Below are 115,343 nucleotides of genomic sequence, written 5' to 3'. Positions count from 1 at the left end.
TGAACGAGATGGCCGGGAACCTGACCCGGCAGGTGCGTGCCATCGCGCGCGTGGCGACCGCGGTGACCCGTGGCGACCTGAACCTGAAGATCGACGTGGACGCGTCCGGGGAGATCCAGGAACTCCAGGACTACATCAACAAGATGATCGCCAACCTGCGCGACACCACGATCGCCAACAAGGAGCAGGACTGGCTCAAGGGCAACCTGGCCCGTATCTCCGCGCTCATGCAGGGCCGGCGCGACCTCGCCGACGTGGCCTCGCTGATCATGAGCGAGCTGACGCCGGTGGTGTCCGCGCAGCACGGGGCCTTCTTCCTGGCGATGCCGCTGGTTGACGGCAAGGACGCGAGCGGCGACCAGGAGGAGTCGTACGAACTGCGCATGCTCGGGTCGTACGGCTACTCCATGGGGTCGATGCCGACGTCCTTCAGGCCGGGCGAGGCGCTCATCGGGACGGCCGCGCAGGAGCGGCGGACGATCCTCGTGGAGAACGCGCCCAGCGGCTATCTGAAGATCTCCTCGGGGCTCGGGGAGGCGCCGCCCGCGCAGGTGATCGTGTTGCCGGTGCTGTTCGAGGGCCAGGTGCTCGGCGTCATCGAGCTGGCGTCCTTCACGCCGTTCACGCAGATCCAGAAGGACTTCCTCAACCAGATCGCCGAGATGATCGCGACCAGCGTCAACACCATCTCCGTCAACACCAAGACCGAGGTGCTGCTGCGGCAGTCGCAGGAGCTGACCGAGCAACTGCGGGAGCGGTCGGCGGAGTTGGAGAACCGGCAGAAGGCCCTCCAGTCGTCCAACGCCGAACTGGAGGAGAAGGCCGAGCTGCTGGCCCAGCAGAACCGTGACATCGAGGTCAAGAACACCGAGATCGAGGAGGCGCGGCAGGTCCTGGAGGAGCGTGCCGAGCAGCTCGCGGTGTCGATGCGGTACAAGAGCGAGTTCCTCGCCAACATGTCGCACGAGCTGCGGACGCCGCTCAACTCGCTGCTGATCCTGGCCAAGTTGCTCGCCGACAACGCCGACGCCAACCTCTCGCCGAAGCAGGTCGAGTTCGCCGAGACGATCCATGGCGCCGGCTCCGACCTGCTCCAGCTGATCAACGACATCCTCGACCTGTCGAAGGTCGAGGCGGGCAAGATGGACGTCTCCCCGACGCGTATCGCGCTCGTCCAGCTCGTGGACTACGTGGAGGCCACCTTCCGGCCGCTGACCGCGGAGAAGGGCCTCGACCTGTCCGTACGGGTCTCGCCGGAGCTGCCCGCCACGCTGCACACCGACGAACAGCGGCTGCTTCAGGTGCTGCGCAATCTGCTGTCCAACGCGGTGAAGTTCACCGACTCCGGGGCGGTGGAGCTGGTCATCCGGCCCGCCGGCGCGGATGTGCCGATGCAGATCCGTGAGCAGTTGCTGGAGACCGGTTCGCTGCGGGACCCGGACGCCGATCTGATCGCGTTCTCGGTGACCGACACGGGTATCGGGATCGCCGCGAGCAAGATGCGGGTGATCTTCGAGGCGTTCAAGCAGGCCGACGGCACGACGAGCCGGAAGTACGGCGGTACGGGTCTCGGGCTCTCCATCTCGCGGGAGATCGCCCAGCTGCTCGGTGGTGAGATCCACGCGCAGAGCGAGCCGGGACGCGGTTCGACGTTCACGCTGTATTTGCCGCTGCACCCGAGCGAACTGCCCCCGCAGGGCTATCAGCAGCCCGTGGTCGCCCTGGACGTCGGTGACCTGATCGCTTCCGAGAACGGCCGCCCCGACGTCGAGATCGAGACGCCGGCCGAGGTGAAGTCGTACCAGGAGACGCAGAACGGTGCCGCGGCGCTCTTCAGGCGCCGCCGCAGGACCCTGCCGGAGGCCGAGCAGCGGCCCCAGCTGGACCAGTGGCAGGCGGCGACGGCGCAGAGCCCGGCGCCGGAAGTGCGGCGCGGGATCCGGTTCGGCGGTGAGAAGGTGCTGATCGTCGACGACGACATCCGCAACGTCTTCGCGCTCACCAGCGTCCTGGAACAGCACGGACTGTCGGTGCTGTACGCCGAGAACGGCCGCGAGGGCATCGAGGTCCTGGAGCAGCACGACGATGTGACGGTCGTACTGATGGACATCATGATGCCCGAGATGGACGGGTATGCGACGACGACGGCGATCCGCAGGATGCCGCAGTTCGCGGGCCTGCCGATCATCGCGCTGACCGCGAAGGCGATGAAGGGCGACCGGGAGAAGGCGATCGAGTCGGGCGCCTCCGACTACGTCACCAAGCCGGTCGACCCCGATCATCTGTTGTCGGTGATGGAGCAGTGGATGCGGGGCGCGTGACCGGTGCGGATGCAGGTCGCGTGACGGGATCGGTCGGGCTTCGGGTGGATGCTGCGAGAACCTTCCGCGTTCACGCGGAGTTGCTGACTCAGTGTGCTCGAAGCCGTGTAGAAGTACGGGATTCGGGGAACCTTCTGGTCTCCCGCTACGTTTCTGCTACGTGCACAGTGACATCGCGGTGACAGGGTGTGGCGACGGGCGGGGTGCGGCTACCATGACCGGCACGAGGACGGGCGGCGCAAGGGAGCCGTCCCCCGGGGCGGCACCTGACGGTGTCACCACGAGTCCTGAGGACAGGGGAGGCCCCAAGCCGGGGCGAGGAGGGCGGGCCATGGTGCAGAAGGCCAAGATCCTCCTGGTCGATGACCGGCCGGAGAATCTGCTGGCGCTGGAGGCCATCCTCTCCGCGCTCGATCAGACGCTGGTGCGGGCATCGTCCGGGGAGGAAGCGCTCAAGGCGCTGCTCACCGACGACTTCGCGGTGATCCTGCTGGACGTGCAGATGCCGGGCATGGACGGCTTCGAGACGGCGGCGCACATCAAGCGGCGCGAGCGCACCCGGGACATCCCGATCATCTTCCTCACCGCGATCAACCACGGTCCGCATCACACCTTCCGGGGGTATGCGGCGGGCGCGGTCGACTACATCTCCAAGCCCTTCGACCCGTGGGTGCTGCGCGCGAAGGTCTCCGTGTTCGTCGAGCTGTACATGAAGAACTGCCAGCTGAGGGAGCAGGCGGCGCTGCTGCGGCTCCAGTTGGAGGGCGGTGCCTCCAAGGCTCCGGCCGGTGAGGCGAAGGAACCGGCGGGACTGCTGGCCGAGCTCTCGGCGCGGCTCGCCGCGGTCGAGGAGCAGGCCGAGGCCCTGTCCAAGCAGCTGGACGACGAGTCGGCGGACGCGGCGGCCGTGGCCACCGCGGCCCATCTCGAACGCAAACTCACCGGCCTGCGGCGGGCACTGGACGCCCTGGAGCCGGGAACGGGCAGCACACAGTCGGTGCCCTCGCAGAACTGACCCCCGTGCGCGGCCCAGTTGCGGGTGAGCGCGTGTCAGTTCCGCGTCCCCGCAAGGGCGACACGAACGGGTGAAGCACTGGGCACACGTGTCGGTTGTCGTCTCCCCCGGTAACCTCACACCTATGGCCTCACGTCCCTCCGCTGCCAAGAAGCAGCCCGCGAAGAAGGCGGCGGCTCCGGCGAAGAAGGCCGCTGCGAAGAAGGCTCCGGCGAAGAAGGCGCCCGCCAAGAAGGCCGTCGCGAAGAAGACCGCGCCGGCCCCGAAGCCGGCGCCGAATCCGACCGGCGGCATCTACCGGCTCGTGCGCGCCGTCTGGCTGGGCCTCGCGCACGCCGTGGGCGCCGTGTTCCGCGGCATAGGGAACGGCGCGAAGAACCTCGACCCGGCGCACCGCAAGGACGGTGTCGCGCTGCTGCTGCTCGGCCTCGCGCTGATCGTCGCGGCCGGCACCTGGTCGAATCTGCGCGGTCCCGTCGGTGACCTGGTCGAGATCATCGTCACCGGCGCCTTCGGCCGCCTCGACCTGCTCGTGCCGATACTGCTCGCGGTCATCGCCGCGCGCTTCATCCGGCACCCCGAGCAGCCCGAGGCCAACGGGCGCATCGTGATCGGCCTGTCCGCGCTCGTCATCGGTGTGCTCGGCCAGGTCCACATCGCGTGCGGCGCACCCGCCCGCAGCGAGGGCATGCAGGCCATAAGGGACGCGGGCGGCCTCATCGGCTGGGGCGCGGCGACCCCGCTGACGTACACCATGGGCGATGTCCTCGCCGTACCGCTGCTCGTGCTGCTCACGGTCTTCGGGCTGCTGGTCGTCACGGCCACCCCGGTCAACGCCATCCCACGCAGGCTGCGGGAGCTGGGCGTACGGCTCGGCGTCATGCACGATCCGGCCGAGGACGAGTTCGCCGAGGACGACGAGCGCTACGACGAGCAGTGGCGCGAGGCGCTGCCCGCGCGCACTCGCAGGCGCGGGCCGGCCCCCGAGTCGTACGACCCAGACGGCGCCGAGCAGGAGGCCCTCTCACGGCGTCGTGGCCGCCCCCGCCGCTCCGCGGTGCCGCAGCCCGACATGGACCGTCCGATGGACGCCGTGGACGTCGCCGCGGCGGCCGCGGCCGCGCTCGACGGTGCCGTCCTGCACGGCATGCCGCCGTCGCCGATCGTCGCCGACCTCACCCAGGGTGTGAGCGTCGGAGACCGTGAGGACACGACGCCGACGCCGGTGCCGACCCCCGTGCCGGCCCCGGCCGCGCGCCCCCGCCAGGAGAAGCTGAAGGTCGAGGTCGCGGACCTCACCAAGCCCGCGCCCGAGGCCCAGGGCGAACTGCCGCCGCGCGCCGAGCAGCTCCAGTTGTCCGGCGACATCACCTACTCCCTGCCTTCGCTCGACCTCCTGGAGCGCGGCGGCCCCGGCAAGGCGCGCAGCGCGGCCAACGACGCCGTCGTCGCCTCGCTGACGAACGTCTTCATGGAGTTCAAGGTCGACGCGGCCGTCACCGGCTTCACGCGCGGACCGACGGTCACGCGCTACGAGGTCGAGCTCGGCCCCGCCGTGAAGGTCGAGCGGATCACCGCGCTGGCGAAGAACATCGCGTACGCCGTCGCCAGCCCGGACGTGCGGATCATCAGCCCGATCCCCGGCAAGTCCGCGGTCGGCATCGAGATCCCGAACACCGACCGCGAGATGGTCAACCTCGGCGACGTGCTGCGGCTGGCCGCGGCGGCCGAGGACGAGCACCCGATGCTGGTCGCGCTCGGCAAGGACGTCGAGGGCGGCTATGTGATGGCCAACCTCGCGAAGATGCCACATGTGCTGGTTGCCGGAGCGACCGGTTCCGGTAAGTCGTCGTGCATTAACTGCTTGATCACGTCAATCATGGTCCGCGCGACTCCCGAGGACGTGCGGATGGTCCTCGTCGACCCCAAGCGGGTCGAGCTGACGGCGTACGAGGGCATCCCGCACCTGATCACGCCGATCATCACCAACCCCAAGCGGGCCGCCGAGGCGCTCCAGTGGGTCGTACGGGAAATGGATCTGCGGTACGACGACCTGGCCGCGTTCGGCTACCGGCACATCGACGACTTCAACGAGGCCATCCGCGAGGGCAAGCTCAAGACGCCGGAAGGCAGCGAGCGGGAGCTGAAGACCTACCCGTATCTGCTGGTGATCGTCGATGAGCTCGCCGACCTGATGATGGTCGCGCCGAGGGACGTCGAGGACTCGATCGTGCGCATCACGCAGCTCGCGCGCGCGGCCGGCATCCACCTGGTGCTCGCCACGCAGCGGCCCTCGGTCGACGTGGTCACCGGTCTGATCAAGGCGAACGTGCCCTCCAGGCTCGCCTTCGCCACTTCCTCCCTCGCGGACTCGCGGGTCATCCTCGACCAGCCCGGCGCCGAGAAGCTGATCGGCAAGGGCGACGGGCTGTATCTGCCGATGGGGCAGAACAAGCCCACCCGTATGCAGGGCGCCTTCGTGACCGAGGACGAGGTCGCGGCGGTCGTCAAGCACTGCAAGGACCAGATGGCGCCCGTCTTCCGGGACGACGTCGTGGTGGGGACGAAGCAGAAGAAGGAGATCGACGAGGAGATCGGCGACGACCTGGACCTGCTGTGCCAGGCGGCCGAGCTGGTGGTGTCCACGCAGTTCGGGTCGACCTCCATGCTCCAGCGCAAGCTGCGGGTCGGGTTCGCCAAGGCGGGGCGTCTGATGGACCTGATGGAGTCCCGGGGGATCGTCGGACCGAGCGAGGGATCCAAGGCTCGTGACGTTCTTGTGAAGGCTGATGAGCTGGACGGAGTGCTCGCGGTGATCCGCGGGGAGGCTTAAAGGCAGGAAACGGGGCGCAATGGTCGCCGGGCCCACGGATGAGCCGCCGATGGGTGTTCGATCGTGACTCACCCGTAAGGGATCATTGAGCAACCGTTTCCCTTCGGCGTACGTCAAGTTGAGGGAAGCGAAAAGCTGCTGCCCCACCATCGGTGTGTCCGGCCATACCGATGGCGTACAAAGTCCCACCGCCCGGTTGCCCCACCCTTTCGCACCCCCCCTAGACTGAATCCTCAGCACAGGTGGCTTAAACGCTCGAAAGGCGCCCCCGTGTCCATCGGCAACTCCCCTGAAGACGAGCGTCCGTTCGAAGACGACCGCGAGGAAGCCCGTATCTCCGTAGGCCGTGCCCTCCAGCAGGCACGTATCGCGGCCGGGCTGACCGTCGACGACGTCAGCAACGCCACCCGGGTCCGTATCGCCATCGTGCATGCCATCGAGGCGGACGACTTCGCCCCCTGTGGCGGGGACGTCTATGCCCGTGGGCACATCCGGACCCTGGCCAAGGCCGTCCATATCGATCCGGCCCCGCTGCTGGACCAGTACGCAGCCGATCACGGCGGCGGGCGTCCGGCGCCGACCCCGGCCGCCCCGCTGTTCGAGGCGGAACGCATCCGTCCCGAGCGGCGTGGACCCAACTGGACCGCGGCCATGGTCGCCGCGATCGTCGCCGTGGTCGGCTTCGTCGGGTTCACCGCGTTCAAGGGCGACGACGACGGCGGGAGGGCGCAGGTCGCCGAGGGCTCCACGCCCTCGACCAGCAAGTCCTCCTCGCCCACGCCCAAGAGTGAGAAGCCCGAGGCGCCGAAGCCGGAGCCGTCCGACAGCGCCATCGCGGCCGCTCCCCAGGACAAGGTGACCGTCCAGGTCGGCGCCCCCGACGGCCGGAGCTGGATCTCCGCCAAGGACCACAACGGGCGGCTGCTGTTCGACGGAGTGCTGGAGAAGGGCGACACCAAGACCTTCCAGGACAGCGAGAAGATCAACCTCGTCCTCGGCGACGCCGGGGCGATCCAGCTGTATGTGAACGGCAAGAAGATCGACGACGACTGGCAGCCGGGAGCCGTGGAGCGGCTCACCTACACGAAGGGCGACCCGACGGTCGGTTAGGACCCGGGTCGGCGTTCCGGCAGGCATCGAAGGGGTTGGCGACAAGATCGCCAACCCCTTCGACATGGGCTGTCAGTGGAACGAAGTAGTCTTGAGCCCATGCCTGAACGCCGTACCGTCGCACTCGTCACTCTTGGCTGCGCCCGTAACGAGGTGGACTCGGAGGAGCTCGCAGGCCGCTTGGAGGCGGACGGCTGGGAACTCGTCGAGGACGCCGAGGACGCGGACGTCGCCGTCGTCAACACCTGTGGCTTCGTCGACGCCGCCAAGAAGGACTCCGTCGACGCCCTCCTGGAGGCCAACGATCTCAAGGGGCACGGCAGAACCCAGGCCGTCGTGGCGGTGGGGTGCATGGCCGAGCGGTACGGGAAGGACCTCGCCGAGGCCCTTCCCGAGGCGGACGGCGTGCTCGGCTTCGACGACTACGCCGACATCTCCGACCGCCTGCAGACCATCCTGAACGGTGGCATCCACGCCGCCCACACCCCGCGCGACCGGCGCAAGCTGCTGCCCATCAGCCCCGCGGAGCGGCAGGAATCGGCGGCGGCGGTCGCACTGCCGGGACACGGGGCGGCCGCCGAGGTCGCCGAAGCCGTGCCCGCGGACCTTCCGGAAGGGCTCGCGCCGGCCTCCGGCCCCCGAGCACCCATGCGCCGCCGGCTGGACGGCTCCCCGGTCGCCTCGGTGAAGCTCGCCTCCGGCTGCGACCGGCGCTGCACCTTCTGCGCCATCCCGTCCTTCCGTGGCTCCTTCATCTCCCGCCGCCCCTCGGACGTGCTGAACGAGACGCGGTGGCTGGCCGAGCAGGGCGTCAAGGAGATCATGCTGGTCTCCGAGAACAACACCTCGTACGGCAAGGACCTGGGCGACATCCGCCTGCTGGAGTCCCTGCTGCCCGAGCTCGCCGAGGTCGACGGACTGGAGCGGGTGCGGGTCAGCTACCTCCAGCCGGCCGAGATGCGGCCCGGGCTCATCGACGTGCTCACCTCCACGCCCAAGGTCATGCCCTACTTCGACCTCTCCTTCCAGCACTCCGCCCCCGGCGTGCTGCGCGCGATGCGCCGCTTCGGCGACACCGACCGCTTCCTGGAGCTGCTCGACACCATCCGGGGCAAGGCCCCGCAGGCCGGTGTGCGCTCCAACTTCATCGTGGGCTTCCCGGGCGAGACCGAGGACGATCTGGCGGAGCTGGAGCACTTCCTGAACGGCGCGCGGCTGGATGCCATCGGTGTCTTCGGCTACTCCGACGAGGAGGGCACGGAGGCGGCCACGTACGAGAACAAGCTCGACGAGGACATCGTCGCCGAGCGCCTCGCGCGGGTCTCCCGGCTGGCCGAGGAACTCGTCTCGCAGCGGGCCGAAGAGCGCGTGGGCGAGACCGTGCACGTGCTGGTGGAGTCCATGGACGACGAGGGCGTGTACGGACGCGGCGAGCACCAGGCCCCCGAGACGGACGGCCAGGTGCTGCTCACGAGCGGCGAAGGTCTCCGTATCGGTCGTATGGTCGAGGCGAAGGTGGTCGGCACCGAGGGTGTCGACCTGGTCGCCGAGCCGCTGGCCGGCTCGCTCCCGTGTAGTGAGGAGGCGGGCAGATGACCGGAGTACCGGCATCCGCCGCGGGTGGCCCCTCCCAGGCGGGTGCGTCCGCAGCGGCGGGTGCGTCCGGCACCGATTCCGGTGCCAAGGCCGCGCGCAGCGGCAAGATCGTGGCCGCGGCCGTCAACGAGGCCAGCCTCTGGAACATCGCCAACCTCCTGACCATGCTCCGGCTGCTCCTCGTGCCGGGCTTCGTCGCGCTGATGCTGGCCGACGGCGGGTACGACCCGGCCTGGCGCGCGTTCGCCTGGGCGGCCTTCGCCGTCGCGATGATCACCGACCTCTTCGACGGTCATCTGGCCCGCACCTACAACCTCGTCACCGACTTCGGGAAGATCGCCGACCCCATCGCCGACAAGGCGATCATGGGGGCGGCGCTCATCTGTCTGTCCGCGCTGGGTGATCTGCCGTGGTGGGTGACCGGTGTGATCCTCGGCCGGGAACTCGGGATCACGCTGCTGCGTTTTGTGGTTATCCGGTACGGCGTCATCCCGGCGAGCCGCGGCGGCAAGCTGAAGACGCTCATCCAGGGCATCGCGGTCGGCATGTACATCCTGGCGCTGACGGGGTGGCTGGCCACCGCGCGGTTCTGGGTGATGGCAGTGGCGGTCGCGCTGACCGTGGCGACCGGCCTCGACTATGTGAGACAGGCCATTGTGCTGCGCCGGCAGGGAATCGCCGAGCGCGAGGCGGCGTTGGAGGAGACGGAAGCGTGAATTCCTCGGCCACCGAAGTGGTGCGACTACTCACGGTGAGGGCGGAGACGCTCGCAGTCGCCGAGTCGCTCACCGGTGGGTTGGTTGCGGCGGAAATCACAGCGGCCCCAGGGGCGTCCAAGGCGTTCCGGGGTTCGGTGACCGCCTACGCCACCGAGCTCAAGCATGAACTGCTCGGCGTGGACGCGGCCCTGCTGGCTGAGCGGGGAGCGGTGGATCCGCAGGTCGCGGCCCAGATGGCGGCCGGAGTGCGCAAGGCGCTCGGTGCCGCCTGGGGCATCGCGACCACGGGCGTCGCAGGCCCGGAGGAACAGGACGGAAAGCCCGTCGGGACGGTCTACGTGGCGGTCGACGGACCCACCTCGCGCCTCTCGGGTGGCGGGAAAGTGGCGTCGCTGCGGTTGAACGGCGACCGTGCGGAAATTCGTATGGAGAGTGTACGGAGCGTACTCGCACTGCTCCTTCAGGAGCTTGCGGGCGAACAGACCGGGAATGAGCGAGCACAGGATACGGAACGGAACGGGGGGTTTTGATGTTTGCAGCCCTGAGTGAACACGACATCGCTCCCCGCACGGCCGCGGCGCAAGGCGGTACGGTGGGGCGTGAAGGATGCGGCTACGCGGTCCGAGGAGGGAGCCACCGATGATTCTGCTCCGTCGCCTGCTGGGTGACGTGCTGCGTCGGCAGCGCCAGCGCCAGGGCCGTACTCTGCGCGAAGTCTCCTCGTCCGCCCGAGTCTCACTCGGCTATCTCTCCGAGGTGGAGCGGGGGCAGAAGGAGGCATCTTCCGAGCTGCTCTCCGCCATCTGCGACGCGTTGGACGTACGGATGTCCGAACTGATGCGGGAAGTGAGCGACGAGCTCGCCCTCGCCGAGCTGGCCCAGTCCGCTGCGGCCACCCCCAGCGAGCCTGTGCCCACGCCGGTACGTCCGATGCTGGGCTCCGTCTCGGTGGCCGGTGTGCCACCGGAACGGGTCACCATCAAGGCGCCCGCCGAAGCGGTGGACGTCGTCGCCGCTTGAGCGTCACAGGTGTTTGCGCTCGAGATGCGCTCGAAGACGAACTGAGGGCGCACTGAGAAGTGCGGGAAGCCCCTGCCAGGTTTCTCCGGATCATCCGGAGAGGCGTAGGCCGGGGCTTTCGTGCATCGTGGAGTGACATGGTTCGCGGTCACCGGTGCCGGTTGTCCGGACGGTGCCTCTCTGCGCTCTCGGTGCGCCCGTGCGATGGGTGACGGAGGTGGCCTAGCTTCGGGCCGTTCGGCCTGTTCGGCCTGTTCGGGCTGGAGGTGTGTTGATGGCGCGGCCGATAGTGCGGTGGGGGGTGGCTCTCGGGGCCGGGGTGGTGTGGTGGTGGGCCGTGCTGCGGCTCGCCTTCGCTCCCGGCGCGGGGGTGCTGGAGGGCGCGGTCGCCGCCGGAGGGTGGGGGCTGAGTCTGCTGCCGGTGCACTGCGTGCCCAGGGCGCGGGCGGCCGGGGCGCTTGCCGTGGGGCGGTGGCGGGCGGCCTGGGGAGTCACCACGGCATCGCCACTCCGCCGTTCGGACGCAGGATCTGGCCCGTCGTGAAGGACGAGGCGTCGGACGCCAGGTACAGCACGGCGTGGGCGATGTCCTCCGGCTCGCCGACCCGGCCCAGCGGGGACATCCGGGCCATCAGCGCCTCGGTCCGCTCCTGCGCCTCGCCGTGGCGGTCGGTCATGGGGGTGCGGATCCAGCCCGGCGCGACGGCGTTGACCCGGATGCCGTGGCGCCCGACCTCGGTCGCCAGGGTCTTCGTCAGCTGGACGACGGCCGCCTTGGCCGCGCCGTAGCAGAGCAGCCCGGGGCCGCCCGTGTCGACGGCGCCGGAGGCCATCGTGATGATGCTGCCCCTGGTCCGGCGCTCCAGCATCAGGCGGGCCGCCTCCTGGCAGGCGTACAGGACTCCCTTGAAATTGACGCTCAGCACCCGGTCGAGATCCTCGTCCCGGGTCTCCAGGACCGGGCTGCTGTGCATGATCCCGGCGATCGCCGCCATCACGTCCAGGCGCTCGCAGGAGGCGACGGCCTGGTGCAGCTGGTCGCGGTCCGTGACATCGAGGTGGTGGGTGTGGGCGGTGCCGCCCGCGTCCTTGATGAGGGTCGCCGTGTCGTGCAGGCCCTGCGGGTCCCGGTCCGCGCAGTGCACGGTGGCGCCGGCTTCGGCGAGCAGGATCGCCGAGGCGCGGCCGATACCGCCGGCGGCGCCGGTGACGAATGCGGTGCGTCCGGTCAGGTCGTACGCGCTGACGGTCATGGGGGGACGGTACGAGGGTTTCTGACGGATCGTCAATTAGTCGTACGGTGTGGGGTTCCGGGGCGTCGGGCGGTGCCGGGAGCCGGTCCGGTCTGGCAGGCCGGGCACCAGTAGGTGGGGCGTTCGCGGGAGCCATCGCCCTGGTTGGCCATGCGGACGGGGGTGTAGCAGCGCAGGCAGGGGTGGCGGGCGCGGCCGTAGACGAAGAGGTCCTGGCCGCGGCGGCCCGTGGTGGTGCGGACCGGGCGGTCGCGGTTGGCCTCCAGGAGCTTCTTGGCGAGCGTGGGCAGCTTGGCCGCGCGGTCCTCGGGGAGGGTGCCGACGGGGAGCCACGGGGTGACGCCGAGCAGGAAGCAGAGCTCGCTCTTGTAGACATTGCCGATGCCGGCGAGGTTGCGCTGGTCGAGGAGTGCCTCGCCGAGGGGGCGGGCGGGGTCCTGGAGGAGGTTGGCGAGGGCGCGGTCGGGGTCCCAGTCGGGGCCCAGGAGGTCGGGGCCCAGGTGTCCCACGGCGCGGTGTTCGTCGGTGGTGCGCAGGAGTTCCAGGACGGGGAGGCGGTAGCCGACGGCCGTGCGGTCGGCGGTGCCGAGGATCGCGCGGATCTGGTGGGTGGGGCCGCCGGTCCAGCGCTGGTCCGTGGCGTACACCTTCCAGGAGCCGTCCATCTTCAGGTGCGAGTGGAGGGTCAGGCCGCCCTCGATACGGGTGAGGAGGTGTTTGCCGCGGGGGATGACGTCCAGGACGGTGCGGCCCGTGAGGTCGGCTGTGGCGTACTTGGGGACGCGGAGGTCGCTGCGGGTGAGGGTTTTGCCGGCGAGGGCGGTGTGCAGGCGGTGCGCGGCTTGCCAGACGGTGTCTCCTTCGGGCATGGGTCAAGGGTGGCATGGGGTGGTGGGTGGGCGCCTAATGGGTTGGGGGCTGCTGAGGTGTGGCGGATGCGGGTTGTGTGTGGCTTGTCGCGCAGTTCCCCGCGCCCCTAGGTGGGTCTTGGTGCCGTCGGTCAAGAGGCGAGGGCCAGAGGGGTGGCCGGGTGGGTCAGGCACGTAGGCGGAGGCCGCGTGGGGTGGCGATGAAGCCTGATCCTTCCAGGAGGGTGCCGATGGGGGAGGTCAGGGCCGGGGTGCCGTTGATGCGTTCCACCGTGACCGTGCCGAGGGAGCCTGCGCGGGCGGCCGTGGCGAGGGCTTCCGCGGCTGACTGGAGGCGGGGGTCTTCGGTGGCCTTGGCGTCCGGGTCCTCGGGCCAGGCCAGGAGGGTCTTGCCGCCGCGCTCCATGTAGAGGGTCAGTTCGCCGTCCACCAGGACCACCAGGGACCCCGCCTTGCGGCCCGCCTTGTGGCCGGCGCCGGTCGGGGGCTCCGGCCAGGGGAGGGCGGCGCCGTACGCGTTCGCCGGGTCGGCGGCGGCGAGGACGACGGCTCGGGAGTCGGGGGTGCGCCGGGTCGGGGACCGGTGGGGGGTGACGGGGCGGCCCGCCGGTGAGGCGAGGTCGCGGGGGGAGACGTAGTCGCCGGGGGAGCGTGGGGGCTCGTCCAGCCAGTCGAAGTCGGGGAAGTCGTCGACGGGGGCGGGCGCGGTGGGTGTCTCGAAGCCGTCTTGTGCGCTGGGGGTGCTGAAGCCGGTGTCTCCGCGTTCGCGGGCGTTGGCCACCGCGCGGAGGCGGTCGACCGCGCCGTCCATGGCGAACTGGGCGGCGCCGAGGCCTTCCACGACGTAGCCGCGGCGCGCCTGGCCGGTCTCCTCGAAGGCGGACAGGATGCGGTACGTCGCCGAGAAGCCGCCCTCGACGCCTTCCGCGGAGACCGCGCCCCGGGTCACCACGCCGTGCCGGTCGAGGAGGGTGCGGGCCAGGGCGTGGGCGCGCAGGGTGGGGTCGGGCTCCCGGTGGGGCAGCAGGGACCAGCGGCCGGCGACGGTCGGGGGGCCGGTGCGGGAGGCTGGGCGGGCTGCGGCTGTCAGGGAGCCGTAGCGGCCTCGGGGGATCGTGCGCTTGGCTCTGTGGGCCGTGGAGCCTGCCGTGCGGCCCGAGCCCAGCAGGGAGCGCATGGGGGTGAGGGTGTCGTTGGTCAGGCGGCCGGACCAGGCCAGGTCCCAGACGGCGTCGGCGAGTTGGGGGTCGGTGGCGTCGGGGTGGGTGGTCGCGCGGACCTGGTCGGCGATCTGGCGGAAGAAGAGGCCGTAGCCGCCGGAGAGGGCGGTCAGGACGGACTCGTGGAGTGCCGTCAGCTCCAAGGGGTGCGGCGGTGGCAGGAGGAGGGGGGCGGCGTCCGCGAGGTAGAGGGAGACCCAGCCGTCCTTGCCGGGGAGGGAGCCCGCTCCGGCCCACACCAGCTCGCCCGCGGAGGTGAGTTCGTCGAGCATCGCCGGGGTGTAGTTCGCGACGCGGGACGGCAGGACCAGCTTCTCCAGGGCGGAGGCGGGCACGGAGGCGCCCTGCAACTGCTCGACCGCACGCACCAGTCCGTCGACACCGCGCAGCCCGTGCCCCTTGCCGATGTGCTGCCACTGGGGGAGGAACTGGGCGAGAGCGGGTGGGGACACCGGCTCCAACTCGTGGCGCAGGGCGGCCAGGGAGCGGCGGCGCAGCCGGCGCAGTACGGCGGCGTCGCACCATTCCTGGCCGATGCCCGCCGGGTGGAACTCGCCTTGTACGACACGTCCGTTCGCGGACAGGCGCTGCAACGCGCCTTCCGTGACGGCCACGCCGAGGCCGAACCGGGCCGCCGCGGTCGCCGAGGTGAACGGGCCGTGGGTGCGGGCGTAGCGCGCGAGGAGGTCGCCGAGCGGATCCTTGACCGGTTCCGTGAAGGCTTCCGGTACGCCGACCGGCAGCGCTGTGCCGAGGGCGTCGCGCAGGCGGCCGGCGTCCTCGATCGCAGCCCAGTGGTCGGTGCCGGCGATACGGACCCTGATCGCGCGCCGGGCTCGAGCGAGCTCCTGCGCCCACTGCGGCTCCGCGCCCCGCTCGGCCAACTCCGCGTCCGTGAGGGGGCCCAGGAGGCGGAGGAGGTCCGCGACGCCCTCGGCGTCCTTGATCCGGCGGTCCTCGGTGAGCCACTGGAGTTCCCGCTCCAGCTCGGTCAGCACGTCGGCGTCGAGCAGTTCGCGCAGTTCCGCCTGGCCGAGCAGTTCGGCCAGCAGGCGGGAGTCGAGGGACAGGGCCGCCGCGCGGCGCTCGGCGAGCGGTGAGTCCCCCTCGTAGAGGAACTGGGCGACGTATCCGAAGAGGAGTGAGCGGGCGAAGGGGGACGGCTCGGGGGTGGTGACCTCGACCAGGCGGACCTTGCGGGACTCCAGGTCGCCCATCAGCTCGACGAGGCCGGGGACGTCGAAGACGTCCTGGAGGCACTCGCGGACCGCCTCCAGGACGATCGGGAACGAGCCGAACTCGCTGGCCACCTGGAGCAGTTGCGCGGCGCGCTGGCGTTGCTGCCACAACGGGGTGCGCTTGCCCGGGTTGCGGCGGGGGAGGAGGAGTGCCCGGGCGGCGCATTCTCGGAAGCGGGACGCGAACAGGGCCGAGCCGCCGACCTGGTCGGTGACGACCTGGTCGACCTCGCCCTTGTCGAAGACGACGTCCGCGGCGCCCACGGGGGCCTGGTCCGCGTCGTACTCCGTGCCGAGCTTGGCCGGTTCCTGGTCGAGCAGGTCCAGGCCCATCAGGTCGGCGTCGGGCAGCCGCAGGACGATGCCGTCGTCCGCGTGCATGACCTGGGCGTCCATGCCGTACCGCTCGGAGAGCTTGGCGCCGAGGGCGAGGGCCCAGGGGGCGTGCACCTGGGCGCCGAAGGGGGAGTGGACCACCACGCGCCAGTCGCCGAGCTCGTCGCGGAAGCGTTCCACGACGATCGTGCGGTCGTCCGGGATGTGGCCGCAGGCCTCGCGCTGTTCGTCGAGGTACGCCAGCACATTGTCGGCCGCCCAGGTGTCCAGGCCTGCCGCGAGGAGGCGGGGGCGCGCCTTGTCCTTGGGGAGCGAGCCGACCTCGCGGAGGAACGCGCCCACCGCGCGGCCCAGTTCGAGCGGGCGGCCCAGCTGGTCGCCCTTCCAGAAGGGGAGCCGACCCGGGACGCCGGGGGCGGGGGAGACCAGGACGCGGTCGCGGGTGATGTCCTCGATGCGCCAGGAGCTGGTGCCGAGCGTGAAGACGTCGCCGACGCGCGACTCGTAGACCATCTCCTCGTCGAGCTCGCCCACCCTGCCGCCGCCCTTCTTCGGGTCGGCTCCGGCGAGGAACACTCCGAAGAGGCCGCGGTCGGGGATCGTGCCGCCGGAGGTGACGGCGAGGCGCTGGGCGCCGGGGCGGCCGGTGATCGTGCCGGCGACCCGGTCCCAGACCACGCGGGGGCGCAGTTCCGCGAAGGCGTCGGACGGGTAGCGGCCGGCGAGCATGTCGAGGACCGCGGTGAAGGCGGAGTCCGGCAGGGAGGCGAAGGGGGCGGCTCGGCGGACCATGGCGAGGAGGTCGTCCAGCTGCCAGGTGTCCATCGACGTCATCGCGACCAACTGCTGGGCCAGGACGTCCAGGGGGTTGGCGGGGACCTTCAGGGACTCGATAGAGCCGGTGCGCATGCGTTCGGTGACGACCGCTGCCTGGACCAGGTCGCCTCGGTACTTCGGGAAGACCACGCCCGTGGAGACCGCACCCACTTGGTGGCCCGCGCGGCCCACGCGTTGGAGGCCGGAGGCCACGGAGGGGGGTGACTCGACCTGGACGACCAGGTCCACCGCGCCCATGTCGATGCCGAGTTCGAGGCTGGAGGTGGCGACCACTGCGGGGAGGCGGCCCGCCTTGAGGTCTTCCTCGACGAGGGCGCGTTGTTCCTTGGAGACCGAGCCGTGGTGGGCGCGGGCGATGACCGGGGGTGCGCCCTGGGCCGCGCCCGAGCCGCCCATGAGTTCCGCGGGGGCGTGGTGTTCGTCCAGGGTTTCGCCTGTCGCTCGTTCGTAGGCGATCTCGTTGAGGCGGTTGCACAGGCGTTCCGCCAGGCGGCGGGAGTTGGCGAAGACGATCGTGGAGCGGTGGGACTGGACGAGGTCGGTGATGCGCTCCTCGACGTGCGGCCAGATCGAGGGGCGTTCCGCGCCTTCGTTGCCGTCTGCCACCGGGGAGCCGCCCAACTCGCCCAGGTCCTCCACGGGGACCACGACGGACAGGTCGAACTCCTTGCCGGATTTCGGTTGGACGATCTCCACCTTGCGACGGGGGGAGAGGTAACGGGCGACCTCGTCCACCGGGCGCACGGTCGCGGAGAGGCCGATGCGGCGGGCCGGCTTCGGGAGGAGCTCGTCGAGGCGCTCCAGGGAGAGGGCGAGGTGGGCGCCGCGCTTGGTGCCCGCGACGGCGTGCACCTCGTCGAGGATCACCGTTTCGATGCCGGTCAGCGCGTCGCGGGTGGCCGACGTCAGCATCAGGAACAGGGATTCCGGGGTGGTGATCAGGATGTCCGGGGGGCGGGTGGACAGGGCTCGGCGTTCCGCGGCGGGGGTGTCGCCGGAGCGGATGCCCACCTTGACCTCGGGCTCGGGGAGGCCGAGACGGACGGATTCCTGGCGGATGCCGGTCAGGGGGCTGCGGAGGTTGCGCTCCACGTCGACCGCGAGGGCCTTGAGGGGGGAGACGTAGAGGACTCGGCAGCGCTTGCGGGGGTCGGCGGGTGGGGGTGTGGAGGTCAGCTGGTCCAGGGCGGCGAGGAAGGCGGCGAGGGTCTTGCCGGAGCCGGTGGGGGCGACGACGAGGACGTCCGAGCCCTCTTTGATCGCGTTCCACGCGCCTGCCTGGGCGGCGGTGGGCGCGTCGAAGGCGCCCGTGAACCAGCCGCGGGTGGCGGGGGAGAAGCCGTCCAGGGCTCGGCGTGCGTCGCTGACCATGTGTCCATCCTGCACCCGGGTACTGACAAGCGGGTCTGACCTGTGGTTTCTCCGTGTGCGGGTGTGTCTCGTATGCCTGCGGCGGCCCGTTGCGGTTCGGTGGGGGTTCGCGTTGCGCACTTCTCGTCGTTGGGGGTCGGGGCCGCACCGGGGGGTGTCCGTCCTCGGTCGGGCGGTGCTGTGTCTTGAATGGTGAACTTGGTCGGGCGCCCGACGCTGCGGGCGGACACCCCCCGGTACGTCCCCTGCTCGCCGTTGCGCCGGTGGGGGTCTCGTCCCGTCTGGGGCCGTTGCGTCGGTGCGGCGCCGCGGGGGTGTGCGCCCAGGCGGACAATGGCTTCATGGTGGGTTCTCGTGAGCGGGCGCGGCACTGGCGGTACGCCGAGTTGCCGGGGGTCGATCTGCTGCGGGCTCGGTACGTGCGGAAGAACTTTGTGCGGCATACCCACGAGAACTTCGTGATCGCCGCCATCGCCGATGGTGTGGAGGTTTTTCACTATCGGGGTGCTGATCGGTACGCCGGGGCCGGTTCGCTTGCGTTGGTCAATCCTGATACCGCGCATACCGGGCGGGCGGGGGTGCCTGAGGGGTGGCGGTACGGGGCTGTGTATCCGTCGCCCGAGGTGGTGGCGGAGATCGCCGGTGAGACCACGGCGATCCGTGGGACTCCGGGGTTCGTGAGTCCGGTTCTCGATGATCCTTATGCCGCTGGGCTCGTGCATCAGGTGCTGCGGGCCGCGGACGAGGGGAACGCGCTGGCCGCCGACACCTTGCTGCGGGTTGCCGTGACCCGGTTGCTGCGGCTCAACGGTGGGGCGTTGCCGGAGCGGGAGGTGCGGACGGCTGGGGCGCGGGTCGCGGCACGGGCGCGCGGGGTGCTGGAGGAGCGGATGGTCGCGCCGCCGACCTTGGAGAAGCTGGCCGCGGAGCTCGGTGCCGGTCCGTTCGCGTTGCTGCGGGCCTTTCGGGACGCGTACGGGATGCCGCCGCATGCCTGGTTGACCGATGCGCGGGTGCGGCGGGCCCGGCGGCTGCTGGACGCGGGCACCTCTCCGGCCGAGGCCGCTCTTGCCGTGGGGTTCACCGACCAGCCGCATCTGAACCGGCACTTCACCCGGATCGTCGGTGTGCCTCCCGGGGCGTACCAGCGCGAGCGCAAGAACGTACAAGACGGCGGGCGGGGGCTGGTCCTACCGTCCGACGCGTGGCAGAACAGACAGCTCCCCCAGACACACGCGCCGACGACGGAGGAAGGCCGGACGCCGCCGTCGTACGGGACGCCCTCGGGGTCGGGGTCGCCGTAGGACTGTCGGGGTTCGCCTTCGGGGTGACCTCGGCGGGCAGCGGGCTCACGCTGTTGCAGACCTGTGCGCTGAGCCTCCTGGTGTTCACCGGGGCGTCCCAGTTCGCGCTCGTGGGGGCGCTCGCCGCCGGTGGCAATCCGCTCACCGCGGCCGCCGGGGCGTTCTTCCTGGGGGTGCGCAACGCGTTCTACGGGCTTCGGCTTTCGCAATTGCTCGCCCTTCCGCGCGTGCTGCGGCCCTTCGCGGCCCAGTGGGTCATCGACGAGACCGCGGCCGTCGCGCTGGCCCAGCCCACCCGGCGCAGTGTGCGCATCGGGTTCGCCGTCACGGGGCTCAGCCTCTATGTGCTGTGGAACCTCACGACTCTGCTCGGTGCGCTGGGTGCCGAGGCGATCGGCGACACGGACGCGTGGGGGCTCGACGCGGCCGGGCCCGCCGTGTTCCTGGCATTGCTCGCGCCGATGCTCAAGACCGCCACCGAGCGTGCCGTCGCCGGGCTCGCCGTCCTGCTGGGGCTGGGTCTGCTGCCCGTTCTGCCCGCTGGAGTGCCCGTCCTGGCGGCCGCTCTCGCGGCGCCCTTCGTGCTGTGGGTCCAGGGACGTCGTCAGGGGGATCGATGAACGTCTGGATCGCGATCGGTGTCACCGCGCTCGGCTGCTATGTCGTCAAGCTCGTCGGGCTGCTCGTCCCCGCGGGTGCCCTGGAGCGGCCTCTCGTCAGGCGGCTCGCCGCTCTGCTGCCGGTTGCCCTTCTTGCCGCGCTCACGGCTCAGCAGACCTTCGCCGACGGGCGCGAGCTCGTGCTGGACGCCAGGGTCGCGGGGCTTGCGGCGGCCGCGCTCGCGCTGGTGTTGCGCGCCCCCTTCCTGCTCGTTGTCGCGGCGGCCGTGGGGGTGACGGCGGGTGTGCGGGCCATCGGGTGAGGATCGGGTGATTGGGTGGGCCGGCGCGAGGGATCAGTCGATCGAGCGGGCCGGCGCGTGAGGGGCAGGTGGCCGGGTGGGCCGGCGCGTGGGCATCTGGTGGCCGGGTGGGGCGTCGTACGGAGGGCGGGGGTCAGCCCACCGGGCGGCCGTACGCCCTCAGGGTGCGCAGTGCCTCGATCGTCACTATGGGGCGTGCCTCCAGGGCCGCGCTCGGGGCCCACTGGCGCCAGCGGACGGGCCAGCCGCCGTCCTCCCGCTGTTCGCCCGTGAGGAAGTCCAGGGAGCGCTCCATCTCCTCGTCCGTGAACCACGCGCGCGCGAGCGAGTGCGGGGTCTTCGCGTAGTCGTGCGGGAAGTGGTGCTCGCCCGGGGCGTAGCCGGGCGACACCGGGTGGGTGTCGAGGTGCTCCGGGTCCAGGGCCGCGAGGCGGTGTTCGCGCACCAGGCGGCCGAGCCGGTCGGCGGCCGCCTCCGCGCGCGGGCGGTCGGGAGCGGAGTCCAGGAAGGCCACGGCGGCCTGCACCTCGTACGGGTGCGACTCCCGCAGGGACTCGACCGCGTGCCAGCAGAAGTCCGTGGCCCGGAACAACCAGGCGTGCCACACCTCGTTGCGGTGCAGCAGGCCCACCACCGGACCGGTGGCGAGGAGCTCGCTGGGCGGGTCGTCCACGATCGGGATGAACGGGGCCGCGGGATAGCCGCGCTGGCTGGGACGGATCGTCGGCAGGGCGCCGTCCGGGGTGGAGACCGAGGTCAGATAGCGGCACACCCGTTCCACGCGCTGTCCGCCGCAGCGGCCGATGGAGTCCAGGACGCGCAGCGCGTGACCGGCGTGCAGCGGCTGGCTGACCGGGCCACGCAGGTCGGGCTCCAGCGCGTGGCCGTATCCGCCGTCCTCGTTGCGGTAGGCATCCAGCGCGGTCTCCACCGGGTCGGCGTTCCCGTTCAGGAAGTGGTGTGCGAAGAGGCGCTGTTCCAGCACGCGCGCGGTGAGCCAGACGAAGTGCTCGGCGCGGAAGAGCGGGGAGTGCGCCGGGGGCGTCGGGGGGAGTGGGGAAGCTCCTGTTTCGGCCATGCGTCAGACCGTAGGACGGAAAGCGTTCTCGACAAGCGGTCCCGGCCGAGGCCCACTCTCAGGGGCGGGATACTGGTGTCATGCGGTTGACGGTCTTCTGGCAGCGGATGGCGGAGCACTTCGGTCCGGGCTCCGCCGAGACCTTCGCGCGTGACCATGTCATGGCGGAGCTCGGTGGGCGCACGGTGTACGAGGCGCTGGACTGTGGCTGGGAGGCCAAGGACGTGTGGCGTGTGGTGTGCGGCGTCATGAACGTGCCACAAGAACAGCGCTGACCGGTCACGAAGATCGCAGGGGGGCAGCGGATTGTCGGCCACGTGGGCGAAACTTGCTCCGTGGCACCCACCGACGAGACCGACGAGGTCCCCCAGCACGCGTCCCCGTTCGGGACGACGCCGCCCGCGCGGCCTCCGGCCGGCGGCCCCGCCGGGGCGAACTCCCGCATGCCACGCTGGGTGCCGCGTGCGGTGGTGGTCACGCTCGCCCTCTACGCCGCCTTCCAGTTGGGCACGTGGGCCTTCCACCAGCTCACCGGGCTGCTGATCAACATCCTCATCGCGTTCTTCCTGGCCCTGGCCATCGAACCGGCGGTGAGCTGGATGGCCTCGCGCGGGCTGCGCCGGGGACTGGGCACTTTCCTCGTCTTCCTCGCCGTGCTGGTCGTGTCCGCGGGCTTCGTCACCCTGCTCGGCACCATGCTGGCGAACCAGATCATCAAGATCGTCGAGGATTTCCCCGCCTACATCGACTCCGTCATCAACTGGATCAACACGCACTTCCACACCGAGCTGAAGCGGGTGGACGTGCAGGAGGGGCTGCTGCGCTCCGACTGGCTGCGCAACTACGTGCAGAACAGCGCCACCGGCGTGCTGGACGTGTCCGCCCAGGTTCTCGGCGGGCTCTTCCAGTTGCTGACGATCGGGCTGTTCTCGTTCTACTTCGCCGCGGACGGCCCGCGACTGCGCCGTGCGCTCTGCTCGGTCCTGCCGCCCGCCAAGCAGGCGGAGGTGCTGCGGGCCTGGGAGATCGCCGTCAACAAGACCGGCGGCTATCTGTACTCGCGCGGTCTGATGGCGCTGATCTCCGGTGTCGCGCACTACGTCCTGCTCCAGGCACTGGCGGTGCCCAACGCGCCCGTGCTCGCCGTCTGGGTGGGTCTCGTCTCGCAGTTCATCCCGACGATCGGTACGTATCTCGCGGGTGCCCTGCCGATGCTGATCGCCTTCACGGTCGATCCCTGGTACGCGCTGTGGGTGCTGATCTTCGTCGTGATCTACCAGCAGTTCGAGAACTACGTGCTGCAGCCCAAGCTGACCTCGAAGACCGTCGACATCCACCCCGCCGTCGCCTTCGGCTCGGTCATCGCCGGTACCGCCCTGCTCGGTGCGGTGGGCGCGCTGATCGCCATTCCGGCGGTCGCCACGCTGCAGGCGTTCCTGGGGGCGTACGTGAAGCGCTACGACGTCACGGACGACCCCCGGGTCCACGGTCACCGTCTGTCGGAGTCCAACCTCTTCACACGCGCGCGTGCGCTGTGGACGAGGCGGCCGGGGGAACGGGACTCGACGGACGATTCCTCCTGAGAGGCACCTCGGTCAGTCCCAGGAGTTGAAGAGCACCTCGCCGACGGTGTCCGGTCGCCAGTACCTGATCTGCTCCCGCTCCGCAGCGGTCAGGGCGGAGGTGTCCGCCTTCCGGAGGGGCAGCAGCAGTCGTGACGCGCTCAGGACCGTGAAGCCGTGGTCGCCGAGGACGGCGGCCCATTCGGGCGGATCCGCGAACTCGTCGGTGTACCAGGGGCGCTGCTCGCGCACGAAGGCGATCAGCGGGTGGTGCGCGTGGAACAGCCCGCAGTGCGTGCCGTCATGGTCGTCGAGCGTGGCGTGGTGAAAGTTCTGCGGGTACGCCCGGTCCGTGAAGCCCACGTCCCGCCCTCGGGCCGCCCGGGCCGCGGCGTACCAGGCCGTACGGCAGACCCCGGGGCCGACCTCCGGCACGGACTGGTCGTCGAACGGGCAGAACCCCGTGGAACCCCGCTCCAGGCGGAAGGCGGCCTGTGTGTCGTCCACTCGCACCTCTCCTGGCCTGTGCCATGGGCGAATCTACCGATCACCCGGCTTGCGGGACAACGCGTGGCGCCGGGGGCACCCTCAATAGGCCCGTCCCGACGGGGTATTCGGAAGCGACAGCGGTATTTCGTCGACTCCGAGGAGGTACGTGCCGTGCGCGCCTTCAAGCGCTGGCTCGACCACAGTCTGACCGCGCAGGCGGTCCTGATCTTTCCGCTGCTCGTGGGCTTCTCCGCCCTGTTCCGGCGGCATGAGAACCCGGTCTGGTGGGTGGTTCAGGGCGCGCTCTGCACCGCCATCACGGTCGGGTTCCTGGCGGCGCAGCGTCGCAGGGTCGGCCGTGCCGCCGGCACCGACGCGCGCGGGATCGCCGAGCTCAACCGCAAGATCCGGCATCGTGAGGTGCCGCAGGCGCCCGAGGAGCGGGCCACCATGCGACGGCTGGTCGACGAGCAACTGGGGCAGATCGAGCGGGGCGGCCGGTGGCTGCCGTACTGGCTGGGCTTCATGGGGCTGGTCGCGATCGGCACACTCGCCCTCGGAGTGAGCGCGGGCTCATGGATCCTGCCGCTGGTCCTCGCGGTCGGCGTGGCGGCGTTCTGCTGGTGGGCCCTCTGGATGCGCCGCCGGTCCATCGACCGCTGCCGTCATATGCGGTCGGCCCTGCAGGGCTAGCTTCACAACGCCCGCACACATCCGCCCGGAAGTGCCGCGTGGTGCGCTTGACACAAAAATCGAACATCCATTCTTATGGAGGCTCCGGCGAGGCTCTCTGCGGGGATTTCAGTACGGTTTCGGTAGATAAGTCCCCTAGTTATCCACAGGCTGGACGGGCGTCGGGGCGCATTGTCAGTGGCAGGCGTTAGCGTCTTTGACGTGAAGCGATCGACTCAAGCAAACCGGGTGGAACCCATGGCAGGAACCGACCGCGAGAAGGCCCTGGATGCCGCTCTCGCACAGATTGAACGGCAATTCGGCAAGGGCGCGGTCATGCGCATGGGCGAGCGGTCCATGGAGCCCATCGAGGTCATCCCGACCGGGTCGACCGCGCTCGACGTCGCCCTCGGCGTCGGCGGCCTGCCGCGCGGCCGCGTGGTGGAGGTGTACGGACCGGAGTCCTCCGGCAAGACCACGCTGACGCTGCACGCGGTGGCGAACGCGCAGAAGGCCGGCGGCCAGGTCGCCTTCGTGGACGCGGAGCACGCCCTCGACCCCGAGTACGCGAAGAAGCTCGGCGTCGACATCGACAACCTGATCCTGTCCCAGCCGGACAACGGCGAGCAGGCCCTGGAGATCGTGGACATGCTGGTCCGCTCCGGCGCCCTCGACCTCATCGTCATCGACTCCGTCGCGGCCCTCGTCCCGCGCGCGGAGATCGAGGGTGAGATGGGCGACAGCCACGTCGGCCTCCAGGCCCGTCTGATGAGCCAGGCCCTGCGGAAGATCACCAGCGCGCTCAACCAGTCCAAGACCACCGCGATCTTCATCAACCAGCTCCGCGAGAAGATCGGCGTGATGTTCGGCTCCCCGGAGACCACGACCGGTGGCCGGGCGCTGAAGTTCTACGCCTCGGTGCGACTCGACATCCGCCGCATCGAGACCCTCAAGGACGGCACGGACGCGGTCGGCAACCGTACCCGCGTCAAGGTCGTCAAGAACAAGGTCGCGCCGCCCTTCAAGCAGGCCGAGTTCGACATCCTCTACGGCCACGGCATCAGCCGCGAGGGCGGCCTGATCGACATGGGCGTGGAGCACGGCTTCGTGCGCAAGGCCGGCGCCTGGTACACGTACGAGGGCGACCAGCTCGGCCAGGGCAAGGAGAACGCGCGCAACTTCCTGAAGGACAACCCCGACCTGGCCAACGAGATCGAGAAGAAGATCCTGGAGAAGCTGGGCGTCGGCGTACGTCCGCAGGAGCCGACCGCCGAGCCGGGTGCGGACGCGGCGGGCACCACCCCCGCGGACGACGCCGCGAAGACGGTGCCGGCACCGGCGGCCAAGGCCGCCAAGCCCAAGGCCGCGGCTGCCAAGAGCTGACCCCGTGACACGACGAACCGACTGGGCCGAGTACGCCTACCAGGACGCTCCGCGCGAGCGGGGCGGGGCGGGCGACGGGGGATTCTCCGGACCGGGCGGCGATGCGTACGGGGACGATGCGGGGCGCGGTGCGGACGGGGGACACGGTCGCGCCGCGTCGTACGGCACGGGCGGGTCGTACGGCGACAACGAGATCTACGGTGCCGGGCAGCCGTACGGCGAAGATCCGGGCGATGGCTCGGTCCCGTTCGGGGGCTCCCGCCGTGGGCGCGGTGCCGCCCGTGGGGGCCGTGCGGCCCGTGGCGAGGGCGGTTCCCGTGGGCGTCGGCAGCGACGCGGCGGGGAGCCGTCCGGCGCGGACGAAGGCGCCCCCTCCTCGTCGAGGGCCGAGCAGGGGGAGTCTTCAGGGGACCCGGTCGAGCGGGCACGGGCCATCTGTCTGCGCCTGCTCACCGGGACCCCGCGCACACGGAAACAGCTCGCGGACGCCCTGAGCAAGAAGGGGATCCCGGACGAGGCGGCACAGCAGGTGCTGTCGCGGTTCGAGGAGGTCGGGCTGATCAACGACAGCGCGTTCGCCGAAGCCTGGGTGGAGTCCCGGCATCACGGCCGGGGACTGGCCCGGCGCGCCCTCGCCCAGGAGCTGCGCACCAAGGGTGTCGACTCCACGCTGATCGACGCGGCCGTCTCGCAGCTCGACTCCGAGCAGGAGGAGGCCACCGCGCGCGACCTCGTCGACCGCAAGCTGCGCTCCACGCGTGGCCTCGACCGCGACAAGCGGCTGCGCCGCCTCGCGGGCATGCTCGCCCGCAAGGGGTATCCCGAGGGCATGGCCCTCAGAGTGGTCCGCCAGGCGCTCGAAGAGGAGGGCGAGGACGCCGAGTTCCTCGACGACGGGGGGTTCTGAGACGGTGGGCTGAGTTCGGCGGGGAGCTGGGGCCAGGGAGCGTGCCGGAGTCGGCTCGGGCTCGGGCTCGCGGAGGGACGGACGCTTCGCGGCCACCGTCGCCAACTCGGCTGCGGACACCGGAGAGTTGGCGGTGGGCAACGCCCTCGCCCTACTGCGGGGCGAGGACGGGGGGCGGTGCCAAGGCCCCACGACCAAGGTCCGCCTCGTCGCCAAGGGCACCGCGGACACGGCCCCGCTCTACGGCGACCCCGAGATCGACTGAGGCGGCCCCGCCCTACGACGCCACGGGCAGCCCCGCGGCCTTCCACGCCTGGAACCCGCCCACCAGATCCGTGGCCCGGCGCAGCCCCAGCCGATGCAGTGACTCGGCCGCCAGACTGGAGGCGTAACCCTCGTTGCAGATCACCACGACGCGCAGGTCGTGCCCCGTGGCCTCGGGGGCCCGGTGGCTGCCCCGCGGGTCGAGGCGCCACTCCAGCTCGTTGCGCTCGACGACGAGGGCGCCGGGCACCAGTCCGTCCCGTTCGCGCAGGGCGGCGTAGCGGATGTCCACCAGCAGCGCCTCCCCGCGCCGGGCGGCGTCGTAGGCCTCCCGTGCCTCGATCCGCCCGTAGCTCTCGCGGACCCGCTCCAGCAACTCGTCGATGCCGACCGGGAGTTCGCCCGAGCGCTCACGGAGGTCACCCACTCGCTGCTCCTCGCGCGTGCCCGAGCCGCTCACTGCCAGTCCTCCGGGCGCTCCACGTGCTCCAGGCGCAGCACCTGCCCGGTGCGGCTGTAGCGGCGGATCTGCGGCAGGGGCGGGTAGTAGGCGTGGACGGAGATCGCGTGCTCGTCGGTGGATTCGTTGAGCACCTCGTGGACGTGGTGCTGCCCGAAGGAGCGCCCCTTGCCGGCCGGAAGCCGCCGCTCCCGGTCGATGCCCTCGGTGAGCTCCAGGGTCTTCCAGCCGTCCGCGGGGAGCCGGGCGGTGAGCGAGTTCTCCTTGAGCTCACCGGAGGCCGTCACGAAGGCGCCGACCGACTCGGCGTGGTCGTGCCAGCCGGTGCCCGTACCGGGCGGCCAGCCGATCAGCCAGGCCTCGCTGCCGCCGGGCCCCTCCAGGCGCACCCAGGTGCGCCCCTCGGGGTCGAGCGGGAGCGAGGAGATCAGCTCGGCGTCGGCGGCGGTCCGCCGTACGAAATCGAGGAGTTCCGCCTGCGTCGGCGTGGAAACGGCGGACACAGAAGGGGAGACAGACACGGGCACCGTCCTGATGAGCGTTCGCGGGAAGCGCGCGGCAGCACCGAAAGCGGCGCGCGCTGGAAAAGAGGGAGGCGAATTTCAGCAGGACTCGCGACACACGCAGCCCGCATAGCGGACGAGGTCCATATGGACCCTCCGCCACAGGCGCACACAGGTGTCGGTCACGATCCGGAGTACACCATGACGGTGCAGGCCGGTCAACTCACTGTCACTATGTGGACCTCACGGTGACGGTGCGTACGGCAGCCGCAATCCGCGCGGCCCGGCCCCGTGGCCTCGGGCCGAGCCCTCCGCACCACTCGGACCCGACCCCGCGACGACCGCGGCACGAGCCGTCCGACACGGTCGACGCGAGGCGGATTCCGCTCCCGCACGAGCTGCGCGGCGCCGTCAGCGCGCCCCCGCTCCCGCCTCCGCCCCCGTCTTCGCCGGGCCGCCCAGCGTCGCCTCGGCGGCCGCGTACAGGTCGGCCGGCCGCACGCCGTTCAGCGCGGTCACCAGGTGACCGTCGGGCCGTACCAGCAGCACACTGTGGGCCGCCGCGCCCGGATAGCCCTCCGCGACCAGCAGCTCGGCCGGATGCGGCAGCGCCGTCACCGCGGCCGCGAGGCGGGGCATGAGCCCGGCGCCCACCCAGTGCTTACGCTCCCACACCCCGGTGCCCGGCGCGATCAGCACCACGAGCAGCGCCCCCCGACCGAGCCGGTCCCGCAGTCGTACGAAGGAACCGTCCTCGGCGGTGACCGGGACATCGGCGACCGGCGCGCCCGGCGCGGTACGCACCGGGACCTCCGCCTCCAGGTGCCGGGGCGCGAGCGGCGAGGTGGCGTACGCCCCCGGCGTACCGAGCGCCCCGCGACCCAGGTGACCGTCCGTGAGCAGCGCGTCGTGGCCGCGCGCGGAGCCCGGGACGACGGCCCGCAGCCCACCGCCGCCCCGCACCAGCGGCAGAGCCTGGTCGGCGGCGCGCAGCCGGGCGGCGACGACCGCGCGCCGCTCGGCCTGGTAGCTGTCGAGCAACGCCTCGTGCGGCCCGTGATGCCAGGCCAGGGCGAGCTTCCAGGCGAGGTTGTCGGCGTCCCTGAGCCCCTCGTCGAGCCCCTGGGTGCCGAGGGCGCCGAGCAGATGCGCCGCGTCCCCGGCGAGGAACACCCGCCCGACGCGCCAGCGGCGCGCGAGACGGTGGTGGACGGTGTGCACGCCGGTGTCGAGGAGTTCGTACGGCGGTGTCGGGCCGCCCGTCCAGCCGGCGAGGGTCTCCCGGACACGGGCCACCAGGAGCTCGGGCGTGACCAGTTCCTTGCCGGGCGGCAGCAGCCAGTCGAGGCGCCAGACGCCGTCCGGGAGGGGCCGTCCGGTGACCTCCCCCGCCGTAGGCCCGGACGTCCGCCACGGCGGCATCCGATGGAGCAACGCCTCGTCCTCCCACGGAAGTTCCGTGCGCAGCGCGGCGACCGCGTGTCGCTCCACCGCCGTACGGCCGGGAAAACGGATGTCGAGGAGTTTGCGTACCGTCGAGCGCGGGCCGTCGCAGCCGACCAGGTGACTGCCGCGCCACCATGTGCCCTTGGGGCCGCGGGTGTGGGCGGTGACGCCGGAGGGCTCCTGCTCGACGGTGTCGAGACGGCTGTCCACGGAGACCTTGACCAGCCGCTCCTCGGCGCAGGCCTCGCGCAGGGCGCCGGTCAGCACGTGCTGGGCGATGTGCAGGGGCGCCGGCTCGACGTCGTCGAAGGTGACCTCGCGCATCACCTGCTTGCGGCGCAACGACCGCCATCCGGCCCAGCGGCAGCCGGCCTCGGAGAGCGGGACGCCGGTCAGGCGTTCCATCAGGGCGGCGGTGTCCTCGCGCAGGACGACGGTGCGGGCGAGGCGCGGTTCGTCCTTGCCGGGACCCTCGTCGAGGACCACGGACGGCACGTCCTGCCGGGCCAGCGCGAGGGCGAGCGTGAGCCCCACGGGCCCCGCTCCGACGATGATCACCGGGTCCACGGCGTGGCGCCCCCTGCCCGCGAGGGCGTCTCGAGAGACGTATGTGAACAGGAGGTTGGAGCAGGGTGCACGATCACAGAACGTATGCAACCCATTGCCGGTGCTTGCGTCAAGTGACGGAGGCAGTGGCGATCATGCCACTGCCTCCGCACTGGTCACGGCGTTGCGGCCGTGTCACTCAAGCTTCTTGACTGATCATCAGATTCCGCCGCCGGTGTTCTCGCCGGTGCCGAGAGTTCCGGGGATCGCGGCGGGATTGATCTCCGTGTCCTCACCGAGAACCGCGCCCGTGCTCTTCTTGCTGCGCCGCAGCCTCTGCTCCAGCCAGCTCGCGAAGCTGGTGAGGATGAAGTTCAGGACGATGAAGATGATCGCGACCACGATGAAGCTGGGGATGACGTTGGCGTAGTTGGCCGCCAGCGTCTGGCGCGAGTTGAGGAGCTCGGTGAAGTTGAGCATCACGCCGCCCAGCGCGGTGTCCTTCACGATGACGACGAGCTGGCTGACGATGGCCGGCAGCATCGCGGTGACGGCCTGCGGCAGCAGGATGCTCCTCATCGTCTGGCCCTTGCGCAGGCCGACGGCGAAGGCGGCCTCGGTCTGGCCCTTGGGCAGCGAGAGGATGCCGGCCCGGACGATCTCGGCGAGGACGGAGGCGTTGTAGAGCACCAGACCGGTGACGACCGCGTACATCGGCCGCTGCTCGCTGCTGATGCCCGTGGAGCGGACGTAGAACTCGTTGGCGAACAGCATCAGCAGCAGCACCGGGATGGCCCGGAAGAACTCCACCACGGTGCCGGCCACACCGCGCACCCAGCGGTGGTCGGAGAGGCGGGCGATGCCGAAGACCGCGCCCAGCGGGAGGGCGATCACCATGGCGAGGGCCGCGGCCTTCAGCGTGTTGGCGAGGCCCGGCAGCAGATACGTCGTCCAGGCCTGCTCAGTGGTGAACGGCTCCCACAGGTCCCACTCGAGCTGGTTCTTGTCGTCCATGACCTGCCAGACCCACCACGCGAGGAGGGCCAGCAGGACGAAGAAGATCACCGAGATGAGGACGTTGCGCCGTTTGGCGCGGGGTCCCGGGGTGTCGTACAGAACGGAGCTCATCGCTTCACCGCCAGTCGCTTGCTCAGCCATCCGAGGAAGAGGCCGGTCGGCAGGGTCAGGACGACGAATCCGAAGGCGAAGACGGCGCCGATGGCGAGCGTCTGGGCTTCGTTCTCGATCATCGTCTTCATCAGGGCGGCGGCCTCGGCCACGCCGATCGCGGCCGCCACGGTCGTGTTCTTGGTGAGGGCGATCAGTACGTTGGCCAGGGGGCCGATGACCGCGCGGAAGGCCTGCGGCAGCACGACGAGGCGCAGGACCTGGCTGAAGTTCAGCCCGATGGCACGGGCCGCCTCGGCCTGGCCGACGGGCACGGTGTTGATACCGGAGCGGATCGCCTCGCAGACGAAGGCAGCCGTGTAGACGATGAAACCGAGGATCGCCAGCCGGAAGCCCTGGACGTCGAAGTCCTTGGAGCCCATGGTCACGCCGAAGGTGTCGGCGAGACCGAGCGAGGTGAAGACGATGATCACCGTCAGGGGGGTGTTCCGGACGATGTTCACGTAGGCGGTGCCGAACCCGCGCATCAGCGGGACCGGGCTGACCCGCATCGCGGCCAGCAGAGTGCCCCAGATCAGAGAACCGAGGGCGGAGATGGCGGTGAGCTTCACCGTCATCCAGAACGCCCCTAGGACGTCGTAACCATCAAGAAAGTCGAACACGATCTCCCGCGCTTCCGGGTGTCTGGGGTACGTGGAGGGGCGCGGCGCGCCGCCGCCCTGATCGCTGCGGGCGGCGGCGCGCCAGTGGATCCCTGCGTTACTTGACGATCACGCCGATCTTCGGGGCGGGCTCGTTCTTGTAGTTGGCCGGGCCGAAGTTGTCCTTGACGGCGGTGTCCCACGCGCCGTCGCTGACCATCTTCTCGAGAGCCTTGTTGATCTTGTCCACGGTCGCGGTGTCGCCCTTCTTGACACCGATGCCGTAGTTCTCGTTGCTCAGCTTGAGGCCGGCGAGCTTGAACTTGCCCTTGTACTGCTCCTGCGCGGCGAAGCCCGCGAGGATCGAGTCGTCCGTGGTGAGCGCGTCCACGGTGCCGCTCTGGAGGCCGGAGATGCACTCGGAGTAGCCGCTGACCGTCTTGAGGTTGGCCTTCGGCGCGAAGTCGTCCTTGACGTTCTGCGCCGAGGTGGAGCCGGTCACCGAGCACAGGTTCTTGCCGTTGAGGTCGGTGGCCTCGGTGATGTCCGAGTCCGCCTTGACCAGCAGGTCCTGGTGGGCCAGCAGGTACGGGCCGGCGAAGTCGACCTTCTCCTTGCGCTCGTCGTTGATCGAGTAGGTGGCGGCGATGAACTTGACGTCACCACGGGCGAGCGCGTTCTCACGGTCGGCGCTCTTGGTCTCGACGAACTCGATCTGGTCGGCGTTGTAGCCCAGCTCCTTGGCCACGTACGTCGCGACGTCCACGTCGAAGCCGGAGAAGGAACCGTCGGGCTCCTTCAGGCCCAGACCGGGCTGGTCGTACTTGATGCCGATCTTGATCTTGCCGCCACCGCTGGAGCCCGAGTCGGCGCTGTCGCTGTCGCCGTCGTCTCCGCCGCACGCGGTTGCGGTCAGGGAGAGGACCAGCGCGGCGGCGGCCGCGGCGGTGACCTTGCGGAGCTTCATGGTGAACATCCTTTGTGTGATGAGAGATGCGAGCCGTCGAGGCGGGTGACGCGGGTCGTGACGCGCGGTCAGTGGTGCAGGATCTTGGACAGGAAATCCTTGGCGCGGTCGCTGCGCGGGGCGCTGAAGAACTGGTCCGGCACAGCCTCCTCGACGATGCGGCCGTCCGCCATGAACACCACCCTGTTCGCGGCCGAACGGGCGAACCCCATTTCATGGGTGACGACGATCATGGTCATGCCGTCGCGGGCGAGCTGCTGCATGACCTCGAGGACCTCGTTGATCATCTCCGGGTCGAGCGCCGAGGTGGGCTCGTCGAAGAGCATGACCTTGGGGTCCATGGCGAGGGCGCGGGCGATGGCGACACGCTGCTGCTGGCCGCCGGAGAGCTGCGCGGGGTACTTGTCCGCCTGGCTCGCCACGCCCACCCGGTCGAGCAGGGCGCGAGCCTTCTCCTCGGCCTTCTTCTTGTCCGCCTTGCGGACCTTGATCTGGCCGAGCATCACGTTCTCGAGCACGGTCTTGTGCGCGAAGAGGTTGAAGGACTGGAAGACCATCCCGACGTCGGCGCGCAGCCGGGCCAGCTCCTTGCCCTCCGCGGGCAGGGGCTTGCCGTCGATGGCGATCGTGCCGGAGTCGATCGTCTCCAGGCGGTTGATGGTTCGGCACAGCGTGGACTTCCCGGACCCGGAGGGTCCGATGACCACGACGACCTCGCCGCGGGCGATCGTGAGATCGATGTCCTGGAGAACATGCAACGCGCCGAAGTGCTTGTTGACGCTCTTCAGGACGACCAGTTCGCCGGTCGCGGCCACATCTTCCTTGGCCACCGATACTTCGGTCATCGCTATCGGGCTCCGTCCTCCTCGGTTTCGGAGGACAGTAGTGACCCCATGCGACCTGCGTCATTACCTTTGAGGGGAATCTGAGCATCACGATCCGATAGCAATCGGACACGTGTCGTAGCAGTTGTGAGCAGGGCGCATATCGGCCGGGTAACGGAAGCGGCTCGCAACCGGAACCCACTTGACGCCGTCCTCTTCCATCGGCGTGACTTCACAAGGTGCACGCGCGCGCGTGCACGCGTTTTTGTACCTACCTAGATCGTACTTCTGCCCTCATTTAGATCGTACGGCCGATGAACCGAAGGAGGCCCGGATGAGACTGCTCCTCGTAGAGGACGACAATCACGTCGCCGCCGCTCTGTCCGCGGTTCTGGCGCGGCACGGTTTCGACGTCACCCACGCGCGCAGTGGCGAGGAAGCCCTTCAGGCACTCGTCCCGGAAGGCGCCGGCTTCGGAGTCGTCCTCCTCGACCTGGGCCTGCCGGACCAGGACGGATACGAGGTCTGCGGCAAGATCCGCAAGCGCACCAGCACCCCGGTGATCATGGTCACCGCCCGCTCCGACGTCCGTTCCCGCATCCACGGCCTCAACCTCGGCGCGGACGACTACGTGGTGAAGCCGTACGACACCGGAGAGCTGCTCGCCCGCATTCACGCCGTCAGCCGTCGCACCGCCCACGAGGACCCCGCCGCGGAAGCCGAGACCGCGCTGGTCCTCGGACCGGTCCGTATCGAGCTGCCGACCCGGCAGGTCAGCGTGGACGGTTCGATCGTCCAACTGACCCGCAAGGAGTTCGACCTGCTCGCCCTGCTGGCCCAGCGCCCCGGAGTCGTCTTCCGCCGGGAACAGATCATCAGCGAGGTCTGGCGCACCAGTTGGGAGGGGACCGGGCGCACCCTGGAGGTCCACGTCGCCTCCCTGCGCGCCAAGCTGCGCATGCCGGCCCTCATCGAGACCGTACGCGGCGTCGGCTACCGGCTCGTCGCCCCGTCCTCGTAGCGGGTCCGGGTGCGCACACGACTCCTCCCGCTGCTCATCGTCCTGATGGCGGCCGTACTGCTGGCGCTCGGCATCCCGCTCGGCTTCAGCGTGGCCGCGGCCCAGCAGCAGAAAGTGGTCGTCGACCGGATCGACGACACCGCGCACTTCGCGGCCCTCGCCCAGTACGTCACCGGCGAGGGCGGCGAGCGCCAGAAGACGCTCCAGAGCGAACTCGACAGCTACTACGAGGTCTACCGCATCCGCGTCGGCGTCTTCTACCAGAACAAGAGCATCATGGCCAACGCTCCCATGACCTTGTTCATCCCCGAGGAGGGCGAGGTACGGACGGCGTTCGACGAGGCGCTGCTCAGCCGGCGCAGCGAGGATCCGCCGCAGGTCTTTCCCTGGCAGCAGGGGCGGCTCGTGGTCGCCTCCCCGGTCATCCGGGACGGTGACGTCATCGCGGTCGTCGTCACCGACTCGCCCACGGGGGAGATGCGTTCGCGCATTCTGCACGGCTGGCTGGTCATCGGCGCGGGCCTGATGGCGGCGATGCTGGTGGCCGTCGGTGCCGCCCTGCGGCTGACCGGATGGGTGCTCAGGCCGGTGCGCGTCCTCGACGCCACCACGCACGCGATCGCGAGCGGGCGCCTGAAGTCGAGGGTCGCGGCCGCCGGCGGGCCGCCGGAACTCCAGCGCCTGGCCCGGTCGTTCAACGAGATGGCGGACAACGTCGAGGACGTCCTGGAGCAGCAGCGCGCCTTCGTCGCCGACGCCTCCCACCAGCTGCGCAACCCCCTCGCCGCGCTGCTGCTGCGTATCGAACTGCTCTCCTTCGAACTCCCGGAGGGCAACAAGGAGATCGCCTCGGTCCAGACGGAGGGCAAGCGTCTCGCGCAGGTCCTGGACGACCTGCTCGACCTGGCCCTGGCCGAGCACACGGACGCGCATCTGCGCATCACCGACATCGGCGCGCTGGCCGCCGAACGGGTGGCGGCCTGGGCGCCGACCGCCGAGGCCAAGGGCGTACGCCTGGTGGGCGACTGCCCGCCCACCACCGGCTGGGCCGACCCGGTCACCCTGTCCAGCGCGCTGGACGCGGTCATCGACAATGCCGTCAAGTTCACGCCCGAGGACGAGTGCGTCGAGGTGACGGTCTTCTCCAACGGCGAGACGGCGACCGTCGTCGTCACCGACAACGGCCCCGGTCTGACCGCCGACGAACTCGCCCGCATCGGCGACCGCTTCTGGCGCAGCAACCGCCACCAGAACATCAAGGGCTCAGGGCTTGGTCTGTCCATCTCGCGGACCTTGCTGCAAGCGGGCGGCGGCACGATCTCGTACGCCCCTCACGAACCGCACGGCCTGAAGGTGACGGTGACGGTGCCCCGCAGCGCTTCTACGGCTTGACGGAGCGGTAGTAGCGCTGTGCGCCCTCGTGCAGCGGCAGGGGCGAGGTGTAGATCGCGGTGCGCAGGTCGACCAGCTGCGCGGAGTGCACCTTGCCGCCGATGTAGTCCCGGCTGCGGATCACGGTCCGGGTCAGCCACTCGGTCAGCCGCGGGTCCAGGTCCTCGCGGGTGATCAGCAGGTTGGAGACGGCGATCGTCGGCACGGCGTAGGCGTCCTGGCCGTCGTAGGCCGCCTCCGGGATGTTGGTGGGCCGGTAGTAGCGGTTGGCGGCGCTCTGGCTGTGGAGCTTGGCGACGAAGTCGGCCTTGATCGGCACGAACTTGAAGGACGACGTCTCGGCGAGCGCCTTCAGTCCGTTCGTCGGCAGTCCGCCGGACCAGAAGAACGCGTCAATGGTGTGCCCGAGCTGGTCGACGTCCTTGATGCCGTACGGGAACGGCTTGATGTCCTCGGCCGGGTTGATGCCCTCCGCGTTGAGCACCCGGTCGGCGATCAGCCGCACGCCCGATGTCTCCGGCCCTATGGCGACCCGCTTGTGCTTCAGGTCGGCCAGGGTCTTGATGTCCGAGTTCCGCGGGACGATGAGTTGAACGTAGTCGTCGTACAGGCGTGCGACGCCGCGCAGCCGGGCGGCCTCGATCGGGTGCTCGATCGCGAACGACTCGACCGCGTCCGCCGCGGCGATGGCGAAGTCGGCCTCGCCGGTCGCCACGCGCGTGACGTTGTCCTGTGACCCGTCGCTCGTCTCCAGCTTCACATTGAGGTCGGGCATGTCCTTGGCGAACTCGTCGCTCAGGTCCTGGCCGTACTCCTCGTACACCCCGCCGCGTGAGCCCGTGCTGAAGGTGATCGACCCGCCCGGCGGCTCCTCGCCCGGCAGCAGCCACCACAGCAGCAGCCCGAAGACCACGAAACCGGCGGCCGCACCTTGCAGCGCCCGGCTCCTGCTCATACGGGGGAACACCTTGGACATGCGCGCGATCCTGCCAGCAGGGACGCGGTGCTGACCAGGGCGGGGGTCACAGGGGCGGCTGTGCGGGGTGTCGAGCGGGAACGTGGGGGTGGGGGCTGCGGGGGGTGGCGGGTAATGGCGGGCGTCGGTTCGGAGCCGGGAGCTGGAGCTGGGGGCTGGCGATCGGCACGGGCGGGCGGTGCGGTCAGCACGGGCGGGCGGTGGGGTCGGTGGAGCCCGTCGGGCTGTCAGTGGTGATCGATAGAGTCGCCGTATGAGTTCATCGCCCGCCGACCTGGTCCGTCAGTTCCACCTCGCCTTCGGGCTGGACGCCCGGAGTACGCCGACCGAGGTGTCGCCGGCGCTGGCCGCCCACCGCGGCGAGCTGCTCGCGGAGGAAGCCGCTGAGGTCGCCGAGGTGGCCGTCGAGGGTCCGCTCGACCGGCTCGCGCACGAACTCGCCGACGTGGTCTACGTCGCCTACGGCACGGCCCTCGTCCACGGCATCGATCTCGACGCGGTGATCGCCGAGATCCACCGCTCCAACATGACCAAGCTGGGACCCGACGGCCATGTGGCCCGCCGGGCCGACGGCAAGGTGCTCAAGGGGGAGCACTACGAGGCACCGGACGTGTCGGGGGTGCTGCGGAGGCAGGGGTGGGCTCCGGACGGGGTTGCCTGAGACGGCGGAGGCTTGTCGGACGGATGGGCTGAGGCCAGGCGCCCGACATGGGGCTGATGCCATGCACCCGACGCCGCCCCTCAGTCCGGCACCGATGCCTCCGTCACCGTCGACGCGTCCTCCCGAGCCGTCCGGCGCTCGCCGGAACGACGGGTCCACCAGGACGCCAGCGGCTCGGTGTAGCGCGCGGTCAGCGGGCCCAGGACGACCAGGATCAGGACGTACGCCGTGGCCAGCGGGCCCAGCGACGGTTCGATGCCGGCGCTCACCGCGAGGCCCGCGATGACGATCGAGAACTCACCGCGGGCGACCAGCGCGCCGCCTGTACGCCAGCGGCCCTTGACGGATATCCCGGCGCGCCGGGCGGCCCAGTAGCCCGTGGCGATCTTCGTCGCCGCGGTGAGCACGGCCAGCGCCAGGGCGGGCAGCAGTACGGGCGGGATGCTCGCCGGGTCGGTGTGCAGCCCGAAGAAGACGAAGAACACGGCGGCGAACAGGTCCCGCAGCGGGCTCAGCAGCGTGTGCGCCCCCTCCGCGACCTCCCCGGACAGCGCGATGCCGACCAGGAAGGCGCCGACCGCCGCCGACACCTGAAGCTGCTGGGCCACGCCCGCGACCAGGATGGTCAGCCCCAGCACCACCAACAGCAGCTTCTCCGGGTCGTCGCTCGACACGAACCGCGAGATCAGCCGCCCGTAACGCACCGCCACGAACAGCACGAGACCCGCCGCGCCCAGCGCGATCGCCAGCGTCACGCTCCCGGCCAGCAGTCCGGCTCCGGCCACCAGCGCGGTGACGATGGGCAGGTACACCGCCATCGCCAGATCCTCCAGGACCAGCACGCTGAGGATCACCGGCGTCTCCCGGTTGCCCACCCGGCCCAGATCGCCGAGCACCTTCGCGATGACGCCGGACGACGAGATCCAGGTGACGCCCGCGAGGACCACGGCGGCCACCGGCCCCCAGCCCAGCAGCAGCGCGGCGAGCGCGCCCGGTACGGCGTTCAGCGCACAGTCGACGAGCCCGGACGGATAGTGCGCCTTGAGGTTGGTGACGAGGTCGCCCGCCGAGTACTCCAGGCCGAGCATCAACAGCAGCAGGATGACGCCGATCTCGGCACCGATGGAGACGAACTCCTCGCTCGCGCCCAGGGGCAGCAGACCGCCCTCTCCGAAGGCGAGACCGGCGAGAAGGTAGAGCGGGATGGGCGAGAGCCGGAACCTGGCGGCGAACCGGCCGAGCAGGCCGAGGCCGAGAATGATGGAACCGAACTCGATGAGCAGGACCGCGGAGTGCACCCGTTCACTCCCGCCCGAGTATCGCCGCGGCGGCGTCGACGCCCTCACGCGTACCGACGACGATCAGCGTGTCCCCGCCCACCAGCCGGAAGTCCGGCGCCGGCGAGGGAATCGCCTCGGCCCGCCGCAGCACCGCCACGATGGAGGCGCCCGTGTCCGTGCGCATCCGGGTCTCGCCCAGCACCCGCCCGTTCCAGCGCGAGGTCGCGGCCACCTCGATCCGCTCGGCGACCAGCCCCAGATCCGTGGTGTACAGCAGGCTCGCGCTGTGGTGGGACGGCATCAGCGCGTCGATCAGCGAGCCCGCCTCCGCACCGGTCAGCCGCAGCGACTGGGCACAGGAGTCGGGGTCGTCGGCCCGGTACACGCTCACCGTCCGGGCACCGTCGCGGTGCGCCACCACGGACAGATGGCGGTGTTCCCGCGTCACGAGGTCGTACTGGACCCCGATCCCTGGCAGAGGCGTCGCCCTCAGGCGCGGTGCAGACACGTTTCTCCCCTTGTGCTGAGCCTATGTACTAAGCGTGATCGTGGGTGCCGTCCGCATGCTGCCATCGGCCCGTACCGTGGCGATATGGGTGTTGCCACGGATATGCGCGACCGGCGCCGGGCGGCGAAGCTGGTCACGGAAGGGCCATGCGACGGGGGCGAGGAGGGCGAGAGCGCGCACGTGTCACTGTTCTGGCGGATCTTCTCGCTCAACGCCGCCGGCCTGGTCGTGGCCGCCGCGCTGCTGTTGGGCCCGGTCACCGTGTCGACCCCGATTCGGCAGGCGGAGGCACTGGTCGTCCTCGCAGGCCTCGCCCTGCTGCTGGTCGCCAACGCCCTGGTCCTGCGGGTCGGCCTCGCCCCGCTCAAGCGGCTCGGCCGGGCCATGTCCACCGCCGACCTGCTGCGGCCCGGGGCCCGCGCGGACGTCGCCGGTCCCGCCGAAGCGGCCGAGCTCATCACGACGTACAACACGATGCTCGACCGGCTGGAGGCCGAGCGCGCCGCCGGGGCGGCCCGTGCCCTGTCCGCGCAGGAGCGGGAGCGCCACCGCATCGCGCGGGAGCTGCACGACGAGGTCGGCCAGACCCTGACCGCGGTCCTCCTCCAGCTCAAGCGGGTCGCCGACCGGGCTCCCGAGGGGCTGCGCGAGGACCTGGGCCAGGCCCAGGAGGCCACGCGCGCGGGGCTCGACGAGATCCGTTTCATCGCCCGTCGGCTGCGCCCCGGTGTCCTGGAGGAACTCGGCCTGGCCAGCGCCCTGCGCTCGCTCGCCGGTGAGTTCAGCGCCCATGGTCTGACCGTGCGCCACCACGTCCCCGGCGGACTGCCGCCCCTGACCGAAGAGTCGGAACTCGTGCTCTACCGGGTGGCCCAGGAGGGCCTCACCAACACCGCCCGGCACGCCGCCGCCGACCACGCCGAGGTCCGCCTCCGGCAGATCGACGGCGGTGTCGAACTGCTCGTCCGCGACAACGGCAGGGGCCTGGGCGAGGCCACGGAAGGGGCGGGGATACGGGGCATGCGGGAGCGGGCGCTGCTGATAGGAGCGGAGCTCACGGTCGGCGGGGCGCCCGGGGGCGGCACGGACGTACGGCTGCGCGTGGGAGGACACCGATGACCCCGCGCACCCCTGTTCGGGTTCTGCTCGCCGACGACCACACCCTCGTACGACGCGGAGTCCGCCTCATCCTCGACGGCGAGGACGACCTGACCGTCGTCGCCGAGGCCGGTGACGGGGCGGAGGCCGTGGAACTGGCACGCGCGCGTGACGTCGATCTGGCCGTCCTGGACATCGCCATGCCCCGGATGACCGGCCTCCAGGCGGCCCGCGAACTCTCCCGCCGCCTGCCCGACCTGCGCATCCTCATCCTGACGATGTACGACAACGAGCAGTACTTCTTCGAGGCCCTCAAGGCCGGGGCCAGCGGCTACGTCCTCAAGTCCGTCGCCGACCGCGATCTGGTCGAGGCGTGCCGCGCGGCCGTCCGCGACCGGCCGTTCGTCTACCCGGGCGCCGAACGCGCCCTTGTCCGCTCCTATCTGGACCGCCTCCACCGCGGCGACTCCCTGCCCGAGCGGGCCGTCACCGAACGCGAGGAGGAGATCCTCAAGCTCGTCGCCGAGGGGCACACGTCCAAGGAGATCGGCGAGATGCTCTTCATCAGCGCGAAGACGGTCGAACGCCACCGCGCGAACCTGCTCCAGAAGCTGGGCATGAGGGATCGCCTGGAACTCACGCGGTACGCGATAAGGGCCGGGCTGATCGAGCCCTGAGACCCCGGTTGTCCACAGGGCGACCGAAGCCGCTTCCGGCACCGCCTACCCTTGTCACATGAGCAGCATCGACCGGAGCCAGGCAGTGGACGTCTCCTCTTCCAAGACCTACGAAGTGCGCACCTACGGGTGCCAGATGAACGTCCACGATTCCGAGCGATTGTCCGGGCTGCTCGAAGACGCCGGTTACGTGAAGGCGCCGGAGGGTTCCGACGGCGACGCGGACGTCGTCGTCTTCAACACCTGCGCGGTGCGCGAGAACGCCGACAACAGGCTGTACGGCAACCTCGGCCGCCTCGCCCCCATGAAGACCAAGCGCCCCGGGATGCAGATCGCGGTCGGCGGCTGTCTGGCGCAGAAGGACCGCGACACCATCGTGAAGAAGGCGCCCTGGGTGGACGTCGTCTTCGGCACGCACAACATCGGCAAGCTGCCCGTCCTGCTGGAGCGCGCGCGTGTCCAGGAAGAGGCGCAGGTCGAGATCGCCGAGTCCCTCGAGGCGTTCCCGTCCACGCTGCCCACCCGGCGCGAGAGCGCCTACGCGGCGTGGGTGTCGATCTCCGTCGGCTGCAACAACACCTGCACCTTCTGCATCGTCCCGGCGCTGCGCGGCAAGGAGAAGGACCGCCGTACCGGCGACATCCTCGCCGAGATCGAGGCCCTGGTCGGCGAGGGCGTCTCCGAGATCACGCTGCTCGGGCAGAACGTCAACGCGTACGGCTCCGACATCGGCGACCGCGAGGCGTTCAGCAAGCTGCTGCGGGCCTGCGGGAAGATCGAGGGCCTGGAGCGCGTGCGCTTCACGTCCCCGCACCCGCGCGACTTCACCGACGACGTGATCGCGGCCATGGCCGAGACGCCGAACGTGATGCCGCAGCTCCACATGCCGATGCAGTCCGGCTCGGACACGATCCTGAAGGCGATGCGCCGCTCGTACCGGCAGGAGCGTTTCCTCGGGATCATCGAGAAGGTGCGCGCCGCCATGCCGGACGCCGCGATCTCGACCGACATCATCGTGGGCTTCCCCGGCGAGACCGAGGAGGACTTCGAGCAGACCATGCACGCGGTCCGCGAGGCCCGCTTCACGAACGCCTTCACCTTCCAGTACTCCAAGCGCCCCGGAACGCCCGCGGCGACCATGGACGGGCAGGTCCCCAAGGAGGTCGTCCAGGCGCGCTACGAGCGTCTCGTCGCCCTCCAGGAGGAGATCTCCTGGGAGGAGAACAAGAAGCAGGTGGGCCGCACGCTGGACCTCATGGTCGCCGAGGGCGAGGGCCGCAAGGACGGCACCACCCACCGCCTCTCCGGCCGTGCCCCCGACAACCGCCTGGTCCACTTCACCAAGCCGGACGCCGAGGTCCGCCCCGGCGACGTCGTCACGGTCGAGATCACCTACGCCGCCCCGCACCACCTCCTCGCCGAGGGCGAGGTCCTCAAGGTCCGCCGCACGCGCGCGGGCGACGCCTGGGAGAAGCGCAACGCCGCCGAGGCGGCGAAGCCGGCGGGCGTGCTGCTGGGGCTGCCGAAGATCGGCGTACCGGAACCGCTGCCGGCCATGACGGGTGGCTGCGCGGTCGACTGAGCGCACGCCATACTCGTCGTCCGACGAGGGACGGGGGGCGGGACATGCCGCGCTGGGTGGTCGTGGTGCAGGCCGGCTACGGGGAGTCGTACAGCCTCGACGAGGTGGAGCACATCGAGGACACCCGCGACCGGGCTCGCGCGAGGCTGTACGAGATCGCCTGCACCCACCGGCCCCGGTCCGGGCTGCGGCAGAAGAGCCGTCAGGTCTACCGGATCGGCGACGGCGACGCGTACTTCGCCACCATCGAAGGCAGGATCTCCAAGCATCACGTGCTGTACCGCCTGGCCGAACTGGCGTGGAGCACCGATACCGAGCCGAACCCCTGGCAGTAGGCTGCCGATCATGCTTGTCGCCGCCGCCGTCTGCCCCTGTCCGCCGCTCCTCGTGCCCGAGGTCGCCGCGGGCGCCGCGCCCGAGCTGGACGCGGCCAGGACGGCGTGCACGGACGCGCTCGGGGTGCTGGCCGCCGCCCGGCCCGATCTGCTGGTGGTCCTCGGACCGGCCGAGCAGGGCGTGGGCGGTAGGTATCCGGAGGGCGCGGCGGGTTCCTTCCGCGGCTTCGGTGTGGAGCTCGATGTCAGGCTGGGCGTGGAGAAGGCCTCAGCTGCGTCGGGCACGGGCGACGGGCGCGCGCTTCCGCCCTCCCTCGCCGTGGCCGCGTGGTTGCTGGAACGCACCGGTTGGGCGGACGCCCCGATCGAGGGACTCGGCGTGGCGGAACCGCTGGCCGCCGAGCGGTGTATCGAAGTCGGAAGGGAAATCGCCGCGCGGGCCGAGCGCGTGGCGCTGCTGGTGATGGGCGACGCCAGCGCCTGTCGCACGCTCAAGTCACCCGGCTACCTCGACGAGCGCGCGGCGCCCTTCGACGCGGAGGTCGCGCGTGCGCTGGGGGCGGCGGACGTGGCGGCCCTCGAAGCGCTGGACCCGGAGCTGGCGCACGAGCTCAAGGTGTCCGGACGGGCCCCCTGGCAGGTCCTCGCGGGCGCGGCCCAAGGGGCGGGCCTCGACGGCCGGCTGCTGTACGACGAGGCGCCGTACGGTGTGGGGTATGTGGTCGCGACCTGGTCGTGACCGGTCTCGTCGTGGCCGCCTCGTCGTGACCGGCCTGGCCGTGAGGCCGGTGCGGAGCGTGTGAAACGGCGGACGGCCGCCAGGCGTCATGCCCCGCGGCCGTCCGTCGGTGTGCCGTTCAGGAAGCGGGCGGCGGTGCGGACGGGGGCGTGGTCGTGCCGCCGCCCATGCCGTCGTCCTTGTGTGCGAGTCGGTCCATGGCGTCCTTGGCCTTGCCCGTGCCCGTCTGGATCTTGTCGCTGTACTTGCCCTTGGTCTTCTCGTCGACGACCTTCGCGGCCTTGTCGAGACCGTGCTGGATCTTGTCCCCGTGCTGTTGCGCGAGGCCGGATACCTTGTCCTTGGCCGGGCTGAGTTTGGCTTTCAAATTGTCCAGGAGACCCATCGTTCACCTTCCCGCGCGGGGCAGTTACGTGCGGGCGCCCTCGCCGGCCTCGCTGTCGGCCGCCTCCTCGGCGGACTGCTGCTTGGGAATGTCGACGTCTTCGGTGGCACCGGCCTCGACGGCCTCCGTCGCCGTCGGCTCCGCCGTGTCCGCGGCGTCGGTCCCGGCCGTGGTCTCCGCCTCGGCCGACTCCTTCGCCTCCACCGCCTTCTCCGCTTCGGGTTCGGCCGTCGGTGTGGCGACCCCTGCCTCGGCGGTTGACGCCTCCTCCGCAGCCTTTGACCTCCGGAGAAGTCGTGCGAAAACGCCCATATCCACTCCATACGTTACTCGTGCGGGGGAAATCCCGCGGTGCCCGGTGCGTCCGTTTGCGTCACCCCGGGATGCCGCCTCTCGAAACCGGCGGTGAAAACCTCGCAACAGGCAACGACCCCGCACGCGTGCCGTCACGTAACTCGTTCGAGGCCATGCCCCGACGTTTGCGAGACTGGGGCAGTGAGCAGCGCACCCCCCGCCCCCCGCGTCATCGCCGTCGTCGGACCGACCGCGGCCGGAAAGTCCGATCTGGGCGTCTTCCTGGCCCAGCGACTCGGCGGCGAGGTCGTCAACGCCGACTCCATGCAGCTCTACCGAGGGATGGACATCGGCACCGCCAAACTGACGCCCGAGGAGCGCGACGACGTCCCGCACCACCTCCTGGACATCTGGGACGTGACCGTCACGGCCTCCGTCGCCGAGTACCAGCGACTCGCGCGGGAGCGCATCGACGCGCTGCTCGCCGAGGGACGCTGGCCGATCCTGGTCGGCGGCTCCGGCCTGTACATCCGCGGCGCCGTCGACAACCTCGAGTTCCCCGGTACCGACCCCGAGGTCAGGGCCCGACTCGAGGAGGAGCTCACGCTCCGCGGCTCCGGCGCGCTGCACGCCCGCCTGGCCGCCGCCGACCCCGAGGCCGGCCACGCGATCCTGCCCAGCAACGGCCGCCGTATCGTCCGGGCCCTGGAGGTGATCGAGATCACCGGCAAGCCCTTCACCGCCAACCTCCCCGGCCACGACTCGGTCTACGACACCCTCCAGATCGGTGTCGACGTCGCCCGCCCCGAACTCGACGAGCGCATCGCGCGCCGCGTCGACCGGATGTGGGACGCGGGCCTGGTGGACGAGGTGCGGGAGCTGGAGGCGCACGGGTTGCGCGAGGGGCGTACGGCCTCGCGCGCGCTCGGGTACCAGCAGGTGCTCGCGGCGCTCGCCGGGGAGTGCACGATCGAGGAAGCGCGGGACGAGACCGTCCGTGCCACGAAGCGCTTCGCGCGCCGTCAGGATTCATGGTTCAGGCGCGACCCGAGGGTGCACTGGTTGAGTGGGGCTGCGGCGGATCTCACAGAACTTCCGCAGCTGGCGCTGGCGTTGGTCGAACGACCGGTCACAGCCTGATCACGTCCTGGCATCGGGACGCTCAGGCCGTCATCCGGCCCTCCGGCGCCGTGCCATCATCGAGCTTCGATCGACCAAGTGGAGTCCGAGTTGGGAGGGCGCGTGGCGATGGAGGCCGGCCCTCGCGACACCGCACAAGGCACCGAGCCCCTCACCGCAGACAGCGGTGAACCGGAGCAGGACGCGGACCGTCTGAGCCCCGACGGGCCCGACGACACCCAGGGCGGTGTGACCGCCGACGGTCCCGAGCCCGAGGAGATGTTCGCGGGCGGCCCGGAGGTCGAGGTCGAGCTGCGCCCGCGGCGCCGGATGCGTATCTGGCAGCTCGCGCCCATCGTCGCCCTGGCCGCGGTCGGCTCCCTGATGTTCGCCTTCCCGCTGGCCTTCGACTTCGGCGACAGCGGGGCCGTGATCGCCATGCTGGGCCTGCTGATCTGCTCCTGCGCGGCGGGGTGGGGCATGATGGCCGCCCGCCGGGTCGGTCACACGTGGCCCGGGCTGCCGCAGCGAGGCTCCGGGCGGCGTCCCGACTGGCGTGTGGTGCTGCTCTACGTCGTGGTCGTGGCCGCCGTGATCGCGCTGGCCGTGTTCCGCGTGGCCCGGCTGCGCTGACGTTCACGCGCGCGTGGCGTGACGTACGACCACGTGCGCATGGAGGAGTCGTAGGGCCACGCACGCGTGGAGGCGTCGTACAGCCACGTCGCGTGGTGACGTCGTACGGCCGTCCGTGACCCGGTGTCGTACCCACCCCGTACGATCGAGGAATGAGCACGCGGATCGCCTTCCTCAAGGGTCACGGCACCGAGAACGACTTCGTGATCGTCCCGGACCCCGAGAACGCCATCGACCTGCCCCCGGCCGCCGTCGCCGCCCTGTGCGACCGCCGTGCCGGTATCGGCGGTGACGGACTGCTGCACGTGGTGCGATCCGCCGCCCACCCGGAGGCGCGGGACATGGCCGCCGAGGCGGAGTGGTTCATGGACTACCGCAACGGCGACGGTTCCGTCGCGGAGATGTGCGGCAACGGCGTACGCGTCTTCGCGCGTTACCTCCAGCACGCCGGGCACATCACCGAGGGCGACCTGACCGTGGCCACGCGCGGGGGCGTGAAGACCGTGCACCTCGCGAAGAACGGTGACGTCACCGTCGGCATGGGCACGGCCCGGCTCCCCGAAGGGGACGTCACCGTGAGCGTCGGCGAGCGCAGCTGGCCCGCGCGGAACGTGAACATGGGCAACCCGCACGCCGTGGCCTTCGTGGACGACCTCGCCCACGCGGGCACCCTGTACGACGCGCCGCCCTTCAGCCCGGCCGCCGCCTACCCGGACGGGGTCAATGTGGAGTTCGTCGTCGACCGCGGCCCCCGGCACGTCGCCCTGCGTGTGCATGAGCGCGGCTCCGGTGAGACCCGGTCCTGCGGCACGGGCGCGTGCGCCGTCGCCGTGGCCACCGCCCGCAGGGACGGGGCCGACCCGGCCGTGACCGGGACCCCGGTGACGTACACCGTCGATGTGCCCGGCGGCACCCTCGTGATCACCGAGCGGCCGGACGGTGAGATCGAGATGACGGGTCCCGCGGTGATCGTCGCCGAGGGCGAGATCGAACCGGAATGGCTGGAAAACGCGGTCCGCTGAGGGCGCGAATCATGGGGTCGGGCGACCGCGGTCGCTGGAATCCGCAGCCTCAGGCATCCGGAGCGGTTCGAAACGACGGACCGTCGCAGGTCAGGTGGCGCGAAATCGTAAACCTCGGAACAGTCGCTCGAATGGGTGATCCGTTTCACGCTCGACGAGAGGCGGTCAGCCGCGCGTGTTGGGCTCGGTAGCATCAAGCACCGGCCCGGACGGGGGACTGATGCCATCCCCTGAGCCGTGTCCGCCATGGGGCACCCCGTCCGCCGGTCCACGCAGCCGGAGGTGCCCATGAGTGCGGAGGCCACGAACCCCGCGACCCCAGGTCCGGTAACAGGACCTGCGGCGCGCTGGCGGGCGCGGATCGACCTGCGCCGTCTGGGCCGCGCCGCCCTGCTCGGCCCGGCCGCCCGCGACCGGCTGCCCGACGCCATCGGCCACGTTGCGGAGGCCCACCGCGCCCACCACCCCGACGCCGACCTCGAAGCGCTGCGGCGTGCCTACGTCCTGGCCGAGTCCTCCCACCGCGGCCAGATGCGCAAGAGCGGTGAGCCGTACATCACACACCCGCTCGCGGTGACCCTGATCCTCGCCGAACTCGGCGCCGAGACCACGACGTTGACGGCGTCTCTGCTCCACGACACCGTCGAGGACACCGACGTGACGCTCGATCAGGTCCGCGAGCAGTTCGGCGAGGAAGTCCGCTTCCTGGTCGACGGAGTGACGAAGCTGGAGAAGGTCGACTACGGCGCCGCCGCCGAGCCCGAGACCTTCCGCAAGATGCTCGTCGCCACCGGCAACGACGTCCGTGTGATGTCGATCAAACTCGCCGACCGGCTGCACAACATGCGCACCCTCGGCGTGATGCGCCCCGAGAAACAGGCACGCATCGCCAAGGTCACCCGGGACGTCCTCATCCCGCTCGCCGAACGGCTCGGTGTCCAGGCGCTCAAGACCGAACTGGAAGACCTGGTCTTCGCGATCCTGCACCCCGAGGAGTACGAGCACACCCGGGAACTGATCGTCGACAACGCCTCCCGCGCGGACGACCCCCTCGCGGAGATCGCCGACGAGGTGCGCGGTGTCCTGCGCGATGCGGACATCCAGGCCGAAGTCGTCATCCGGCCCCGGCACTTCGTCTCCGTGCACCGCGTCGCCCGCAAGCGCGGCCGGCTGCGCGGCTCCGACTTCGGCCGGCTGCTGGTGCTGGTCAACGAGGACGCCGACTGTTATGGCGTGCTCGGCGAGCTGCACACCTGTCTGACGCCCGTCGTCTCGGAGTTCAAGGACTTCATCGCCGTACCGAAGTTCAACCTGTACCAGTCGCTGCACACCGCGGTCGCCCGCGGCGACGGGCAGGTCGCCGAGGTCCTCATCCGCACCCACCAGATGCACAAGGTCGCCGAGGCCGGCGTCGTCGCGCTCGCCAATCCCTACGCTCCTCCGTCGGAGGAGTCCGTCGACGGCGAGCGTGAGGACCCCACACGTCCCGGCTGGCTCTCCCGCCTCCTCGACTGGCAGGAGGCCGCACCCGACCCCGACACCTTCTGGTCCACCCTGCGCGAGGACCTCGCCCAGGACCGCGAGATCACCGTCTTCCGGCCCGACGGCGGCACGCTCGGCCTCCCCGAGGGCGCGACCTGTGTGGACGCCGCCTACGCGCAGTACGGCGAGGACGCGCACGCGTGCATCGGCGCCCGCGTCAACGGCCGGCTGGCGACGCTCAGCACCGTTCTGCGGGACGGCGACACCGTCCAGCTCCTCATGGGCCAGGACCCGGCCTCCGAGCCCTCCAGGGAGTGGCTGGAGCACGCGCACACGCCCGCCGCGCGGATCGCCATCCAGCGGTGGATCGCGACGCATCCCTCGCAGGAGGAGCCGCACGAGGTCGAGGAGCGCGAGCCGGCCCCGCGGTCCGTCGCCGAAGCGCCGGTCGCGGACGGTCCCGCCGCCCGCCCGGGCAGCGCCGACGTCCTCGTCGACCTGCCCGGTGCGACCGTACGGCTGGCCGGCTGCTGCACACCCGTACCGCCCGACGACATCACCGGCTTCGCCGTGCGCGGGGGAGTGGTCACCGTGCACCGCGTCGGATGCGCCGCGGTGGCGCGTATGAAGGACACGGGGCGCACGGAGATCGATGTGCGCTGGGGCGACACCACCGAGTGCCGGGTGACCCTGTTCGCCGAATCGTTCGGCCGCCCCCATCTGCTCGCCGACCTCACCGAGGCCATGGCCCTCGAAGGCGCCGAGATCGTCTCGGCGACCGTCGAACCCCCCACCCAGCAGCGCGTCCGCCACACCTACACGGTCCAGCTCCCGGACGCGGCCCTGCTGCCCGCGCTCATGCGGGCGATGCGGAACGTCCCGGGTGTGTACGACGTGAGCAGGGCGCAGACGACGGGCGTGTGACCGGCTCGTCCTGCCGCACCGCTACGCGAAGGCCGTCTCGGCGAAGGAACAGCCGCCGCGCTCGGCGTGGCCCAGGACCAGACGGGGCGAGAGCCGGGGCGGCTGCCGGACGTACTGGCGGAAACCGGGGGCGCGGAACCTGAGGTCGAACGCGTGCCCTTCCAGGTGCCAGAGCGGCACATCGGACCACCCGGGCCGCTCGTCCTGAGGCGTCAGCCGGTGCAGCGCGTCGATCTCCAGGTCCACGCCCAGCCCCTGAAGTCGAGATCCCCTTCGAGGTCCCAGACATCGTCGAAGACGAGCGTCGCCGGCGCGATCCAGAAACCGAAGTGCGTCTCCGGCGGAACCGGATGAACCCAGCGGGTGATGTAGTCGAGATCGAACAGCAGACGCGGCAGCACGTCATCGGTTCGCTGTACGTACATGCCGTGCACGGTGACGTCGTGCCACCCCATCCGTTCGAAATCGGTGTGGCTCCAGACCGCCTTCGTGAGTCCGGACTCCTCGTGCACGTCCATGCCCGCATCCAACCAGGCCGTTACCCGTTCGGGTGGGCCGGGCGCGAGTCGTCGCCGTACGGCACGCGCGCGCTGGTAGCCGTGGTGCATGCTGCTCACCCCCCACGCCAGGAGCCCTCGCCGGCCCAAGGCGGCCGCGCTGCTCGCCTCCGCCGTCACCGTCTGTCTCGTCGCCGCGAGCGCGCCCGCCGCCCCGCTGGGCGTCGGCGACCGCCTCTTCCCGCACCTGGGCAACCCCGGGTACGACGTGGCGTCGTACGACCTCGCCTTCACCTATCCCGGCTCCAACAGCAAGCCCCTCCAGGCCGTCACCACCATCGACGCCTGGACGACCACCGAACTGGACCGCATTAACCTCGACTTCGCCCACGGCAAGGTCGAATCGGTCGAGGTGGACGGCGCGCCCGCCGCGTTCACCGGCGCCGGCGAGGATCTGGTGGTCACGCCCGAGGAAGCGCTGCCCGACGGCAGTTGGATGCGGATCACGGTGAAGCACACCAGCGACCCCGTGTCCGCGGAGAACCGTGACGGCGGCTGGGTGCGGACCAAGGACGGGCTCGCCATGGCCAACCAGGCCGACGCCGCCCATCTGGTGTTCCCGTGCAACGACCACCCCTCCGACAAGGCGATGTTCACGATCCGGGTCACCGCGCCCAACGGCTACACCGCCGTCGCCAACGGCTTGCCGGCCGGCGTGGACCGGGTCGCCGGGGAGACCACGTGGACGTACCGGACCCAGCACCCCATGGCGACCGAGCTCGCCCAGGTGTCCATCGGCCGCTCCACCGTGCTGCACCGCACCGGCCCGCACGGACTGCCGATCCGCGACGTCGTGCCCACCGAGCACCGCGGGGCGCTCGAACCCTGGCTGGAGAAGACCCCCGACCAGATCTCCTGGATGGAGGGCAAGGTCGGCCGCTACCCCTTCGAGACGTACGGCCTGCTCATGGCCGACGCCGACACCGGCTTCGAACTCGAGACGCAGACCCTCTCTCTCTTCGAGAGAGACCTGTTCACCGAGCCCGCCTACCCCAAGTGGTACGTCGAGTCGATCATGGTGCACGAGCTGGCGCACCAGTGGTTCGGCGACAGCGTCAGCCCCCGCACCTGGTCCGATCTGTGGCTCAACGAGGGACACGCCACCTGGTACGAGGCCCTGTACGCCGAGGAGACGGCCGACAAGCCCATGGCGACGCGGATGAAGGCCGCGTACGGGGCCTCCGACCGCTGGCGCGCCGCGGGCGGACCACCGGCCGCGCCCAAGGCTCCGAACCCCGGCCAGAAGATCAGCATCTTCCGTCCCAACGTCTACGACGGCGCCGCGCTGGTCCTCTACGCCCTGCGTGAGGAGATCGGCCGGCCGGCCTTCGAGGACCTGGAGCGGGCCTGGGTGAGCCGGCACGAGGACGGCGTCGCCACGACCGCCGACTTCGTCGCGCTCGCCGGGGAGATCTCGGGCCGCGACCTGGGCGGCTTCTTCCAGGACTGGCTCTACGGCGAGAAGACCCCGCCGATGCCGGGCCACCCGGAATGGAAGTCGGTGGCGCCGGTCAAATAACACGGTGACGAGACGCCCCGTGCCGTGCGACCATCTTCGGGTCGGCGCGGCACGGGACGCGGGAATCTCCCGGGGTACTCGTGCGTTGACCACAGTGAATGCCGTGGGCCTCGCCGAATCGGCATCCCCAACGACGTAAGGACCCAATGACCTCCTCTTCATCTTCTTCCCAGGACTCGCAGCGCTTCGCGCACACACACCCCGAAGGTCTTCGGGCCGATGCCCTGATGGAAGAGGACGTCGCCTGGAGCCACGAGATCGACGGAGAGCGGGACGGCGACCAGTTCGACCGCTCCGAGCGCGCGGCCCTGCGCCGCGTGGCAGGCCTCTCCACCGAGCTCGAGGACGTCACCGAGGTCGAGTACCGTCAGCTCCGCCTGGAGCGGGTCGTGCTCGTCGGCGTCTGGACCTCGGGGACCGCACAGGACGCGGACAACTCCCTCGCGGAGCTCGCCGCCCTCGCGGAGACCGCGGGCGCGCTCGTGCTCGACGGCGTGATCCAGCGCCGCGACAAGCCCGACGCGGCCACCTACATCGGATCCGGCAAGGCCACCGAGCTCAGGGACATCGTCCTGGAGACCGGCGCCGACACTGTCATCTGCGACGGTGAGCTCAGCCCGGGCCAGCTCATCCACCTCGAAGACGTCGTCAAGGTCAAGGTCATCGACCGTACGGCCCTGATCCTCGACATCTTCGCCCAGCACGCCAAGTCCCGAGAGGGCAAGGCGCAGGTCGCGCTCGCGCAGATGCAGTACATGCTGCCGCGACTGCGCGGCTGGGGTCAGTCGCTGTCCCGTCAGATGGGCGGCGGCAAGGGCGGCGGTCTCGCCACCCGTGGTCCCGGTGAGACCAAGATCGAGACGGACCGGCGACGGATCCGCGAGAAGATGGCGAAGATGCGCCGGGAGATCGCGGAGATGAAGACCGGCCGCGAGATCAAGCGCCAGGAACGCAAGCGCAACAAGGTGCCGTCCGTGGCCATCGCGGGCTACACCAACGCCGGCAAGTCCTCGCTGCTCAACCGCCTCACGGGCGCGGGCGTGCTGGTCGAGAACGCCCTGTTCGCGACCCTCGACCCGACCGTGCGCCGGGCCGAGACCCCGAGCGGACGGCTGTACACGCTGGCGGACACCGTCGGCTTCGTACGCCACCTGCCGCACCACCTGGTCGAGGCGTTCCGCTCCACCATGGAGGAGGTCGGCGAGTCCGACCTGATCCTGCACGTGGTGGACGGCTCGCACCCGAACCCGGAGGAGCAGCTGGCCGCCGTGCGCGAGGTGATCACGGACGTGGGAGCCACCCGCGTGCCCGAGATCGTCGTGATCAACAAGGCCGACGCGGCGGACCCGCTGACGCTCCAGCGGCTGATGCGGATCGAGAAGCGCTCCATCGCGGTCTCGGCCCGTACCGGCCAGGGCATCGCGGAACTGCTCGCGCTGATCGACAACGAACTGCCGCGACCGTCGGTCGAGATCGAGGCGCTCGTGCCGTACACGCTCGGCAAGCTCGTCGCCCGCGCCCACTCCGAGGGCGAGGTGATCTCCGAGGAGCACACCCCGGAGGGCACCCTGCTCAAGGTGCGGGTGCACGAGGAGCTGGCGGCGGATCTCGCGCCGTATGTGCCGGTGCCGGTGTCGGTCGCCTGACGGCGGTAGCTTTTCGAGGAACGCGGCGAAGGCCCGCCCCCTGTCGGCAGGGAGCGGGCCTTCGTCATGCCGGCGTCACCGGCCGCCGTACGTCTTGCTCATGCTCTGGTAGATCGCCTCGGCCTCCTGGCCCAGCTGTGGACCGGCCAGCCAGGTGTTGTCGGCCGGGCCGATCGACGTGTTCGAGACCAGCTTGGTCTCGCCGTCCACCACGCGGAACCATCCGCCGCCGGACGAACCGCCGGTCATCGTGCAGCCGATGCGGTACATCGTCGGCAGCGTGGTGCTGAGCGAGAGCCGGCCCGGCTGGTCGATGCACTTGAACATCTTCAGACCGTTGTACGGCGCCGCCTGCGGGTAGCCCCAGGCGCCCATCGTGGCGACCTCGGTCGCGGACGGGGCGGAGAAGTCCACGTCCAGCGCGGCCCCGACCGTCTCCTCCAGCGACTTGGCGCCGGACTCCGGCTTCACATGCAGCACCGAGTAGTCGTACGCGGCACCGGCGCCGCCGGTCTCCGAGCCGCCCGCGATCCACTCGTTCGAGGTCGACGCCCAGTCCGCCCACCACTGCCCGTACGGCGCGATCTCGGAGGCGTCGGAATTCGTCAGCTGCGCCTCGGACTTGCCGTAGTCGTTGTAGGCCGGGACGAACATGATGTTGCGGTACCAGCCGCCGCCGTCGCCCGCGTGCACGCAGTGGCCTGCCGTCCACACCAGGTTCGACTTGCCCGGATGGTTCACGTCCTTGATGACGGTGCCCGAGCAGACGGCCGCGCCCTCGGGAGTGTCGAAGAAGATCTTGCCGACCGGGGCCGCGTTCTCGTGGTACGGCGTCTTCTCGGCCGAGGCCTCGACGGGTACCGGGTCCGGGTCGCTGACGCCCGCGTCGGCCGCCGCGTCCTTCGTCGAGTACGTCTTGTTGGCCTCCTTCGCGGACTTCATCCGCTCCGGCTTCCAGAGGCCCTCGATCACCGGGTTGACGAAGTCCTTGGCCTCACTGAGCCACTTGTCCTTGTCCCAGTCCTTCCAGGCGCCGTCCTTCCACTGGTCGACGTCGATGCCGTGCTCCTTGAGCTTGTCGGCGAGGTCGGCGGGGATCTGGACCTTGTCAGTGCCGCTGTCGGCGGCCTGGGACGTGGTGGCGTCCGGCTTGTCGCTCGCCGTGTCCGAGCCTTCGCAGGCGGTCGCGGTCAGCGCCAGGGCGGCGGCGAGGCCGGTGACGGCCAGAGCGGTGCGTCGCCCGCGACTCGGCGTCGCGGACGTACGTGTGGAACGCATGGTGCGGTAACCCCCGTTGGAACGTTCGTGTCATGTGCTTGTCAGTGCAGGACGTCCGTCCGTGGGGACGTCTCTCTGCGTGACACCCCACTATGCCCGTGGAGTTGAGGGCGAACGGCGGTGAGCTGGTGAAGGTTTCCCGGTCCACCTCACCGCCGTGAGCGCTACTGACCGGCGAACTTCTCGCTGACCGAGTCGTACACGCCCTTGGCCACCTCACCCAGCCGCGGTCCGGCCAGCCAGCCCGCGGTCACCGGGCCGATCGAGGTGTTGGACACCAACGCCGGCCTGCCGTCCGAACCGGTCGCGACCCAGCCGCCACCGGACGAACCGCCCGTCATGGTGCAGCCGATGCGGTACATCGTCGGGTCCGACGCGTTGAGCGACAGCCGTCCCGGCTTGTCCTCGCACTGGTACATCGTCTCGCCGTCGAACGGTGCCGCCGCCGGGTATCCGGTCGCCGTCATGTTCTGGATCTTCGTCGCGGCCGGAGCCTTGAAGTCCACCGGCAGAGCCGAACCGACCGTCTCCTCCAGGGACTTGCCCGTGCCGCCCTCCTCCGGGGTCACATGAATGACCGCGAAGTCGTACGAGGCACCGTCGCCGCCCGTCGTACCGCCCTGCTCGATCCACTGGTCCGAGGTCTGCGCCCAGTCACCCCACCAGACGCCGTACGGAGCGACCTCCTCCCGGGAGGCACTCTCCAACTCGGCGGTGGCCAGGCCCTTGTCGTTGTACGACGGCACGAACGCGATGTTGCGGTACCAGCCGCCGCTCTTGCCCGCGTGGACACAGTGGCCCGCCGTCCACACCATGTTGGACTTGCCGGGGTTGGCCGGGTCCTGCACGACCGTTGCCGAGCAGACCATCTGTCCTTCGGGGGAGTCGAAGAACACCTTGCCCGCCTCGGGGACACTGTCGTGATACGTAGGCGACACGGCCTTCGCGTCCACCGGCGCCGGCTCCGGGTCGGTCACTCCCTGGTCACCGTCGAGGTCGCTGTCGTCGACCTCCTGGTCCGGCTCCTCGGCCTCCCGCATCCGGTCCTGGTCCCACAGGCCCTCGATGATCGGGTTGATGTAGTCCTCGGCCTCGCGCAGCCAGTCGTCCTTGCTCCAGTCCTTCCAGGCGCCGTCCTTCCACTTGTCGACGTCGATCCCGTGCTCCTTGAGCCGGTCCTTGATGTCGTCAGGGATGGTGATCTTCCCGTCGTCCGACGTGGCGGACGCGGAGGACGCGCCCCCTGCCTCGGCGTCACCCGAGTCGCAGGCGGTCGCGGTGAGCGCGAGCGCCGAGGCGAGAGCGACGGCGGCCAGCACGGGGGAGGTTCTGCGGCGCGCCCCCCTTTCCCGGCGGACGGTGGACAACGGCCGTATGGATCGCATGATCTGACTCCCCCTGAGGTGAACGAACTAGGCGCTGCGGCCGTGACACCCACATCGACACCCCGGCGGCTCTGGTCCGTCCGGTGCCGATCTCCTGTGCGCGCACGGCCTCTTGGAACGGCAACACACACTATGCGCTCGCTGTGGGGGACTCCCCACGGAACGGCAACGGTTCCGTCACGGCAAGGATCTTGAGGCAACCCGTAACCGGGTGAACCGTCCGGGGTTGGTAGCCGTGGGGGCCTGCTGTCCGTGTGCGGTCCCCTGTGCCCGTGGTGCGACTTCGGCTCGCCCGTGGGCGTGGGACGACGGCGGGAGGACAGCGAGACGTGGCCGAGTCTTCGTACGGCGGGTGCGTGTCCGAGGGGAGCCCGCGCCGACAGTCGGCACGCGAGTCGGCGGCGCGCACCTACGCGCGGGCCCTGCCGATCGTGCCCGTGCGGGCGCGCGGACTCACCATCGAGGGCGCGGACGGCCGCCGGTACCTGGACTGTCTCTCCGGCGCGGGGACCTTGGCCCTCGGGCACAACCATCCCGTGGTGCTGGAGGCCATCCGCAAGGTCCTCGACTCGGGCGCGCCCCTGCACGCCCTCGACCTGGCCACCCCCGTCGAGGACGCCTTCGTCACCGAGCTGTTCCGCACCCTGCCGCCCGGTCTCGCCGACCACGCGCGTGTGCAGTTCTGCGGACCGGGTGGCACGGATGCGGTGGAGGCGGCTTTCAGGCTCGTGCGGGCAGCGACCGGGCGCACCGGCATTCTGGCGTTCACCAGCGCCCGCCACGGCACGGCCGTCACGGCCCCCGACGCGTCCGAGGAGGCGGCGGACGTCCGCGTCACGCGGCTGCCCTATCCGCAGGACTACCGCTGTCCGTTCGGTGTCGGCGGCCCTCACGGCGCCGAACTCGCCGCCCGTTGTGCCGAGTCCCTCCTCGACGACAGCGAGCCGGGGGTCCCGGGGCCTGCCGCGATGATCGTCGAACCCGTGCAGAGCGAGAGCGGAGTCATCCCCGCGCCGGACGCCTGGATGCGACGGATGCGGCAGATCACGGCGGCCCGCTCCATCCCCCTCGTCGCCGACGAGGTCCACACGGGCGTCGGCCGCACCGGGGCCTTCTGGGCGGTGGAGCACAGCGGCATCACCCCCGACGTGATGATCCTCTCCAAAGCCATCGGAGGCAGCCTGCCGCTGGCCGTCCTCGTCTACCGCGACGACCTCGCCCCCTGCGAACGCGGCGCCCCCACCGACACGTTCCGCGGCAACCAACTCGCCCTGGCCGCGGGCACCGCCACGCTCACGTACGTCCGCGAGAACGGGCTCGCCGAGCGCGCGTCGGTGCTGGGGGCGCGCATGCTGCGTCGGCTTCGGGACCTGGGGCTGCGGTTCTCGTGTGTGGGGGAGGTGCGGGGGCGGGGGTTGATGCTCGGGGTTGAGTTGGTGGATCCCGAGGTGGGTTCCGGTCGGGCTGACGCTGCGGATGCCGTGCGGTACGGGGCTGCCGAGCGTGCGGCTGCCGATCCCCGCCCCGCCGCTCCTGAACTCGCCGCCGCGGTCCAGCGGGAGTGCCTGCGGCGCGGCCTCATCGTCGAACTCGGCGGCCCCCACGCGAGCGTCGTACGCCTCCTCCCACCCCTGACCATCAGCGACGAGCAGGCGGACGCGGTGCTCGACCGACTGTCCGACGCGGTGGAGGCAGCGGCTCGCGGCCACACCCCTCACGGCCCGACGGACCCGTCGGGTCAGGCACACCAGCGTCATGGCGATCACTCCGCACGCCTGGAACAGCCCATCGGCCGATGACACGGATTGCCCGAACGCCCGTACGCGCAGCACGACGTGAACCAGCCCCGACCCACAGCTCCAACTCCGGGACGACATCGCACCCCCCACTCGACTCACACCAACCGAGACGCCCCAGACCGACGCCCTCCCACACCCCGACACGACCCCGGCCCGCTCTCACGACCCAGAACCCGCCCCCGAGGAACAGCCTTGAACAGCGCCCCCGCAGCCGACCGCTCCTCCACCACGGTGACTCCCCGGCAGTCCGAGCCCGACTCCGAGTCCGAGCCCGGACCGACCGTCGCGGCCCCTCGCCCACAGGAGCGGGTTCCGGAACAGGGACGAGGCCCCCAGGAAGGGAGGATCTCCAGACGGGGTGACAGCCCAGGCCAGGAACGGGTTCCGGGACAGGTTTCTGTCCAGGGCGGGGTCCCCGCGCCGGGAAGCCCGCAGAGCGTCGATCGGCTGCGGGGCGCCATCGTGGAACGCACCGCCACGGAACGCACGACCACGGAACGCACGACCACAGAACGCACGACCACGGAACCCCTGGACCACCCCGACCCGCACACCGCGGCCCAGACCGCAGCCGTGGAGAACCTGCTCCGCTGCTGGGTGCGCGAAGCCAGCCTCCCTGCCCCTACCGACGGCACCCTCCGCATCCCCCTGCCCGCCAGCGGCACCGCTCTGCTGGCCCCCGTCCACTACTGGTCCCCGACGGGCTGGCACCGCTTCGGTCCTCCCCGCCTGGCCGACGTCCCCCCACCGGCCCCGCCCGCCGACGCCGTCACGGTCGCGGCACTGCTCGCCAGGGAGACGCCGGACGGAAGCCCCGACGCCCGATCCCAGGACACGGTCTCCAGCTCGGCCCCTGCCACTGAGCCGGCCGCCGTCCCCGCCCCGGCAGCCCAAGCCACCTCCACGCCCATGGACGCCACCGCCGGCACCGACCTCGTCGGGCGCGTCGCCGACTCCGTTCGTCGCACCGTCACCTTCATCGACGAGCGCAGAAGGCATCCCTCCGACGATCCCGATCACTTCCTCGCCGCCGAACAGGCCCTGGTCCTCGGTCACCCCCTGCACCCCGCACCGAAGAGCCGTGAGGGTCTCTCCGAGGCCGAAGCCCCGCTGTACTCACCCGAGTTGCACGGCTCCTTCCCCCTCCACTGGATCGCCGTCGCTCCTTCCGTACTCGCCACCGACTCGGCCTGGACCGAACGCGGACGCCCCATCCCGGCGACACAACTCACGGCACGCCTCGCCGAAACCGGACTGCCCCTGCCCGACGGCCACGCGGCCCTGCCGCTCCACCCCTGGCAGCTGCGGGAAGTCCGGCACCGTCCCGCCACCTTGGCCCTGCTCGACGCCGGACTGCTCAGGGATCTCGGAGCACACGGCTCCTCCTGGCACCCCACCTCCTCCGTCCGCACCGTGTATCGCCCCGGTGCCCCCGCCATGCTCAAGCTCTCGCTGGGACTGCGCATCACCAACTCCCGTCGAGAGAACCTCCGTAAGGAACTCCACCGAGGCGTCGAGGTCCACCGTCTTCTGCGCAGCGGACTCGCCGAGCAGTGGCAGGCCGTTCACCCCGGCTTCGACATCGTCCGCGACCCGGCCTGGCTGGCCGTGGACGGGCCGGACGGTAACCCTGTGCCTGGACTCGACGTGATGATCCGGCACAACCCCTTCCGCCCCACGGACGATGTCTCCTGCGTCGCCGGGCTCGTCTCGCCCAGGCCCTACGCCTGGCCGGACCGCACCGCGGGCCGTGGGCCGGTCGGCCCGTCGGCCATGCGGTCCCGTCTCGCCGACGTCGTCACGCGCCTCGCCGGCCGGACCGGTCGACCGCTGGGTGCCGTCGCCGCCGAGTGGTTCCTGCGCTATCTGGAGCAGGTCGTCCGTCCGGTGTTGTGGTTCGACGCGGAGGCGGGCATCGCCCTGGAGGCGCACCAGCAGAACACGCTGGTCCACCTGGACGGGGAGGGCTGGCCCGTGGGAGGCCGTTACCGGGACAACCAGGGCTACTACTTCCGAGAGTCCCGGCGCACGGAACTCGACACCAGACTTCCCGGAATCGGCGAGCACAGCGACACATTCGTCTCCGACGAGGTCACCGACGAGCGCTTCGCGTACTACCTCGGCATCAACAACGTCCTCGGACTCATCGGTGCGTTCGGTTCCCAGCGCCTCGCCGATGAACGGCTGCTGCTCGCCGCCTTCCGCCGCTTCCTGGGCGACGCCGCCTCCGGGCCCGCCCGGCTGCGCACCTCACTGCCTGCCCGCCTGCTCGACTCACCCGTTCTTCGGTGCAAGGCCAACCTCCTGACCCGACTACAAGGCCTCGACGAACTCGTCGGCCCGGTCGACACCCAGTCCGTGTACGTCACCATCGCCAACCCCCTGCACTCGTGATCACCGCCGTGTACTTCGTCATCGCAGGCACTCCGTCGCTCGCGATCACCGTCAACCCCCTTCATTCCTGAGGAACATGCCCCGACCCGTCTCCTGAGAGGAGCGTCGCCGTGTCTCCCACCGACGCGAGTGCCGACGCCGGTACCGCCCCCGTCACTGATGCCGGTACCTGCACCAACCCCGGCCCGGCCGAACGCCGCACCGCCTTCGACGCCGGCCCTAGCGCCGCCGATGCCGATCCCGTCCGGGGCAGCGACGCCGATCCAGCCTGGGGCTCCGACAGCGAGGACACCCTTGATCTGCGTCTGCCCGACGAGTTCCTCGCGCTCATCGCGAACGAGGCCGCCGACACCGGTGAGGAACGATGCGGTGAGGAACGACGCGGTGAGCATGGTATGGCAGGGCCCGGCTCGGCCGCCCGGGCCCGTGGCGACCTCCTCGACCGTGTCGCCGACTGGGGTCCTGTGGTCACGCCCGTGGGGGTGTTCCACCTCGTCCCCGTACAGGCCGAGCAAGACCTTCCGCTCATCAGCCGCTGGATGAACGACCCCACCGTCGCCGAGTTCTGGCAACTGTCCGGCTCCCGGAGCCTGGCCGCGGACCACGTGCACGCCCAACTCGCCGGAGACGGCCGAAGCGTCCCCTGCCTCGGCGTCCTGGACGGCACGCCGATGAGCTACTGGGAGATCTACCGGGCAGACCTCGACCCCGTGGCCCGCCACTATCCCGCCCGACCTCATGACACGGGAATCCACCTCCTCATCGGCGCGGTCACGGACCGTGGCCGAGGTCTCGGCAGCGCGCTGCTGCGAGCCGTCGCCGACCTCGCACTCGACAAGCGCCCGGCCTGCGCCCGTGTCATCGCCGAACCCGCCATGCGAAACACCCCCTCCGTCTCCGCCTTCCTGAGCGCCGGCTTCCGGTTCTCCGCCGAGGTCGACCTGCCCGACAAGCGGGCCGCCCTCATGGTCCGAGACCGATGCCTGCGCGATCTGATGTGACGCAGCGTCGTTGCGGCGTCACTTTTGGTACACCGCTCGTCCCGGCTCGGTTCCCACTTGCGCCGGACCTTTTTCGAGCCGGAGCGACATGGCTGTGCAGGGCCACATCCGGCGGGCCCACATCCGACCGGTCGACATCCGACCGGTCGACAGCCGGCGGGTCCACATCCGACCGGTCCGCGCCCGACCGGTCCGCGCCCGACTTGGTCCGGGCATGAGTGTCCGACGGCCCGGCACTCAGCCGACCGATCCCGTCCGCAACTGACCGACCTGGACCGATCCCGACGTACCTCTCTCACATCCGAACCGATCTCACCTCCGAACAGTCTGAGACCGCACCTGAACCTCCCAATCCCGACCCCAACCGAACCCATCCGATCCCCAGCCTCTCCCGCCCCCGGCCTTGATCCCGCCCCTCGTCCCCCCTTGGCCTCTCGTTTGTCAGTGGTGGGCCGTAGGGTTGTCGCGCTATGACGAAGCCCTCACTCCCCGAACTCCTGCATGCCGCCGTCGCTGCCGTCGGCGGCACGGAGCGCCCAGGTCAGGTGACCATGGCCGAAGCCGTCGCGGAGGCGATCGACGACGGCTCCCATCTGCTGGTCCAGGCCGGCACCGGCACCGGAAAGTCGCTGGGCTATCTCGTGCCCGCGCTCGCGCACGGGGAGAGAGTCGTCGTGGCCACCGCCACCCTGGCCCTTCAGCGCCAGCTCGTGGAGCGGGACCTCCCCCGCACGGTCGACGCGCTGCACCCTCAGCTCCGCCGTCGCCCGGAGTTCGCGATGCTCAAGGGCAGGTCGAACTACCTGTGTCTGCACCGCCTCCACGAGGGCGTGCCGCAGGAAGAGGAGGAGGGTCTCTTCGACCAGTTCGAGGCGGCCGCGCCCACCAGCAAGCTGGGCCAGGACCTGCTGCGCCTGCGCGAGTGGTCGGACGAGACGGAGAACGGCGACCGCGACGATCTCACCCCGGGCGTCTCCGACCGGGCCTGGGCCCAGGTGTCGGTGTCGTCCCGGGAGTGCCTGGGTGCCACGAAGTGCGCGTACGGCGCGGAGTGCTTCGCCGAGATGGCCCGTGAGCGCGCCAAGCTCGCCGAGGTCGTCGTCACCAACCACGCGCTCCTGGCCATCGACGCCATCGAGGGCGCCCCGGTGCTCCCGCAGCACGAGGTGCTGATCGTCGACGAGGCGCACGAACTGGTCTCTCGGGTCACCGGAGTCGCCACCGGCGAGCTCACCCCGGGGCAGGTCAACCGCGCGGTGCGCCGAGCGGCGAAACTCGTCAATGAGAAGGCCGCCGACCAGCTCCAGACCGCCGCCGAGGGCTTCGAGCGGCTGATGGAGCTCGCGCTGCCGGGCCGCCTGGAGGAGATCCCGGAAGACCTCGGCTACGCCCTCATGGCGCTGCGCGACGCCGCCCGCACCGTCATCTCCGCGATCGGCGCCACCCGCGACAAGTCCGTCCAGGACGAGGACGCCGTACGCAAGCAGGCTCTGGCTTCCGTCGAGAACGTGCATGACGTGGCCGAGCGGATCACCAACGGCTCCGAGTGGGACGTCGTGTGGTACGAACGGCACGACCGCTTCGGTGCCTCCCTGCGAGTCGCCCCCATGTCCGTGTCGGGCCTGTTGAGAGAGAAGCTCTTCGCGGACCGTTCCGTCGTCCTGACCTCGGCGACCCTGAAGCTGGGCGGCGATTTCAACGGCGTCGGTGCCTCCCTGGGACTCGCCCCCGAGGGCACCGAGGGAGACGACCTCCCGCAGTGGAAGGGAGTCGACGTCGGCTCGCCCTTCGACTACCCGAAGCAAGGCATCCTCTATGTCGCCAAGCACCTCTCACGCCCCGCGCGGGACGGCGACCGAGCGGACATGCTCGACGAGCTGACGGAGCTGATCCAGGCAGCAGGGGGCCGCACCCTGGGCCTGTTCTCCTCGATGCGGGCCGCCCAGCTCGCCGCCGAGGAACTTCGATCCCGTATCCCCGAGTTCCCGATCCTTCTCCAGGGCGAGGAGACCCTCGGCGAGCTGATCAAGAACTTCGCGGCAGATCCGCAGACCTGCCTGTTCGGCACCCTGTCGCTGTGGCAGGGCGTCGATGTCCCCGGTCCCAGCTGCCAGCTGGTCGTGATGGACAAGATCCCGTTCCCGCGCCCCGACGACCCGCTCATGAGCGCCCGGCAGAAGGCGGTGGAGGACGCGGGCGGCAACGGCTTCATGGCGGTCGCCGCCACGCACGCGGCGCTGCTCATGGCGCAGGGCGCCGGCCGTCTCGTACGGGCGTCGGGGGACCGGGGCGTGGTCGCCGTACTGGATCAGCGGCTCGCCACCGCGCGGTACGGGAGCTATCTGAAGGCCTCGCTGCCGGACTTCTGGTACACGACGGACCGTAACCAGGTCCGGAAGTCGCTGGCCGCGATCGACGCGGCGGCGAAGCCGGCCGAAGCGCAGTGAGGGTGGGGGGGGGGGGGGGGGGGGGGGGGGGGCCGGGCCCCCCCCCCCCCCCCCCCCCCCCCCCCCCCCCGCACCCTCACCGGAAGGCGCCGGTCGCCTTGCGGGCGCCGGTCGCCCCCAAAGCGCTGGGCCCCGGAACCGGCGCAGAGGTCCCGAGGCCCAGTCAGAGGGCGGACCTCGAAGTGGTCCGCTCGCCGTAGCCGTCACACGCGGCGCAGCACCGCCACCACCTTGCCGAGGATGGTCGCGTCGTCGCCGGGGATCGGCTCGTACGCGGCGTTGTGCGGGAGGAGCCAGACATGGCCGTCCTCGCGCTTGAAGCGCTTGACGGTGGCCTCGCCGTCGAGCATCGCGGCCACGATGTCGCCGTTCTCGGCGACGGGCTGGCGGCGGACCGTGACCCAGTCGCCGTCGCAGATCGCGGCCTCGATCATGGAGTCGCCGACGACCTTCAGGACGAACAACTCACCGTCACCGACGAGCTGTCGGGGGAGCGGGAACACGTCCTCGACGGACTCCTCCGCGAGGATCGGGCCACCGGCGGCGATACGGCCCACCAGCGGGACGTAGGACGCGGCGGGCTTGCCGGCGGTGTCCGTGGGCTGCACGGAGGCGGCCTGGTCGGAGCCGCGCACCTCGTAGGCGCGTGGGCGGTGCGGGTCGCGGCGCAGGAAGCCCTTGCGCTCCAGTGCCATGAGCTGGTGTGCGACAGAAGAGGTGCTGGAGAGGCCGACGGCCTGTCCGATCTCCCGCATGGACGGCGGGTAGCCGCGCCGCTGCACGGAGTCCCTGATGACCTCGATCACCCGACGCTGCCGGTCGGTGAGCCCCGAGCTGTCGGCCCGGATCCCCGGAGGTCGGCCCGGCAGGGAGCGCTTGTGCCCCTCGGGATTCGTGGCTTCGTTCATCGCATGCACCGGCTCGAGTCGGCCCTGGGAGCGGTCCTGGGCAGTGATGGTGGCACTGTCTGCGGTGGTGGTCACGTCGGCCCCTCTCGATGGTCTCCCTGCTGGACAACGGTAGTTGCTTTCGAAAGGTTGCGCCAAACACACGTTCGAGTGAAAAATCGCGGATTGCCTGCCGCGATCATGTGTCTGGGTGTATGGCTAACGCGTTGCCCAGCGGACAAAAGGGCTCATTGCTGTACTCTTCACCGCCGAGGTGGTGACCTCGCGGGTTGTCGCCCCAGTCTGCCATCCGGTGTTCCGGTGACAGGGCCCCGGTCCTCATCTGCGCGGGAGCCCCACGTCCCCTCCCTGCGGTGCCCACGGTATCTCCGCATGCGCCGCAGCGGTACGCCTGTGCACGAGCGTCCCCGGCGTGGTGGCGTTGTCGTGCGGCACATGCCAATACGGGCGCGACACGCGCGTACGGCGTGTTTATAGAGCCGATCCCTACATCTAGTGCTTGGATTGCTACAGCAGCCCAGAAGTTGTGGTCCCCCGGGTCTTCGGGCCCTCGGCGATCGCCTATGCTTGGGGCTGCTTCGAGGGGCCCAAGAGGTCCAACGAGGCTATTGAGTCTGCTGTGAGGAGGGTTGGGACTTCATGCACTGCCCCTTCTGCCGGCACCCCGACAGCCGCGTCGTCGACAGTCGTACGACCGACGACGGCACGTCGATCCGCAGGCGCCGCCAGTGTCCGGACTGCTCCCGTCGTTTCACGACCGTGGAGACGTGTTCGCTCATGGTGGTCAAGCGGTCCGGAGTCACCGAGCCTTTCAGTCGTACCAAGGTCATCAACGGCGTGCGCAAGGCATGCCAGGGACGACCTGTCACCGAGGACGCGCTCGCCCAACTCGGCCAGAGGGTCGAGGAGGCGGTGCGGGCCACCGGAAGCGCCGAGCTGACCACCCATGACGTGGGGCTGGCCATACTCGGCCCGTTGCAGGAACTCGACCTGGTCGCCTATCTGCGATTCGCCTCCGTCTACCGGGCGTTCGACTCGCTCGAGGACTTCGAGGCCGCGATCGTGGAGCTCAGGCAATCGGCGGGACGCCCCGTTGCGGACGACGAGGACCGCGAAGGTGCTGTCACGGGGAGCCAGGAAGACGATCGCGGGTCGGGAGAGGCCGTTCAGGTCCCCGAGCCCGCAGGCGCCGCCGACTGATCGGCGGGCCGGCCCGGTCGGAGACACCGGAACCGGTCCGGACGGCGGCGAACGAAGACCTGTTGCGGGTGGCAGCGAGAGGGTGCCCGCAACACCAGACAGAACACCGTGCCCGGGAACATCGGGGCACTTCAGGGCGTTTTAGCCCGTACAGGGAGGCGGCATGACAGAGACGGCGAGCGGTCCGGCACGGAGTTCCCGCGCCAAGGGCACCAAGGCGACCAAGGGACTGCGTATCGAGCGCATCCACACCACCCCCGGCGTGCACCCGTACGACGAGGTGGCCTGGGAGCGCCGTGACGTCGTCATGACCAACTGGCGCGACGGCTCGGTCAACTTCGAGCAGCGTGGCGTCGAGTTCCCCGACTTCTGGTCGGTGAACGCGGTCAACATCGTCACCAGCAAGTACTTCCGCGGTGCCGTCGGCACCCCGCAGCGCGAGACCGGCCTCAAGCAGCTGATCGACCGCATCGTGAAGACGTATCGGAAGGCCGGCGAGGACTACAAGTACTTCGCCTCGCCCGCCGACGCCGAGATCTTCGAGCATGAGCTGGCGTACGCCCTCCTGCACCAGATCTTCAGCTTCAACAGCCCCGTCTGGTTCAACGTCGGAACCCCGCAGCCGCAGCAGGTCTCCGCGTGCTTCATCCTGGCCGTCGACGACTCCATGGAGTCGATCCTCGACTGGTACAAGGAAGAGGGCATGATCTTCAAGGGCGGCTCCGGCGCCGGCCTGAACCTCTCCCGGATCCGCTCCTCCAAGGAACTGCTGTCCTCCGGCGGCAACGCCTCGGGTCCCGTCTCCTTCATGCGCGGTGCCGACGCCTCCGCGGGAACGATCAAGTCCGGTGGTGCGACCCGTCGCGCCGCCAAGATGGTCATCCTCGACGTCGACCACCCCGACATCGAGGACTTCATCGAGACCAAGGTGAAGGAAGAGGAGAAGATCCGCGCCCTGCGCGACGCGGGCTTCGACATGGACCTGGGCGGCGACGACATCACGTCCGTCCAGTACCAGAACGCCAACAACTCGGTCCGTGTGAACGACACGTTCATGAAGGCCGTCGAGACGGGCGGCAAGTTCGGCCTGACGTCCCGTATGACCGGCGAGGTCATCGAAGAGGTCGACGCCAAGAGCCTGTTCCGCAAGATGGCCGAGGCGGCCTGGGCCTGCGCCGACCCGGGCATCCAGTACGACGACACCATCAACCACTGGCACACCTGCCCGGAGTCCGGCCGTATCAACGGCTCGAACCCCTGCAGCGAGTACATGCACCTGGACAACACGTCCTGCAACCTCGCCTCGCTGAACCTGATGAAGTTCCTCAAGGACGACGGCAAGGGCCACCAGTCCTTCGAGGTCGAGCGCTTCGCCAAGGTCGTCGAGCTCGTCATCACCGCGATGGACATCTCCATCTGCTTCGCGGACTTCCCGACGCAGAAGATCGGTGAGAACACGCGCGCGTTCCGCCAGCTCGGCATCGGCTACGCCAACCTCGGCGCCCTGCTGATGGCGACCGGCCACGCGTACGACTCGGACGGCGGCCGCGCCCTCGCCGGTGCCATCACCTCCCTGATGACCGGCACGTCGTACAAGCGTTCCGCCGAACTCGCCGCGGTCGTCGGCGCGTACGACGGCTACGCCCGCAACGCGCAGCCGCACCTGCGCGTCATGAAGCAGCACGCGGACGAGAACACCAAGGCCGTCCGCATGGACGACCTGGACTCGCCGATCTGGGCCGCCGCCACGGAGGCCTGGCAGGACGTGCTGCGTCTCGGTGAGAAGAACGGTTTCCGTAATTCCCAGGCGTCCGTCATCGCCCCGACCGGCACCATCGGTCTCGCGATGTCCTGCGACACCACCGGCCTCGAGCCCGACCTCGCCCTGGTCAAGTTCAAGAAGCTGGTCGGCGGCGGCTCGATGCAGATCGTCAACGGCACCGTCCCGCAGGCCCTGCGCCGCCTGGGTTACCAGGAGGAGCAGATCGAGGCGATCGTCGCCCACATCGCCGAGAACGGCAATGTCGTCGACGCCCCGGGCCTCAAGCACGAGCACTACGAGGTCTTCGACTGCGCCATGGGCGAGCGCTCCATCTCCGCGATGGGCCACGTCCGCATGATGGCGGCGATCCAGCCGTGGATCTCCGGCGCGCTCTCCAAGACGGTCAACCTGCCGGAGACGGCGACTGTCGAGGACGTCGAAGAGGTCTACTTCGAGGCCTGGAAGATGGGCGTCAAGGCGCTCGCCATCTACCGCGACAACTGCAAGGTCGGCCAGCCCCTCTCCGCCAAGACCAAGGAGAAGGAGAAGACCGAGGTCACGGCGAAGGCCGAGGCGACCATCCGCGAGACGGTCGAGAAGGTCGTCGAGTACCGCCCGGTCCGCAAGCGTCTGCCCAAGGGCCGTCCCGGGATCACGACGTCCTTCACGGTCGGTGGCGCCGAGGGCTACATGACCGCCAACTCCTACCCGGACGACGGTCTCGGCGAGGTCTTCCTGAAGATGTCCAAGCAGGGCTCCACCCTCGCGGGCATGATGGACGCCTTCTCCATCGCGGTGTCCGTCGGCCTCCAGTACGGCGTGCCGCTGGAGACGTACGTCTCCAAGTTCACGAACATGCGCTTCGAGCCGGCCGGTATGACGGACGACCCGGACGTGCGGATGGCGCAGTCGATCGTCGACTACATCTTCCGCCGCCTGGCGCTCGACTTCCTGCCCTTCGAGACGCGTTCCGCGCTCGGCATCCACTCCGCCGAGGAGCGTCAGCGCCACCTGGAGACCGGTTCGTACGAGCCGTCCGACGACGAGGTGGACGTCGAGGGGCTGGCCCAGTCGGCGCCGCGCGCCCAGGAGCTCAAGGCCGTCGTCACCCCCAAGGCCGAGGTCGAGGCGGCCAAGCCCGCCCCGAAGCAGGCCCACACCAGCGCCGAGCTGGTGGAGATGCAGCTGGGCATCCAGGCCGACGCCCCGCTCTGCTTCTCCTGCGGTACGAAGATGCAGCGGGCCGGTTCCTGCTACATCTGCGAGGGCTGCGGCTCGACCAGCGGTTGCAGCTGATCTGGAGCGCATGACCAAGTGAGGGCGGTGGAGCCGGTTACCGGCTCCACCGCCTCTTGCCGTTCCCGGAGCGTGATGGTCGTCGACGTCGGGCGCATGTGCCACGGGCGGCGGATGAACTCGCCGGAGTCGACGTCGCCGGCATCCTGGACGAGCACTTTGCCGGTCCTGACGCCCTCCCTGGGGATCTGGTGGGCCGGTTCGACGGCGGAGCCCAGGTATCCGGGCGACAGCAGCCCTGGATCAGGGCCGGTGTGCCTGCCCCATGGCCCGTGTGTACCCCGCGGGGTCGTCCTCGAAGCCGTGGATGCCGGGGTGGAGCTCCCACGTTCCGGACCCGTCCCGCACGAATTCCGCGACCGTCGCCGCAGTGGCCCCGAGGACGCTGCCGAAGTCGTCCTCGGTGAGCACGGTGTACCCCTCGCGGATCCGCAACGCCGGGTTGATCACGCCGACGAATGTCCGCTCCTCGGAGCGCTGCTGGATGACGACACCGACGACCACGCGCGCGTACCGGCTGTCGAGCCGGTTGAGCTCAAGGGTCATGACCTCGTCCCAGCCGAAGCCCTTGCCGTCCTTGCTGTCCCGGTTGAGGGTGATGGTGCCGTCGGGGGAGCGGCTGTCGAAGTGCACCACATAGGCGGGATCGCCGTACGGATCCGCCTCCAGATACGTCGCGGCGACGATGTCCAGATCGGTGGCGGCGCTCCCCACCGGACTCGGATCCCACTTCAGCGAGACCTCGACCTTGCGGATCCCCTTGTTGAGGGCGTTCACCAGGTTTCCCCTTCCCCGTGTCCACGGTCCGAACTGCCAGGCAGTCGGGGCCGGTTGTCCATCCTGCCACGCGCGCGTGCCGCTCGCGGGAGAGATCTCTGTCGGAGCGTGACCTGGGCCACGCTGCCTGGCCGTACGATGGCGCGGTGCTGGTCAAGTGGATTCGCTGCACCGTGGTGGACCGCCGCGGCTTCGAGCGGGGGCAGCGAAAATGGGCGGGGCTTCTGGGGGAGCCGGGGTTTCGGGGACAGGGCGGAGGCTGGAGCCGGGGGCGGCCCGGAGTGGCGCACATCTTCTCCTTCTGGGAGAGCCGTTCCTTCTACGACTCCTTCATGGCCCGTTCCCACGACCGGCTCGCGTCCACGCAGTCCGGCACGTTCAAGGACGCCCAGGTCAAACTCTTCGACTACCGCTTCGACGTGAAGACCGGCTTCGAACCGCGCTTCACGGACACCGACCTGGTACGGGTCGCCCACTGCCGGGTCCACGGCGAGCGCGCCGAGCACTTCACGCTGATGCAGGAGAAGGTCTGGAACCCCGCGATGGCCGGCTCGCCCGGCATGATCCGCGGACTGTTCGGTGAGGCACCGGGCCACGAGTTCCTGGTGCTGTCGATGTGGCAGTCGGCCGCCGAGCACGGCAAGTACCGCACGGAGCGGATCGAGCGCCTCGCGCTGCGCGCCCAGACGGAGGCGGACGTGGCGTCCCTGACGGGCGACATCGTGGAGCTGGAACCGAGCTGGACGGTTTGAAAACCGGACTGATGATCGTGTGCCCTGGTGTGGCCCGTGGTGCAGGAAATGTGTGACCTACGCCGTATGGAGGCCGTACGGGTGCTCGATCGGCCGTCACTCGATCTAGGGTCTTGGCATGGCACGACCACGGCGCATCGTCCTTGTCCGACACGGCGAGTCAACGGGCAATGTTGATGACACCGTGTACGAACGCGAGCCGGACCACGCTCTGGCACTGACCGAGCGGGGCTGGCAGCAGGCCGAGGAGACCGGCAAACGGGTGCGCGAGGTGTTCGGCCGCGAGCGGGTCAGCGTGTACGTCTCCCCGTACCGCCGCACCCACGAGACGTTCCGCGCCTTCCACCTCGACCCGGAGCTCGTACGCGTGCGTGAGGAGCCCCGGCTGCGTGAGCAGGACTGGGGGAACTGGCAGGACCGTGACGACGTACGCCTCCAGAAGGCCTATCGGGACGCCTACGGCCACTTCTTCTACCGCTTCGCCCAGGGAGAGTCCGGGGCCGACGTGTACGACCGGGTCGGCGGCTTCCTGGAGAGCCTGTTCCGCAGCTTCGAGGCACCCGACCATCCGCCGAACGTCCTGCTGGTGACCCATGGCCTCGCGATGCGCCTGTTCTGCATGCGCTGGTTCCACTGGTCCGTCGCGGAATTCGAGTCCCTGTCGAACCCGGGGAACGCGGAGATGCGGATGCTCGTTCTCGGAGACGACGGCAAATACGCGCTTGACCGGCCGTTCGACCGATGGCGAGATCCGGAACCGTACGGGATCACCGGATAGAGTGGCAGAGCGATGACCGCTGATTCCTCCCCCGACGGCCGCCTGGACCGCGCCCTGTCCAGCCTGCGCGGACTCGCGGTCGGGGACGCGCTGGGCTCACAGTTCTTCGTGCCGGTGAACTACCCGCTGCTCAAGCGCCGCGAGCTGCCGTCCGGCCCCTGGCAGTGGACGGACGACACCGAGATGGCCTGCTCTGTGGTGGCCGTCCTGAGCGCGCACCACCGGATCGACCAGGACGCCCTGGCCCACTCCTTCGCCCACCACCACGACTTCGACCGTGGCTACGGCCCCGCCGTCAACCGTCTTCTGCGACTGGTCCGGGAGGGCGGCGACTGGCGTGAGCTCTCCGCCGCGCTCTTCAACGGGCAGGGGTCCTGGGGCAACGGCGCCGCGATGCGGATCGCACCCCTGGGAGCCTGGTACGCGGACGACCCGGAGCAGGCGGTCCACCAGGCGGAGATCTCCGCCTACCCCACGCATCAGCACCGCGAGGCCGTGGTGGGCGCCATGGCCGTCGCGGCGGCGGCATCGCTGGCCGCGGCTCCGGGAGGGCCGCCCAGCCCCGAGGCACTTCTCGACGGGGTCATCGCGCTCGTCCCGAAGAGCGCCGTCGGAGCGGGCCTGCGACGCGCCCGCGACATGCTCGACTACGGCGACGCGGGCACGGTCGCGGCCGTGCTGGGCTGCGGACGGCGCACGACGGCTCATGACACGGTGCCGTTCGCCCTCTGGTCGGCCGCCCGCTCCCTCGGGGACTTCGAGGAGGCGTTCTGGTCGACCGCTCAGGTGGGCGGCGACGTGGACACGACCTGCGCCATCGTGGGCGGAGTGATCGCCGGAGGCAAGGCGGGCACACCTCCTGCCGCGTGGGTGGGGCGCACCGAGGCGCTGCCGGAGTGGCTACCAGCCGCCGTCTGAGGCCTCGGTGTATCCGCCCGCATGAAACTCTCCGTGCACGCCGGGAACTCTGCGTGACCGTGCGCTCGTTGTCGTGTCATCCGCTGTGTGAGCCATGGGGACGCACAGGCAGGTGAGGTGCGAGGGGTGGTCATGCGGTTCATGTCGATGTGCGTCGTTCTGCTGGCCGCGGTAGCCGTCGCGGCCGGAGCATGGGCTGTAGGACGACCCGCTGCCCGCGTCTTGGCGCGTCCCGTGCGCGGAGTGCGGATGACCGGAGCGTCGTCCTCGCCGTCGGTTTTCCTGGACGAGGTCCGGCCATCCGCGACGCGGCGCGGGCCAGGTGGAGTCAGCCGACTCCGGGGCCCGCCGTGCCCGCGAGTGCCTCCAGGTCGCTCTTGCGGACCCGGATGACCAACCAGGCGGTGGCCAGGGCGAGTACGGCCATCGAGGCCGCGGCGACGAATCCCGTCGAGATGCCCTGGGTGAGCACCTCGTGCCCCCAGGGAGCGGGCAACTCGTGGGTCTTGGCGAACTCCGCCTTCTGCTCGGGCGAAGCCTCGGCCATGAACTGCGGCAACTGCTTCTCCGCCTCGTTCTTGCTGGCCGTGCCGAACACCGTCGTCAGGATGGACAGACCGAGCGATCCGCCCACCTGCTGCGTGGCGTTGAGCAGTCCGGACGCCGCGCCCGCCTCGTGCTGGGCGACGCCGGAGACGGCGGTGATCGTCAATGTGACGAAGTTCAGGCCCATGCCGAAGCCGAAGACCAGCATCGGGCCGAGTACTCCGCCGGCGTACGAGCTGTCGGAGCTGATGAGGGTCTGCCAGAACAGTCCGATCACCGAGAGCGCCGAACCGACGATCATGAAGGGCTTGGGTCCGAGCACCGGCAGGAACCGCTGGGACAGGCCCGCGCCGAGGGCGATCACGACCGTGACCGGGAGGAAGGCGAGACCTGCCTCGATCGGGGTGTACCCCAGCACGTTCTGCACGAAGAGCACGATGTAGAAGAACATGCCGAACATCGCCGCGGCCAGGCTCAGCATGATCACGTACGTGCCCGAGCGGTTGCGGTCGGCGAACATCCTCAGCGGGGTGATCGGCTCCTTCGCCCGGGTCTCGATGAAGACGAAGGCGACCAGCAGCACGATCGCGGCGCCGAACGAACCGATGGCCAGACTGTCCCGCCAGCCCTGGTCCGCCGCCCGGATGAAGCCGTAGACGAGGGACGCCATGCCCGCCGTCGAGGTCAGTGCGCCGGCGATGTCGAAGCGGCCGGTGTGCCGTTCGGACTCGCTGATGTACAGCGGCGTGAGGACGGCGATCAGGACACCGATCGGCACATTGACGAAGAGCACCCAACGCCAGTCGAGCCACTCGGTGAGCATGCCGCCCGCGAGCAGGCCTATCGCGCCGCCGCCCGCGGAGACCGCGGCGAAGACCCCGAACGCCCTGTTCCGTTCCGGGCCTTCGGGGAACGTGGTGGTGATGAGGGCCAGCGAGGTGGGCGACGCGATCGCGCCACCGACACCCTGCAGGACGCGTGCGGCCAGCAACTGCCAGGGTTCCTGGGCGAGTCCGCCGAGCAGCGAGGCGAAGGTGAACAGCAGGATGCCGGCCGTGAAGACCCGGCGTCGGCCGAGGATGTCGCCGGCCCGGCCGCCCAGGAGCAGCAGCCCGCCGAAGGTGAGTGTGTACGCGCTGACGACCCAGGTGAGGTCGGTGGTGCTGAACTTGAGAGCGTCTTGAATGTGCGGGAGGGCGATGTTCACAATCGTCGCGTCGAGGACCACCATGAGTTGGCAGGCCGCGATGACGGTGAGCGCGATGCCGGGGTGTCCTTCCCGGCGGGCCGCACCCGGCTTCTGTTCCTTGATCAACTGAGAGGTTGTCACTATGGGTCCCCCACAAGTGCGTTAGTGAACGCTCGCGTTCACTGTCGCGTCAACCGTAGTGAGTCCCTCATAGTGAACGCAAGCGTTCACTTAGGTTCTCGTCGTGCGGCGTGCTCCCCCGTCGTCGCCGCGCACGCTCCCCATGTCCCCGGAATCCCCGCTTCCTCTGCTCGCTGGAGTCACTCAGATGGTTACCTCGCGCTGGACGGCCGCCCCCGCTCAGGCGGCCTCCCTCCGTCGGCGCGGCGCCGTGCTCGAACGCGCGATCCTCGATGCCGCGCTGGAACAGCTCAGTACGGTCGGCTGGAAAGGCCTCACGATGGAGGGCGTTGCCGCGGGCGCCCAGACCGGCAAGGCCGCGGTCTATCGGCGCTGGCCGTCCAAGGAGGATCTCGTCGCCGACGCCCTTCAGTCCGGGCTGCCGATCATCGAGACGGCTCCCGATCTGGGCAGCGTGCGCGAGGACCTGCTCGAGCTGTGCCGGCAGGCGCGTGCGGCGATGTACTCACGCCCGGGTTTCGCGCTCCGTGCAGTGATTCACGAATGCGATCCAATCCAGGCGGAACGCTTCCATGGAGTGATCTTCGGCGGGGTCGTCGAGCCGACCATCAGGCTGCTCCGTGAAGTCATCACCCGTGGTATCAAGCGGCAGGAGGTCCGTCCGGACGCGGCTAACAGTTACGTCTTCGATGCCATGCCGGCGATGATGATGTACCGATCGAAGATGTGCGGGAGCGAATGGAGTGATCGGGATCTTGAGGAGATGATCGACCAGTTGATGCTTCCCCTGCTGCGGTCGAGCGAGGGCTGAACGTGGCTAGGGCCGGGCGGGGCGGCGCTCGGGGAAACCAGGGTGTCGCCGGGTGATCCAGGCGGCGTACGCTAAGGACGCCATGCCGTACGAACCACCTACACACACTGTCGAGCGCTCCCTCCGTGCCACGACCGGAGCGAAAGTCATTGCCGGTGTCGACGAGGTGGGGCGCGGCGCGTGGGCCGGCCCCGTCACTGTCTGCGCGGCGATCACCGGACTGCGCCGACCCCCCGAAGGTCTCACCGACTCCAAGCTGCTCACCGTCAAACGGCGCACCGCGCTCGACGAGGAGCTCCGGAAGTGGGTGACGTCGTACGCCCTCGGGCACGCCTCCCCGGAGGAGATCGACACCCTGGGCATGACGGCCGCGTTGCGACTGGCGGCGGTCCGTGCCCTGGAGACGCTGCCGGTCCGGCCCGACGCGGTGATCCTCGACGGCAAACACGACTATCTCGGGGTCCCTTGGAAGGTCCGTACGGTGATCAAGGGCGACCGCTCGTGCGTCGCCGTCGCGGCGGCCTCGGTGATCGCCAAGGTTCAGCGCGACAAAATGATGGCCGAACTGGGTATCGACCATGCAGACTTCGGTTTTGCGGACAATGCCGGGTATCCGTCGCCCGTGCACAAGGCCGCACTGGAGGAGCGGGGACCCACCCCGTTCCACCGGATGTCCTGGGCGTATCTTGATGCGCTGCCCCAGTGGCGGCACCTCAAGAAGGCCCGCAGCTGGGCAGACGGTGGCGTTCCGGAGATCGAGGGCCAGCTCGGATTCGATTTCTGACCGTTCCGTTCGCACTCATGTGCCACCCGCCGACGCGAGTCGCACCAACGTTTGATAGAAGTCAGCCATGCCTCTCCTTCCCGAGGAGCCTCAGATTCACGAGAGTGCCCAGGGTCCCCGCGCCACTTCGGCCAGTGGCCGTACCGCGCCGACCCCTCGTCCCGTACCCGGCCCTCGGCCCGCGGCGCATCCGCGTCCCGGTCGTCCCGGCCCTGTCCGGCCCACGCCCCCGGTGCAACGCGCGCCGCATGACGTGGCCGCCAAGCCCGGACCGTCGGGTCCGGCTGTCCGCACCGCCGCCGCTCCGGCTCCGGCATCCCCGCAGATCCAGCTGATCCCGGCCTCCGCCGAAGGCGCGCTCGACGCCGCCGAGGAAGCCGTGGACCTGCTGCTGGAATCGGGTCGTGCCCCCGGTGAGGTGCTGGTGATCACCACCGGAGAGCAGCACCCGTGGGCCGCCCACGAGCTGTCCTTCGGCGAGGCCTCCTACTGGGCTCAGCACGATGCCGGTGACGACGTCTTCTACACCGACGCCGCCGCAGTGGGCCGTGCCACCAAGCGTCCCGTTGTCGTGGTCGCCGTCAACGGCGGTCCCGACTCCTCTGCCGCGACCGTTCTGCCCCTGGCGCACGGCCGGGCGGGCGCCCTGCTGATCGTCTGCGGCGACCCGCAGCAGATCAACTCGGTGCTGGGCGCGGGCGTCTGAGCCCGTCCCGCCACGTCCGGGGGCGCGGGGGTGACAAAGGCGCTGCTTCGGTGGCACCTGCACAGTGGGGGGTTTGTCGTGCGCGGACGATCGTGGGGATGGTCCGTGCGCGTCTGCCTTCGCCCGAGTGCGCCCTGAGGCCGTGGGGGAGTTGTGCCGTCGTCCTCGGCACAGGATCAGGGGCAGGGGCCGACGCTCGCTGAGCGTGCCGCCCGATCCTCCTTGGGTCTGCCCTCGTATGCCCTACGAAGACGTGTGCCGTTGGTCGTCGTGTGCCGTACGCGGCTGATCGTGACGCGAACCGGAGCGAACCGTAGGCATGATCAGCTGGACCGCTCCATCGGCTCGGCCCGGAGCGCTCCCCCGACCTCTGCTGCGCAGGAGTCGGTCGGGGTTCTCCCGTGGTCTGTCAGCGGGCCGCCGCGCGGCGCAGGACTTCCGAGGCGGCACCGCCGGTGCGGGGCAGCGGAGGCGGCGCCTCGGACAGGGCGAAGGGCTCCGGTGACGAGTCGGAGTGGGGGCGGCGGCCGCCGCGGCCCTCGCCGAGAACCTGCCAGCCGTCACGGGTCAGCGTGATGTACGCGCCGCAGCGCAGCCCATGCAGCGTGCAGGCGTCCCGTAGGCCCCACATCCACGCGCCGTCCTCCTCCGTCCAACGCGCGTCGCCGTCCCGGCAGTAGAGCAGCACGGCGGTACGCACCGGAGTGCGGCGCCGCAGGTCGTGCGGGATGACCCGGCGCAGCTGCGCGAGCAGCGTGTTGCGGAACATCCAGCCGTCGGCCGGGGTCGGGCGCCGGGTGAACGACGCACTCGCGCGCAGCCGCTCGTCCGCATCGAGCACGGCCACGATCGCGGTAGCCGGCTTCGGGCGGTGCCGGGAGTGCAGTCCGCTGACGACCTCCCGTGGGTTGCGCAGCAGGGGAATTCCGGCTGCGGCCCACTCCGAGGGTTCGAGCATGCGGGTCAGCGGGTTGGTGGATGCGGCGGACAGGTCGGCAGGCGTCGACGTGGATGCCGCGGAGGACGGAGCGAATCCGAAGGTCACGGTCCTCCCTTCGGCTACGCGCCCACACTGCGGGCGAGGTCGGATTCGGGGGAACGCACGCCGCAGCAGAGCCCTACCGGACCACGGGCGAGCCGTGCGGGGAGCGGACTTCAATTCTTCCTGCCGAACTTGGTTGCGGCAACGAGCAATTGGGGCCACCGACCGGAATCTGGTGGTGTGTGGTTTATATCCCTACCCGGCGAAGTGCCGTGTGACGCCTGGGACATCCGCGCACCTCAGAGAGGTGCTGACTCCCGAGGCGCCAGGCAGGTGGTGCGTGGCGTCGGAGACCGGGTTCCGCGACTCGGCGTCATCAACCCTGTACGGCCAGCACCAGTGGCAACACCCCCTGCGCACCGGCCCGTCGGAGCATCCGGGCCACCACCGCGAGGGTCCAGCCCGTCTCGGTGAAGTCGTCCACGAGGAGGACCGGACCCCGGGCTTCGGCCAGCGCGGCAGAGAGGGCGGGTGGCACGACGAGGGCCCCGTCGAGTGCCTTGAGGCGCTGGGCGCTGTTGCTCCGGGACAGCGGGGGCGCCTCGCCCGCGTACTCCACCGAGCCCAGCAGGGGCAGTCGCCCGACCTCCGCGATGCGCGCACCGAGGGAGTTGATCAGCTCAGGCCGGGTGCGGGAGGGGACGGTGACGACACCGACGGGCCGCGGCTGGGCGTCCGCCGACCCCGATGCCCAGCCGCCCGGGCCCCTGGCCCAGTCGGCGAGCACGCCCACGACCGCCTTCGCGACGTCGTCCGGCACCGGACCGTCCGGGGCGTGGGGGGCGAACATCGGTCGTAGCCGGTTCCCCCAGCCGATGTCCGACAGGCGGCCCAACGCCCGTCCGGGCGCGGTCTGTTCGCCTGCCGGGATGCGGCCCTTCAGCTCGACACCGATCGCCGGCAGTCCGGTCGGCCACATGCGGCGCGGCTCGACCTCGACGCCCGCCCGGCCCAGGTCGACGCGTGCGGCGTCCAGCGCGGCCGTCGACGTGTCCGCGGTGAAGCGTGCCCCCGCGCAGTTGTCGCAACGGCCGCACGGCTTGGCACCCTCGTCGTCCAGCTGACGCTGCAGGAACTCCATCCGGCAGTCCGTCGTGGACGCGTACTCGCGCATCGCCTGCTGTTCGGTCTTGCGTTGCCGGGCGACCCATTCGTACCGCCCCGCGTCGTAGGTCCACGGCTCCCCGGTCGCGACCCAGCCGCCCTTGACCCGGTGGACGGCCCCGTCCACGTCCAGGACCTTGAGCATGGTCTCCAGCCGGGAACGGCGCAGCTCCACGAGCGGCTCCAGCGCGGGCAGTGACATCGGGCCGGTCGCGCGGGTGAGGACGTCGAGCGTGCGGCGCACGAGGTCCTCGGAGGGGAAGGCGAGCGAGGCGAAGTACTCCCAGATCGCCTCGTCCTCCTTGCCCGGCAGGAGGAGCACTTCGGCGTGCGCGACACCGCGTCCGGCACGACCGACCTGCTGGTAGTAGGCGATGGGGGAGGAGGGGGAGCCCAGGTGGACCACGAAGCCGAGGTCGGGCTTGTCGAAGCCCATGCCCAGCGCCGAGGTGGCGACCAGGGCCTTGACACGGTTGGCGAGCAGGTCGTCCTCGGCCTGCTGGCGGTCGGCGTTCTCCGTCTTGCCCGTGTACGAGGTGACGGTGTGGCCCCGTTGCCGGAGGAAGGCGGTGACCTCCTCGGCGGCGGCCACGGTGAGCGTGTAGATGATGCCGGAGCCCGGCAGCTGGTCCAGGTGATCGGCCAGCCAGGCCATCCGGTGCGCGGCGTCCGGCAGCGGCAGGACGGCCAGGCTCAGGCTCTCCCGGTCGAGGGGGCCGCGCAGGACCAGGGCGTCCGAGGTGCCTCCGGTGCCGAGCTGCTCGGCCACGTCGGCGGTCACGCGCGCGTTGGCGGTAGCGGTCGTCGCGAGCACGGGGACGCCGGGCGGGAGGTCGGCGAGCATGGTGCGCAGTCGCCGGTAGTCCGGGCGGAAGTCGTGTCCCCAGTCGGAGATGCAGTGCGCCTCGTCCACCACGAGGAGTCCGGTCGCGGCGGCCAGCTTGGGCAGCACCTGGTCGCGGAAGTCAGGGTTGTTGAGCCGCTCGGGGCTGACGAGCAGGACGTCGACCTCGCCGGCCGCGATCTCGGCCTGGACCGTGTCCCATTCCTCGGTGTTGGAGGAGTTGATGGTCCGTGCGTGGATGCCGGCCCGGGCCGCGGCGTCGACCTGGTTGCGCATCAGCGCGAGAAGCGGCGAGACGATCACGGTGGGACCGCTGCCCCGGGAGCGCAGCAGCGACGTCGCCACGAAGTACACCGCGGACTTGCCCCAGCCCGTGCGCTGTACGACGAGGGCCCGCCGTCTGTCGGCCACCAGCGCCTCGATCGCCCGCCACTGGTCCTCCCGCAGCCGGGCCGTGCCCGTGGTGTCCCCGACGAGACGGGCGAGAACCGCGTCGGCGGCCACTCGGAGATCGACGTTGCTCGTGTGCTCCATGCGTCCATACAACAGGACGCCACTGACAATCCGGGCCCGGAAGGCTCGGGGCGGGGGTGCTGGGGGGACGAACCTGTGGACGGAGCGCCGCGGTCAAGATCTGAATTGACGTGTCCCTGGTCGAGGTTATCCACAGGGCAAAGCGGAACTTCATGATCCGCGAGATCGTCTGCGCATGACGAACCACAGCGAAACGACTGGATCACCCGAAAACGGCGACGCGGCGGGGCCCGAGCCGCGCGCACACCATGGTGCGCAGGGCGGCCCCGCGACGCCCATGGGCCACCTCGACTGCACCACCTACGACGGCCACGGCGGCGAGCATCAGGTGACGCTGCGCACCCCGGCCGAACTGGCCGACGCCCTGCCGTATCTGCTCGGATACCGCCCCGAGGACAGCATCGTCCTGGTCGCCCTCCACGACAGGGGCGGACGGGGCCGCTTCGGGGGCCGGGCCCGGCTCGGCATCCCCGGCAGCACCGACGACTGGCCCGCCGTGGCGCGGCAGCTGGCGCACGGACTGGTCACCGGCAGTGAACGCAGGGGAGCCCGCCCCGAGCAGATGGTCGCCTACCTCTGCCAGGAGCCGGGGAAGGGCGAGTCCGGCAGGCAGGTGATGGAGCGGCTGCGGGGGCTCGCCCAGAAGCTGCGCGTCGAGTGCGGCCTCCTCGACGTGCCGGTGATCGAGGCGCTGTGCATTTCGGACGGCCGCTTCTGGTCCTACTGCTGCGGGAGCGAAGAGTGCTGCCCGCCCGAGGGGGAGGCGATGGGGCTGCCCGGCACGTCCGTCCTGGCGGCCGCAGCCACCTACGCCGGGCTCCAGGTACGCGGCACCCTCAGGGAGTTGCGGGGCAGGCTGCTGCCCTGGGAGAACGCCTCCGCCCTGGCTCAGGAGATCGCGCTGGACACGGGCAGCATGGCCATCGTCCCGAGGATCATCGACGGCGCGAGCCGCGCGGGTGTGGCCGAGGAGACGCTCCAGCTGGCGAGGCAGATCATGCAGCGCTTCGCGCTGGCTCCGGCCGTGTCCGGCACCCTCACGGAGGATCTCCGCGACGATCAACTGCTCGACCACGACGAGGCCGCGACGCTCATTCTCGGTCTCCAGGACCGCACCACTCGCGACCGCGCGGCCGAGTGGATGGAGGGCGACGAGGCCGTCCTCGCGCTCCGGCTGTGGCGGGCACTGGCCCGGCGCTGTGTCGGCCCGTACGGCGAACACGCCGCCGCGCCCCTCACCCTTGCCGGCTGGGTCGCCTGGTCCACAGGCGACGACCTGGAGGCCAGGGAAGCCTTGGCCATGGCACTCGGCGCGGACCCCGAATACCTCTTCGCGCGGCTGCTGCACCAGGCCTGCAACGAGGGCTTGGACCCGGAGTCCATCCGCCGATGTCTGCGTGCGGAACGGGGGGACAGGGAACAGCAGGACGGCGGAAGTGCCGAAGGCGCCGAGGCGGACGACGTGGACGGGCCTACACCCTGCGCCACACCGGCTGCCGGACGCCGACGCAGGACGCGATCCGGTGACGCCGCCGACGCCAGGGCGCAGGGACACGGGGCGAACGGTTCCCGTCCTCGTACGCCGACGGCGGGAGGCACGAGGCCGCTGGCCGCGCGGGTGAACCGCACGCGGAAGAGGGCGGTGCGGAGTCGGGGCGGTGACAGTGACGGTGACGTGTGAGCAGGAGCAGCCGGTAGGCAGGTTCATTCCGGCATCCAAGGGGCTTGGGCTGTCCGGTCCTGAGTCCTCGGGGCATCTCTGCACGGCGGCCAACGCTGTCGGCCATGGCACTTGGCGGCCTCGAACACCGCCCTTAGGCACATCAGTCGGTGTCCAAGGGCCTCGGCCGACCGCACACCGAACTCAGATATGTCGGCCCATGCCCTGCCCAGAGGGCTTCGGCCGACCCGACCGGCCCGGGGTAGAGCGACCCATACCGGCCCCCGGCTGCCCGACACCGCCGCCGTACCCGCCGCCATTCGGTCGGCTCGGCCGGTCGCAGGCGTGACCCCGAGGAGCCCTGTTCCGTTCACCTGAGTGGCGGTACGCCTGGACGGGCCTTGCCGGTGTGCCGCCCAGGCCGTTCAGGAACCTCCACCCCGACGCCGACCACGCCCGAGGCGCACAGAGCGCAGAAGAAGCCGCCCATGTATCAGCCGACTCCGCCCTCCACCGCCGACGACAACCGCTCCGCCGCGGGCGGAACAGGACCGCATACAGGCCTGCCACCGCACGCGGACGGCGCCGACCGGCATGCGCCGGAAGGCCCGAGCGGACCCTCTGCCTCTCCCGAACAGGATCGATACGGGCCCACGTCGTCCGAGGAGGGTGCGACGTCCGCCCGGCCGACGGGCCGGGTCGCACGCCCTGGTCCGGTGACGGCTCCGGGCCCAGGTCGTCCACCGGCTTCACCTGGCCATGGCAGCCCCCTTCCGCCACCCCGTCGCCCCGTCGACCTGCCGTCCGCCCACACCGCCCTGATCTGCATCGCCCTTCCGGGCCTCGCGATCTCCACGCAGCAGGGGCAGTTGACCGGACGAGGGCTGGAGGGGTTCTACCGGGCCGGTCGGCGCGTGCTGTCCCGCTGTCAGGTCCGAGTGGCCGGACGCGAACCCGTCGCGGTCCAGTCGCGCATGATCACGGCCGACAGCGCCCGTTTCCTGGGAACCGTGCGGACCTCCGCGCACACCGGCCCGGACCCGGACGTCGTCGTCGAGCGCGTCCGTCACGCGGACGGCACTGAACGGATCACCCTGCACAGCTCGGCCCCGCGCCCGCTGCGCCTACCCGTCGAGGTCGCCCTGGGCACGGACCTGGCCGACCTGGGGGCGATCGCGAGCGGCACCCCCGGACCCGAACTGCCCGCGAGCGTCCACGACGCCGGTCTGCGCTGGTCCTCTCCCGTCGGCAACTCGTCGGTGACGGCGGACCCACAGCCCGCCGATGCGCTGGCCTCGGCCGGACTGTTGCGCTGGGAGCTCGTCCTGCCCCCAGGAGGCAGCACGAGCGTGGAGCTGCGGGTCCGCCCGGACGGTGCGGGGCCCGTGCGGGCCGTGGGCCGGGCGGCCACGAGCCCCCTGGCTCCCGCAAGGGCGGCGGGCGACGATCCCCGAGTCCAGGAACTGCTCCGGACAAGCATCGAGGACCTCCAGTCGCTGCTCCTGCGGGACCCCGCGCATCCCACCGATACCCACCTGGCCGCCGGAGCCCCCTGGCGCTGCGGCCTGGCCCCGGCCGAGGCGCTTGCCGCCGCCCGAATGCTCCTCCCCCTCGGCACCCGGCTAGCCGCGGGCACCCTGCGCACCCTTGCCCGCACCCAACTCCGGGGCCCGGGAGCGCAGTCCGGCATGATTCCCGGGCCCCGACGCGACGCGGGCACACATCTCCCGCCGAGCTGCACCGCTACGGAGGCCACGCTGCTCTTCCCGGTACTCCTCGCGGAGGCCCGCCGCTGGGGACTCCCCGATCCCGAGACGGAAGAGCTACTGCCCACGGCAGAACGCTGTCTGACCTGGCTGCTGGCCACCGTGCGCGACGCCCCGTACCTGTGCGACCCCCAGCCCGCCGGTCCGGTCCGCTGCGAGACACAGGCCCATGCCCATCGCGCCGCGCTGCTCGGCGCCGATCTGCTGGACGCCTGCGGCAGACCGGGTGGTGCCGGGCTGCGGCAATGGGCCGAGGAACTGCGGACCGCGTTCCGGGAGGAGTTCTGGATCGACGACGTGGGCGGTGGCCGACCCGCGGCCGCCCGCGCTCCCGACGGCCGACTCGTGCCGCACCTGGGAGCGGCAGCCGTCCACCTCCTCGACACGGGCCTGTTGGGCGGGGGTGAGCGGGCGTCAGGGCTGCTCGACAAGGTGCAGACCGAACAGCTCGCCCGGCTGCTCGGCGGCCCCGCGATGGACTCGGGGTGGGGGCTGCGCGGTCTGGGTGCGAAAGAAGCGGGGTACAACCCGTTCGGCCACCGCGGGGGAGCCGTTCGCACCCATGAGTCGGCCGTGGCCTTCGCCGGCCTGGCCGCCGCGGGTTACGAGAAGGAAGCGGCGTCCCTGTTGCGGGGCACGCTGGCGGCGGCCGAGGCCTTCGGTCACCGGCTGCCCGAGATGTACGCGGGGGAGCAACGCACCGACGGGAGCGCTCCCGTTCCCCATCCGGCGGCGTGCCGGCCCGCGGCCACGGCGGCGGCAGCGGGCGTGCTGTTGCTGACCACGCTCGCGGGCATCCGCCCCGACGCCCCCGCCGGGACCGTCACCCTGCGTCCGGTGCGCAGCGCACCGCTGGGCGAGATCGTCCTGACCGGACTGATGATCGCGGGTGCCCCGTTCTCCGTACGGGTCGGCCGCTTGGGCCTCGCCATGGTGGAGGAGGCGGCCGACGGGCTGCAACTGGGAGTGTGACCTGGTACGACGTGCCGCCGCACGACGACACGGAGGACGGTGGAACCCGCTCGAGCCGCAGTGGATCAGCCATCGAAGCGGCCGCCGAAGGGAGTGTTTATCGTCAGGCAGACGACTATGATCGCCGCATGCCCTACGACCCGTCAGCCTTTCCGCCCTTCGCCGTCACCGTGGACCTGGTCGTGCTGACCGTGCGCCGCCATGCCCTGTGCGCGCTGGCGGTGCGCAGGGGCGAGCCGCCGTTCCAGGGGCGTTGGGCGCTCCCCGGCGGTTTCGTACGGGCCGACGAGGACCTGTCGCAGGCCGCGGCCCGCGAGCTGGCCGAGGAGACCGGGCTGCGCGCCCACGAGCCGGCCGCCCCGGTACAGGACAACGGCGCCCACCTGGAGCAGCTCGCGACGTACGGCGACCCCAAGCGGGACCCCAGGATGCGGGTCGTCAGCGTCGCCCATCTCGCCCTCGCCCCCGACCTGCCCGCACCGCGCGCGGGTGGCGACGCCAGCAACGCCCGCTGGGCGCCGGTCGAGGAGCTGCTGCAGCAGAGCGGTTACGGCCGTGACGGCGAACCGGTCGCGCCGCTCGCCTTCGATCACGCCCAGATCCTGGCCGACGGGGTGGAGCGCGCTCGTTCCAAGATCGAGTACTCGTCGCTCGCGACGGCGTTCTGCCCCACCGAGTTCACCGTCGGCGAGCTGCGCCGCGTCTACGAAGCGGTGTGGGGGGTGGCGCTGGATCCGCGCAACTTCCACCGCAAGGTGACGGGTACGCCGGGCTTCCTCGTCCCCACCGGCGGTACCACCACCCGCCAGGGCGGCCGCCCCGCCCAGCTCTTCCGGGCCGGCGGCGCCACGCTGCTCAACCCGCCGATGCTGCGCCCCGAAGTGTGACGAGCACTCAATCTCCTTCCCGACGGCGCGAGATGTGACGCCGTCGCTGCCGCCTGGGGAGACCTGCCTCGTCGGACGGCGCCGAACATGGGTCCGACCGGGCCGATTTCCGCTGGCGGGACAGGCCTCGCTATGGCCGCAAAACGGGACATAGCGCGCTATCTTGCTACGGGTGATCCAGGCCTTCGGACTGACCAGCAACCCCCGCAAGGAGCTTCCGCCCGCCGTCGACGACGTCTCCTTCGAAGCACGCGCGGGCCGCGTCACCGTGCTGCTCGGCGCTCCGGGGGCGGGTAAGACGACAGCACTCAGACTCATGCTCGAACTCCAACAGGGCCGCGGGGTCACCTACTTCAGAGGCCGCCCCCTGCGCCGGATCGCCCATCCGTCGCGGGAGGTCGGCGTGCTCCTCGGTGATGTGCCGGGGCACTCCGCCCGCACGGTCCGCGGCCATCTGCGCATGCTGTGCGCCGCCGCGGGCGTCCCGGTGCGCCGCGCCGACGAAGTGCTCGAGGTCGTCGGCCTCGTCAGTCTGCGCGAGGAACGCCTCGGCACCCTCGCGCGCGGAATGGACCGCCGTCTCGGTCTGGCCTGCGCCCTGCTGTCCGACCCGCACACACTCGTCCTCGACGACCCTGCCGACGGCCTCTCCGCCCGCGAGGGCCGCTGGCTGCACGGCATACTGCGTGCCCACGCGTCCCAGGGCGGCACGGTCCTGATCACCACGACCGACCCCAAGGAGGCGGCCCGCACCGCAGACCGGGTCGTCACGCTGGAGGCGGGCCGGCTCGTCGCCGACCAGGAGGCCGCCGACTTCTCCCGCACCCGCCTGCGCCCCCGGGTCGCCGTCCGGACCCCGCACGCGGCCCGCCTCGCAACCCTTCTCGCCAAAGAGGCCCGCACGGCACAGCGCTCCGTCGAGGTCGTACGGGAGGGCGGCAGCCGTCTCTCCGTGTACGGCAGTACCTGCGCCGACGTCGGCGAGACCGCGTTCCGCCACGGCATCCTCGTACACCAACTCGCGGACGAGATCGGCGACATGGGTCCCGGAGCGGGAGCGGATCCGTCGGAGACGCTGCGGGGCACCCAGGGCGGGCGCTGGCCCGACGCGATCCGGGAGCCCGCCGCCGTACACGATCCCGCCTCAGCCGGTGCACCCGGAACCTCGGATGCTCCGCCGATGCCGTCTGCCGACGAGCCGGGATCGGACAGGATCGCCTGCGGTCCCGAAGCCTCGGACGGAGCCGACCGGTCGCCGTCGGCCGTTGCTCGCGAGGGCCATCTCGATCCGGCTGGGACCGAGGAGGTGCCGTCGTCGTCGCCACGGGACGGTCAGGCCGACCAGGAGGGAGCCGACGAGGCGCGGCTCGTCGCCGAGGCCGACCATCCAGGAGTCCACGAAACCGACGCTGCGGGGGCAGCCGACGTCAGCGACCGGGCGGACACCTCAGTCAACGGCGCCACCACTCGGCAACCTTCCGCCTGCGCCACACCCCACCCGGCCAGGAGTGCCGTGCCTCAGGGCCCCTCACGGCCCCGGTCCGCTGCCGGAGCCATCACGCTCTCCGAACTCCCGCCCCCCATCTCCGTCCGCCCCGCCCCCAGCCCGCTCCGTCCGCTGCGGTACGAGGTGCGTCGTGCCGCCGGGGTCGGGACCGGGTTCCTCACCGGGGCCGCCGTACTCGTCGTCTCCGCCCTGACCGCCGCACTCCTCGCCCGTGTCGGTCATACCCCCCAGCACCGCCTGCTGGCGGCGTGGCCGCAGGAGCTGCCATTGCCGCCCGCGGCGCTGGGCGCGGGGCTGCTCGGGGCGTTCGCCTTCGGCGATGAGTTCCGCCACCCCGCCCTGGCGGCGGACCGCGGCACCGTGCCCCGCAGACTGGGGCTGCTCGCGGCCAAACTCGTCGTCTCCGCGGCCACCGCGCTGCTGCTGGCCTTTCTCACGGTGGGCTGCGACGCCGAAGTGCTCTATCTCCTCTACGGACGGGAGCTCGCGCAAGTTCCCGCCGACTGGCTGCCGCTGAGCGCGAGTTGGCTCGGGCTCGTGGTCGGGTGCGCCTGGGCCGGTGTGCTGGCCGCCGGGATCTTCCGGTCCACCACGGCCGGGCTGGCGGCGGTGGTCGCGGTGCCCGTCCTGGTCGTACCCCTCGTACAAAAGGCCTTGGAGGGACCGGCTGTGCGGACGGCGGCCGGGTTTCCGCTGCGGCTGCGTGAGGGGCTTCTGCTGCAGTGGCCCTTCGGTGGAGAGCGCTATCTTTCCGCCGCGGCGCGCATGATCGCTCAACCCGTGGGTGGTGCGCTGACGTTGTCGTTGATGGCCCTGCTCTGCGCATATGTGCTCACGACCCTGCGAAGCAGGGTCCGATGACGACCGTCCGCGCCCGTCCGGCACTGCTCTGCGCACAACTCCCCGTGGAAAGCCCATTTCTTTCCGATAAGGCGTCAATTGCGACGGGGTGAGCGATCACCCTTTCGTGTGCTTTTCACCAAAGACCTCAAGGCAGTTGAGGACGGCGCCGACAAAGGATCCGTGAGTACCCTTGCGCACACCATGATGACCGCCGCCCGCTCCGCAGACTCCGGCCTCGCCGGCCCGGGCGAACTCGACCGCTACCCCTATGCCGAGGCGCCCGCCGCCGACCGTGTCGGGGTGTCCGCCTGGGACGCCGCGGACCCCGAGCTGGGCCGCGTGGGCCGACGCGCCGCGGGCAGCCGTGGACGCGGACTGCACGGCCAACTCGTCCAGCAGCTGGGCCAGATGATCGTTTCGGGCGACCTGGGCGCCGACCGCCCGCTGGTCCCCGAGGAGATCGGCCAGCGTTTCGAGGTCTCCCGCACCGTCGTCCGTGAGTCCCTCCGCGTCCTGGAGGCCAAGGGCCTGGTCAGCGCCCGCCCGAACGTCGGCACGCGCGTGCGCCCTGTCAGCGACTGGAACCTGCTCGACCCGGACATCATCGAGTGGCGGGCCTTCGGGCCGCAGCGCGACGACCAGCGCCGCGAGCTGAACGAGCTGCGCTGGACGATCGAACCGCTCGCCGCGCGCCTGGCCGCCGGGCACGGGCGCGACGACGTCCAGCAGCGGCTCTCCGACATGGTCGAGATCATGGGGCACGCCATGGCGCAGGGTGACGCGCTCACCTTCTCCCGCGCGGACGCCGAGTTCCACTCCCTGCTCATCCAGGTCGCGGGCAACCGCATGCTGGAGCACCTTTCGGGGATCGTCTCGGCGGCCCTTCAGGTCTCCGGCGGCCCGGTCACGGGATGCGAGAGGCCGAACGAGGCGTCGCTGGTGCAGCACGGCAGGATCGTCGACGCCCTCGCCACCGGCGACGGGACCGCGGCCGAGGCGGCCGTACGGCAACTGCTCACCATTCATCCTGAGGTCGAGCGCGTGGTGCCGGCGCCGCGCGAGCACTGACCACGCACCGCGGGCGGTACGGCCGGAGGGTGCCTCCCCCTCCTGGGCATCGTTCGGCCGGTGAACCGTCCCCCCGTCGGACCCCGCAGGATCCTTCGGATTCCTGCGGGGTCCGACGGTGCGACAGGGTGGCTCCTCCCTCGAAGCGCCCGCTGCTGACCACCTCTGTACGTGTCTGACCGTTTTTGAACGCTTACGGGGTGTGACTCGGGCCACGCAGATTGGGCGTAACGCTCGTGGAAACAACGCGATGACCTAAGAGGTGACAGCCGCGGAGGGAATACGGACGCCATGAAAGGCGCTGTGCATCTTCCCGGCCCCCGCCCGCACCGTCGGCCCACCCCCATGGCCGGTGGTCGGTTCCTGTCCATCCCGGACGGGGCCGGAAGCCGTTTTCCAACGTTCCGAGAGGTTGTTCGTGTCGGCCAGCACATCCCGTACGCTCCCGCCGGAGATCGCCGAGTCCGTCTCTGTCATGGCTCTCATTGAGCGGGGAAAGGCTGAGGGGCAGATCGCCGGCGATGACGTGCGTCGGGCCTTCGAAGCTGACCAGATTCCGGCCACTCAGTGGAAGAACGTACTGCGCAGCCTCAACCAGATCCTCGAGGAAGAGGGTGTGACGCTGATGGTCAGTGCCGCGGAGCCCAAGCGCACCCGAAAGAGCGTCGCAGCGAAGAGTCCGGCCAAGCGCACCGCCACCAAGACGGTCGCTGCGAAGACGGTGACCACGAAGAAGGCCACCGCAACCGCCACCCCGGCGGCGCCCGCCGCCGAGGCCTCCGTCGAGGACGAGGCGCCCGTGAAGAAGGCCGCCGCCAAGAAGACGACGACCGCCAAGAAGGCGGTCGCGAAGAAGACCGTCGCCAAGAAGGCGACAGCGAAGAAGACGACCTCCGGCAAGGACGACGCCGAGGGCGCCGAGGACGAGGTCCTCGAGGAGATCAAGCCCGGCGAAGAGGAAGAGGAGGGCGGCGAGACCAAGGGCTTCGTCCTCTCCGACGACGACGAGGACGACGCGCCTGCTCAGCAGGTCGCCGTGGCCGGTGCCACCGCCGACCCCGTCAAGGACTACCTCAAGCAGATCGGTAAGGTCCCGCTGCTCAACGCCGAGCAGGAGGTCGAGCTCGCCAAGCGCATCGAGGCCGGTCTGTTCGCCGAGGACAAGCTGTCCAACGCCGACAAGCTGGCCCCGAAGCTCAAGCGCGAGCTGGAGATCATCGCCGAGGACGGCCGCCGCGCCAAGAACCACCTCCTGGAGGCCAACCTCCGTCTGGTGGTCTCCCTGGCCAAGCGCTACACCGGCCGCGGCATGCTCTTCCTGGACCTGATCCAGGAGGGCAACCTCGGTCTGATCCGCGCGGTCGAGAAGTTCGACTACACCAAGGGCTACAAGTTCTCCACGTACGCCACCTGGTGGATCCGTCAGGCGATCACCCGCGCGATGGCCGACCAGGCCCGCACCATCCGTATCCCGGTGCACATGGTCGAGGTCATCAACAAGCTCGCGCGCGTGCAGCGTCAGATGCTCCAGGACCTGGGCCGCGAGCCCACCCCGGAGGAGCTGGCCAAGGAACTCGACATGACCCCCGAGAAGGTCATCGAGGTCCAGAAGTACGGCCGCGAGCCGATCTCCCTCCACACGCCCCTGGGCGAGGACGGCGACAGCGAGTTCGGTGACCTCATCGAGGACTCCGAGGCCGTCGTCCCGGCCGACGCGGTCAGCTTCACGCTGCTGCAGGAGCAGCTGCACTCCGTCCTGGACACCCTGTCCGAGCGCGAGGCCGGTGTGGTCTCGATGCGCTTCGGTCTCACCGATGGTCAGCCGAAGACCCTCGACGAGATCGGCAAGGTGTACGGCGTGACGCGCGAGCGCATCCGTCAGATCGAGTCCAAGACCATGTCGAAGCTGCGCCATCCGTCGCGTTCGCAGGTGCTGCGCGACTACCTCGACTAGGTCGCGGTCGTACGACGTCGAAGGCCCGGTTCTCCTGAGGGGAGCCGGGCCTTCGTGCTGAGCGGGTGCGCGTCGAGCTGCAGTGGATCACTCTGGGTGTCCCATGACCACCCCAGAGTGAGGAACGTGCATGCGTCGTCCTTTTGCCCGGGCGCTGACCCGGTCGCTGATCCTGGCGGCCGCAGCGGGCGCCATACCGCTGGTGTCCGCCGTCCCTGTGGCCGCCGACAGTGTCGTCGTCGGCGGGTTCCCCGTCGACATCTCCGAGGGGCCGTGGACCGTGGCACTGTCCAGCCGTGACCGCTTCGGGGGTACTCGCGCGGGGCAGTTCTGCGGCGGTGTGGCCGTCGGCCGGACCACCGTGCTCACCGCGGCCCACTGTCTGGGCGAGGACGTCCTGGGGGCGCCGCCGGACCGGGTGCGCGATCTCAAGGTCATCGCGGGCCGTACGGATCTGCTCTCGGACCAGGGGCAGGAGATCCCCGTCCGTGACACCTGGGTGAACCCCGGATACGACGCGAGGAGCAACGCCGGAGACTTCGCGGTCCTCAGACTCGCCAAGCCGGTGGCGGACACCTCCGTCATCGCGATGGCGCCCCCCGGTGACGCGGCGTACGAGCCGGGGACGGCCGCCACCGTCTACGGCTGGGGCGACGCCACGGGGGGCGGTGACTACGCGCGCAGTCTGCGGGCGGCACGCCTGCATGTGCTGGCCGACGCTCTCTGTGAGCGCGCTTACCCGGGCAGCGCCGACGGCACTTATGCCTCCGACACGATGCTGTGTGCCGGGGAGGACGAGGGGGGTGTCGACGCCTGCCAGGGGGACAGCGGCGGGCCACTCGTCGCCCAGGGGAAGCTCGTCGGGCTCGTGTCCTGGGGGAGTGGCTGCGGTCGCCCGGGCAGTCCGGGCGTCTATACGCGCGTGTCTGACGTCATGCGGATGCTCGGGTGGGGCAGTGGTCGGCGAGGGCCGCACGCGGGCTCCTGACGGAGCCTGAGAGCCATTGGTGGCTACGGCGCGGGCGGCCGCCCCTGTCCCCAGGGGCGGCCGCCCGTGTGCCGGCCTGTGCCGGCGCTGGCTCGTCGTGGACGCGAGGTGTCAGCGCTCTTCTTCGTTGGCGGATGCCGGAACGGTCGTCAGCCGCTCCGTCTCGTCCTGTATCTCAGCGGCGATCTTCTTGAGTTCCGGCTCGAACTTGCGGCCATGGTGGGCGCAGAAGAGCAGTTCACCGCCACTGAGCAGGACGACGCGCAGGTATGCCTGGGCGCCGCAGCGGTCGCAGCGATCGGCGGCCGTCAACGGGCTCGCGGGGGTCAGAACAGTAGTCACGTCGCCTCTTCTCTAGCTCGACGAGCTGTCGTACCAGGGTCAACATCCAACCAGCCCCAAAACGTTCCCGCTCAGGGCTTCTCCTCGAAAAAAATCTTCGAGGCCGGCTGTCTGCTGCCGGTTGGCGGCGAATGTGCCGTATTGCGTGTCTATGTGTCTTACGGGTTCGCTCTTGCTGTCAATGTCCGTCCTCCCGGCTGGGTTGCCGGTTGTTCATGAGGACGTGCCCGGAGCCTAAATGGTTCATGCCTCGAAGGGAACGTGATATGTACTTCACTCCAACGAGGGATCGAACACGTATGCGACTCTGGACTATCGTGAGTTCGGACGAGGGTGGCGTTACAACGGCTCTACCAGGCCTCGGTACCCTCTTGGCGGCGACCGAAGCCGCGCCCTTACCCACAAGGGCCACATCTGAAATTCAGCGAGGAGCGAACCGCGTGACCGCCGAGACGTCCGTGCCGTCCACAGCGCTGCTGGCAGGAGCAGACCGGGACGGTTCCAACTACACCGCGCGGCACCTGCTCGTCCTCGAGGGGCTCGAGGCCGTGCGCAAGCGCCCCGGTATGTACATCGGCTCGACCGACAGTCGAGGCCTGATGCACTGCCTCTGGGAAATCATCGACAACTCCGTGGACGAGGCCCTCGGGGGCTACTGCGACCACATCGAGGTCATCCTGCACGATGACGCCTCGGTGGAGGTCCGGGACAACGGCCGGGGCATCCCGGTCGACGTCGAGCCCAAGACCGGCCTGTCCGGCGTCGAGGTCGTCATGACCAAGCTGCACGCCGGCGGCAAGTTCGGCGGCGGGTCGTACGCGGCCTCCGGCGGCCTGCACGGCGTCGGTGCCTCCGTGGTGAACGCCCTGTCCGCCCGGCTGGACGTCGAGGTGGACCGTGCCGGGAACACGCACGCGATCAGCTTCCGGCGCGGCGTCCCCGGCGCCTTCGCCGCAACCGGTCCCGACGCCAAGTTCGAGACGGGCGGCCTGCGCAAGACCAAGCGGATCCCCAAGACCCGCACCGGCACGCGCGTGCGGTACTGGGCCGACCGGCAGATCTTCCTCAAGGACGCCAAGCTCTCCCTGGAGAACCTCCACCAGCGCGCCCGTCAGACCGCGTTCCTGGTGCCCGGGCTGACCATCGTCGTCCGTGACGAGTTCGGTCTCGGCGAGGGCGGCAGCAAGGGTGAGGAGTCCTTCCGCTTCGACGGCGGCATCAGCGAGTTCTGCGAGTACCTCGCCAGCGACAAGGCGGTCTGCGACGTCCTCCGCTTCTCCGGCCAGGGCACCTTCAAGGAGACGGTGCCGGTCCTGGACGAGCACGGACAGATGACGCCCACGCAGGTCACCCGGGAACTCGACGTCGATGTCGCCATGCGCTGGGGCACAGGCTACGACACGACGCTGAAGTCGTTCGTGAACATCATCGCGACCCCCAAGGGCGGCACCCACGTCGCGGGCTTCGAGACCGCCGTGACCAGCACCATGAACGAGGTGCTGCGCGGCAAGAAGCTGCTCCGCGTCGCCGAGGACGACATCGTCAAGGACGACGCCCTGGAGGGCCTCACGGCGGTGGTGACGGTGCGACTGGCCGAACCGCAGTTCGAGGGTCAGACCAAGGAGGTCCTCGGTACTTCGGCGGCCCGCCGCATCGTGAACACCGTGATCGCCAGGGAGCTCAAGGCGTTCCTGACGTCCACGAAGCGGGACGCGGCGGCCCAGGCCCGGGTCGTCATGGAGAAGGCGGTCGCCGCCGCGCGCACGCGTATCGCGGCCCGCCAGCACAAGGACGCGCAGCGCCGGAAGACGGCCCTGGAGTCCTCGTCACTGCCCGCCAAGCTCGCCGACTGCCGCAGCGACGACGTCGACCGCAGCGAGCTCTTCATCGTCGAGGGAGACTCCGCGCTCGGTACGGCGAAGCTGGCCCGGAATTCCGAGTTCCAGGCGCTGCTGCCGATCCGCGGCAAGATCCTCAACGTCCAGAAGTCGTCCGTGACCGACATGCTCAAGAACGCCGAGTGCGGCGCGATCATCCAGGTCATAGGAGCGGGGTCGGGGCGGACCTTCGACATCGACGCGGCCCGCTACGGCAAGATCATCATGATGACCGACGCCGATGTGGACGGCTCCCACATCCGCACCCTGCTGCTGACGCTGTTCCAGCGCTACATGCGGCCGATGATCGAGGCGGGCCGGGTGTTCGCGGCGGTGCCGCCGCTGCACCGCATCGAGCTCGTCCAGCCCAAGAAGGGGCAGGACAAGTACGTCTACACGTACTCGGACCGCGAACTGCGCGACAAGCTCATGGAGTTCCAGACGAAGGGCGTTCGGTACAAGGACTCCATCCAGCGGTACAAGGGCCTCGGCGAGATGGACGCCGACCAGCTGGCCGAGACGACCATGGACCCCCGTCACCGCACCCTGCGCCGGGTGAACCTCTCCGACCTGGAGGCCGCCGAGCAGGTCTTCGATCTCCTGATGGGCAACGATGTGGCGCCGCGCAAGGAGTTCATCTCCAGCTCGGCGGCGACGCTGGACCGGTCGCGCATCGACGCGTAGCGCTGCGCCGGGCTCGCCTGGGACTCGGACCGGCGGGGTCCCCGGGCGGGGTCCGGCGGCTGGGCCGGGCGGCTGGGCTTGGCCGTGCCGGTCGGGTGGCTTGGTCGCGCTCGGGTCGGCTCAGCCCAGTCGCGCGTGATCCTGGGACTGGTGCTCGTCTGTATGCGACGGGCGCCGAAGACGTCGGCCTGCGACCCGTCGCCGCCCCGCGCCGGGCCGGCGGCGGGGACTCTCCACCCGTGGGTGGACGCGGCCCCACTCGCGGATCCACCCACGATCCACCCCCACTCCGATCTCCTGACCTGCGAATTTCCGTAGCTTCGAAGGCGTCGGCAGCGCTCGCTGTCGGCACCGTCCTTCTTCGCTCACGGAGGCTCTGATGTCCGGGCTGGTCGACGCGTTTCTGATCGTGGCCGTGGTCGCCCTGGTGATCGCGCGCCAGCTCCGCGCGCAGCGGATAGACGCGGGAGGGCGCTGGTGGCTGCTGCCCGTCGTCCTGGGCGTCGTGGCGCTGCGCGAGCCCGGCGTCGTCGATGCCCGTCACCACACGGCGGCGCTCGTCCTGCTCACCGCTGAGCTGCTCATCGGCCTGGCCACCGGAGCCGCCTGGGCCTGGACCACCCGCATATGGACCGAGCCGGACGGAGCCGTGTGGAGCAGGAGCACCAAGGCGAGCGGAATGGTCTGGTTCGTCGGCATAGCCCTCCGCGTCGGCCTCTACGCCCTCGGCGCCGCACTGGGCGTCCACCAGGAGTCGTCCGCCCTGCTCCTCGCCCTGGCGGCCACACTGCTCGTCCGCTCGGGGATCCTCGCCCTGCGTGCCCGGTCCCTGCACACGGCTCCCGCACAGGCGGCGGCGTACCGTGACGGCGTGCCCCGGCCCGCATGGAAGGAGGGCGTGTGACGGAGAACGCCTGGACACGCTGGCCTTCCAGGGAGGCGCTGGGCCGTGACGGCGCCGCACGGTCCCGGCGGCTGATCGGCTGGGTCGTGCGGCTGCTGGTGATCGGCATGCTGCTGTGGGGCGCGTACGACAGCACTCACGTCCATGGATGGGGTGTGGTCGGGGCCGTTGCGGGAGTTGTGCTGACCGCCTTCGTCGCCTGGGCGTTCTGGCGCGCCACGCTCGCGCACCGGCTGCTGCCGTCGATCGCGCTCATCACCGTGCTCGTGGGGATCGCGGTCGTGGCACAGGCCGCCGGCTTCAGCACGGTGGCTCTCGTCATCTGGTGCGGCTGTGCCATCAGCGCCCTGGAGCGACTGCCCCTCGCTGCCGCACTACCGGTGACGTCGGTCTCCCTCGCGGCCTTCGCCGCGACGAACAACGACGTGTGGCTGACGACCGCGGTGACGGCGGCCGGGCTGGCGCTCGCCGGCTACACCCTGCGCCTCGACGCAGAGGCCCGTGGCCACGCCCAGCGGCTGCTGGCGCAGGAGCGGGCCGCGCGGGCGGCGGAGGCGGAGTCGGCGGCCCTCGCGGAGCGGGCCCGCATCGCACGGGAGATCCACGACGTGCTGGCGCACAGCCTCTCGGCGCAGCTCGTGCATCTGGAGGCCGCCCGGCTGCTGATCGAGCGGGGCGCGGACCGGGAGCAGGTCCTCGAGCGGGTCGTGGCGGCACGGGGGATGGCGCGGGACGGGCTCGCCGAGACCCGGCAGGCTCTCTCGGCGCTGCGGGGGGATCTGACGCCGCTGGAGGACTTTCTGACCCAGCTCGTGGAGACGAGCGGCGATGCCGAGGTCACCATTACGGGTGAGCGCAGGGGCCTGCCGGCCGAAGCCTCGCAGGCTGTCCGCAGAGTGGCTCAGGAGGCACTGACCAATGTCCGCAAGCATGCTCCCGGCGCCAAAGTGCGGTTGCGGCTGGACTACGGCGAACATCAAGTGACCCTGGGCGTACGGGATTCGGGGGGATCGCCGGGCGAACTCACCGCTGCGGGGCCCGGGTACGGTCTGCTGGGCATGCGGGAGCGTGCCGAACTGCTCGGCGGTTCGCTGGAGGCCGGGCCGGACGAGGAGGGGTTCGTGGTGACGCTGAAGGTGCCCGTATGACGGAGGAGGTCCGGGGCAGGACCGCGCGCGTGGTGGTCGCCGACGACCAGACCGTCGTCCGGGAGGGCATCGTGATGCTGCTGGGGCTGCTGCCCGGCGTCGAGGTCGTCGGCGCGGCGGGTGACGGGGACGAGGCGGTGCGGCTCGTCGCCGAACTCGCCCCGGACGTGGTGCTGATGGACCTGCGCATGCCCCGCTGCGACGGCGTGGAGGCGACCCGGCGGATCCGCACCGAGCACCCCGGCACCCAGGTGGTGGTGCTCACCACGTACGCGGACGACGACTCGCTGTTCCCGGCGCTGCGAGCCGGTGCGCGCGGCTATCTGACGAAGGACGCGGGAGGGGACGAGATCGTCAGGGCGGTGCACAGTGTGCTGTCCGGGGACGCAGGGCTGTCGCCGAGCATCCAGCGGCGGTTGCTGGAGCGGCTGTCGGAACCCGAGACGCGGCCGGCCGAGCCGGTGGAGGCGCCGGACGGGCTCACGGGGCGGGAGACCGAGGTGCTGGTGCTGATCGCCGAAGGGCTCAGCAACCAGGAGATCGCCAGAAGCCTGCATGTCTCCACCGCGACCGTGAAGACGCACATCAACAACCTGTTCGCGAAGACGGGGCTCAAGGACCGGGCGCAGGCGGTGCGTTACGCGTACGCGAAGGGACTTGTGCGGCCTCCGGCGGGTTGAGTCACCTGATGGGGTGAAGAGCGAGGAGAAGAAGAGTCGGGGATCTTCCCGTTCTGTCCATCCTTGGGCATGCAGTCAAGCAACGGTCGTCCCCGCGGCGCCGGGGGTGGTCCCGAAAGTGCGGCCGAACACCACGACGGTCACGACCCGGCGCTCGCCGAGACGTCCGAAGCGGTGAGGTACGAGGACCCCTGGTACGACGCACTCGCCTCCGGCTGGGGTGAGTTGGGCGGCACGGGTGCGCCGGTGCCGCTGCCCGCTGCTCGGCCCGGGCAAGCGGAGCGGGAGGAGGCGGCGGCTGCGGACGTGTACCTCCAGGTGCAGCGCAGTGCGGCCTTCCAGGAGGTGCGGGCCAGGTACCGGAGGTTCGTCGTGCCGGCGTGCGTCGCGTTCTTCGGCTGGTACGTGGGATACGTGGTGACGGCGACGACCGCACCCGGGCTGATGGCACGGCCGGTGGCGGGCGCGGTGAACGTGGCGATGGTCGCGGGGCTGGGACAGTTCCTCACCACGTTCCTGCTGACGTGGGCGTACTCCCGGCATGCGCGGCTGCGCAGGGATCGGGCGGCGCTGGAGCTGCGTTGGGACACCCAGGAGCTGACGCGGGGTATCCGGGGCGGTGCTTCGTGACGGGCAATCACCAGACGCTGGCTCTACTGCTGTTCAGCGCGTTCGTCGCGGTCACGCTGGGGATCACGACGTGGGTGAGCCGTAACCGGCACGGTTCGGCGGAGGAGTTCTACGCGGGAGGCCGTCTCTTCTCGCCGATGGAGAATGGTTTTGCCATCGCGGGCGACTACATGTCGGCGGCGTCCTTCCTGGGCATCTCCGGGCTCATCGCGCTCTTCGGGTACGACGGGATGCTGTACTCGGTGGGCTTTCTCGTGGCGTGGCTGGTGGTGCTGTTCCTGGTCGCCGAACTGGTGCGCAACTGCGGGCGGTTCACGCTGGCCGACGTGGTGGCGGCACGGATGCGTGAGCGACCGGTACGGATCGCCGCGGGAACTTCCTCGGTCACGGTGTCCGTTCTGTATCTGGTGGCGCAGATGGTGGGTGCGGGGAGCCTGGTCGCCCTGCTGCTCGGCGGGACCAGTGAGGCGGCGCAGACCTGGACGGTCATCGGGGTCGGCGCGCTGATGGTGATCTATGTGTCGTTGGGAGGGATGCGGGCCACCACATGGATTCAGATCGTGAAGGCGGTGCTGCTCCTCAGCGGCACGATCGCCTTGACCGTGCTCGTTCTGGTGCGATTCCACGGCAACTTCGACCAGTTGCTGCTCACGGCGGCCGAACGCAGCGGGCACGGTGAGAAGTTCCTGGCGCCCGGGCTCAAGTACGGCGAGGACTGGACCGCGCGCTTCGACTTCATCAGCCTGGGACTGGCGCTGGTCCTGGGTACGGCGGGGCTGCCGCACATCCTCTCGCGCTTCTACACCGTGCCCACGGCGCGGGCCGCACGCCGTTCGGTGGTCTGGTCGATCGGGCTGATCGGCGGCTTCTATCTGATGACGATCGTCCTCGGTTTCGGGGCGGCCGCGATCGTGGGGCCGGAAGCCGTGCGCGGGTCCAACGCGGCCGGGAACACGGCGGTGCCCCTGCTCGCCCTCGACCTGGGCGGAGGCGCGGACTCCACAGGCGGAACGGTTCTGTTCGCGGTCGTCGCCGCCATCGCCTTCGCCACGATCCTCGCGGTCGTCGCCGGGATCACCCTCGCCTCCTCCGCGTCCGTGGCCCACGACCTGTACGCGTCGCTGCGGCGGCGCAGCGCGAAGCCCCGCAGCGAGGTCGCCGTCGCGCGCGTCGCCGCCGTCGGTATCGGGGTGGTGGCGATCGGGCTCGGCCTCCTGGCCCGTGACCTCAACGTCGCCTTCCTGGTGGGTCTCGCCTTCGCGGTCGCCGCGTCCGCCAATCTGCCGGTGCTGCTCTACTCGCTGTTCTGGCGCGGGTTCACCACGCGTGGTGCGGTGTGGTCGGTGTACGGCGGGCTGATCCCGGCCGTGCTGCTCGTGCTGCTGTCGCCGGTGGTGTCGGGAAGCCCCGCGTCCCTGTTCCCGGGGGTCGACTTCCAGTACTTCCCCTTGCAGAACCCCGGTCTGGTCTCGATCCCGCTGGGCTTCGTCGCCGGCTGGCTGGGGACGGTCACCTCGGCGGAGGTGGCGGACGAGGCCAAGCACGCGGAGACCGAGGTGCGCTCCCTCACGGGAGCGGGAGCCGCCTAGGCCGTCGAGACGACGACGGGGTGACATCCGTAAGAGGGGAGGGCACGGTTCCCTTCCCCCGCCCCCACGGGCCGTGCCCTCAGGCGCGGGTCGCCCACACGTAACGGTGTTCCGGGCGGCCCGCGTCGCCGTATTTGAGGGTCAGGCGGGCGCGTCCCGTGCGTTCCAGGAGCTTCAGATAGCGCTGGGCGGTCTGGCGGCTCACTCCGGTCCGTTCGGCGATCTCCTGGGCCGACAGGGGTCCTTCGGCGTTCATCAGGGACTGCCGTACGAGCTCCGCGGTCGTGGGCGAGTGGCCTTTGGGCAGGTCCGGCTCGGAGGGGGCGGAGAGGGCGCCGAAGATGCGGTCCACCTCGGCCTGTTCCGCCTCGCCGCCGCCGTCGAGGGTGCGGCGCAGCTCCGCGTACGCCTCGAGCTTGGCGCGCAGGCCCGCGAACGCGAACGGCTTGACCAGGTACTGCAGGGCGCCCTGCCGCATCGCCGCCTGCACGGTGGTGATGTCCCGGGCCGCCGTCACCATGATCACGTCGGTCTGGTGGCCGCGGCGGCGCATCTCCTGGACGACCGACAGACCCGTGTCGTCGGGCAGATAGTGGTCCATGAGGACGAGGTCGAGCCGGGGCAGCAGCTCCACCTGGCGCAGCGCCTCCGCCGCGCTGTGCGCCTCGCCCGCCACATGGAAGCCCGGCACCTTCTCGACATAGGCGGCGTTGACCCGCGCGACCCGGGTGTCGTCGTCCACGACCAGGACCTCGATCATCCCGACTCCTCCTCGATGGCTGCGGGCACGGTGAGCGCCGGTTCCAGGCCGGGACCCGCCAGGGCCTCCGGCAGGACGACGGTGAACTCCGCGCCCCCGCCGTCGGCCTCGGTCACGGTCGCGCTGCCGCCCTGGCGTTCGGCCAGCCTGCGCACCAGGGAGAGCCCGATGCCGCGCTTGCCGTGCGCCGGCGGCTTCTTCGTGGACCAGCCCTCGGTGAAGACCAGTTCACGGTGTTCCGCAGGGATCCCGGGCCCCGTGTCACGCACCCTGAGGACGGCGGTACGTCCCTCGGCGCGCAACTCGACCTCCACGCGCGCGTGCGGTTTGCCCGCGACGGCGTCCAGCGCGTTGTCCACCAGGTTGCCGACGACCGTGACGATGCCGCGGGGATCGATCAGCTGGTCGGGAAGCCAGGTCCGGTCCGAGATCCACAGCGCGACCGCGCGCTCCGCCGCCACGGTCGCCTTGCCGACCAGCAGGGCCGCGAGCAGAGGGTCCTTGATCTTCTCGGTGACCTGTTCCGCGGTGGCGCGGTGGTCACCGACCACCTCTCCGACGAACTCCACGGCGTCGTCGTACATCTCCAGTTCGAGCAGTCCGAGGACCGTGTGCATCCGATTGGCGTGCTCGTGGTCCTGGGCGCGCAGGGCGTCGATCAGACCGCGGGTCGAGTCGAGCTCCCGGCCCAGCTGCTCCAGCTCGGTGCGGTCGCGCAGGGTGGCGACGGCGCCGCCGTCGTCGGTGGGCATGCGGTTGGCGATGAGGACGCGCTGGCCGCGCACGGTGAGCAGGTCGGTGCCGGTCACCCGGCCGGCCAATACGTCGGTCGTACGGCCCTCGCCGAGCGCCTCGTCCAGGGAGCGGCCGACGGCCTCGTCGCCGATGCCCAGCAGGCGCCGCGCCTCGTCGTTGAGGAGACGGATACGGCCGCCGCGGTCCAGCGCGACGACGCCCTCCCTGATGCCGTGCAGCATCGCCTCACGTTCCGCGAGCAGCGCCGAGATGTCGGAGAAGGCCAGGTCACGGGTCTGCCGCTGGACCCGCCGGGAGATGAGCCAGGCGGCGAGGGCGCCGACGGCCAGGGCGCCGCCCGCGTAGGCGAGCAGCCCCGGGATCGCGTGGATCAGCCGGGCCCGCACGCTGTCGTACGCGATGCCGACCGAGACCGCGCCGATGATGTCGCCGTCGCTGTCGCGCAAGGGCACCTTGCCGCGGGCCGAGCGGCCCAGGGTGCCGTCGTCGATCTCCATGACCTGCTCGCCGGCCAGCGCCCGCGCGGGGTCGGTGGAGACGATCCCGCCGATCTCCTGAGGATCGGTGTGCGACCAGCGCACGCCCCTCGTGTTCATGATCACGACGTACTCGGCTTTGGTGGCCTTCCGGATCCGCTCGGCCTCCACCTGCACCGGCCCGTCCACCGACGGCGAGGTGTGTTGCAGGTCCTTCGCGATCTGGGGCTGCTCGGCGGTCGTCTGTGCGATCGCGAGGGCTCGGCGCATCGCCTGGTCGTCCAGCTGGTCGCTCAGCGGCGCGAGGAAGAGCCCGGTCGCGAGCACCGTGACCCCCGCGGCGATCGCGAGCTGCATCAGCAGCAGCTGCGAGAACATCCGCCGCGGCAGACCGAGGCGGAGGCGTCGTGCGGGGGGAGTGCGGCTCATACCCATGACGGTACGCGGAGGGGTGCGGGCTGCCGTAGGGGTGTGGCGTGGATCTCTTGATCAATACATGGAGGCCGTACGACCGTCCCCGCGCGGACGTCGTACGTCCAGGTCAGCTGGCGAGCGCCGTCGGCGGTGCCAGTTCGCGTACCGCCACCACGTCCATCCGCGCGGGCGAGCCCAGCACCGATGTCCCGCAGCTCTCCGCGCGGGGCGGCAGGGACGCGCTCTGGGCCACGACGACCCGCCAGCGTCGCCCGTCGACATGCGCGACGGTCACCTCCCACCGCGGTGCGGCACCGTCCATCCGTACGACGCTCAGCGCGTCCGCCGTGTACTCGCCCGCCGCCGTGCGCACCGCCAGCTCCGCCGCCTGACCGGGCCGCTCCCAGGCGGAGCTGCCGCGGCAGCCCTCCACGACGATCCGTCCGTCCTGGACGCTGTGCAGGATCTCCTTGACCGCGTGGGCCCCGACCCGGCCGTACGCGTAGCCGTACGGCAGGACGAGCAGCGTCGGCGAGAAGCGATGTCCACCCAGATGGGTGACCTCCCAGACCCCCTCGACCCCGGAGGCGGACAGCTCGGCCGCCAGGGGCCGGCCCAGGAGCGCGCAGCAGCGGTCGCGCTTGCCGTTGGTGCAGACGAGCGCGAGCGGGGCACCTGGGTGGGGCCGTCCGTCGAGCGCCGCGCGGAAACTGTGGTGGTCACCGGCGCCCAGTGCGGCGAAGTCGAGGTCGAGCAGGCGCCGCGGGTCGCGGACCTCGGCGCTGTGCAGCCACACGTTCCCGGGGGCCGTGTGGGACACATACACCCGACGTACGGACGGGGTGCCGCAGTCCGCGTGCCGCCCGGGGCGGCGGATGAGCGCGATCCGTACGCCCGTGCCTTTCGCCGCCCGCTCCAGGGCACGGCCCAGCGCGGGGTCCAGGTGGCTCGACGTGAGCGCATGAGCGCCCCACGGACCCGGCTGTTCGAGGAGCAGCCAGGTCTTCGCGGTCGCCGCGGTCCCGGAAATGGGCTCGTCGAGGTCGCGGGAGACGGATGCACACGTTCTCACAGAGGTGAGCCTAACCTGACTTGGCTCAGGGCGACTTCCGGTGGTGCTCGTGTCCGGCTACGGCAGCGCTTGGGGCGGTTTGGGGCCTACGTAGAGTCCGCTCGGCCGCATGCGCAGCGGGCGTTCCCCGTACTCCTCCAGGGTGTGGGCGATCCAGCCCGCCGTACGGGCGACGGCGAAGATCGTCTCGCCGGCCGTGGTGTGCATCCCGGAGGAGGCGGTGAGCACGGCGAGGGCCAGGTCCACGTTGGCGTGCAGCGGGGTGTGGCGGGCGGTGGTGGCCACGACGTCGCGGGCCGCGGCCAGGGCGGGCGCGGCGCGGGGGATCTCCTCCAGGAGGCCGAACAGGGCACGCGCGCGTGGGTCCTCGCCCGGGTAGAGCCGGTGGCCCAGTCCCGGGATACGGCGGCCGGCACGCAGTTCGTCCGCGATCACGGGGGCCGCGTCGCCGTGGTCGAGCACGTCGAGGAGCAGCCGGTGGGCGAGCCCGCTGGCCGCGCCGTGCAACGGGCCCTCGAGCACGCCGAGGCCGGCGGAGACGGCCGCGTAGGCGTGTGCGCGGGCCGAGGCGGCGACCCGCACCGCGAGGGTGGAGGCGGCCAGGTCGTGGTCGACGAGCAGGCCCAGAGCGGTGTCCAGCACCCGCAGGGACGCCTCGTCCGGCTTGCGCGCGCTGAGCCGCGCCCACAGGCGCTCGGCCAGCGAGCCCTCGTCGCGGTGGCCGATCCGCACCGGTGGCAGGGCGGCGACGAGGGTGGGGATGAGGATGCGCGCGGTACCCAGCACGGCGCTCTCGGACAGGTCGAAGCGCAGCGGGTCCGCGGTGGCGGCGGCGATCGCCGCGACCCGCAACCGGTCGGTGGGCGAGGTGTGTTCGGGCAGTGCGTCGACGGCGCGCCGGGCGACGGCGACGGAGGTGTCGGGGGCCGTGAACGTCGTGCCGGGAAGCATCCGGCCGGTCCACAGCCACTCGGCGATCTCCTCGTAGGAGTGGCGCGCGGCCAGTTCGGTCGCGTCGACGCCCCGGAAGTAGTACCGGTCCGTGTCGATGAGCGTGATGCGGGTCCGCACGGACAGCTCACCGCCGGAACCCGAACTCCCTCCGCCCTCCCGCCTGTTGCGCCGCGCGAGCGCCTGCACCTCCTTGGTGTCGAAGGTGCTGCCGCGCCCGCCGGGCACACGTCTGCTGCCGAGCTGACCACGGCTCACATAGGCGTAGACGGTCTCGGGCTTCACGCCGAGCAGCTCGGCGGCCTCCTTGGTGGTCAGCCGCCGTCCCTCAAGGTCGGGAACGGGTTCGTGATCGCTCATGAGGTCACCGTATCCGTGTTGAGTGAATATTGATTCAATCAATATTGACAGCCATTGAGTCAAGCATGGACAGTCGAATCAAGTCCAGGGAGGAAACATGTCCGTCAACAGGACCGCGACCCATCTCGTCGACGTACCGCGAGGACTCGCGGGCGTCGTCGTCACCGACACCGAGATCGGTGATGTCCGGGGGCTCGAGGGCTTCTACCACTACCGCCAGTACTCGGCCGTCGACCTCGCGCAGACCCGCGGGTTCGAGGACGTCTGGCATCTTCTGGTCCACGGCGAACTGCCGGACGCCGGACGTGGCGCCGCCTTCGCCGCCGAGACGGCGGCGCTGCGCCGGCTGCCCGACGAGGTGCGGGCGGCACTGCCCGCGGTCGCGGCGGCGAGCGGGGTCTCGGGGCCGCTCGCCGGGATGCGCACGGCGCTGTCCCTGCTGGGTGCGGCGAAGGGATTCCGTCCGGTGTACGACATCGACGCGGACGAACGCCGACGGGACACCGTCGTGGCGGCCGCTGCCGTACCGACCCTGCTCACCGCGCTGCACCGGCTGGGGCGGGGGCTGGAGCCCGTGGAGCCGCGCGAGGATCTGTCCTACGCGGCCAACTACCTCTACATGTTGACGGGTTCCGAGCCGGACCCACGGTGTGCCCGGGCGATCGAGCAATACTTGATCTCAACCATTGATCACGGCTTCAATGCATCAACCTTCACGGCGCGGGTCATCACCTCGACGGGCGCGGATGTCGCGGCATGTCTCGTGGGTGCGGTCGGGGCGCTGTCGGGGCCGTTGCACGGCGGTGCGCCCTCTCGTGCGCTGGACACCCTCGACGCGATCGGCACGCCCGACCGTATCGACCCCTGGATCCGTGAACGGGTCCTCGCCGGCGAGCGCATCATGGGCTTCGGCCACGCGATCTACCGCACCGAGGACCCGCGCTCCCGCATGCTGCGCGAGGTCGCCGAACGGTTCGGGGGCCCGCGCGTCGCCTTCGCCGTCGAGGTCGAGCGTCAGGTCGAGGCGATCCTGGCCGAACTGAAGCCCGGCCGCGAACTCCACACCAACGTCGAGTTCTACGCGGGCGTGGTCATGGAACTCTGCGGCCTGCCCCGCGAGATGTTCACCCCGACCTTCGCTGCGGGGCGGGTGGTGGGCTGGAGCGCCAACATCCTGGAACAGGCGCAGGACTCGAAGATCATCAGGCCGGTGGCGCGGTATGTGGGGCCGGGGGCGCCGGTGGCGGTGCCTGGAGCGAACGGTTGATCGATACTCGAAGTGCCTTACGGGCAGTGGGACTTCTGCGATGCGGCCGCGCCAAGACTGTTGTGGAAACTTCACCCACTTGCAGAGGGGCAACGCGCGTAGAACATCCGTCGGACTGGGTACCTTGGGCTGGCCCTCTCCCCGGGCGCTCCGGCGAACACCCTTGCGCACGGAGAGTGCGCTCTGACACCGACGAACCACCGCGGCTGACCTCAGAGGGCACACTCATCCCTCTGGCGTCAGAGGGCACACTCATCCCTCTGAGTCACAAGGCGGTTCGGTGAAGATCGTGCGACGTGTCGGGGTCTCTCCACGGGAGCGTGGCAGCACCACAGGTCAGACCTGCCCCGACATCTTCGAGCTCAGCAACGGCGACTTCGCGGTCATCGGGCGCGAGGCGACCGCGGAAATCGACCCTGAGCTCCCGTCGGACGCCGCACGGGCGGACTACGAACGGATCGTCGTCATCACGCGCGAGACGCTCGTCCGCGCCAAGCACGACATCCCCGACGTCTGACACCTTCTGAGTATTGACGCCCTGTCGAGGCCCGGCCTTGTGAGTCCGGGCCTCGAAGTCATGCCGACTCGTCCGGTGGCTCGCCCACGACCCACCACTCATCGGTGTCCGAGTCGGCCAGTTCCTGAATCAGATCGTCTGCCATCCGGCCAAGAATGAACTCCTCCGACGCTTCAGGCAGGCTCTTACGGTGGTGGCGCGTCGCCTCCCAGTACTCGCGGAACACCTTGTTCTGGCACATCACCCGCAGATGACCGTATAGCTCCGCCTGGGTCAGCGCGCCGATCCGGTAGAAGTGCAGGTTGTTGACGTAGAGCGCGTTGGCGAAGAGGAACTGTCGCTGTTTGTCGATGGGGATCTCGGACTCGTAGGTGTTCAGCACCTCGGCCAGGGCCGGATCGGCCATGGCTTTGCAGAGCAGGTCGAAGGAGAGCCGGTGCTGTTCGGCCAGAGCGGCCCTCTTGCGGCGTCGTGAGCCCGGCATGCCTATGGAGTCGATGGCGACCGTTAACCGCGCCTTCGCGGCCGAAATCACCCTCCGTACACCTGCACTCTGTGTGGCCATGTCAACCCCCGAATCAGGCGGCCGTCCGCCGGTCGTCGGGGTGCGGGTCGACGGAAGGGGACCGGCGAGCGGTGGGCGGCGCTTGCCGTCTCCCAGGGTGCCGAGCGGCTCTGATCGGCGGGGGAGGCGGAGAGGAGGCGCACGGAAGGAAGCGAGGGTCGCACGCACCGGCGCCTTGCCCAACGTCTGCCCCGCAAGTGCTGCTAACAATCGTTCACTTCGCGGTGATTCTTCCGGCTCGTATCCTGGTCCGGCATTCAATCCTCGTACGTGCGCCGGGCCCACGATCCGGTGCACGCGTCGGTGTCAGAGAGGTCGCACGTTGAGTCAGCCGAGTCACGGCCTTCGGCAGATCCCGGTCGTCGTCATCGCCGGATTCCTCGGTTCCGGCAAGACCACCCTCCTCAACCACCTCCTGCACCGCAGCGGAGGCAGCCGTATCGGCGCGATCGTCAACGACTTCGGGGCCATCGAGATCGACGCCATGGCCGTCGCGGGCGCCCTCGGCGACTCCACGGTCTCCCTCGGCAACGGCTGCCTGTGCTGCGCCGTCGACGCCAGTGAGCTCGATGTCTACCTCGAACGGCTCGCCCGGCCCGCCGCCGGTATCGACGTGATCGTCATCGAGGCCAGCGGGCTCGCCGAACCCGAGGAACTCGTGCGCATGCTGTTGGCCAGTGAGCATCCGGGGATCGTCTACGGCGGACTCGTCGAGGTCGTCGACGCCGCCGAGTTCGACGACACCCGCGCCAAGCACCCCGAGATCGACCGGCATCTCGGCCTCGCGGACCTCGTCGTGGTCAACAAGCTCGACCGGGCGGCCGACGGCGAGCGGGTCCTCGGACTCGTGCGATCCCTCGTCGACCGTGCCGCCGTGGTGCCCGCCGCCTACGGCCGCATCGACCCCGAGTTCCTCTTCGACTGCCGGCCCAGCGAGGAGCGGATCGGACAGCTCTCCTTCGACGACCTGCACCACCACGGGGACGAAACGCACGACGGGCATCTACATGCCGCGTACGAGAGCCTCTCCTTCGCCGCCGAAGCGCCGCTCGACCCCCGCCGGCTGATGCGGTTCCTCGACAGCCGGCCCGAGGGGCTGTACCGGATCAAGGGGTACGTCGATTTCGGCGCGTACGACGTCCGCAACCGCTACGCCGTCCATGCCGTCGGACGGTTCCTGCGCTTCTACCCGGAGCCCTGGCCCGCGGAGGCCGAGCGCCTCACCCAGCTGGTCCTCATCGGCTCCGGCATCGACGCGCCCGCGCTCGGCAAGGAACTGGAGGCGTGCACGAGCGACGCCCCGCACACCGCCGACGAACACGGAATGTGGGGCGTCCTGCGCTACGTACAGGATCCCGAGGACGACGGTCAGGGGGCCGGGGAAGACCCCCGGGCCCCCGCGTTCTAGACCGGTCCCGCCACCACCGACACCGTCTTCGCCAGCGACACACCCGAACCGTCACGGCGCGGGTCGATCTCCGGCAGGTCCGCCGGTGTGCCGTTCTTCTGCGCGGCCCGGGCCGGTACCGCGCCCGCCCAGGCCAGGGACAGACAGTCCTCGCCCTTCAGGAACCGCTGGCAGCGGACACCGCCGGTGGCGCGGCCCTTGCGCGGGTACTGGTCGAACGGGGTCAGCTTGGCCGTCGTCTGGACGGAGTCGTCCAGCGTGCCGCGCGAGCCCGCGACCGTGAAGACGACCGCGTCCACGGCCGGGTCCACCGCGGTGAAGGAGATGACCTTCGCGCCGTCCGTGAGCTTGATGCCCGTCATGCCTCCCGCGGGCCGGCCCTGCGGGCGGACCTGCGCGGCCTGGTAGCGCAGCAACTGCGCGTCGTCCGTGATGAAGACCAGGTCCTCCTCACCGGTGCGCAGCTCGACCGCGCCGACGATCCGGTCGCCGTCCCTCAGCGTGATGACCTCCAACTCCTCCTTGTTGGACGGATAGTCGGGCACCACCCGCTTGACGACACCCTGCTCCGTGCCGAGTGCCAGGCCCGGCGACGACTCGTCGAGCGTGGTCAGGCAGACCAGCGTCTCGCCGTCCTCCAGCGACACGAACTCCGTCAGGGGCGCCCCTCCGGCGAGGTTCGGCGCCGACGCCGTCTCCGGCAGCTGCGGCAGGTCGATGACGTTGATCCGCAGCAGCCGGCCGCTCGACGTCACCGCGCCGATCTCACCGCGCGCGGTCGCCGGCACCGCCGAGACGATCACGTCGTGCTTCACGCGCCGGCTGTCCGCGTCCTCCGGGAAGGGCTCGCCGTTCGCCGTACGGGCCAGCAGACCCGTCGAGGACAGCAGCACCCGGCACGGGTCGTCCGCCACCTGGAGCGGAACGGCGGCCGTGGGGGCGACCGCGCCCGCCTCCAGCAGGACCGTACGCCGGTCGGTGCCGAACTTCTTGGCCACCGCGGCCAGTTCGGTGGAGACCAGCTTGCGCAGCTCGGTGTCCGAGTCGAGGATCCGGGTCAGCTCCTCGATCTCCGCGTTGAGCCGGTCCTTCTCGGACTCCAGCTCGATGCGGTCGAACTTGGTCAGGCGGCGCAGGGGCGTGTCCAGGATGTACTGCGTCTGGATCTCGCTCAGCGAGAAGCGCTCCATCAGACGCTGCTTGGCCTGCGCGGAGTTGTCGCTGGAGCGGATGAGGCGGATGACCTCGTCGATGTCGACGAGCGCCGTGAGCAGGCCCTCCACCAGGTGCAGCCGGTCACGGCGCTTGGTGCGGCGGAACTCGCTGCGCCGGCGCACGACCTCGAAGCGGTGGTCGAGGTAGACCTCCAGGAGCTCCTTGAGGCCCAGCGTCAGCGGCTGGCCGTCGACCAGCGCGACGTTGTTGATACCGAAGGACTCCTCCATCGGCGTCAGCTTGTACAGCTGCTCCAGGACCGCCTCCGGCACGAAGCCGTTCTTGATCTCGATGACCAGGCGCAGGCCGTGCGCACGGTCGGTGAGGTCCTTGACGTCGGCGATGCCCTGGATCTTCTTCGAGCCGACCAGATCCTTGATCTTGGCGATGACCTTCTCCGGGCCGACCGTGAAGGGCAGCTCGGTGATGACGAGGCCCTTGCGGCGGGCCGTGACGGTCTCCACCGACACCGTGGCCCGGATCTTGAAGGTGCCGCGGCCCGTCTCGTACGCGTCCCGGATGCCGGCCAGGCCGACGATCCGCCCGCCGGTGGGCAGGTCGGGGCCCGGGACGTACTTCATCAGGGTCTCGAGATCCGCGTTGGGGTGGCGGATCAGATGGCGGGCGGCCGCGATGACCTCGGAGAGGTTGTGCGGGGGCATGTTCGTGGCCATACCGACCGCGATGCCCGACGCGCCGTTCACCAGCAGGTTCGGGAACGCGGCGGGCAGCGCCACCGGCTCCTGCTCCTGGCCGTCGTAGTTGGGGGTGAAGTCGACCGTGTCCTCGTCGATCGACTCGGTCATCAGGCTCGTCGCCTCGGCCTGCCGGCACTCGGTGTACCGCATGGCGGCCGGCGGGTCGTCGTTGCCGAGCGAGCCGAAGTTGCCGTGGCCGTCGACCAGGGGCACGCGCATGGAGAAGGGCTGGGCCATGCGCACCAGGGCGTCGTAGATCGACGCGTCGCCGTGCGGGTGCAACTTACCCATGACCTCGCCGACCACGCGGGCGCACTTCACATAGCCGCGATCGGGGCGCAGGCCCATCTCGTTCATCTGGTAGACGATGCGGCGGTGCACCGGCTTGAGGCCGTCACGGGCGTCCGGCAGGGCGCGGGAGTAGATGACCGAGTACGCGTACTCGAGGAAGGAGCCCTGCATCTCGTCGACGACGTCGATGTCGAGGATCTTCTCCTCGAACGAGTCGTCGGGCGGCGGGGTCTTCGTGCTTCGGCGGGCCATCGCTGCCGGCTCCTCTTTTCTGGTCGCTCGCCTTCGGGTCGCGCCCCTTCGGCTCACTCTTGCTGAAGCGTGAACGGGATCTGATGCGGACCATTGTGGACCGCGGCACTGACAACGCGGACGACGACCCGACGTCAGCCGCCCCGCCGGGTGTTCACCCGTACGGCACACGGCCCCCGCCCGCAGGCTACGGGATCTCGCTGTCGGCGTACGACCACCGGGAACTTCACCAGCGCTCCGCACGCTTGCATACAGTGGCAGGACCGGCAGAAAAACGCGGTTCGGATCAACCGCTTCGCCATCGAAGGGACGTACATGCCCATGGGTCACACGGCCACAGACCAGGCAGGCACCGGAGGCCTGACAGCAACGGAGCACCGCCTGGCCAACGGGCTGCGCGTGGTGCTCTCCGAGGACCACCTGACCCCGGTCGCGGCGGTGTGCCTCTGGTACGACGTCGGCTCGCGCCACGAGGTCAAGGGCCGTACCGGCCTGGCTCACCTCTTCGAGCACCTGATGTTCCAGGGCTCCGGACAGGTCAAGGGCAACGGCCACTTCGAGCTCGTCCAGGGCGCGGGCGGCTCGCTCAACGGCACCACGAGCTTCGAGCGCACCAACTACTTCGAGACCATGCCGACCCACCAGCTGGAGCTCGCGCTCTGGCTGGAGGCCGACCGCATGGGCTCGCTGCTCGCCGCCCTCGACGACGAGTCGATGGAGAACCAGCGGGACGTCGTCAAGAACGAGCGCCGCCAGCGCTACGACAACGTCCCCTACGGCACGGCGTTCGAGAAGCTGACCGCCCTCGCCTACCCCGAGGGCCACCCGTACCACCACACGCCGATCGGCTCGATGGCCGACCTGGACGCGGCCACGCTGGAGGACGCGCGCGCGTTCTTCCGGACGTACTACGCGCCCAACAACGCGGTGCTGTCCGTCGTCGGCGACATCGACCCCGAGCAGACGCTCGCCTGGATCGAGAAGTACTTCGGCTCCATCGCCTCCCACGACGGCAAGCCCGCCCCGCGCGACGGCTCGCTGCCCGAGGTCATCGGCGAGCAATTGCGCGAGATCGTCGAGGAAGAGGTCCCCGCGCGCGCGTTGATGGCCGCGTACCGCCTTCCGCACGACGGCACGCGCGAGGCCGACGCGGCCGACCTGGCGCTCACCGTCCTCGGCGGCGGTGAGTCCTCCCGCCTCTACAACCGGCTCGTACGCCGCGACCGTACGGCTGTCGCGGCCGGCTTCGGCCTGCTGCGGCTCGCCGGGGCGCCCTCCCTGGGGTGGCTGGACGTGAAGACGTCCGGTGACGTCGAGGTGCCGGTCATCGAGGCAGCGATCGACGAGGAGCTCGCCCGGTTCGCCGCGGAGGGCCCCACGGCCGAGGAGATGGAGCGCGCCCAGGCCCAGTTGGAGCGCGAGTGGCTGGACCGGCTCGGCACCGTCGCGGGCCGCGCCGACGAACTGTGCCGCTACGCCGTCCTGTTCGGCGACCCGCAGCTCGCCCTCACCGCGGTCAACCGTGTGCTGGAGGTGAGCGCCGAGGAGGTCCAGGCGGTCGCCAAGGCCCGCCTGCGCCCCGACAACCGCGCGGTGCTCGTCTACGAGCCCGTCTCCGGAGCGACCGCCGAGGACGCGGATCCCCCGGAGGACCCCGAGGCCGAGGCCACCGTCGAAGCAGGCGACCAGAACGAGGAGGCGGCCAAGTGACCGAGCTCGCCACGATGGAATTCCACCCCCAGCCGCAGGCGGGCGAGGCCAGGCCGTGGGCCTTCCCGGCCCCCGAGCGCGGCACGCTCGACAACGGCCTGACGGTCCTGCGCTGCCACCGCCCCGGCCAGCAGGTCGTCGCCGTCGAGGTCCTTCTCGACGCCCCGCTGGACGCCGAGCCGGCCGGCCTCGACGGCGTCGCCACGATCATGGCGCGGGCCTTCTCGGAGGGCACCGACAAGCACACCGCCGAGGAGTTCGCCGCCGAGCTGGAGCGGGCCGGCGCCACCCTCGACGCCCACGCCGACCACCCCGGCGTCCGACTGAGCCTGGAGGTCCCGGCGTCCCGTCTGCCCAAGGCGCTCGGTCTGCTGGCCGACGCCCTCAGGGCGCCCGCGTTCGCGGACGGCGAGGTCGAGCGCCTCGTCACCAACCGTCTCGACGAGATCCCGCACGAGCTGGCCAACCCCTCCCGCCGGGCCGCCAAGGAGCTCTCCCGGACCCTGTTCCCGGCGGACCTGCGCATGTCGCGCCCGCGCCAGGGCAGCGAGGAGACCGTCCGGAACATCGACTCGGCGGCCGTACGCGCCTTCTACGAGAAGCACGTCCGCCCCGCCACCGGCACCGTCGTGGTCGTCGGCGACCTCACCGGCATCGACCTCGACGCGCTGCTCGGCGACACCCTCGGCTCGTGGACCGGCTCGCAGGCCGAACCGCGGCCGGTGCCGCCGATCACCGCCGACGACACCGGCCGTGTCGTCATCGTGGACCGGCCCGGCGCCGTTCAGACGCAGCTGCTGATCGGCCGTATCGGCGCCGACCGGCACGACCGCGTGTGGGCCGCGCAGGTGCTCGGCACGTACTGCCTCGGCGGCACCCTCACCTCCCGCCTGGACCGCGTCCTGCGCGAGGAGAAGGGCTACACCTACGGCGTGCGCGCGTTCGGGCAGGTCCTCAGGTCCGCGCCCGACGGCACGGGTGCCGCGATGCTCGCCATCAGCGGCTCCGTCGACACCCCGAACACCGGTCCGGCCCTGGACGACCTGTGGACGGTCCTGCGCACCCTCGCCGCGGAGGGGCTGACCGACGCCGAGCGGGACGTCGCCGTGCAGAACCTCGTCGGTGTGGCTCCGCTGAAGTACGAGACGGCGGCGGCCGTCGCGAGCACGCTGGCCGACCAGGTCGAGCAGCACCTGCCCGACGACTACCAGGCCACGCTGTACCGCCAGCTCGCCGCGACCGGCACCGTGGAGGCCACCGCGGCGGCCGTCAACGCCTTCCCGGTGGACCGGCTGGTGACGATCCTCGTCGGCGACGCGTCCGCCATCAAGGAGCCCGTGGAGGCTCTCGGCATCGGTGAAGTGACCGTCGTGTCCGCCGAGTAGCGGCACGCGCGTGAAGGGGCCCTGGTGACTGATGCGTCACCAGGGCTCCTTAATGTCCGAATTGGGGGAGAGGTTGCCTGTCTGCCCTGTGGGATGCGCTACAAACACCCTGATCCGTTTGGGGATTGAAAGTCGCCCCGCTTAGCGTCATCCGGGCTGTTCGTCAGGCAGTGCGCCGCGCCCGCGGCACCGGACAGCCATCGCCGAGTCCCCGTACGGCGCGAGCCAGGGGAGCCGGGGACCCACATATATGTAGTCCCTGGGGTGAATCGGACGCCCGCGCGTGCAGCGAGGGGGTCCGTAGGAGACCTTCCTGCTCCGAACCCGTCAGCTAACCCGGTAGGCGAGAGGGAAGGAAAGGACCAGCCACTACATGGCGTTCACGCGCGCCACCGGGAAGCACCGTGCCCCGAGCCGGATGAAGCGCTCCACCGCCCGCGCGGCGGGGATCGCGGCTCTCACCACCACCGGCGTCATCGGCACCCTCGCCGCCCCGGCCCTCGCCGCGGAGCCCGCGGCCGAGCAGACCGGACTCATCCCGGTCGTCACCATCGGCGACTCGGTCGCCGCCCAGATCGACGCCCAGGCCGAGGCCCAGCAGCAGGCGGCCGTCGAGGCCGCCCAGCAGAAGGCCGAGGAGGAGGCGCGCAAGAAGGCCGCCGCCAAGGCCGAGAAGGAGCGCGAGGCCAAGGAGCGCGCCGCCCGCGCCGCCGCCGAGCGCAAGCGCCTCAACAGCTACGTCGCCCCGATCTCGGGCTCGTACATCTCCACCGGCTACAAGGCCGGCGGCGCCGTCTGGTCCTCCGGCAGCCACACCGGCGTCGACTTCCACGCCGCCAGCGGCACCTCGGTCCGCTCGGTCGGCTCCGGCGCGGTCGTCGAGGCCGGCTGGGGCGGGTCCTACGGCAACAACATCGTGATCAAGATGAACGACGGCACGTACACCCAGTACGGGCATCTGTCGTCCATCGGTGTCTCGGTGGGCCAGACGGTCACCCCGGGCCAGCAGATCGGCCTCTCCGGCGCGACCGGCAACGTCACCGGGCCGCACCTGCACTTCGAGGCCCGTACGACCGCCGAGTACGGCTCGGACATCGACCCCGTCGCCTACCTGCGTTCGCATGGCGTGAACGTCTGACGACGGACCGCGAGATCTTCCGAAACCCCGGCTCGTCGAGCCGGGGTTTTGCCGTTTCTGTCGCCCTGCTGTCCAAAAAATATCCATGGATTCCGGCCCGCCATCGGAAATTCCCGCTCTTTGCAATAGAGTCACTGAACACACGTCAATCATCGACGTTTCACGGGGATTAAGACGGAGGTCGGTCATGCGTATTCCGGCGCACTCGGTATGCACCGCGATCAGGGACGACATCGTCGCCGGTGTCTACGAGCGCGGCAGCCGCCTCACCGAGGAACTCCTCGCCCGCCGCTACGGCGTCTCCCGTGTCCCCGTCCGGGAGGCCCTGCGCACCCTGGAGGCCGAGGGCTTCGTGGTGACGCGGCGGCACGCGGGCGCGTGCGTGGCCGAACCGACCGAGCAGGAGGCCGCCGACCTGCTGGAGATGCGGATGCTCCTGGAGCCCCTGGGCGCCTCCCGGGCCGCCCAGCGACGCACCGAGGCGCATCTGAAGGTGCTGCGCGGTCTGGTCAGGCTGGGCCAGGAGCGGGCCAGGCGGGGCAACAGCGATGACCTGCGGTCCCTGGGCGGCTGGTTCCACGAGACACTCGCCCAGGCCTCCGGCAGCCCCGCGCTGACCTCGATGCTGACCCAACTGCGGCACAAGATCTCCTGGATGTACGCCGTGGACGCGCCGGCCAACCCCGTCGAGTCCTGGGCGGAGCACGGCGCCATCGTCGACGCGGTGGCGCGCGGCGACGGGGAGCGCGCGCGGGCGGTCACGGCTCTGCACACGGAGCGCTCGACGGCGGCGCACCGGCTCCGATTCAACGGCACCGGAGATCGCCCGGAGCGTGTGAGGAACTCGCAACATCCCGTAAACATGCCGAGCCTGCGGCATTAACACGAGGGCCGTATACAAAGAGGCAGTAATTCGCGGGGGATTATTTCTGCTGCCTTTGAGCGGGAAATGCAAAGGGCTCGCCCGATAAAATCGGACGAGCCCTTCTGTGGTGCCGTGAATCAGTCGGCCCCGGTAAATCAGACGGTCTCGGGAAGCTCCTCGAGACCCTCGGAGACCAGCTTCGCCAGCCGGTCGAGGGCGGCGTCCGCGCCCTCGGCGTCGGAGGCGAGGACGATCTCCTCGCCGCCCTGGGCGCCGAGGCCCAGAACCGCCAGCATGGAGGCCGCGTTGACGGGGTTGCCGTCGGCCTTGGCGATCGTCACGGGGATACCGGAGGCCGTGGTGGCCCGGACGAAGATGGAAGCGGGGCGGGCGTGAAGACCCTCGGCCCAGCCGACGTTGACGCGGCGCTCAGCCATGTGATGCTGCCCTTCGGTGTTCAGGGTTGTCTAGACCAGTTTCCCACAACGTGAAGCGTCTCCGGATCGGTCCTTCGTCCCGTCCGGGGTGAGCCGTCCGACCGCGGCCTCGGTCGGACGTCCGTCCTTGGGCGATGCTCTCGCGTTCTCCACAGACTGCCTCGCGCCGTTGTCGTACGCGAGCCGTAATCTGGGGCCCATGCAGAGCTCGCCGGACCGGCACGAGT

General features: G+C 70.4%; 100 protein-coding genes and 1 riboswitch (2 of these 101 only partly in view). Of the genes, 65 read left to right on the top strand and 35 right to left on the bottom strand.

The window, feature by feature from the left end:
* The 9 genes from ACFY0U_RS08895 to ACFY0U_RS08855 form a co-directional block, all read left to right on the top strand.
* A protein-coding gene (locus ACFY0U_RS08895) for a HAMP domain-containing protein (protein WP_388632332.1) crosses the window boundary here: on the top strand, nt 1-2,321 show its 3' end. Its footprint begins 3,145 nt before the window's first position; 2,321 of the gene's 5,466 nt are visible here — the last part of the coding sequence; its start codon lies off the left edge, out of view; the stop codon is at nt 2,319-2,321.
* A gap of 331 nt (nt 2,322-2,652) precedes the next feature.
* On the top strand, nt 2,653-3,336 hold the full coding sequence (locus ACFY0U_RS08890) for a two-component system response regulator (RefSeq protein ID WP_388632330.1): 684 nt from the start codon (nt 2,653-2,655) through the stop codon (nt 3,334-3,336).
* A 124-nt stretch (nt 3,337-3,460) separates the two neighbouring features.
* Nucleotides 3,461-6,169, top strand: a complete 2,709-nt coding sequence (locus ACFY0U_RS08885) for a DNA translocase FtsK (RefSeq protein ID WP_388632328.1) — start codon at nt 3,461-3,463, stop codon at nt 6,167-6,169.
* Between the two features lie 270 nt (nt 6,170-6,439).
* Complete coding sequence (locus ACFY0U_RS08880; RefSeq protein ID WP_388632326.1) at nt 6,440-7,279, top strand: helix-turn-helix domain-containing protein; 840 nt, start codon at nt 6,440-6,442, stop codon at nt 7,277-7,279.
* A gap of 99 nt (nt 7,280-7,378) precedes the next feature.
* The gene (gene rimO, locus ACFY0U_RS08875) at nt 7,379-8,875 is read left to right on the top strand and encodes a 30S ribosomal protein S12 methylthiotransferase RimO (protein WP_388632323.1); all 1,497 of its coding nucleotides are present in this window, start codon (nt 7,379-7,381) and stop codon (nt 8,873-8,875) included.
* Entirely contained in the window at nt 8,872-9,591 is a 720-nt protein-coding gene (gene pgsA / locus ACFY0U_RS08870; RefSeq protein WP_388632321.1) for a CDP-diacylglycerol--glycerol-3-phosphate 3-phosphatidyltransferase, read from the top strand. Before rimO ends, pgsA begins: the two co-directional genes overlap by 4 nt.
* Nucleotides 9,588-10,124: a CinA family protein gene (locus ACFY0U_RS08865; RefSeq protein ID WP_388632318.1), complete on the top strand. Its 537-nt coding sequence runs from the start codon at nt 9,588-9,590 to the stop codon at nt 10,122-10,124. Before pgsA ends, ACFY0U_RS08865 begins: the two co-directional genes overlap by 4 nt.
* A 109-nt stretch (nt 10,125-10,233) precedes the next feature.
* Nucleotides 10,234-10,614 carry a helix-turn-helix domain-containing protein gene (locus ACFY0U_RS08860; RefSeq protein ID WP_030044087.1) on the top strand — a complete coding sequence of 127 codons (381 nt, stop codon included), beginning with the start codon at nt 10,234-10,236 and terminating at the stop codon, nt 10,612-10,614.
* Nucleotides 10,615-10,888: 274 nt separating this feature from the next.
* Nucleotides 10,889-11,158, top strand: a complete 270-nt coding sequence (locus tag ACFY0U_RS08855) for a hypothetical protein (RefSeq protein WP_266887271.1) — start codon at nt 10,889-10,891, stop codon at nt 11,156-11,158.
* Here the strand turns inward: ACFY0U_RS08855 and ACFY0U_RS08850 are convergent.
* The 3 genes from ACFY0U_RS08850 to ACFY0U_RS08840 form a co-directional block, all read right to left on the bottom strand.
* Entirely contained in the window at nt 11,106-11,867 is a 762-nt protein-coding gene (locus ACFY0U_RS08850) for an SDR family NAD(P)-dependent oxidoreductase (RefSeq protein WP_388632313.1), read from the bottom strand. The two genes, ACFY0U_RS08855 and ACFY0U_RS08850, sit on opposite strands and share 53 nt — an antisense overlap.
* 32 nt (nt 11,868-11,899) lie before the next feature.
* Nucleotides 11,900-12,736 (bottom strand): Fpg/Nei family DNA glycosylase, encoded by an 837-nt coding sequence (locus ACFY0U_RS08845; protein WP_388632311.1) that lies wholly within the window; start codon nt 12,734-12,736, stop codon nt 11,900-11,902.
* A gap of 166 nt (nt 12,737-12,902) precedes the next feature.
* On the bottom strand, nt 12,903-17,738 hold the full coding sequence (locus ACFY0U_RS08840) for an ATP-dependent helicase (protein ID WP_388632308.1): 4,836 nt from the start codon (nt 17,736-17,738) through the stop codon (nt 12,903-12,905).
* A 341-nt stretch (nt 17,739-18,079) separates the two neighbouring features.
* Here ACFY0U_RS08840 and ACFY0U_RS08835 point away from each other — a divergent pair, with 341 nt between their 5' ends.
* Genes ACFY0U_RS08835 through ACFY0U_RS08825 form a run of 3 tightly spaced genes read left to right on the top strand, consistent with a single transcriptional unit; the run spans nt 18,080 to nt 19,964 of the window.
* Entirely contained in the window at nt 18,080-19,042 is a 963-nt protein-coding gene (locus tag ACFY0U_RS08835; RefSeq protein WP_388632399.1) for an AraC family transcriptional regulator, read from the top strand.
* Nucleotides 18,943-19,662 (top strand): AzlC family ABC transporter permease, encoded by a 720-nt coding sequence (locus ACFY0U_RS08830; RefSeq protein ID WP_388632305.1) that lies wholly within the window; start codon nt 18,943-18,945, stop codon nt 19,660-19,662. Before ACFY0U_RS08835 ends, ACFY0U_RS08830 begins: the two co-directional genes overlap by 100 nt.
* The gene (locus tag ACFY0U_RS08825; RefSeq protein WP_388632302.1) at nt 19,659-19,964 is read left to right on the top strand and encodes an AzlD domain-containing protein; all 306 of its coding nucleotides are present in this window, start codon (nt 19,659-19,661) and stop codon (nt 19,962-19,964) included. Before ACFY0U_RS08830 ends, ACFY0U_RS08825 begins: the two co-directional genes overlap by 4 nt.
* Before the next feature lie 133 nt (nt 19,965-20,097).
* Here ACFY0U_RS08825 and ACFY0U_RS08820 read toward each other — a convergent pair whose 3' ends face one another.
* The gene (locus ACFY0U_RS08820; RefSeq protein ID WP_388632300.1) at nt 20,098-21,042 is read right to left on the bottom strand and encodes a hypothetical protein; all 945 of its coding nucleotides are present in this window, start codon (nt 21,040-21,042) and stop codon (nt 20,098-20,100) included.
* Between the two features lie 80 nt (nt 21,043-21,122).
* On the opposite strand from ACFY0U_RS08820, the gene ACFY0U_RS08815 reads away from it, so the two are divergent.
* Entirely contained in the window at nt 21,123-21,317 is a 195-nt protein-coding gene (locus ACFY0U_RS08815; RefSeq protein ID WP_307025115.1) for a DUF3046 domain-containing protein, read from the top strand.
* A 60-nt stretch (nt 21,318-21,377) separates the two neighbouring features.
* Nucleotides 21,378-22,625, top strand: a complete 1,248-nt coding sequence (locus tag ACFY0U_RS08810) for an AI-2E family transporter (protein ID WP_388632297.1) — start codon at nt 21,378-21,380, stop codon at nt 22,623-22,625.
* Between the two features lie 12 nt (nt 22,626-22,637).
* Here ACFY0U_RS08810 and ACFY0U_RS08805 read toward each other — a convergent pair whose 3' ends face one another.
* Complete coding sequence (locus ACFY0U_RS08805; RefSeq protein ID WP_388632295.1) at nt 22,638-23,111, bottom strand: hypothetical protein; 474 nt, start codon at nt 23,109-23,111, stop codon at nt 22,638-22,640.
* Between the two features lie 153 nt (nt 23,112-23,264).
* On the opposite strand from ACFY0U_RS08805, the gene ACFY0U_RS08800 reads away from it, so the two are divergent.
* The 4 genes from ACFY0U_RS08800 (at nt 23,265) to ACFY0U_RS08785 (ending at nt 26,320) form a co-directional block, all read left to right on the top strand.
* Nucleotides 23,265-23,786: a hypothetical protein gene (locus ACFY0U_RS08800; RefSeq protein WP_388632293.1), complete on the top strand. Its 522-nt coding sequence runs from the start codon at nt 23,265-23,267 to the stop codon at nt 23,784-23,786.
* Between the two features lie 237 nt (nt 23,787-24,023).
* Nucleotides 24,024-25,148, top strand: coding sequence for a recombinase RecA (recA, locus tag ACFY0U_RS08795; RefSeq protein WP_388632290.1), 1,125 nt, complete (start codon nt 24,024-24,026; stop codon nt 25,146-25,148).
* A 4-nt stretch (nt 25,149-25,152) separates the two neighbouring features.
* Nucleotides 25,153-26,055 carry a recombination regulator RecX gene (gene recX, locus ACFY0U_RS08790; RefSeq protein WP_388632287.1) on the top strand — a complete coding sequence of 301 codons (903 nt, stop codon included), beginning with the start codon at nt 25,153-25,155 and terminating at the stop codon, nt 26,053-26,055.
* Between the two features lie 133 nt (nt 26,056-26,188).
* Complete coding sequence (locus ACFY0U_RS08785) at nt 26,189-26,320, top strand: hypothetical protein (protein WP_388632285.1); 132 nt, start codon at nt 26,189-26,191, stop codon at nt 26,318-26,320.
* Between the two features lie 12 nt (nt 26,321-26,332).
* Here ACFY0U_RS08785 and ACFY0U_RS08780 read toward each other — a convergent pair whose 3' ends face one another.
* The 8 genes from ACFY0U_RS08780 to ACFY0U_RS08745 all read right to left on the bottom strand — a co-directional run bounded on the left by ACFY0U_RS08780 (nt 26,333) and on the right by ACFY0U_RS08745 (nt 32,855).
* Nucleotides 26,333-26,746: a rhodanese-like domain-containing protein gene (locus ACFY0U_RS08780; RefSeq protein WP_388632282.1), complete on the bottom strand. Its 414-nt coding sequence runs from the start codon at nt 26,744-26,746 to the stop codon at nt 26,333-26,335.
* 29 nt (nt 26,747-26,775) lie between these two features.
* Nucleotides 26,776-27,300, bottom strand: coding sequence for a cysteine dioxygenase (locus ACFY0U_RS08775; protein ID WP_388632279.1), 525 nt, complete (start codon nt 27,298-27,300; stop codon nt 26,776-26,778).
* 81 nt (nt 27,301-27,381) lie between these two features.
* A complete protein-coding gene (locus ACFY0U_RS08770) occupies nt 27,382-27,453 on the bottom strand; it encodes a putative leader peptide (RefSeq protein WP_388632396.1) in 72 nt (23 codons plus the stop codon).
* Between the two features lie 240 nt (nt 27,454-27,693).
* The gene (locus ACFY0U_RS08765; RefSeq protein ID WP_388632276.1) at nt 27,694-29,295 is read right to left on the bottom strand and encodes an FAD-dependent monooxygenase; all 1,602 of its coding nucleotides are present in this window, start codon (nt 29,293-29,295) and stop codon (nt 27,694-27,696) included.
* A gap of 198 nt (nt 29,296-29,493) precedes the next feature.
* Nucleotides 29,494-30,402, bottom strand: a complete 909-nt coding sequence (locus tag ACFY0U_RS08760; RefSeq protein WP_388632273.1) for an amino acid ABC transporter permease — start codon at nt 30,400-30,402, stop codon at nt 29,494-29,496.
* Entirely contained in the window at nt 30,399-31,064 is a 666-nt protein-coding gene (locus ACFY0U_RS08755) for an amino acid ABC transporter permease (protein ID WP_388632271.1), read from the bottom strand. Before ACFY0U_RS08755 ends, ACFY0U_RS08760 begins: the two co-directional genes overlap by 4 nt.
* A gap of 97 nt (nt 31,065-31,161) precedes the next feature.
* Nucleotides 31,162-32,010, bottom strand: a complete 849-nt coding sequence (locus ACFY0U_RS08750; RefSeq protein ID WP_388632268.1) for a glutamate ABC transporter substrate-binding protein — start codon at nt 32,008-32,010, stop codon at nt 31,162-31,164.
* Between the two features lie 68 nt (nt 32,011-32,078).
* Nucleotides 32,079-32,855, bottom strand: coding sequence for an amino acid ABC transporter ATP-binding protein (locus tag ACFY0U_RS08745; protein WP_046257014.1), 777 nt, complete (start codon nt 32,853-32,855; stop codon nt 32,079-32,081).
* A gap of 313 nt (nt 32,856-33,168) precedes the next feature.
* On the opposite strand from ACFY0U_RS08745, the gene ACFY0U_RS08740 reads away from it, so the two are divergent.
* Nucleotides 33,169-33,855, top strand: coding sequence for a response regulator transcription factor (locus ACFY0U_RS08740; protein ID WP_388632264.1), 687 nt, complete (start codon nt 33,169-33,171; stop codon nt 33,853-33,855).
* 9 nt (nt 33,856-33,864) lie between these two features.
* Nucleotides 33,865-35,247, top strand: a complete 1,383-nt coding sequence (locus ACFY0U_RS08735; protein WP_388632261.1) for an ATP-binding protein — start codon at nt 33,865-33,867, stop codon at nt 35,245-35,247.
* Here ACFY0U_RS08735 and ACFY0U_RS08730 read toward each other — a convergent pair.
* The gene (locus tag ACFY0U_RS08730) at nt 35,237-36,223 is read right to left on the bottom strand and encodes a TAXI family TRAP transporter solute-binding subunit (protein WP_388632258.1); all 987 of its coding nucleotides are present in this window, start codon (nt 36,221-36,223) and stop codon (nt 35,237-35,239) included. The genes ACFY0U_RS08735 and ACFY0U_RS08730 overlap by 11 nt on opposite strands.
* A gap of 253 nt (nt 36,224-36,476) precedes the next feature.
* Between ACFY0U_RS08730 and ACFY0U_RS08725 the strand changes: the two genes are divergently transcribed.
* On the top strand, nt 36,477-36,884 hold the full coding sequence (locus ACFY0U_RS08725; RefSeq protein WP_388632255.1) for a MazG nucleotide pyrophosphohydrolase domain-containing protein: 408 nt from the start codon (nt 36,477-36,479) through the stop codon (nt 36,882-36,884).
* An 80-nt stretch (nt 36,885-36,964) separates the two neighbouring features.
* On the opposite strand, the gene ACFY0U_RS08720 is transcribed toward ACFY0U_RS08725, so the two are convergent.
* Together ACFY0U_RS08720 and ACFY0U_RS08715 are read right to left on the bottom strand one after the other, a co-directional pair.
* Nucleotides 36,965-38,182, bottom strand: coding sequence for a cation:proton antiporter (locus ACFY0U_RS08720; RefSeq protein ID WP_388632252.1), 1,218 nt, complete (start codon nt 38,180-38,182; stop codon nt 36,965-36,967).
* 4 nt (nt 38,183-38,186) lie between these two features.
* Entirely contained in the window at nt 38,187-38,672 is a 486-nt protein-coding gene (locus tag ACFY0U_RS08715) for a cation:proton antiporter regulatory subunit (RefSeq protein WP_388632249.1), read from the bottom strand.
* An 84-nt stretch (nt 38,673-38,756) separates the two neighbouring features.
* Between ACFY0U_RS08715 and ACFY0U_RS08710 the strand changes: the two genes are divergently transcribed.
* The 5 genes from ACFY0U_RS08710 to ACFY0U_RS08690 are packed head-to-tail and all read left to right on the top strand — an operon-like array spanning nt 38,757 to nt 43,103.
* Nucleotides 38,757-39,791 (top strand): sensor histidine kinase, encoded by a 1,035-nt coding sequence (locus ACFY0U_RS08710; protein WP_388632246.1) that lies wholly within the window; start codon nt 38,757-38,759, stop codon nt 39,789-39,791.
* Nucleotides 39,788-40,447, top strand: coding sequence for a response regulator (locus ACFY0U_RS08705; protein WP_388632243.1), 660 nt, complete (start codon nt 39,788-39,790; stop codon nt 40,445-40,447). Before ACFY0U_RS08710 ends, ACFY0U_RS08705 begins: the two co-directional genes overlap by 4 nt.
* Before the next feature lie 58 nt (nt 40,448-40,505).
* Entirely contained in the window at nt 40,506-42,029 is a 1,524-nt protein-coding gene (gene miaB / locus ACFY0U_RS08700; protein ID WP_388632240.1) for a tRNA (N6-isopentenyl adenosine(37)-C2)-methylthiotransferase MiaB, read from the top strand.
* A 44-nt stretch (nt 42,030-42,073) separates the two neighbouring features.
* On the top strand, nt 42,074-42,364 hold the full coding sequence (locus tag ACFY0U_RS08695) for a hypothetical protein (RefSeq protein WP_388632237.1): 291 nt from the start codon (nt 42,074-42,076) through the stop codon (nt 42,362-42,364).
* Between the two features lie 10 nt (nt 42,365-42,374).
* Nucleotides 42,375-43,103 carry a class III extradiol dioxygenase subunit B-like domain-containing protein gene (locus ACFY0U_RS08690; protein ID WP_388632234.1) on the top strand — a complete coding sequence of 243 codons (729 nt, stop codon included), beginning with the start codon at nt 42,375-42,377 and terminating at the stop codon, nt 43,101-43,103.
* A 118-nt stretch (nt 43,104-43,221) separates the two neighbouring features.
* Here ACFY0U_RS08690 and ACFY0U_RS08685 read toward each other — a convergent pair whose 3' ends face one another.
* A complete protein-coding gene (locus tag ACFY0U_RS08685; RefSeq protein ID WP_289916740.1) occupies nt 43,222-43,488 on the bottom strand; it encodes an antitoxin in 267 nt (88 codons plus the stop codon).
* A gap of 24 nt (nt 43,489-43,512) precedes the next feature.
* Nucleotides 43,513-43,800: a hypothetical protein gene (locus tag ACFY0U_RS08680; RefSeq protein ID WP_388632231.1), complete on the bottom strand. Its 288-nt coding sequence runs from the start codon at nt 43,798-43,800 to the stop codon at nt 43,513-43,515.
* Nucleotides 43,801-43,983: 183 nt separating this feature from the next.
* On the opposite strand from ACFY0U_RS08680, the gene miaA reads away from it, so the two are divergent.
* From miaA to ACFY0U_RS08660, 4 genes are all read left to right on the top strand, one after another.
* Nucleotides 43,984-44,922, top strand: coding sequence for a tRNA (adenosine(37)-N6)-dimethylallyltransferase MiaA (miaA, locus tag ACFY0U_RS08675; protein ID WP_388632228.1), 939 nt, complete (start codon nt 43,984-43,986; stop codon nt 44,920-44,922).
* A 108-nt stretch (nt 44,923-45,030) separates the two neighbouring features.
* A complete protein-coding gene (locus ACFY0U_RS08670) occupies nt 45,031-45,534 on the top strand; it encodes a hypothetical protein (RefSeq protein ID WP_388632394.1) in 504 nt (167 codons plus the stop codon).
* Between the two features lie 152 nt (nt 45,535-45,686).
* Nucleotides 45,687-46,556, top strand: coding sequence for a diaminopimelate epimerase (gene dapF, locus ACFY0U_RS08665; protein WP_388632225.1), 870 nt, complete (start codon nt 45,687-45,689; stop codon nt 46,554-46,556).
* Nucleotides 46,557-46,844: 288 nt separating this feature from the next.
* Nucleotides 46,845-48,962: a RelA/SpoT family protein gene (locus ACFY0U_RS08660; RefSeq protein WP_388632222.1), complete on the top strand. Its 2,118-nt coding sequence runs from the start codon at nt 46,845-46,847 to the stop codon at nt 48,960-48,962.
* Between the two features lie 21 nt (nt 48,963-48,983).
* On the opposite strand, the gene ACFY0U_RS08655 is transcribed toward ACFY0U_RS08660, so the two are convergent.
* Both ACFY0U_RS08655 and ACFY0U_RS08650 read right to left on the bottom strand, forming a co-directional pair.
* Nucleotides 48,984-49,208 carry a hypothetical protein gene (locus ACFY0U_RS08655; RefSeq protein ID WP_388632219.1) on the bottom strand — a complete coding sequence of 75 codons (225 nt, stop codon included), beginning with the start codon at nt 49,206-49,208 and terminating at the stop codon, nt 48,984-48,986.
* Entirely contained in the window at nt 49,175-49,570 is a 396-nt protein-coding gene (locus ACFY0U_RS08650) for a hypothetical protein (protein WP_388632216.1), read from the bottom strand. The genes ACFY0U_RS08655 and ACFY0U_RS08650 overlap by 34 nt, the downstream gene beginning before the upstream one ends.
* Between ACFY0U_RS08650 and ACFY0U_RS08645 the strand changes: the two genes are divergently transcribed.
* Nucleotides 49,569-51,038, top strand: coding sequence for a M1 family metallopeptidase (locus ACFY0U_RS08645; protein WP_388632213.1), 1,470 nt, complete (start codon nt 49,569-49,571; stop codon nt 51,036-51,038). The two genes, ACFY0U_RS08650 and ACFY0U_RS08645, sit on opposite strands and share 2 nt — an antisense overlap.
* Nucleotides 51,039-51,184: 146 nt before the next feature.
* Nucleotides 51,185-52,684 carry a GTPase HflX gene (gene hflX / locus ACFY0U_RS08640; RefSeq protein ID WP_388632210.1) on the top strand — a complete coding sequence of 500 codons (1,500 nt, stop codon included), beginning with the start codon at nt 51,185-51,187 and terminating at the stop codon, nt 52,682-52,684.
* Between the two features lie 75 nt (nt 52,685-52,759).
* Here the strand turns inward: hflX and ACFY0U_RS08635 are convergent, their stop codons facing one another.
* On the bottom strand, nt 52,760-53,962 hold the full coding sequence (locus ACFY0U_RS08635; protein ID WP_388632207.1) for a trypsin-like serine peptidase: 1,203 nt from the start codon (nt 53,960-53,962) through the stop codon (nt 52,760-52,762).
* 164 nt (nt 53,963-54,126) lie between these two features.
* On the bottom strand, nt 54,127-55,347 hold the full coding sequence (locus tag ACFY0U_RS08630; RefSeq protein ID WP_388632204.1) for a trypsin-like serine peptidase: 1,221 nt from the start codon (nt 55,345-55,347) through the stop codon (nt 54,127-54,129).
* 329 nt (nt 55,348-55,676) lie between these two features.
* On the opposite strand from ACFY0U_RS08630, the gene ACFY0U_RS08625 reads away from it, so the two are divergent.
* The 4 genes from ACFY0U_RS08625 to ACFY0U_RS08610 all read left to right on the top strand — a co-directional run bounded on the left by ACFY0U_RS08625 (nt 55,677) and on the right by ACFY0U_RS08610 (nt 62,988).
* Nucleotides 55,677-57,146, top strand: coding sequence for a diaminobutyrate--2-oxoglutarate transaminase family protein (locus ACFY0U_RS08625; RefSeq protein ID WP_388632201.1), 1,470 nt, complete (start codon nt 55,677-55,679; stop codon nt 57,144-57,146).
* A gap of 462 nt (nt 57,147-57,608) precedes the next feature.
* Nucleotides 57,609-59,540 (top strand): IucA/IucC family protein, encoded by a 1,932-nt coding sequence (locus ACFY0U_RS08620; protein ID WP_388632198.1) that lies wholly within the window; start codon nt 57,609-57,611, stop codon nt 59,538-59,540.
* Between the two features lie 110 nt (nt 59,541-59,650).
* Nucleotides 59,651-60,541 (top strand): GNAT family N-acetyltransferase, encoded by an 891-nt coding sequence (locus ACFY0U_RS08615; RefSeq protein WP_388632195.1) that lies wholly within the window; start codon nt 59,651-59,653, stop codon nt 60,539-60,541.
* Nucleotides 60,542-61,011: 470 nt separating this feature from the next.
* Nucleotides 61,012-62,988, top strand: coding sequence for an ATP-dependent DNA helicase (locus ACFY0U_RS08610; RefSeq protein ID WP_388632192.1), 1,977 nt, complete (start codon nt 61,012-61,014; stop codon nt 62,986-62,988).
* Nucleotides 62,989-63,191: 203 nt separating this feature from the next.
* On the opposite strand, the gene lexA is transcribed toward ACFY0U_RS08610, so the two are convergent.
* Nucleotides 63,192-63,971 (bottom strand): transcriptional repressor LexA, encoded by a 780-nt coding sequence (lexA, locus tag ACFY0U_RS08605; protein WP_171145262.1) that lies wholly within the window; start codon nt 63,969-63,971, stop codon nt 63,192-63,194.
* Nucleotides 63,972-64,535: 564 nt separating this feature from the next.
* On the opposite strand from lexA, the gene nrdR reads away from it, so the two are divergent.
* Nucleotides 64,536-65,096 (top strand): transcriptional regulator NrdR, encoded by a 561-nt coding sequence (gene nrdR / locus ACFY0U_RS08600; protein WP_388632188.1) that lies wholly within the window; start codon nt 64,536-64,538, stop codon nt 65,094-65,096.
* 163 nt (nt 65,097-65,259) lie between these two features.
* Nucleotides 65,260-68,154, top strand: a complete 2,895-nt coding sequence (locus ACFY0U_RS08595) for a vitamin B12-dependent ribonucleotide reductase (RefSeq protein WP_388632185.1) — start codon at nt 65,260-65,262, stop codon at nt 68,152-68,154.
* Nucleotides 68,155-68,397: 243 nt separating this feature from the next.
* Here ACFY0U_RS08595 and ACFY0U_RS08590 read toward each other — a convergent pair whose 3' ends face one another.
* Nucleotides 68,398-68,931 carry a TerD family protein gene (locus ACFY0U_RS08590; RefSeq protein WP_388632182.1) on the bottom strand — a complete coding sequence of 178 codons (534 nt, stop codon included), beginning with the start codon at nt 68,929-68,931 and terminating at the stop codon, nt 68,398-68,400.
* 146 nt (nt 68,932-69,077) lie between these two features.
* Here ACFY0U_RS08590 and ACFY0U_RS08585 point away from each other — a divergent pair, with 146 nt between their 5' ends.
* The 3 genes from ACFY0U_RS08585 to ACFY0U_RS08575 all read left to right on the top strand — a co-directional run bounded on the left by ACFY0U_RS08585 (nt 69,078) and on the right by ACFY0U_RS08575 (nt 71,379).
* Nucleotides 69,078-69,683 (top strand): YdbC family protein, encoded by a 606-nt coding sequence (locus ACFY0U_RS08585; RefSeq protein ID WP_388632179.1) that lies wholly within the window; start codon nt 69,078-69,080, stop codon nt 69,681-69,683.
* A gap of 118 nt (nt 69,684-69,801) precedes the next feature.
* Complete coding sequence (locus ACFY0U_RS08580) at nt 69,802-70,461, top strand: histidine phosphatase family protein (protein ID WP_388632176.1); 660 nt, start codon at nt 69,802-69,804, stop codon at nt 70,459-70,461.
* Nucleotides 70,462-70,473: 12 nt separating this feature from the next.
* Entirely contained in the window at nt 70,474-71,379 is a 906-nt protein-coding gene (locus tag ACFY0U_RS08575) for an ADP-ribosylglycohydrolase family protein (protein WP_388632173.1), read from the top strand.
* 328 nt (nt 71,380-71,707) lie between these two features.
* Here the strand turns inward: ACFY0U_RS08575 and ACFY0U_RS08570 are convergent, their stop codons facing one another.
* Nucleotides 71,708-73,255 (bottom strand): MFS transporter, encoded by a 1,548-nt coding sequence (locus ACFY0U_RS08570; RefSeq protein WP_388632170.1) that lies wholly within the window; start codon nt 73,253-73,255, stop codon nt 71,708-71,710.
* Between the two features lie 187 nt (nt 73,256-73,442).
* Here ACFY0U_RS08570 and ACFY0U_RS08565 point away from each other — a divergent pair, with 187 nt between their 5' ends.
* From ACFY0U_RS08565 to ACFY0U_RS08555, 3 genes are all read left to right on the top strand, one after another.
* The gene (locus tag ACFY0U_RS08565; RefSeq protein WP_388632167.1) at nt 73,443-74,066 is read left to right on the top strand and encodes a TetR/AcrR family transcriptional regulator; all 624 of its coding nucleotides are present in this window, start codon (nt 73,443-73,445) and stop codon (nt 74,064-74,066) included.
* An 82-nt stretch (nt 74,067-74,148) separates the two neighbouring features.
* Nucleotides 74,149-74,850, top strand: a complete 702-nt coding sequence (locus ACFY0U_RS08560) for a ribonuclease HII (RefSeq protein WP_388632392.1) — start codon at nt 74,149-74,151, stop codon at nt 74,848-74,850.
* 67 nt (nt 74,851-74,917) lie between these two features.
* Entirely contained in the window at nt 74,918-75,556 is a 639-nt protein-coding gene (locus ACFY0U_RS08555) for a hypothetical protein (protein WP_388632164.1), read from the top strand.
* 409 nt (nt 75,557-75,965) lie between these two features.
* Here the strand turns inward: ACFY0U_RS08555 and ACFY0U_RS08550 are convergent, their stop codons facing one another.
* Nucleotides 75,966-76,601, bottom strand: a complete 636-nt coding sequence (locus ACFY0U_RS08550; RefSeq protein WP_388632161.1) for a hypothetical protein — start codon at nt 76,599-76,601, stop codon at nt 75,966-75,968.
* 313 nt (nt 76,602-76,914) lie between these two features.
* Complete coding sequence (locus tag ACFY0U_RS08545; protein WP_388632158.1) at nt 76,915-79,080, bottom strand: RecQ family ATP-dependent DNA helicase; 2,166 nt, start codon at nt 79,078-79,080, stop codon at nt 76,915-76,917.
* 175 nt (nt 79,081-79,255) lie between these two features.
* Between ACFY0U_RS08545 and ACFY0U_RS08540 the strand changes: the two genes are divergently transcribed.
* The 7 genes from ACFY0U_RS08540 (at nt 79,256) to ACFY0U_RS08510 (ending at nt 90,725) form a co-directional block, all read left to right on the top strand.
* Nucleotides 79,256-80,761 (top strand): DUF4192 domain-containing protein, encoded by a 1,506-nt coding sequence (locus ACFY0U_RS08540; protein WP_388632155.1) that lies wholly within the window; start codon nt 79,256-79,258, stop codon nt 80,759-80,761.
* An 800-nt stretch (nt 80,762-81,561) separates the two neighbouring features.
* The gene (locus ACFY0U_RS08535) at nt 81,562-83,478 is read left to right on the top strand and encodes a glycogen debranching N-terminal domain-containing protein (protein WP_388632390.1); all 1,917 of its coding nucleotides are present in this window, start codon (nt 81,562-81,564) and stop codon (nt 83,476-83,478) included.
* 128 nt (nt 83,479-83,606) lie between these two features.
* Nucleotides 83,607-84,365, top strand: a complete 759-nt coding sequence (locus tag ACFY0U_RS08530; RefSeq protein ID WP_388632152.1) for an NUDIX domain-containing protein — start codon at nt 83,607-83,609, stop codon at nt 84,363-84,365.
* 172 nt (nt 84,366-84,537) lie between these two features.
* On the top strand, nt 84,538-86,733 hold the full coding sequence (locus tag ACFY0U_RS08525; RefSeq protein ID WP_388632149.1) for an ATP-binding cassette domain-containing protein: 2,196 nt from the start codon (nt 84,538-84,540) through the stop codon (nt 86,731-86,733).
* A 162-nt stretch (nt 86,734-86,895) separates the two neighbouring features.
* Nucleotides 86,896-87,783: a FadR/GntR family transcriptional regulator gene (locus ACFY0U_RS08520; protein WP_388632146.1), complete on the top strand. Its 888-nt coding sequence runs from the start codon at nt 86,896-86,898 to the stop codon at nt 87,781-87,783.
* 418 nt (nt 87,784-88,201) lie between these two features.
* Nucleotides 88,202-89,737: an RNA polymerase sigma factor gene (locus tag ACFY0U_RS08515; RefSeq protein WP_388632144.1), complete on the top strand. Its 1,536-nt coding sequence runs from the start codon at nt 88,202-88,204 to the stop codon at nt 89,735-89,737.
* Between the two features lie 130 nt (nt 89,738-89,867).
* Nucleotides 89,868-90,725, top strand: a complete 858-nt coding sequence (locus ACFY0U_RS08510; RefSeq protein WP_388632142.1) for a S1 family peptidase — start codon at nt 89,868-89,870, stop codon at nt 90,723-90,725.
* A gap of 111 nt (nt 90,726-90,836) precedes the next feature.
* Here ACFY0U_RS08510 and ACFY0U_RS08505 read toward each other — a convergent pair whose 3' ends face one another.
* Nucleotides 90,837-91,067 (bottom strand): hypothetical protein, encoded by a 231-nt coding sequence (locus ACFY0U_RS08505; protein ID WP_345656085.1) that lies wholly within the window; start codon nt 91,065-91,067, stop codon nt 90,837-90,839.
* A 440-nt stretch (nt 91,068-91,507) separates the two neighbouring features.
* Between ACFY0U_RS08505 and ACFY0U_RS08500 the strand changes: the two genes are divergently transcribed.
* From ACFY0U_RS08500 to ACFY0U_RS08475, 6 genes are all read left to right on the top strand, one after another.
* Entirely contained in the window at nt 91,508-93,628 is a 2,121-nt protein-coding gene (locus ACFY0U_RS08500; protein ID WP_388632138.1) for a type IIA DNA topoisomerase subunit B, read from the top strand.
* A gap of 379 nt (nt 93,629-94,007) precedes the next feature.
* Complete coding sequence (locus ACFY0U_RS08495) at nt 94,008-94,532, top strand: DUF1453 domain-containing protein (RefSeq protein WP_388632135.1); 525 nt, start codon at nt 94,008-94,010, stop codon at nt 94,530-94,532.
* Nucleotides 94,529-95,680, top strand: a complete 1,152-nt coding sequence (locus ACFY0U_RS08490) for a sensor histidine kinase (protein ID WP_388632133.1) — start codon at nt 94,529-94,531, stop codon at nt 95,678-95,680. Before ACFY0U_RS08495 ends, ACFY0U_RS08490 begins: the two co-directional genes overlap by 4 nt.
* Nucleotides 95,677-96,360: a response regulator gene (locus ACFY0U_RS08485; protein WP_388632130.1), complete on the top strand. Its 684-nt coding sequence runs from the start codon at nt 95,677-95,679 to the stop codon at nt 96,358-96,360. The genes ACFY0U_RS08490 and ACFY0U_RS08485 overlap by 4 nt, the downstream gene beginning before the upstream one ends.
* A 69-nt stretch (nt 96,361-96,429) precedes the next feature.
* Nucleotides 96,430-96,990, top strand: coding sequence for a DUF485 domain-containing protein (locus ACFY0U_RS08480; protein ID WP_388632128.1), 561 nt, complete (start codon nt 96,430-96,432; stop codon nt 96,988-96,990).
* Nucleotides 96,987-98,579, top strand: coding sequence for a cation acetate symporter (locus ACFY0U_RS08475; protein WP_388632125.1), 1,593 nt, complete (start codon nt 96,987-96,989; stop codon nt 98,577-98,579). The genes ACFY0U_RS08480 and ACFY0U_RS08475 overlap by 4 nt, the downstream gene beginning before the upstream one ends.
* Before the next feature lie 79 nt (nt 98,580-98,658).
* Here ACFY0U_RS08475 and ACFY0U_RS08470 read toward each other — a convergent pair whose 3' ends face one another.
* From ACFY0U_RS08470 to ACFY0U_RS08455, 4 genes are all read right to left on the bottom strand, one after another.
* A complete protein-coding gene (locus tag ACFY0U_RS08470) occupies nt 98,659-99,339 on the bottom strand; it encodes a response regulator (protein WP_388632122.1) in 681 nt (226 codons plus the stop codon).
* Nucleotides 99,336-101,000 (bottom strand): ATP-binding protein, encoded by a 1,665-nt coding sequence (locus ACFY0U_RS08465; protein WP_388632119.1) that lies wholly within the window; start codon nt 100,998-101,000, stop codon nt 99,336-99,338. The genes ACFY0U_RS08470 and ACFY0U_RS08465 overlap by 4 nt, the downstream gene beginning before the upstream one ends.
* A gap of 112 nt (nt 101,001-101,112) precedes the next feature.
* A complete protein-coding gene (locus ACFY0U_RS08460) occupies nt 101,113-102,057 on the bottom strand; it encodes a sucrase ferredoxin (protein ID WP_388632116.1) in 945 nt (314 codons plus the stop codon).
* A gap of 57 nt (nt 102,058-102,114) precedes the next feature.
* Nucleotides 102,115-103,368, bottom strand: a complete 1,254-nt coding sequence (locus tag ACFY0U_RS08455; protein WP_388632113.1) for a citrate synthase — start codon at nt 103,366-103,368, stop codon at nt 102,115-102,117.
* Nucleotides 103,369-103,465: 97 nt separating this feature from the next.
* On the opposite strand from ACFY0U_RS08455, the gene ACFY0U_RS08450 reads away from it, so the two are divergent.
* Together ACFY0U_RS08450 and ACFY0U_RS08445 are read left to right on the top strand one after the other, a co-directional pair.
* A complete protein-coding gene (locus ACFY0U_RS08450) occupies nt 103,466-104,635 on the top strand; it encodes a citrate synthase/methylcitrate synthase (protein ID WP_388632111.1) in 1,170 nt (389 codons plus the stop codon).
* A 280-nt stretch (nt 104,636-104,915) separates the two neighbouring features.
* The gene (locus ACFY0U_RS08445; protein ID WP_388632108.1) at nt 104,916-105,152 is read left to right on the top strand and encodes a hypothetical protein; all 237 of its coding nucleotides are present in this window, start codon (nt 104,916-104,918) and stop codon (nt 105,150-105,152) included.
* Between the two features lie 58 nt (nt 105,153-105,210).
* On the opposite strand, the gene ACFY0U_RS08440 is transcribed toward ACFY0U_RS08445, so the two are convergent.
* Nucleotides 105,211-105,717 (bottom strand): DUF6082 family protein, encoded by a 507-nt coding sequence (locus ACFY0U_RS08440; RefSeq protein WP_388632105.1) that lies wholly within the window; start codon nt 105,715-105,717, stop codon nt 105,211-105,213.
* Between the two features lie 322 nt (nt 105,718-106,039).
* Between ACFY0U_RS08440 and ACFY0U_RS08435 the strand changes: the two genes are divergently transcribed.
* Entirely contained in the window at nt 106,040-107,125 is a 1,086-nt protein-coding gene (locus ACFY0U_RS08435) for a CobW family GTP-binding protein (RefSeq protein WP_388632102.1), read from the top strand.
* Here ACFY0U_RS08435 and ACFY0U_RS08430 read toward each other — a convergent pair.
* Complete coding sequence (locus ACFY0U_RS08430; RefSeq protein WP_388632100.1) at nt 107,122-109,581, bottom strand: DNA topoisomerase (ATP-hydrolyzing) subunit A; 2,460 nt, start codon at nt 109,579-109,581, stop codon at nt 107,122-107,124. The two genes, ACFY0U_RS08435 and ACFY0U_RS08430, sit on opposite strands and share 4 nt — an antisense overlap.
* A 315-nt stretch (nt 109,582-109,896) precedes the next feature.
* Between ACFY0U_RS08430 and ACFY0U_RS08425 the strand changes: the two genes are divergently transcribed.
* From ACFY0U_RS08425 to ACFY0U_RS08410, 4 genes are all read left to right on the top strand, one after another.
* On the top strand, nt 109,897-111,291 hold the full coding sequence (locus ACFY0U_RS08425) for a M16 family metallopeptidase (RefSeq protein ID WP_388632097.1): 1,395 nt from the start codon (nt 109,897-109,899) through the stop codon (nt 111,289-111,291).
* The gene (locus tag ACFY0U_RS08420) at nt 111,288-112,676 is read left to right on the top strand and encodes a M16 family metallopeptidase (RefSeq protein WP_388632094.1); all 1,389 of its coding nucleotides are present in this window, start codon (nt 111,288-111,290) and stop codon (nt 112,674-112,676) included. The genes ACFY0U_RS08425 and ACFY0U_RS08420 overlap by 4 nt, the downstream gene beginning before the upstream one ends.
* 191 nt (nt 112,677-112,867) lie before the next feature.
* Nucleotides 112,868-113,037, top strand: a riboswitch (cyclic di-AMP (ydaO/yuaA leader).
* A 12-nt stretch (nt 113,038-113,049) separates the two neighbouring features.
* Entirely contained in the window at nt 113,050-113,814 is a 765-nt protein-coding gene (locus ACFY0U_RS08415; RefSeq protein ID WP_388632091.1) for a M23 family metallopeptidase, read from the top strand.
* Between the two features lie 187 nt (nt 113,815-114,001).
* Entirely contained in the window at nt 114,002-114,697 is a 696-nt protein-coding gene (locus tag ACFY0U_RS08410; RefSeq protein WP_388632088.1) for a GntR family transcriptional regulator, read from the top strand.
* Between the two features lie 137 nt (nt 114,698-114,834).
* On the opposite strand, the gene ACFY0U_RS08405 is transcribed toward ACFY0U_RS08410, so the two are convergent.
* Entirely contained in the window at nt 114,835-115,116 is a 282-nt protein-coding gene (locus ACFY0U_RS08405) for an HPr family phosphocarrier protein (protein WP_059198592.1), read from the bottom strand.
* A 199-nt stretch (nt 115,117-115,315) separates the two neighbouring features.
* Between ACFY0U_RS08405 and ACFY0U_RS08400 the strand changes: the two genes are divergently transcribed.
* Nucleotides 115,316-115,343, top strand: the start of a protein-coding gene (locus ACFY0U_RS08400) for a GNAT family N-acetyltransferase (RefSeq protein ID WP_388632085.1). The gene runs 2,783 nt beyond the window's last position; the window shows 28 of its 2,811 coding nt (coding positions 1-28); it begins with the start codon at nt 115,316-115,318; its stop codon lies beyond the right edge, outside the window.

The organism is Streptomyces sp. NPDC001536 (genome assembly GCF_042894505.1).
Lineage (GTDB): Bacteria > Actinomycetota > Actinomycetes > Streptomycetales > Streptomycetaceae > Streptomyces.
Note: the sequence above shows the minus strand (reverse complement) of the source record. Positions and strands in the feature narration are given on the sequence as shown.

Coding starts and splice junctions, on each gene's coding strand:
- ACFY0U_RS08495 (WP_388632135.1), top strand. CDS start 94,008: ATGTCCGGGCTGGTCGACGCGTTTCTGATCGTGGCCGTGGTCGCCCTG.
- ACFY0U_RS08815 (WP_307025115.1), top strand. CDS start 21,123: ATGCGGTTGACGGTCTTCTGGCAGCGGATGGCGGAGCACTTCGGTCCG.
- ACFY0U_RS08545 (WP_388632158.1), bottom strand. CDS start 79,080: ATGGAGCACACGAGCAACGTCGATCTCCGAGTGGCCGCCGACGCGGTT.
- ACFY0U_RS08455 (WP_388632113.1), bottom strand. CDS start 103,368: ATGAGCGATCACGAACCCGTTCCCGACCTTGAGGGACGGCGGCTGACC.
- ACFY0U_RS08635 (WP_388632207.1), bottom strand. CDS start 53,962: ATGCGTTCCACACGTACGTCCGCGACGCCGAGTCGCGGGCGACGCACC.
- ACFY0U_RS08510 (WP_388632142.1), top strand. CDS start 89,868: ATGCGTCGTCCTTTTGCCCGGGCGCTGACCCGGTCGCTGATCCTGGCG.
- dapF (WP_388632225.1), top strand. CDS start 45,687: ATGAGCACGCGGATCGCCTTCCTCAAGGGTCACGGCACCGAGAACGAC.
- ACFY0U_RS08690 (WP_388632234.1), top strand. CDS start 42,375: ATGCTTGTCGCCGCCGCCGTCTGCCCCTGTCCGCCGCTCCTCGTGCCC.
- ACFY0U_RS08860 (WP_030044087.1), top strand. CDS start 10,234: ATGATTCTGCTCCGTCGCCTGCTGGGTGACGTGCTGCGTCGGCAGCGC.
- hflX (WP_388632210.1), top strand. CDS start 51,185: ATGACCTCCTCTTCATCTTCTTCCCAGGACTCGCAGCGCTTCGCGCAC.
- miaB (WP_388632240.1), top strand. CDS start 40,506: ATGAGCAGCATCGACCGGAGCCAGGCAGTGGACGTCTCCTCTTCCAAG.
- ACFY0U_RS08760 (WP_388632273.1), bottom strand. CDS start 30,402: ATGAGCTCCGTTCTGTACGACACCCCGGGACCCCGCGCCAAACGGCGC.
- ACFY0U_RS08565 (WP_388632167.1), top strand. CDS start 73,443: ATGGTTACCTCGCGCTGGACGGCCGCCCCCGCTCAGGCGGCCTCCCTC.
- ACFY0U_RS08750 (WP_388632268.1), bottom strand. CDS start 32,010: ATGAAGCTCCGCAAGGTCACCGCCGCGGCCGCCGCCGCGCTGGTCCTC.
- ACFY0U_RS08680 (WP_388632231.1), bottom strand. CDS start 43,800: ATGGGCGTTTTCGCACGACTTCTCCGGAGGTCAAAGGCTGCGGAGGAG.
- ACFY0U_RS08415 (WP_388632091.1), top strand. CDS start 113,050: ATGGCGTTCACGCGCGCCACCGGGAAGCACCGTGCCCCGAGCCGGATG.
- nrdR (WP_388632188.1), top strand. CDS start 64,536: ATGCACTGCCCCTTCTGCCGGCACCCCGACAGCCGCGTCGTCGACAGT.
- ACFY0U_RS08825 (WP_388632302.1), top strand. CDS start 19,659: ATGAACGTCTGGATCGCGATCGGTGTCACCGCGCTCGGCTGCTATGTC.
- ACFY0U_RS08470 (WP_388632122.1), bottom strand. CDS start 99,339: ATGATCGAGGTCCTGGTCGTGGACGACGACACCCGGGTCGCGCGGGTC.
- ACFY0U_RS08840 (WP_388632308.1), bottom strand. CDS start 17,738: ATGGTCAGCGACGCACGCCGAGCCCTGGACGGCTTCTCCCCCGCCACC.
- ACFY0U_RS08660 (WP_388632222.1), top strand. CDS start 46,845: ATGAGTGCGGAGGCCACGAACCCCGCGACCCCAGGTCCGGTAACAGGA.
- ACFY0U_RS08705 (WP_388632243.1), top strand. CDS start 39,788: ATGACCCCGCGCACCCCTGTTCGGGTTCTGCTCGCCGACGACCACACC.
- ACFY0U_RS08710 (WP_388632246.1), top strand. CDS start 38,757: ATGGGTGTTGCCACGGATATGCGCGACCGGCGCCGGGCGGCGAAGCTG.
- ACFY0U_RS08540 (WP_388632155.1), top strand. CDS start 79,256: ATGACGAACCACAGCGAAACGACTGGATCACCCGAAAACGGCGACGCG.
- pgsA (WP_388632321.1), top strand. CDS start 8,872: ATGACCGGAGTACCGGCATCCGCCGCGGGTGGCCCCTCCCAGGCGGGT.
- ACFY0U_RS08695 (WP_388632237.1), top strand. CDS start 42,074: ATGCCGCGCTGGGTGGTCGTGGTGCAGGCCGGCTACGGGGAGTCGTAC.
- ACFY0U_RS08740 (WP_388632264.1), top strand. CDS start 33,169: ATGAGACTGCTCCTCGTAGAGGACGACAATCACGTCGCCGCCGCTCTG.
- ACFY0U_RS08885 (WP_388632328.1), top strand. CDS start 3,461: ATGGCCTCACGTCCCTCCGCTGCCAAGAAGCAGCCCGCGAAGAAGGCG.
- ACFY0U_RS08465 (WP_388632119.1), bottom strand. CDS start 101,000: ATGAGCCGCACTCCCCCCGCACGACGCCTCCGCCTCGGTCTGCCGCGG.
- ACFY0U_RS08485 (WP_388632130.1), top strand. CDS start 95,677: ATGACGGAGGAGGTCCGGGGCAGGACCGCGCGCGTGGTGGTCGCCGAC.
- ACFY0U_RS08725 (WP_388632255.1), top strand. CDS start 36,477: ATGAGTTCATCGCCCGCCGACCTGGTCCGTCAGTTCCACCTCGCCTTC.
- ACFY0U_RS08845 (WP_388632311.1), bottom strand. CDS start 12,736: ATGCCCGAAGGAGACACCGTCTGGCAAGCCGCGCACCGCCTGCACACC.
- ACFY0U_RS08650 (WP_388632216.1), bottom strand. CDS start 49,570: ATGCACCACGGCTACCAGCGCGCGCGTGCCGTACGGCGACGACTCGCG.
- ACFY0U_RS08850 (WP_388632313.1), bottom strand. CDS start 11,867: ATGACCGTCAGCGCGTACGACCTGACCGGACGCACCGCATTCGTCACC.
- ACFY0U_RS08610 (WP_388632192.1), top strand. CDS start 61,012: ATGACGAAGCCCTCACTCCCCGAACTCCTGCATGCCGCCGTCGCTGCC.
- ACFY0U_RS08855 (WP_266887271.1), top strand. CDS start 10,889: ATGGCGCGGCCGATAGTGCGGTGGGGGGTGGCTCTCGGGGCCGGGGTG.
- ACFY0U_RS08595 (WP_388632185.1), top strand. CDS start 65,260: ATGACAGAGACGGCGAGCGGTCCGGCACGGAGTTCCCGCGCCAAGGGC.
- ACFY0U_RS08480 (WP_388632128.1), top strand. CDS start 96,430: ATGCAGTCAAGCAACGGTCGTCCCCGCGGCGCCGGGGGTGGTCCCGAA.
- ACFY0U_RS08450 (WP_388632111.1), top strand. CDS start 103,466: ATGTCCGTCAACAGGACCGCGACCCATCTCGTCGACGTACCGCGAGGA.
- ACFY0U_RS08835 (WP_388632399.1), top strand. CDS start 18,080: ATGGTGGGTTCTCGTGAGCGGGCGCGGCACTGGCGGTACGCCGAGTTG.
- recA (WP_388632290.1), top strand. CDS start 24,024: ATGGCAGGAACCGACCGCGAGAAGGCCCTGGATGCCGCTCTCGCACAG.
- ACFY0U_RS08405 (WP_059198592.1), bottom strand. CDS start 115,116: ATGGCTGAGCGCCGCGTCAACGTCGGCTGGGCCGAGGGTCTTCACGCC.
- ACFY0U_RS08630 (WP_388632204.1), bottom strand. CDS start 55,347: ATGCGATCCATACGGCCGTTGTCCACCGTCCGCCGGGAAAGGGGGGCG.
- ACFY0U_RS08410 (WP_388632088.1), top strand. CDS start 114,002: ATGCGTATTCCGGCGCACTCGGTATGCACCGCGATCAGGGACGACATC.
- ACFY0U_RS08670 (WP_388632394.1), top strand. CDS start 45,031: ATGGAGGCCGGCCCTCGCGACACCGCACAAGGCACCGAGCCCCTCACC.
- ACFY0U_RS08580 (WP_388632176.1), top strand. CDS start 69,802: ATGGCACGACCACGGCGCATCGTCCTTGTCCGACACGGCGAGTCAACG.
- ACFY0U_RS08730 (WP_388632258.1), bottom strand. CDS start 36,223: ATGTCCAAGGTGTTCCCCCGTATGAGCAGGAGCCGGGCGCTGCAAGGT.
- rimO (WP_388632323.1), top strand. CDS start 7,379: ATGCCTGAACGCCGTACCGTCGCACTCGTCACTCTTGGCTGCGCCCGT.
- ACFY0U_RS08890 (WP_388632330.1), top strand. CDS start 2,653: ATGGTGCAGAAGGCCAAGATCCTCCTGGTCGATGACCGGCCGGAGAAT.
- ACFY0U_RS08430 (WP_388632100.1), bottom strand. CDS start 109,581: ATGGCCCGCCGAAGCACGAAGACCCCGCCGCCCGACGACTCGTTCGAG.
- ACFY0U_RS08645 (WP_388632213.1), top strand. CDS start 49,569: ATGCTGCTCACCCCCCACGCCAGGAGCCCTCGCCGGCCCAAGGCGGCC.
- ACFY0U_RS08745 (WP_046257014.1), bottom strand. CDS start 32,855: ATGACCGAAGTATCGGTGGCCAAGGAAGATGTGGCCGCGACCGGCGAA.
- ACFY0U_RS08425 (WP_388632097.1), top strand. CDS start 109,897: ATGCCCATGGGTCACACGGCCACAGACCAGGCAGGCACCGGAGGCCTG.
- ACFY0U_RS08685 (WP_289916740.1), bottom strand. CDS start 43,488: ATGGGTCTCCTGGACAATTTGAAAGCCAAACTCAGCCCGGCCAAGGAC.
- ACFY0U_RS08575 (WP_388632173.1), top strand. CDS start 70,474: ATGACCGCTGATTCCTCCCCCGACGGCCGCCTGGACCGCGCCCTGTCC.
- ACFY0U_RS08560 (WP_388632392.1), top strand. CDS start 74,149: ATGCCGTACGAACCACCTACACACACTGTCGAGCGCTCCCTCCGTGCC.
- ACFY0U_RS08555 (WP_388632164.1), top strand. CDS start 74,918: ATGCCTCTCCTTCCCGAGGAGCCTCAGATTCACGAGAGTGCCCAGGGT.
- ACFY0U_RS08820 (WP_388632300.1), bottom strand. CDS start 21,042: ATGGCCGAAACAGGAGCTTCCCCACTCCCCCCGACGCCCCCGGCGCAC.
- ACFY0U_RS08530 (WP_388632152.1), top strand. CDS start 83,607: ATGCCCTACGACCCGTCAGCCTTTCCGCCCTTCGCCGTCACCGTGGAC.
- ACFY0U_RS08440 (WP_388632105.1), bottom strand. CDS start 105,717: ATGGCCACACAGAGTGCAGGTGTACGGAGGGTGATTTCGGCCGCGAAG.